This window comes from Streptomyces sp. NPDC049887, from assembly GCF_040656535.1.
In the GTDB taxonomy this organism is placed as follows: domain Bacteria; phylum Actinomycetota; class Actinomycetes; order Streptomycetales; family Streptomycetaceae; genus Streptomyces.
Genome location: NZ_JBFAMM010000029.1, coordinates 1 through 95,751, shown reverse-complemented (window position 1 = coordinate 95,751; position 95,751 = coordinate 1). Strand labels below are relative to the sequence as shown.

Annotated in this window: 69 protein-coding genes, 1 tRNA gene and 3 pseudogenes; 23 read left to right on the top strand and 50 right to left on the bottom strand. The window is 71.7% G+C overall.

What is annotated here, in order from left to right; all coding sequences use genetic code 11:
* Positions 1–362 precede the first annotated feature (362 nt).
* The 3 genes from AB0J10_RS28325 to AB0J10_RS28315 form a co-directional block, all read right to left on the bottom strand.
* Complete coding sequence (locus AB0J10_RS28325) at positions 363–1,955, bottom strand: cation acetate symporter (protein WP_363065325.1); 1,593 nt, start codon at positions 1,953–1,955, stop codon at positions 363–365.
* The gene (locus AB0J10_RS28320) at positions 1,952–2,518 is read right to left on the bottom strand and encodes a DUF485 domain-containing protein (RefSeq protein ID WP_363065323.1); all 567 of its coding nucleotides are present in this window, start codon (positions 2,516–2,518) and stop codon (positions 1,952–1,954) included. The genes AB0J10_RS28325 and AB0J10_RS28320 overlap by 4 nt, the downstream gene beginning before the upstream one ends.
* A 133-nt stretch (positions 2,519–2,651) precedes the next feature.
* On the bottom strand, positions 2,652–4,769 hold the full coding sequence (locus AB0J10_RS28315) for a DNA topoisomerase IV subunit B (RefSeq protein WP_363065321.1): 2,118 nt from the start codon (positions 4,767–4,769) through the stop codon (positions 2,652–2,654).
* 435 nt (positions 4,770–5,204) lie between these two features.
* On the opposite strand from AB0J10_RS28315, the gene AB0J10_RS28310 reads away from it, so the two are divergent.
* Entirely contained in the window at positions 5,205–5,435 is a 231-nt protein-coding gene (locus AB0J10_RS28310) for a hypothetical protein (protein ID WP_017949380.1), read from the top strand.
* 228 nt (positions 5,436–5,663) lie between these two features.
* Here AB0J10_RS28310 and AB0J10_RS28305 read toward each other — a convergent pair whose 3' ends face one another.
* Entirely contained in the window at positions 5,664–6,497 is an 834-nt protein-coding gene (locus AB0J10_RS28305; RefSeq protein ID WP_363065318.1) for a serine protease, read from the bottom strand.
* A 244-nt stretch (positions 6,498–6,741) separates the two neighbouring features.
* Between AB0J10_RS28305 and AB0J10_RS28300 the strand changes: the two are divergent.
* Positions 6,742–7,042: pseudogene (locus AB0J10_RS28300) on the top strand (transposase); the annotation flags it as partial.
* Between the two features lie 75 nt (positions 7,043–7,117).
* On the opposite strand, the gene AB0J10_RS28295 reads toward AB0J10_RS28300, so the two are convergent.
* From AB0J10_RS28295 to AB0J10_RS28275, 5 genes and pseudogenes are all read right to left on the bottom strand, one after another.
* Positions 7,118–8,686: an RNA polymerase sigma factor gene (locus AB0J10_RS28295; protein ID WP_363065316.1), complete on the bottom strand. Its 1,569-nt coding sequence runs from the start codon at positions 8,684–8,686 to the stop codon at positions 7,118–7,120.
* Positions 8,687–9,194: 508 nt separating this feature from the next.
* Positions 9,195–10,061, bottom strand: a complete 867-nt coding sequence (locus AB0J10_RS28290) for a FadR/GntR family transcriptional regulator (protein WP_363065337.1) — start codon at positions 10,059–10,061, stop codon at positions 9,195–9,197.
* A gap of 180 nt (positions 10,062–10,241) precedes the next feature.
* Positions 10,242–12,239, bottom strand: coding sequence for an ATP-binding cassette domain-containing protein (locus AB0J10_RS28285; RefSeq protein WP_363065314.1), 1,998 nt, complete (start codon positions 12,237–12,239; stop codon positions 10,242–10,244).
* A 160-nt stretch (positions 12,240–12,399) separates the two neighbouring features.
* Entirely contained in the window at positions 12,400–13,158 is a 759-nt protein-coding gene (locus AB0J10_RS28280) for an NUDIX domain-containing protein (RefSeq protein ID WP_363065312.1), read from the bottom strand.
* A gap of 1,071 nt (positions 13,159–14,229) precedes the next feature.
* Positions 14,230–15,348, bottom strand: a pseudogene (locus AB0J10_RS28275) (DUF4192 domain-containing protein); the annotation flags it as partial.
* A 111-nt stretch (positions 15,349–15,459) separates the two neighbouring features.
* Between AB0J10_RS28275 and AB0J10_RS28270 the strand changes: the two are divergent.
* On the top strand, positions 15,460–17,631 hold the full coding sequence (locus AB0J10_RS28270) for a RecQ family ATP-dependent DNA helicase (protein WP_363065310.1): 2,172 nt from the start codon (positions 15,460–15,462) through the stop codon (positions 17,629–17,631).
* 220 nt (positions 17,632–17,851) lie between these two features.
* A complete protein-coding gene (locus AB0J10_RS28265; protein WP_363065308.1) occupies positions 17,852–18,481 on the top strand; it encodes a hypothetical protein in 630 nt (209 codons plus the stop codon).
* A 290-nt stretch (positions 18,482–18,771) separates the two neighbouring features.
* Here the strand turns inward: AB0J10_RS28265 and AB0J10_RS28260 are convergent, their stop codons facing one another.
* The 6 genes from AB0J10_RS28260 to AB0J10_RS28235 all read right to left on the bottom strand — a co-directional run bounded on the left by AB0J10_RS28260 (position 18,772) and on the right by AB0J10_RS28235 (position 25,615).
* Positions 18,772–19,389 carry a hypothetical protein gene (locus AB0J10_RS28260; RefSeq protein ID WP_363065306.1) on the bottom strand — a complete coding sequence of 206 codons (618 nt, stop codon included), beginning with the start codon at positions 19,387–19,389 and terminating at the stop codon, positions 18,772–18,774.
* A 103-nt stretch (positions 19,390–19,492) separates the two neighbouring features.
* Positions 19,493–20,203 carry a ribonuclease HII gene (locus AB0J10_RS28255; RefSeq protein ID WP_363065304.1) on the bottom strand — a complete coding sequence of 237 codons (711 nt, stop codon included), beginning with the start codon at positions 20,201–20,203 and terminating at the stop codon, positions 19,493–19,495.
* 762 nt (positions 20,204–20,965) lie between these two features.
* Positions 20,966–22,792, bottom strand: a complete 1,827-nt coding sequence (locus AB0J10_RS28250) for a DUF4173 domain-containing protein (RefSeq protein ID WP_363065302.1) — start codon at positions 22,790–22,792, stop codon at positions 20,966–20,968.
* 454 nt (positions 22,793–23,246) lie between these two features.
* Entirely contained in the window at positions 23,247–24,155 is a 909-nt protein-coding gene (locus AB0J10_RS28245) for an ADP-ribosylglycohydrolase family protein (RefSeq protein WP_363065300.1), read from the bottom strand.
* Positions 24,156–24,167: 12 nt separating this feature from the next.
* A complete protein-coding gene (locus AB0J10_RS28240) occupies positions 24,168–24,827 on the bottom strand; it encodes a histidine phosphatase family protein (RefSeq protein ID WP_363065298.1) in 660 nt (219 codons plus the stop codon).
* Between the two features lie 182 nt (positions 24,828–25,009).
* A complete protein-coding gene (locus AB0J10_RS28235) occupies positions 25,010–25,615 on the bottom strand; it encodes a YdbC family protein (RefSeq protein WP_363065296.1) in 606 nt (201 codons plus the stop codon).
* Between the two features lie 212 nt (positions 25,616–25,827).
* On the opposite strand from AB0J10_RS28235, the gene AB0J10_RS28230 reads away from it, so the two are divergent.
* Positions 25,828–26,358, top strand: coding sequence for a TerD family protein (locus AB0J10_RS28230; RefSeq protein WP_363065294.1), 531 nt, complete (start codon positions 25,828–25,830; stop codon positions 26,356–26,358).
* A gap of 252 nt (positions 26,359–26,610) precedes the next feature.
* Here the strand turns inward: AB0J10_RS28230 and AB0J10_RS28225 are convergent, their stop codons facing one another.
* The gene (locus AB0J10_RS28225) at positions 26,611–29,502 is read right to left on the bottom strand and encodes a vitamin B12-dependent ribonucleotide reductase (RefSeq protein ID WP_363065292.1); all 2,892 of its coding nucleotides are present in this window, start codon (positions 29,500–29,502) and stop codon (positions 26,611–26,613) included.
* A gap of 163 nt (positions 29,503–29,665) precedes the next feature.
* Positions 29,666–30,178, bottom strand: coding sequence for a transcriptional regulator NrdR (gene nrdR / locus AB0J10_RS28220; RefSeq protein ID WP_363065290.1), 513 nt, complete (start codon positions 30,176–30,178; stop codon positions 29,666–29,668).
* A 523-nt stretch (positions 30,179–30,701) separates the two neighbouring features.
* Between nrdR and lexA the strand changes: the two genes are divergently transcribed.
* A complete protein-coding gene (gene lexA, locus AB0J10_RS28215; RefSeq protein ID WP_093651710.1) occupies positions 30,702–31,496 on the top strand; it encodes a transcriptional repressor LexA in 795 nt (264 codons plus the stop codon).
* Between the two features lie 179 nt (positions 31,497–31,675).
* On the opposite strand, the gene AB0J10_RS28210 is transcribed toward lexA, so the two are convergent.
* The 5 genes from AB0J10_RS28210 to AB0J10_RS28190 all read right to left on the bottom strand — a co-directional run bounded on the left by AB0J10_RS28210 (position 31,676) and on the right by AB0J10_RS28190 (position 39,882).
* Positions 31,676–33,649 carry an ATP-dependent DNA helicase gene (locus AB0J10_RS28210; RefSeq protein WP_363065287.1) on the bottom strand — a complete coding sequence of 658 codons (1,974 nt, stop codon included), beginning with the start codon at positions 33,647–33,649 and terminating at the stop codon, positions 31,676–31,678.
* Between the two features lie 64 nt (positions 33,650–33,713).
* Positions 33,714–35,513 (bottom strand): IucA/IucC family siderophore biosynthesis protein, encoded by a 1,800-nt coding sequence (locus tag AB0J10_RS28205; RefSeq protein ID WP_363065285.1) that lies wholly within the window; start codon positions 35,511–35,513, stop codon positions 33,714–33,716.
* A 59-nt stretch (positions 35,514–35,572) separates the two neighbouring features.
* A complete protein-coding gene (locus AB0J10_RS28200) occupies positions 35,573–36,388 on the bottom strand; it encodes a GNAT family N-acetyltransferase (protein WP_363065283.1) in 816 nt (271 codons plus the stop codon).
* A 103-nt stretch (positions 36,389–36,491) separates the two neighbouring features.
* Entirely contained in the window at positions 36,492–38,477 is a 1,986-nt protein-coding gene (locus AB0J10_RS28195) for an IucA/IucC family protein (RefSeq protein ID WP_363065281.1), read from the bottom strand.
* A 28-nt stretch (positions 38,478–38,505) separates the two neighbouring features.
* Complete coding sequence (locus AB0J10_RS28190; protein ID WP_363065279.1) at positions 38,506–39,882, bottom strand: diaminobutyrate--2-oxoglutarate transaminase family protein; 1,377 nt, start codon at positions 39,880–39,882, stop codon at positions 38,506–38,508.
* Between the two features lie 302 nt (positions 39,883–40,184).
* Here AB0J10_RS28190 and AB0J10_RS28185 point away from each other — a divergent pair, with 302 nt between their 5' ends.
* A complete protein-coding gene (locus tag AB0J10_RS28185; RefSeq protein ID WP_363065277.1) occupies positions 40,185–41,402 on the top strand; it encodes a hypothetical protein in 1,218 nt (405 codons plus the stop codon).
* Positions 41,403–41,889: 487 nt separating this feature from the next.
* Here AB0J10_RS28185 and hflX read toward each other — a convergent pair whose 3' ends face one another.
* The 6 genes from hflX to miaA all read right to left on the bottom strand — a co-directional run bounded on the left by hflX (position 41,890) and on the right by miaA (position 50,043).
* Complete coding sequence (gene hflX / locus AB0J10_RS28180) at positions 41,890–43,380, bottom strand: GTPase HflX (RefSeq protein ID WP_363065275.1); 1,491 nt, start codon at positions 43,378–43,380, stop codon at positions 41,890–41,892.
* A gap of 255 nt (positions 43,381–43,635) precedes the next feature.
* Positions 43,636–45,135 carry a M1 family metallopeptidase gene (locus AB0J10_RS28175; RefSeq protein WP_363065273.1) on the bottom strand — a complete coding sequence of 500 codons (1,500 nt, stop codon included), beginning with the start codon at positions 45,133–45,135 and terminating at the stop codon, positions 43,636–43,638.
* Between the two features lie 124 nt (positions 45,136–45,259).
* On the bottom strand, positions 45,260–47,374 hold the full coding sequence (locus AB0J10_RS28170) for an HD domain-containing protein (RefSeq protein ID WP_363065271.1): 2,115 nt from the start codon (positions 47,372–47,374) through the stop codon (positions 45,260–45,262).
* Between the two features lie 237 nt (positions 47,375–47,611).
* Positions 47,612–48,508, bottom strand: coding sequence for a diaminopimelate epimerase (gene dapF, locus AB0J10_RS28165; RefSeq protein ID WP_363065269.1), 897 nt, complete (start codon positions 48,506–48,508; stop codon positions 47,612–47,614).
* Positions 48,509–48,537: 29 nt separating this feature from the next.
* Positions 48,538–48,999 (bottom strand): hypothetical protein, encoded by a 462-nt coding sequence (locus AB0J10_RS28160; protein WP_363065335.1) that lies wholly within the window; start codon positions 48,997–48,999, stop codon positions 48,538–48,540.
* Between the two features lie 105 nt (positions 49,000–49,104).
* Positions 49,105–50,043 carry a tRNA (adenosine(37)-N6)-dimethylallyltransferase MiaA gene (miaA, locus tag AB0J10_RS28155; protein ID WP_363065267.1) on the bottom strand — a complete coding sequence of 313 codons (939 nt, stop codon included), beginning with the start codon at positions 50,041–50,043 and terminating at the stop codon, positions 49,105–49,107.
* A gap of 225 nt (positions 50,044–50,268) precedes the next feature.
* On the opposite strand from miaA, the gene AB0J10_RS28150 reads away from it, so the two are divergent.
* Both AB0J10_RS28150 and AB0J10_RS28145 read left to right on the top strand, forming a co-directional pair.
* Positions 50,269–50,610 carry a hypothetical protein gene (locus tag AB0J10_RS28150; RefSeq protein WP_363065265.1) on the top strand — a complete coding sequence of 114 codons (342 nt, stop codon included), beginning with the start codon at positions 50,269–50,271 and terminating at the stop codon, positions 50,608–50,610.
* A gap of 23 nt (positions 50,611–50,633) precedes the next feature.
* A complete protein-coding gene (locus AB0J10_RS28145; protein WP_269728039.1) occupies positions 50,634–50,891 on the top strand; it encodes an antitoxin in 258 nt (85 codons plus the stop codon).
* Between the two features lie 126 nt (positions 50,892–51,017).
* Here AB0J10_RS28145 and AB0J10_RS28140 read toward each other — a convergent pair whose 3' ends face one another.
* Positions 51,018–51,734, bottom strand: coding sequence for a class III extradiol dioxygenase subunit B-like domain-containing protein (locus tag AB0J10_RS28140; protein ID WP_363065263.1), 717 nt, complete (start codon positions 51,732–51,734; stop codon positions 51,018–51,020).
* A 139-nt stretch (positions 51,735–51,873) separates the two neighbouring features.
* The gene (miaB, locus tag AB0J10_RS28135; protein ID WP_363065260.1) at positions 51,874–53,364 is read right to left on the bottom strand and encodes a tRNA (N6-isopentenyl adenosine(37)-C2)-methylthiotransferase MiaB; all 1,491 of its coding nucleotides are present in this window, start codon (positions 53,362–53,364) and stop codon (positions 51,874–51,876) included.
* Positions 53,365–53,516: 152 nt separating this feature from the next.
* Between miaB and AB0J10_RS28130 the strand changes: the two genes are divergently transcribed.
* The gene (locus AB0J10_RS28130) at positions 53,517–54,515 is read left to right on the top strand and encodes a TAXI family TRAP transporter solute-binding subunit (RefSeq protein WP_363065259.1); all 999 of its coding nucleotides are present in this window, start codon (positions 53,517–53,519) and stop codon (positions 54,513–54,515) included.
* 62 nt (positions 54,516–54,577) lie between these two features.
* On the opposite strand, the gene AB0J10_RS28125 is transcribed toward AB0J10_RS28130, so the two are convergent.
* Both AB0J10_RS28125 and AB0J10_RS28120 read right to left on the bottom strand, forming a co-directional pair.
* Positions 54,578–55,972, bottom strand: a complete 1,395-nt coding sequence (locus AB0J10_RS28125; RefSeq protein WP_363065258.1) for a HAMP domain-containing sensor histidine kinase — start codon at positions 55,970–55,972, stop codon at positions 54,578–54,580.
* A 15-nt stretch (positions 55,973–55,987) separates the two neighbouring features.
* On the bottom strand, positions 55,988–56,689 hold the full coding sequence (locus AB0J10_RS28120; RefSeq protein WP_363065257.1) for a response regulator transcription factor: 702 nt from the start codon (positions 56,687–56,689) through the stop codon (positions 55,988–55,990).
* A 254-nt stretch (positions 56,690–56,943) separates the two neighbouring features.
* Here AB0J10_RS28120 and AB0J10_RS28115 point away from each other — a divergent pair, with 254 nt between their 5' ends.
* The 8 genes from AB0J10_RS28115 to AB0J10_RS28080 all read left to right on the top strand — a co-directional run bounded on the left by AB0J10_RS28115 (position 56,944) and on the right by AB0J10_RS28080 (position 63,313).
* Entirely contained in the window at positions 56,944–57,729 is a 786-nt protein-coding gene (locus AB0J10_RS28115; RefSeq protein ID WP_363065256.1) for an amino acid ABC transporter ATP-binding protein, read from the top strand.
* Between the two features lie 80 nt (positions 57,730–57,809).
* The gene (locus tag AB0J10_RS28110; protein WP_269728045.1) at positions 57,810–58,661 is read left to right on the top strand and encodes a glutamate ABC transporter substrate-binding protein; all 852 of its coding nucleotides are present in this window, start codon (positions 57,810–57,812) and stop codon (positions 58,659–58,661) included.
* 84 nt (positions 58,662–58,745) lie between these two features.
* Positions 58,746–59,414: an amino acid ABC transporter permease gene (locus AB0J10_RS28105; protein ID WP_363065255.1), complete on the top strand. Its 669-nt coding sequence runs from the start codon at positions 58,746–58,748 to the stop codon at positions 59,412–59,414.
* Complete coding sequence (locus AB0J10_RS28100; protein WP_363065254.1) at positions 59,411–60,343, top strand: amino acid ABC transporter permease; 933 nt, start codon at positions 59,411–59,413, stop codon at positions 60,341–60,343. Before AB0J10_RS28105 ends, AB0J10_RS28100 begins: the two co-directional genes overlap by 4 nt.
* Before the next feature lie 174 nt (positions 60,344–60,517).
* Positions 60,518–62,122 (top strand): FAD-dependent monooxygenase, encoded by a 1,605-nt coding sequence (locus AB0J10_RS28095; RefSeq protein ID WP_363065253.1) that lies wholly within the window; start codon positions 60,518–60,520, stop codon positions 62,120–62,122.
* 62 nt (positions 62,123–62,184) lie between these two features.
* Positions 62,185–62,271 (top strand): putative leader peptide, encoded by an 87-nt coding sequence (locus AB0J10_RS28090; protein WP_363065333.1) that lies wholly within the window; start codon positions 62,185–62,187, stop codon positions 62,269–62,271.
* 113 nt (positions 62,272–62,384) lie between these two features.
* Positions 62,385–62,912 carry a cysteine dioxygenase gene (locus AB0J10_RS28085; RefSeq protein WP_363065252.1) on the top strand — a complete coding sequence of 176 codons (528 nt, stop codon included), beginning with the start codon at positions 62,385–62,387 and terminating at the stop codon, positions 62,910–62,912.
* Positions 62,903–63,313, top strand: a complete 411-nt coding sequence (locus tag AB0J10_RS28080; RefSeq protein WP_363065331.1) for a rhodanese-like domain-containing protein — start codon at positions 62,903–62,905, stop codon at positions 63,311–63,313. The genes AB0J10_RS28085 and AB0J10_RS28080 overlap by 10 nt, the downstream gene beginning before the upstream one ends.
* Positions 63,314–63,810: 497 nt before the next feature.
* On the opposite strand, the pseudogene recX reads toward AB0J10_RS28080, so the two are convergent.
* From recX to AB0J10_RS28060, 4 genes and pseudogenes are all read right to left on the bottom strand, one after another.
* Positions 63,811–64,521 (bottom strand): annotated as a pseudogene (recX, locus tag AB0J10_RS28075) (recombination regulator RecX); the annotation flags it as partial.
* A complete protein-coding gene (gene recA, locus AB0J10_RS28070; RefSeq protein ID WP_363065251.1) occupies positions 64,413–65,549 on the bottom strand; it encodes a recombinase RecA in 1,137 nt (378 codons plus the stop codon). The gene recA and the pseudogene recX, both read right to left, overlap by 109 nt.
* Positions 65,550–65,849: 300 nt before the next feature.
* Complete coding sequence (locus tag AB0J10_RS28065) at positions 65,850–67,190, bottom strand: AI-2E family transporter (protein WP_363065250.1); 1,341 nt, start codon at positions 67,188–67,190, stop codon at positions 65,850–65,852.
* Positions 67,191–67,338: 148 nt separating this feature from the next.
* Positions 67,339–67,533 (bottom strand): DUF3046 domain-containing protein, encoded by a 195-nt coding sequence (locus AB0J10_RS28060; protein ID WP_363065249.1) that lies wholly within the window; start codon positions 67,531–67,533, stop codon positions 67,339–67,341.
* A gap of 78 nt (positions 67,534–67,611) precedes the next feature.
* Here AB0J10_RS28060 and AB0J10_RS28055 point away from each other — a divergent pair, with 78 nt between their 5' ends.
* Complete coding sequence (locus tag AB0J10_RS28055; protein ID WP_363065248.1) at positions 67,612–68,517, top strand: hypothetical protein; 906 nt, start codon at positions 67,612–67,614, stop codon at positions 68,515–68,517.
* A 59-nt stretch (positions 68,518–68,576) separates the two neighbouring features.
* Here AB0J10_RS28055 and AB0J10_RS28050 read toward each other — a convergent pair whose 3' ends face one another.
* The 3 genes from AB0J10_RS28050 to AB0J10_RS28040 form a co-directional block, all read right to left on the bottom strand.
* A complete protein-coding gene (locus AB0J10_RS28050; RefSeq protein WP_363065247.1) occupies positions 68,577–68,885 on the bottom strand; it encodes an AzlD domain-containing protein in 309 nt (102 codons plus the stop codon).
* Positions 68,882–69,574 carry an AzlC family ABC transporter permease gene (locus AB0J10_RS28045; RefSeq protein WP_363065329.1) on the bottom strand — a complete coding sequence of 231 codons (693 nt, stop codon included), beginning with the start codon at positions 69,572–69,574 and terminating at the stop codon, positions 68,882–68,884. Before AB0J10_RS28045 ends, AB0J10_RS28050 begins: the two co-directional genes overlap by 4 nt.
* A 262-nt stretch (positions 69,575–69,836) precedes the next feature.
* A complete protein-coding gene (locus AB0J10_RS28040; RefSeq protein WP_363065246.1) occupies positions 69,837–70,670 on the bottom strand; it encodes an AraC family transcriptional regulator in 834 nt (277 codons plus the stop codon).
* 56 nt (positions 70,671–70,726) lie between these two features.
* Between AB0J10_RS28040 and AB0J10_RS28035 the strand changes: the two genes are divergently transcribed.
* From AB0J10_RS28035 to AB0J10_RS28025, 3 genes are all read left to right on the top strand, one after another.
* Entirely contained in the window at positions 70,727–75,349 is a 4,623-nt protein-coding gene (locus tag AB0J10_RS28035) for an ATP-dependent helicase (RefSeq protein ID WP_363065245.1), read from the top strand.
* 410 nt (positions 75,350–75,759) lie between these two features.
* Positions 75,760–76,593 carry a DNA-formamidopyrimidine glycosylase family protein gene (locus tag AB0J10_RS28030; protein WP_363065244.1) on the top strand — a complete coding sequence of 278 codons (834 nt, stop codon included), beginning with the start codon at positions 75,760–75,762 and terminating at the stop codon, positions 76,591–76,593.
* A gap of 145 nt (positions 76,594–76,738) precedes the next feature.
* Entirely contained in the window at positions 76,739–77,515 is a 777-nt protein-coding gene (locus tag AB0J10_RS28025; RefSeq protein WP_363065243.1) for an SDR family NAD(P)-dependent oxidoreductase, read from the top strand.
* Here AB0J10_RS28025 and AB0J10_RS28020 read toward each other — a convergent pair.
* The 10 genes from AB0J10_RS28020 to AB0J10_RS27975 all read right to left on the bottom strand — a co-directional run bounded on the left by AB0J10_RS28020 (position 77,463) and on the right by AB0J10_RS27975 (position 92,440).
* Positions 77,463–77,717 carry a hypothetical protein gene (locus tag AB0J10_RS28020; protein WP_269728059.1) on the bottom strand — a complete coding sequence of 85 codons (255 nt, stop codon included), beginning with the start codon at positions 77,715–77,717 and terminating at the stop codon, positions 77,463–77,465. The two genes, AB0J10_RS28025 and AB0J10_RS28020, sit on opposite strands and share 53 nt — an antisense overlap.
* Positions 77,718–77,923: 206 nt before the next feature.
* Positions 77,924–78,394 carry a DNA starvation/stationary phase protection protein gene (locus AB0J10_RS28015; RefSeq protein WP_363065242.1) on the bottom strand — a complete coding sequence of 157 codons (471 nt, stop codon included), beginning with the start codon at positions 78,392–78,394 and terminating at the stop codon, positions 77,924–77,926.
* A gap of 118 nt (positions 78,395–78,512) precedes the next feature.
* On the bottom strand, positions 78,513–78,893 hold the full coding sequence (locus AB0J10_RS28010) for a helix-turn-helix transcriptional regulator (protein ID WP_123189499.1): 381 nt from the start codon (positions 78,891–78,893) through the stop codon (positions 78,513–78,515).
* 109 nt (positions 78,894–79,002) lie between these two features.
* The gene (locus tag AB0J10_RS28005) at positions 79,003–79,512 is read right to left on the bottom strand and encodes a CinA family protein (RefSeq protein ID WP_363065241.1); all 510 of its coding nucleotides are present in this window, start codon (positions 79,510–79,512) and stop codon (positions 79,003–79,005) included.
* 16 nt (positions 79,513–79,528) lie between these two features.
* Positions 79,529–80,206, bottom strand: coding sequence for a CDP-diacylglycerol--glycerol-3-phosphate 3-phosphatidyltransferase (gene pgsA / locus AB0J10_RS28000; protein ID WP_363065240.1), 678 nt, complete (start codon positions 80,204–80,206; stop codon positions 79,529–79,531).
* Complete coding sequence (gene rimO, locus AB0J10_RS27995) at positions 80,203–81,684, bottom strand: 30S ribosomal protein S12 methylthiotransferase RimO (protein ID WP_363065239.1); 1,482 nt, start codon at positions 81,682–81,684, stop codon at positions 80,203–80,205. Before rimO ends, pgsA begins: the two co-directional genes overlap by 4 nt.
* 106 nt (positions 81,685–81,790) lie before the next feature.
* Entirely contained in the window at positions 81,791–82,612 is an 822-nt protein-coding gene (locus AB0J10_RS27990) for a helix-turn-helix domain-containing protein (protein ID WP_363065327.1), read from the bottom strand.
* 187 nt (positions 82,613–82,799) lie between these two features.
* Entirely contained in the window at positions 82,800–85,568 is a 2,769-nt protein-coding gene (locus AB0J10_RS27985) for a DNA translocase FtsK (RefSeq protein WP_363065238.1), read from the bottom strand.
* A gap of 383 nt (positions 85,569–85,951) precedes the next feature.
* Positions 85,952–86,632 carry a response regulator gene (locus AB0J10_RS27980; RefSeq protein WP_363065237.1) on the bottom strand — a complete coding sequence of 227 codons (681 nt, stop codon included), beginning with the start codon at positions 86,630–86,632 and terminating at the stop codon, positions 85,952–85,954.
* Between the two features lie 306 nt (positions 86,633–86,938).
* Positions 86,939–92,440, bottom strand: a complete 5,502-nt coding sequence (locus tag AB0J10_RS27975; protein WP_363065236.1) for a HAMP domain-containing protein — start codon at positions 92,438–92,440, stop codon at positions 86,939–86,941.
* A gap of 272 nt (positions 92,441–92,712) precedes the next feature.
* On the opposite strand from AB0J10_RS27975, the gene AB0J10_RS27970 reads away from it, so the two are divergent.
* Complete coding sequence (locus AB0J10_RS27970; protein ID WP_363065235.1) at positions 92,713–95,367, top strand: SpoIIE family protein phosphatase; 2,655 nt, start codon at positions 92,713–92,715, stop codon at positions 95,365–95,367.
* 57 nt (positions 95,368–95,424) lie between these two features.
* Here the strand turns inward: AB0J10_RS27970 and AB0J10_RS27965 are convergent.
* Positions 95,425–95,497, bottom strand: a tRNA-Thr gene (locus AB0J10_RS27965).
* Positions 95,498–95,751 lie beyond the last annotated feature (254 nt).

Sequence of the window (95,751 nt, the reverse complement as noted above, 5' to 3'; positions counted from 1 at the left end):
CGCATCAGCGTCCTGTTCGCCATGCTCCGCGACGGAACCTTCTACGAACCGAGAAGCCCCCGCACAGCTTGACGAAAAACATAGAGGCACCCCCCGAGGGCCGATCCCCCACCACCCGGGGACGGGCCGCAGGGTCCTGACGGCCTCCGCCACCCCGCTCCGCGCGGGAGATCGCCGAACGCGCTCGCGCGGGCCGCCGGCCGCACGGCGCTGTCGGAAGCAGCTTGAACGCCCCGCCCGCGCCCGGCTCGGCCCCCGCCGCGACAGGACCTCGCCGGCCGGAACGCCACTGCACGGACGGCGAGCGGGGACGGCGACCGCCGGACGCCCGGCCGCGGATGCGGTCGGCACCCCGGACCGGCTCAGACCGCGCCCGCTCCCGTCAGCGACCGGACCTCCGTCTCCGCGTGCTTCGCCTCGTCCGGCTCCTCCGAGGACGTCACGGTGCCCAGCCAGCCGGCGAGGAAGCCGAGCGGAATGGAGACGAGGCCCGGGTTCTGCAGCGGGAAGCACCGGAAGTCCAGGTCGGGAAAGAGCGATTCGGGGCTGCCCGACACCACCGGTGAGAGCAGCACCAGCAGGACCGCCGGGAGCAGGCCGCCGTACACGGACCACACGGCGCCGCGGGTGGTGAACTTCCGCCAGAACAGCGAGTAGAGCAGCACGGGGAGGTTCGCGGAGGCTGCGACGGCGAAGGCGAGACCCACCAGGAACGCCACGTTGAGGTCACGGGCGAGCAGGCCGAGCGCGATCGCCGCGGCGCCGATGACCGCGGCGGCGACCCGTGCCACCGTCACCTCGCTGTATCCCTTGCCGCGCCGCCTCCTCAGCGACGCGTACAGGTCGTGGGCGACCGACGCCGACGAGGCGAGGGTGATGCCGGCGACGACGGCGAGGATCGTGGCGAAGGCGACCGCGGCGACGACGGCGAACAGCACCGTGCCTCCGGTGGAGCCCGCTCCACCGCCCAGGTCGAGGGCGAGCAGCGGGACCGCCGTGTTCCCCGCGGCGTTCGACGAGCGCACCTCGTCGGTACCGAGAATGGCCGCCGCGCCGAATCCGAGCACGATCGTCATCAGATAGAAGCTGCCGATGAGCCCGATGGACCAGACGACCGAGCGGCGGGCCGCCCGGGCCGTGGGCACGGTGTAGAAGCGGGACAGGATGTGCGGCAGACCGGCGGTCCCGAGCACCAGGGCGAGCCCGAGGCTGATGAAGTCCAGACGCGCGGTCCAGTCCGTGCCGTACCGCAGTCCCGGCGAGAGGAAGTCCGTGCCGTGTCCGCTCCGCGCGGCTGCGGTGTCCAGCAGTTCGTTGAGGTCGCCGTGGAAGCGGGTCAGGACCAGCACGGTGAGCGCGGTGGCACCGGCCATCAACAGTACGGCCTTGACGATCTGGATCCAGGTGGTGGCCCGCATCCCTCCCATCGAGACGTAGACGACCATCAGCGCGCCGACGCCGACGACGGTCCACGAGCGCGCGGCCTCGCTCGTCCCGCCGAGGAGCAGGGCCACCAGGCTGCCCGCCCCCACCATCTGCGCGACCAGATAGAGAACGGACACGGCGACCGAGGAGGTTCCCGCCGCGATGCGCACGGGGCGCTCGCTCATCCGGCTGGCGACGACGTCGGCGAGAGTGAAGCGGCCGCAGTTGCGGACCAGTTCGGCGACCAGGAACAGCACGACCAGCCAGGCCACGAGGAAGCCCACGGAATAGAGCATGCCGTCGTAGCCGTAGAGGGCGATGAGCCCGGAGATGCCGAGGAAGGAAGCGGCCGACATGTAGTCGCCGGCGATGGCGAAGCCGTTCTCCATCGGTGAGAAGAGCCGTCCGCCGGCGTAGAACTCCTCCGCCGAGCCGTGCCGGTTGCGGCTGACCCAGGTGGTGATGGCCAGCGTCACCGCGATGAACGCGCTGAACAGCACGAGGGCCAGGGTCTGGTGATCGCCCGTCACTGGTCCTTCTTCCGCGCCGCGTCGGCCTGTCCGGGCAGGGGTGGGCCTCCGGCGGGACCCGCCTGCCGGAAGTCGTCGCCGGGCAGCGCTTCCGCGTCCCGTGTCCGGTCGAAGACCGCCCAGCGGAGATCCAGTGCCGCACGGTCCCTGCGCAACCGTGCGTGACGGGCGTAGGCCCAGGTCAGCAGGAAGGTGCTGAGGAACTGGCCGAGCCCCGCCACCATCGCCACGTTCACGGCGCCGATCACCGGCCGGGCCATCAGCGCGGGTGCGGCGGTGGCCGTGACCACGTACGCCACGTACCAGATGAAGAACGCAGTGGTCGCCGGCACGACGAACCGCCGGTAGCGGCTGCGGACCTGCTGGAAGGCCGCACTGCGGTGCACTTCCCGATAGATGTCGCTCGCCCGGTGACGGCGGCCGTCCGGGCTCCCGGCCGCTGCCGCCGGGGGCACGGACGCCTCGTCCGCACCGCCCGACTCACCCCAGCCGGAGGCCAGCGCGTCGTACCACGGGTCGTCGATGCGGACCGCACCGTCGTCCCGGCCTTGCTGCTTCTCCACGCTCAGCTCTCCTTGTCAGCAACCGTTACGGCCGCGTGCCCAAGGATGGACAGAACTGGGAGATCCCGGACTCTTCTCTTGTGCTCTTCACCCCATCAGGTGACGGAGGCCGGCACTCCGCCCGGGCGTGGTGTCACGCGTCGATGCGCGAGCGGTCCAGGGTCGCCGCGGAGCTGGTGATGAACTCCTTGCGCGGCGCGACCTCGTTGCCCATGAGCAGGTCGAAGACCTGCTCCGCCGCCTCCAGGTCCCCGATGTTGATCCGGCGCAGGGTGCGGTGGCGCGGATCCATCGTGGTCTCGGCGAGCTGGTCGGCGTCCATCTCGCCGAGGCCCTTGTAGCGCTGGACGGAGTCCTTGAAGCGGATCCCCTTGCGCTGGAACTCCAGCAGCGTGGTGCGGAGTTCGTTGTCCGAGTACGTGTACACGTACTTGTCCTGGCCCTTCTTGGGCTGGATCAGCTCGATCCGGTGCAGCGGCGGGACGGCGGCGAATACCCGGCCGGCCTCGACCATCGGCCGCATGTAGCGCTGGAAGAGCGTGAGCAGCAGACAGCGAATGTGGGCACCGTCGACATCGGCGTCCACAAGCAGGACGATCTTGCCGTAGCGGGCGGCGTCGATGTCGAACGTACGGCCCGAGCCCGCCCCTATGACCTGGATGATCGAGCCGCATTCGGCGTTCTTGAGCATGTCGGAGACCGACGACTTCTGCACGTTGAGAATCTTGCCGCGGATCGGCAGCAGCGCCTGGAACTCCGAATTGCGGGCGAGCTTGGCCGTGCCGAGCGCCGAGTCGCCCTCCACGATGAAGAGTTCGCTGCGCTCGACGTCGTCGCTGCGGCAGTCCGCGAGCTTGGCGGGCAGCGAGGACGACTCCAGGGCCGTCTTCCGCCGCTGCGCCTCCTTGTGCTGGCGGGCGGCGATCCGTGTGCGCGCGGCGGCGACGGCCTTCTCCAGCACGGCCCGCGCCTGCGCCTTGGCGTCGCGCTTGGTCGAGGTCAGAAACGCCTTGAGCTCCTTGGCGACCACGTTGGCGACGATGCGGTTGGCCGCGGAGGTACCGAGGACCTCCTTGGTCTGGCCCTCGAACTGCGGCTCGGCGAGCCGGACGGTCACGACGGCGGTGAGCCCTTCGAGGGCGTCGTCCTTGACGATGTCGTCCTCGGCCACGCGCAGCAGCTTGGCGGAGCGCAGCACCTCGTTGATCGTCTTGGTGACCGAGCGCTCGAAGCCGGTGACGTGGGTGCCGCCCTTGGGTGTGGCGATGATGTTCACGAACGACCTGAGCGTCGTGTCGTAACCGGTGCCCCAGCGCAGCGCGATGTCGACGCCCAGTTCGCGGGTGACCTCGGTCGGGGTCATGTGGCCGCGGTCGTCGAGGACCGGCACGGTCTCCTTGAACGTGCCGTGACCGCTCAGACGCAGGACGTCGCAGACCGCCTTGTCCTGGGCCAGGTACTCGCAGAACTCGCTGATGCCGCCGTCGAAGCGGAAGATCTCCTGCGATTTGCCCTCGCCCTCGAGGTCGCGCTCGTCGCGCACCACGATGGTGAGGCCTGGCACGAGGAACGCCGTCTGGCGGGCACGCTGGTGGAGCGTCTCCAGCGAGAGCTTGGCGTCCTTGAGGAAGATCTGCCGGTCCGCCCAGTAGCGGACCCGGGTGCCGGTGCGGTTCTTGGGCACCCGCTTGCCCTTGATCAGCCCGCTCGCCGGGTCGAACGGTGCGTCCGGGCCGGACTCCGTGAAGATGCCGGGGACTCCGCGGCGGAAGCTGATCGAGTGGGTCGCGCTGCCCCGGTCGACCTCGACGTCGAGGCGGGCGGAGAGCGCGTTGACGACGGAGGCGCCCACGCCGTGCAGACCTCCGGACGCCGCGTACGAGCCGCCGCCGAACTTGCCGCCGGCGTGCAGCTTGGTCATGACGACCTCGACACCGGACAGTCCGGTCTTGGGCTCCACGTCGACGGGGATGCCGCGGCCGTTGTCGTGGACCTCGACCGAGCCGTCGTCGTGGAGGACGACCTCGATGTGGTCGCAGTAGCCCCCGAGGGCCTCGTCGACCGAGTTGTCGATGATCTCCCAAAGGCAGTGCATCAGGCCGCGGCTGTCGGTCGAGCCGATGTACATGCCCGGCCGTTTGCGAACAGCCTCGAGCCCCTCGAGGACGAGCAGGTGCCGCGCGGTGTAGTTGGAACCGTCACGGTCTGCGGTCAGCAGCGCACTGGACGGCACGGACGTCTCGGCGGTCACGCGGTTCGCTCCTCGCTGAATTTGAATGTGGCCGTGTGGGGGTAACGGCCCGGCGTCGGTCGCCGGTCAGAGGGTACCGAGGCCTGGTAGAGCCGATGTAACGCCACCCTCATGATTCAACATGCTAGCCCAGAGTCGCATACACGTTCGATCCCTCGATGGAGTGACGCGCACATCACGTTCCCTTCCAGGCATGAACCATTTAGGCTCCGGGCACGTCCTCATGAACAACCGGCAACCCAGCCGGGAGGACCCGATGCCCAGAGAAGCAAGCGAAACCGTAAAGCCAAGCAATACGGCACATTCGCCGCCAACCGGCAGCAGACAGCCACCTTGACGATGAAGTTTCAGGGAAAAGGCGCGAGCGGGAACGTTTTCGGCCTGGTTGGATGTTGACCCTGGTACGACAGCTCGTCGAGCTAGAGAAGAGGCGACGTGACTACTGTTCTGACCCCCGCGAGCCCGCTGACGGCCGCTGACCGCTGCGACCGCTGCGGCGCCCAGGCGTACCTGCGCGTCGTCCTGACAAGCGGCGGTGAGCTGCTCTTCTGTGCCCACCACGGGCGCAAGTTCGAGCCGGAACTCAAGAAGATCGCCGCCGAGATACAGGATGAGACGGACCGCCTGACGGCCGTACCCGCCAGCGCCGGAGACGACGAGCGCTGACGTCGCATCCCACGACGAGCCAGGGACCGGTCCAGGACCGGTCGACGGGCGGCCACCCCCTTCGGGGGTGGCCGCCCGTTCTCGTGACCGCGCACCGCGCTCGGTGACTTCCGGTGCGCGCGCCACCACTCCTGGCGACCGGATCGAGCCTTTGAGTCGGTCGACGTAGCGGAGTTCATGCCACTCAGTGGCCGAAATCGTTCGGTCCATCGCCAACTGGCGGGCGTCTCACTGCTTGTCGGCCACCGTGGGCAGCACCTCGCCGACGCGCGTGTAGACCCCGGGTGAGTCCGCCCGGCCGCATCCGCTGCCCCAGGAGACGATCCCGATGAGCCTGCCCTGCGCCACCAGCGGGCCGCCGCTGTCGCCCTGACAGGCATCGTGACCGCCCCTGGCATCACCGGCGCACATCATCGTGGCCGGCAGGTAGCGGCCTCCCATCACGCTGCCGGGATAGGCCCGCGCGCACACCGAGTCCGGTTGCACCTGCACCCGCGCGGCGCGCAACGTCCGGGCGTACGTGCCTGCCCCGGTCGTGTCGCCCCAGCCGTAGACCGTCGCCGCCGTGCCGGGCCGGTACGCCCCGTCGCCCCGACGGGCCGTCGCGATGGCGTACTGCGCGGGCAGAGCGCTGCCGAGCGTGAGCACGGCCAGGTCCGAGGAACTGGTCGCGGGATCGTACCCGGGCGCGAACCGGACCTTCCGCACGGGGATCTCCTGGCCACCGGGGCCGCGCAGGTCCTCACGCCCGGCGATCACCCGCAGATCGCGCACCTCGCCCACCGGCGTTCCCAGCACCTCCCGGCTGAGGCAGTGTGCCGCGGTGAGCACCTTCGTCGGCCCCACCACCACGGCGCCGCAGAACTGCCCGGCTCTGGTACCCCCGAACCGGTCACGGCTGGACAGGGCGACGACCCAGGGGGTCTCCGAGGATCGCGCCGCCGACCCCCCGATGATCACACTGTCGGCCGCCGCCGGAGCCAGCGAGACGAGTGGGACCAGAGCCGCCGCGGAGGCCAGGGCCAAGGCCGCCGTCAAGGGTCGGGTGATGGGACGTCGCATGCGCTCTCCTGACTCTACGGTGCTCTCCGTCCACTCAGCGTCGACCAGCCGAACACGGTCCGCACCCCCGCGGGTGCGGTACGCGAGCAACCGGGAGCGGGCGGGCGGAATCCGGACCGGACGGGGCCCGCACACACAGGCGGGCAGGTGACACGCGGCGGAGACGGTGCGGGTGGCGCGGGCCGCGTTCCCGAAGGGAAGCCGGGCTGTCCGGGTGAGGGACGAGCCGGGGCCGCTGTTCACCGATGAGCACCACGATGTCCAAGCCGCCCGCACCAGACAGCGGACCGACGCCTGGAAAGACCGCTACAAGATCCGGACTGGCGTCGAAGGCGCCATCTCCCAGGCCGTCGGCCGCTGCGGTCTCCGCTGATCCCCACTTCCAGGGACTGGCCAGGAGCAGCCTTCAGCACCAGCTCACCGGCGCCGTCATCAATCTCGCAAGATTCGACGCTCACCTCACCGCCGCACCCAGGGCCCGCACCCGCACCAGCCACTTCGCAGCACTTCGCCCCGCCGAGCCGACGCTCGACGGGGCGAAGTAGCAGGCCGGGCCCGAATGGACCGACAGCGTCCCCTCGGGGTGCCGGGCCCTCCGCCTGTGGAGTGTCGTCCTCGTCCTAGTCCAGGTAGTCCCGGAGGACCTGGGACCGGGACGGGTGCCGCAGCTTGGACATGGTCTTGGACTCGATCTGACGGATGCGCTCACGCGTCACGCCGTAGACCTTGCCGATCTCGTCGAGCGTCTTCGGCTGGCCGTCCGTGAGACCGAAGCGCATGGACACGACACCGGCCTCACGCTCCGAGAGGGTGTCGAGCACCGAGTGCAGCTGCTCCTGGAGCAGCGTGAAGCTGACGGCGTCGGCCGGCACGACGGCCTCGGAGTCCTCGATCAGATCACCGAACTCACTGTCGCCGTCCTCACCCAGTGGGGTGTGGAGAGAGATCGGCTCGCGGCCGTACTTCTGGACCTCGATGACCTTCTCCGGGGTCATGTCGAGCTCCTTGGCCAGCTCCTCCGGGGTGGGCTCGCGGCCCAGGTCCTGGAGCATCTGGCGCTGCACGCGCGCGAGCTTGTTGATGACCTCGACCATGTGCACCGGGATACGGATGGTGCGGGCCTGGTCGGCCATGGCACGGGTGATCGCCTGACGGATCCACCAGGTGGCGTACGTGGAGAACTTGTAGCCCTTGGTGTAGTCGAACTTCTCGACGGCGCGGATCAGGCCGAGGTTGCCCTCCTGGATCAGGTCCAGGAAGAGCATGCCGCGGCCGGTGTAGCGCTTGGCGAGCGACACGACCAGCCGCAGGTTGGCCTCCAGCAGGTGGTTCTTGGCCCGGCGACCGTCCTCGGCGATGATCTCCAGCTCGCGCTTGAGCTTCGGGGCCAGCTTGTCGGAGTTGGCCAGCTTGTCCTCGGCGAACAGGCCCGCCTCGATGCGCTTGGCCAGCTCGACCTCCTGCTCCGCGTTGAGCAGGGGGACCTTGCCGATCTGCTTCAGGTAGTCCTTCACCGGGTCGGCGGTCGCACCGGCCGCGGCGACCTGCTGCGCGGGGGCGTCGTCCTCGTCCTCGTCGGACAGCACGAAACCGGCGCTCTCGGCGCCCTCGGGCTCGTCGCCGCCCGCCTTGCCGGCCTGCGGCTCCTCGAGCGCCTCCTCGCCCTCGAGCAGCTCCTCGGCGTCCTTCTTGGCCGCCGTCGTCTTCTTGGCCGCGGTCTTCTTCGGCGCGGTCTTCTTCGCGGCCGTCGTCTTCTTGGCGACGGTCTTCTTGGCCGCCGCCTTCTTCGCGGGCGCGGCGGTCTCGCCCGCGGCCACCGCGGTGCTCTCGTCGTCGGCGGCGGCCGACGGTGCCGCGGTGGCGGCGACGGCCTTGGTCGTGGCCGTCTTGGCCGCGACGGTCTTGGTGGCGGTGCGCTTTGCCGGGCTCTTAGCTGCGACGCTCTTGCGGGTGCGCTTGGGCGACTCCGCGGCACTGACCATCAGCGTCACACCCTCTTCCTCGAGGATCTGGTTGAGGCTGCGCAGAACATTCTTCCACTGGGTTGGCGGAATCTGGTCAGCCTCGAAGGCCCGACGCACGTCATCGCCGGCGATCTGCCCATCAGCCTTCCCCCGCTCGATGAGCGCCATCACAGACTCGGACTCGGCGATCTCCGGCGGGAGCGTACGGGATGTGCTGGCCGACACGAACAACCTCTCGGAACGATGGAAACGGCTTCCGGCCCCGCCCATGATCGGGCCGGAGCCGACGACCGTCGGCTGGGGATGTACCGACGGCGCGGGCTGGACCTCGGAGAGTGAACAGCGCCGCGATCGGCGCCCTTGTTCCCTCCTCGGCTGTCACCTCTTAGGTCATCGCACAGTTTCGAGGAGTGTTACGCCCAATCCACGTGGCCCGAGTCACACCTCATTGCCGACAAAACGGCCGAATGGGGATTCAATCAGCATTCGGCTCCACAATCGTGGGGGGGGGGCCCCCCGGGCCCCCCCCCCCCCAGAGGATGGCACCCAACCCCCCCCCCCCCCCCCCCCGAACGTGTCGCCCCGCGGCCCGGCCCCCCCCCCACACCCACGGCCCCAAAACCCGCCCCATGGGTCATAAAACCACAATCGGCAACCCAACGCGGGGCCCCGCCCCCGGGGGCCCGCCGACACACGATGGGTACGCCTCGAACGCCCCGGCCGCAGCCGCGGATCAGTGCTCGCGCGGAGCCGGGACCACGCGCTCCACCTCGGGGTGGGTCGTGAGAAGTTGCCGCATGGCCGATTCCGCACCGTTCGCGTCGCCGGCGGCGAGGGCCTCGACGATCCGCGCATGGTGCGCGAGGGATGCCTCGGAGGGGCGGTCGCAGCCCGCGGCGGGTCCTCCTGAGACCTGGAGGGCGGCGGCGACGATGCCGGACAGGTGCTCGAGCATGCGGTTGCCCGCGACCTGGATCAGGAGCGAGTGGAACTCGGCGTCGGCACGGGTGAAGGTGATGCCGTCACCCTGCGCGAGCGAGTGGCTCATGATCTCCACCATGTCACCGAGGCGCTGCTGCACGTCCTCCCTGCCGTGCCCGGCCGCCAGCCGGGCGGCGAGCGGCTCGATCGTCCAGCGCAGCTCGGTCAGCTCACGGCGCTGGTCGTCGCGCTGCGGACCGAAGGCGCGCCACTCGATGATGTCGGGGTCCAGCAGGTTCCAGTCACTGACCGGACGGACCCTGGTGCCGACGTTCGGGCGGGCGCTGACCAGACCCTTGGCCTCGAGGACCCGCAGCGACTCGCGGACCACGGTGCGGGAAACCTCGAAGCGCTGGCCGATCTCCTCCGGCACGAGCGGACGGTCGGCCCCGAGGTCCCCGGAGACGATCATCTGGCCGAGCTGCTGGACGAGTTGACCGTGGAGCCCGCGGCCCCGGCTGCCCGCGGCGCGGCGGCCGGCGCGGCCCAACTCGCTTTCCGCGGTGTCCCAGGCCGGAGGGCCCACCCGGTCGACGCCGGGCACCTCCGGGTAGGGGTATCGGTCGAGATCGCCCGGGCCGGCGAGGCCGGACTCGACGGGGCGGGCGGCGGTCATCATGGTGTGCGCAAGGGTACTCACGCATCCTTTGTCGGCGTGCCCTCAGCCACCCTTGAGGTCTTTGGTGAAAAGCACACGAAAGGGTGATCGGCGCTCGCCCCGCAATTGACGCCTTATCGGGAAGAAACGGTCATTCCTTGGGGAGTTACGGGCAGCTCATCGCATCGTGATCGAGTTTGGTCACCAACGAGCTTTGCCGCGAAGCTCGATGACCAGATACGAGCACAAGAGAACAGAGAGCGACAAAGCCAGCGCCGTCCCCACTGGTTGGACGAGCGTCCGCAGCGCCGCGAGCAACCAGCGGTCCACCTCGTACGGCCACTGCAGCCAGGTCAGCCCCCTCAACCGCCCCGGGAACCCCGCGACCGACCGCCCGGAGGGACTCGCGAGCGCCTGCTGCACGAGGGGGACGACCGCCATCGGGACGGCGAGCACGGCGGCCACACCCGCGGCCGTGAGGCGGAAGGTGCCCGCGGCGAGCAGGCCCGACCATGCGCAGCCGACCAAAAGCCCGGCCCAACTCAGGGCGAGGGCAGGCCAGTTCCTGAACACCGGCAGGGGGTCGGAGCCGTAGAGGAGCCACAGCGCCTGGGCGTCGAGCACGACGACGGCACCACCGATCACGAGAGCCGCCGCGGCCGTCACCGTGAGCTTGGCGAGGAGCAGTCCCAGCCTGCGGGGGACGGTTCCGCGCGCGGTGGCCAGCGCGGGATAGCGGAACTCTTCCCCGAAGGAGAGAGCGCCGAAAACCCCGGCCCCGAAGGCGGCGGGTGGCAGGGGCCACGCCTCGGGCCAGGCCGCGAGCAGATCCCGCAGCGGGGTTCGGCCCCCGTACGCGAGCAGGACGGAGAGAACGGCGGACGAGAGGAGAACGGCCGTCGTGATCAGATACGTCGTCCGGACCCCGAGGAAGCGGCGCAGTTCGTACCGCAACGGCTGGAGCGGCTGCGACGGGGCCCGCGCGGCGCGGAACGCGCCGCGGCGGGCACGGGAAAGGGGCGGGGTGGCCGGGGCCGGACCGGCGGTGGAACGATGCCCGGCCGGGGAGGCGGGGCTCGCCGGGTGCCGCGCGGCCGGGGGGTGCCCGGCGGCGTGCGGGGCAGCGGACCGAGGGGCCGGATCGTGCGCCACCGCATGCTCCTGGGCGCTGTCGGGGAATGCCCGGGGAGCGGCGTTCCCCTGTGCTGTGGACCCTCTGCCGACGGCACCGACCGGGGCGGACTCGGCACCGGGTCCGGGCGGGTCGAGGACGGCGACCCCGGTCGCTTCACCGGAGCCCTGAGCGCGAGCGGGTACCGCGCGGGGCCCCGCGTCACCGATCTCATCGGCGAGTTGGTGGACGAGAACGCCGTGGCGGAAGGCGGTGTCACCGATCTCCGCACAGCTGCTCCCGTACACGGAGAGCCGGTTGCCGCCCTCGGCGACGACCTCGACGGAGCGGCGCGCGGCCCGCGACTCACGACTCAGCGCAGCGGCGAGCCGGGCGGCGTGCGGACTCAGGACGGCGACGCGCGGCCGGAGCCGGGTCCGGGCGAAGTCGGCCGCGTCCTGATCTGCGACGAGCCGGCCCTTGTCGACGGTGACCACGCGATCCGCGGTCCCGGCGGCTTCCTTGGCGTCAGCCGTCGTGTAGAGGACGGTCCCGCCGTGCGCGGCGTGAGCACGCAACAGGCCGAACAGCCAGCTGTGCTCACGCGGTGACAGCCCCCGGGAGGGGGCGTCCAGCAGCAGGGTGTGCGGGTCCCCCAACAGCGCGGAGGCCAGACCCAGTCTGCGGTCCGCGCCGAGGGACAGCGAGCCGAGACGCGCGTCCCGCAACGCGGCGATGCCCACGAGGTCGAGCATGTCGTCCGCACGGGACACCGGCACCCCGGCGGCCGCACAGAGCATCCGGAGCTGGCCCCGCGCGGAACGGGCGGGGTGCCCGGGCACATCGCCCAGCAGCACACCCACCTCCCGTGCGGGGCTCGCGATGGCATGGAGGGGGCGTCCACGGAAGTACGTGACGCCACGGCCCTCCTCGAGTCCGAGCATCAGCCGCAGGGCCGTGCTCTTGCCCGAACCCCGCGCTCCGAGAAGGGCGGTGACGTCGCCCGGTCTCGCCTCGAAGGTCAGATCGTCCACGGCGGGCGCGAGGTACCGGCGGGAGGTGCTGGTGAGTCCGATGGCCTGGAGCATCGCTTCCCTTGCGGAGGTGAGACCGCTCGGCGGCTGGGCGGGGGCACGGCGGGTGCGGATACCGCAGCACGATAACGCGACATTTCAGACTTTCTCGGCAGCCTCGTGGCGCCGGGTGTCAGGTCGACGGCTCGGCTCCCGAGCACAAGCCGCCCGGACGTCAGACCTCGGGGCGCAGCATCGGCGGATTGAGCAGGGTCGCGCCACCGGCCCGGAAGAGCTGTGCCGGGCGCCCGCCCTGGCGGGTCGTCGTGCCGCCGGCGGGCACCAGGAAGCCGGGGGTTCCGGTCACCTTGCGATGGAAGTTGCGCGGGTCCAGGGCGACGCCCCACACCGCCTCGTAGACCCTCCGCAGCTCGCCGACCGTGAACTCCGGCGGACAGAAAGCCGTGGCCAGCGATGAGTACTCGATCTTGGAGCGGGCCCGCTCCACGCCGTCCGCCAGGATCTGCGTGTGGTCGAAGGCCAGCTGACCGGACTGGTCCTCGTCGCGCGCACCCCCCTCCGGGACCAGCAGCGCCCCGACGGGCGCCCAGCGCGCATTGCTCGCGTCACCGCCGGCGCGCGGCGCCGGTAGGTCCGGCGCCAGTGCCAGATGCGCGACGCTCACCACACGCATCCGCGGGTCCCGCTTCGGATCGCCGTAGGTGGCGAGCTGTTCGAGGTGGGCGCCGTTGTCGGGCGCGGGTGAGTGGGGGTCGTGCACGCAGAGCCCCGTCTCCTCCACGAGTTCGCGCGCCGCCGCGGCCGTGAGGTCCTCGTCCGCCCTGACGAAACCTCCGGGCAGCGCCCACCGGCCCTGGTACGGCTGCTCGCCGCGTCGTACGACCAGAGCGCACAGCGCGTCGCGCCGCACGGTGAGCACGACCAGGTCGACGGTGACAGCGAAGGGCGGGAAGGCCGACGGGTCGTAGGGCATGCCGCGATCATAGTCGTCTTCCTGACGATAAACACTCCCTTCCTGATCGTGACCGCGACTTCTTCGTGCGCCGGACCGGCGGCCCCTCGGTGCGCCGATCCGGTCGTCGTCCCCCTCTCGGCGAGGCCCCTGGGGCGGCTCTCCACTCCCCCCGGGGACCGAGCCGTGCCGGATCTTCGCCGGACCCGTCCGGGCGCGTCCGGAGCGCGGCCGTGGCTGGTCGAGGGCGAGTTGGTGCCCCGGCCCGACCATGGCCCGGCGAGAGGGCCGGAAGCCGATGCGGCCGGCGGAACGTCGACCTGGTGCCGGGGCAGAACGGAGCCGGGAGGAAGGGTCGGACCGGGCGGTGACCGGCCAGGACGGGGCTGCGGTGCGCCCACGGCCACGACACCGGTCGGCTCGGCCGCGCGGACCGGGCGACGGGGCACACGGACCCGACGACGGCACCACTCCCCGGGTGGAGGCACCTGCGGCGAGGCCGGCCGATCACGCTCCGCCGCCGGGTCCCCCTTCCGCGGTCCTCCGACCGCCCGGGCGGGACGGGCTCGGTGCCCCGGCGTCGCCCTCGACGTACGAGGCGCGCCGCCGGGCGGCCGAGGTCGCTCGCGGAACGGCCGGGCCGGGTGCGGTACCCCTCTTCCGGCCGGCCGGACGCCCGTGCGACCCCGGACGCGACTGTCCGGGCCGGGGCCGGCGCGCCCCCTCGGCCCGGTGACGCGGGGAGTGCGCACGGCCGGGCGCCCGGGACATGTCCTCCACCGCCCCGTCCGCGGCCGGCCCCGGACGACCGGACGGGCCGACCGTTGCGTCCCGGTCCGGCGCGGAGACCTCGACCGTGGGCGCGGTGCCCGGCGCGGAAGCCGCGGACGTGGGTTCCGATGCGGCCGTCCGTGCAGCGGCCGGCTCTGTGGAGGACCCCGCGGAAACCGGCTCGCCCCCGGCCGTGAGCTCAGCGGCAGCCCGCCCGCACCCCGCGGAACCGACCGTGGGCTCCGCGGCAGCCGATGCGCTCCCCACCGAACCGCCTGCGGAACCGCCCGAGGGCGGCTTCACCGGCATCGTGCCGTGGGTCCGCAGGCAGCGACGCAGTTCCTCGGGGTCCATCCCGTCGTTGCACGCCTGGTGGAGCAGGCGCGCGAAGACGTACTCCGGATCGGACCGGAGGGCGAGGCTGAGGGCGACTCGCGCGCTCGGCTCGTCGCCCGTGGACCAGGCGACCCAGCCGGCCAGCGAGAGCGGGGCAGCGGCATGCTCCGCGTAGGGGCCGACGCAACGACGCGCCAGCGCCCGCCACAGCCTGAGCGCGCGATGGGCCTGCGGACCCTCCATCCACGCGGCGGCGCGGTCCCGGGTTTCGCGGTCCTGGATCCCGAGAATCACCGCGGCTGCCTCGGCGTGGGAGATCAGCCCGTCGTCGCGGGCGTCCGCCGAGGAGGGGCCCGTGTCGAGCGTCGCCCTCTCCCCCAGTCGCTTCATCAGCCGGCGGGCGAGCCTCAGGGTCTCGGCCCCGACCCGCTCCCGGCTCCCTCCGTGCAGGATCCTCGGGAGCAGGACCGCGCCCGCGGAGTCCAAAGCCCTCTCCTGGTCGGCCATGGCCGCGGTCCGCAGCGGCTCGAGGCGTGACTCCATGTCCCGCAGCGAGCCCCGGACCTGGATGCCCGCGTACGCCGCGGCCGCGGCCATGACCGAGGTGCCGGAGATCGCCATCGCCGTTCCCTCCGCCGGACAGCAGCGGGGATCCGGGCAGCAGTAGCTCCAGAAGCGACCGCCGGAGACGCACAGCGCCTCGGGGACCGGGACGTCCAGCGCGCCGCAGGAGGTGCGCAGCCACTGTGCGAGGGGGCGCAGCTGCTCCATCACCGCCCGGCCGGTCTCCCCCTCCGCGGGGTCCCGGCAGAGGAAGACGACGATTCCGTCCGGCCGGGAGCCGCGGCGCTCGCTGCCCTCGACGAGGCACTCGGCGAGGTGCTGGGCGACGGGCAGCCACTCGCGCGGGGATTCGGGGATGCCCAGGCGGAGCCGCCCGCCGAAGCGGCCCCGCCTGCCGTGGAGTGCGACGAGCACGATCGAGTCGGTCGGGTGGAAGCCCAGCATGTACGGCAGGGCGTCGACGAGTTCGGCCGGACTGCGCAAGGTGATCTGCTGCTGCTCGCCGTCGGCCGGCCCGGTGGGTTCGTGGTGCTTGTTCATGGCACGACGGTCCCGCGGACCACCCCGGCACCGCGACCCCTGTGGATAACGTTATCCACAGGCTGACCGGCTCGTTCGCGGATTGTCCTCGCCATCGGGTTGCATGGGGGCATGACCAACGCAGACCGCGCAGAACTCCGGGCATCGGCCGACTCCGTACTCGCACGTCTCGTCGGGGACACCACCGGCGCCGCCGAACTGCGCGAGGACCAGTGGCGGGCCATCGAGGCGCTCGTCGCCGACAAGCGCAGGGCGCTGGTCGTGCAGCGGACCGGCTGGGGCAAGTCCGCCGTGTACTTCGTCGCGACGTCGCTGCTGCGTGAGCGGGGCAGCGGTCCGACGGTGATCGTCTCGCCCCTGCTCGCGCTCATGCGGAACCAGGTGGAGGCCGCCGCGCGGGCGGGTATCCGGGCCAGGACGATCAATTCGTCGAACACGGAGGAGTGGGAGACCGTCCAGGACGAGGTGGCCGCCGGCGCGGTGGACGTGCTGCTGGTCAGTCCCGAGCGGCTGAACAACCCGGACTTCCGGGACCAGGTGCTGCCGAAGCTCGCCGCGGCGACCGGCCTGCTCGTGGTGGACGAGGCGCACTGCATCTCGGACTGGGGCCATGACTTCCGCCCCGACTACCGGCGGTTGCGCACGATGCTCGCCGACCTGGCGCCCGGTGTCCCGGTGCTGGCCACGACCGCGACGGCCAACGCCCGTGTGACAGCCGACGTGGCCGAGCAACTGGGCACCGGCGTGGGTACCGACGCGCTGGTGCTGCGCGGGCCGCTCGACCGGGAGAGCCTCAGTCTCGGCGTGCTCCAACTCCCCGACGCCGCCCACCGGCTGGCCTGGCTGGCCGATCACCTCGGTGAGCTGCCCGGCTCGGGAATCGTCTACACGCTCACGGTCGCGGCCGCCGAGGAGGTGACGGCGTACCTGAGGCACTGCGGGCACACGGTGGCGTCGTACACGGGCCGCACGGAGAACGCGGACCGGCAGCAGGCGGAGGACGACCTGCTGGCCAACCGGGTCAAGGCCCTGGTCGCCACCTCCGCGCTCGGGATGGGGTTCGACAAGCCGGACCTCGGCTTCGTGGTGCATCTCGGATCGCCCTCCTCCCCCATCGCCTACTACCAGCAGGTGGGCCGGGCCGGCCGTGGTGTGGAGCATGCAGAGGTGCTGCTCCTGCCCGGCAAGGAGGACGAGGCGATCTGGCAGTACTTCGCCTCGGTCGCCTTCCCTCCGGAGGACCTTGTGCGCCGCACCCTCGACGTCCTGGAGCAGGCGGAGAGGCCCCTGTCCCTCCCTGCGCTGGAGCCGCTCGTCGAGCTGCGACGCACACGGCTGGAGACGATGCTCAAGGTCCTCGACGTGGACGGAGCGGTGCAGCGGGTCAAGGGCGGCTGGACGACGACCGGCCGGCCGTGGGTGTACGACTCCCGGCGCTACGCGTGGGTGGCGCGTCAACGCGAGACCGAGCAGCAGGCCATGCGTGACTACGCATCGGCTGTGGGCTGCCGGATGGAGTTCCTTCGCCGGCAGCTGGACGACGAGGAGGCCGCCCCGTGCGGCCGGTGCGACAACTGCGCCGGCTCCCGCTTCGACGCCTCGGTGTCAGCCGCCGCGCTGGATGCCGCGCGCGGCGAACTGGCGCGCCCGGGCGTCGAGGTGGAGCCCCGCAAGATGTGGCCCACGGGTCTTCCGGCGGTCGGCGTGGATCTCAAGGGGCGCATTCCCGTGGGCGAACAGGCGTTCACGGGCCGGGCGCTGGGTCGGCTCTCCGACATCGGCTGGGGCAACCGGCTGCGGCCGTTGCTCTCCGCTCAGGCTCCGGACGGTCCGGTGCCCGCCGATGCGGCCGATGCGGTCGTCAGTGTTCTGGCCGACTGGGCCAGGGGCCCGGGTGGTTGGTCCTCCGGAGCCGCTGACGCACCGGCCCGGCCCGTCGGCGTGGTGACCGTCGCCTCGCGCCGCCGGCCGCATCTCGTCGGTTCGCTCGGAGCCCGCATCGCGGAGGTCGGGAGGATGCCCCTCCTCGGTGCCGTCGAGTACACGGCCGGCTCGGAGGACCGGCACATCTCACGCACGAACAGCGCTCAGCGGGTGCGCGGGCTGCATGAATCGCTCGTCGTCCCGCCGGAGCTGGCACGGTCGGTGGCCGAGGCGGGTGGTCCCGTGCTCCTCGTGGACGATCTTTCGGACAGCGGCTGGACCCTCGCCGTCGCATCACGTCTGTTGCGCCGAGCGGGAGCTGAGGGGGTGTTTCCGCTGGTCCTGGCTGTTCAGGCGTGAGGGGAGCGTGACAGCGCGCAGCGGCGGGCAGGGATATGAGCACCATTTCTGCCCATTCCCGTCAGCGGCCTCAATTGCTCGTTGCCGCCCGCCCCTGAGCCCGCAAGAATTGGAACCACCGCCCTCCGCCCGGTCCGGTCGCGGTCCGCAAAGGGCTATGCCGCGGTGCGCCCTCACCCGACTCTGCCCGCATTGTGGGCGCGTATGCGAAGGGAGGACCGTGACCTTCGGATTCGCCTCGTCCGCAGCCACCGCGTTCAATGGATCGGCCGGCTCCGCCAGTCGCCTCGCCAGACTGCTGGAGCCCGCGGAGTGGGCGGAAGCGGGGATACCTCTCCTGCGCAACCCACGCGAGGTCGTGAGCGGCCTGCACGTCCGCCATGAACCGACCCCGTCGACAGCCGTCGTCGCCGTGCTGGACACCGAGGAACGGCTCATCGCCAGCGCCTCGTTCGCCCGGCGGGCCGCCCCTGCCGACGGCTGGGACTTCCGCAATGCGCTGCTGGCGCAGTTGCGGCGGGTCATCCCGCACGACCTGCGCCGCCGCTCACCGGTCCGCACCGCCGTACTGCTCTACTGCCGTGAGGGCGACGAGCGCTGGACGGAGGAGGACGGCGCCTGGATGTGGGGACTGCGAGACGCGTGCACCTTGCACGGCCTGCGCTGCGGCGCCTACATCACCCTGACGCGCGGTGGGTGGCAGGTGCTGGGCGAAGGGCGTGGCGGCCGTCGGCCCAGCTCCGACTCGCGGTCGAGCGGTTTCGGGGATCTGGTTCCGGGGACGGGGGCCGCACCCTTGCGTACGGCGAGCGGCGCCGCCGAGGCGCTGCGCCGTACGGCGGCCCGCTGAGACGCACGGTCAGCCTGCTGCCCGGCTCCGCGCCGACGACCGGACCTCGGGCGACCTCCCGGCACCGCCCCGTTCGACGGCCACGACCCCGTACGCGCCACTCGACGGCGTGTGGGGGCCGCAACCCGTGGCAGGGAAGCCGGCACCCACCCGTCGGCTGTGCCGCACAGGGGACGCGGCGCGGCACGTCCCCGCACCGCGCGGGGCCGGACGAGGGCGCCGGGGCAGAGCGTCGCACCCGGACGGGCTCTGTGCCGCGCCCGGTCCGGATGTGCGCGCCGCCGTCCGGCTCAGACGCCCGCGCCGAGCGCCGCGTTGATCCGCTGCGGATCACCGCACACGATCAGCAGCGCACGCGCGCGCCCCATGGCGACGGGCAGTGCCCGCACCGCGTCGTCGTCGTTGCCGCCGTTCACGGCGACGACGACCACGGGCCGGGACGAGGCACGGTCCACCGAGGCGGCGTCCGCGTAGAAGACGTCGTCGGCGGCGTCGTGCTGGGCCCAGTAGGCCGTCTCGCCGAAGGACAGCTCATGGGCCGCCCAGGGGTGCTGCTCACCCGTGGTCAGCACGAGGATCTCGCCCGGGGCACGCCCCGAGTCGAGGAGCAGGTCGACGGCCTCACCGGCGGCGTCGAGCGCGCCGTCGGCGGAAGCGGGGATGAGCTGGATCTGCGGCGCGGAACGATTCTCCTGCCGCGGCGACGCCTTGGCGGTGGAACCGTGCGCACGCTGCGCCGGCGGAGCGGGCCTGGCCGGACCGGGGCCGGGGCGCCCGGGACGGGGAGCGGCCGCGCCACGCGGACCGGGTACGGGACGAGGGGTCGGCGCGGTGCGGCCTGCGGCCGATGCAGCGCGGGGACCCTGGGCACTCTCGTGAATCTGAGGCTCCTCGGGGATGAGAGGCATGGGTGGATATCTATCAAACGCCGGTGCGACGAGCACCGGCGGGTGGCACATAAGTGCGACCGGTCGTGAGGCCGGTCGGCACAGTACTCCCGGTACGGCCGGTTCAGAAGTCGAAGCCGAGTTGGCCCCCGCTTTCCAGAGCGGCCGCCTCCACCGGGAGCCGGACCTTCTTCAGATGCCGCCAGCGCGGCATCGCATCGAGATAGGCCCAGGAAAGCCGGTGGACGGGAGTGGGACCGAGTTCGTTCAGCGCCGCCCTGTGCACGGGCGACGGATAGCCGGCGTTCTCGGCGAAGGCGTACGGCTCCAAGGCCGCCGCCCCCAGTCCGAGCTCGGCCATCAGCGTGTCCCGCCGCACCTTGGCGATCACCGAGGCGGCCGCCACCGCGACACAGGACTGATCCCCCTTGATGACCGTCCGGACCCGCCACGGCGCACCGAGGTAGTCGTGCTTGCCGTCCAGGATGACCGCGTCGGGCCGAACGGGAAGCCCGTCCAGAGCCCGCACGGCCGCCAGCCGCAGGGCCGCCGTCATGCCCAGGTCGTCGATCTCCTCCGGGGAGGCGTGCCCGAGCGCATGGCAGGTGACCCACCTCTCCAGCTCCGCGGCCAGGACGGCGCGGCGCCTGGGAGTGATCAGCTTGGAGTCGGTCAGCCCCTCGGGGGGCCTGCGCAGACCCGTGACGGCCGCGCACACCGTGACAGGACCGGCCCACGCCCCTCGTCCGACCTCGTCGACACCGGCGATGATCTTGGCACCGGTGGTGGCGCGGAGTGAGCGCTCAACGGTGTGCGTGGGTGGTTGGTACGGCATGGCGCCAGACAGATTACGCCGCGCGGCCCGGCCGCGACACCCCGGCTCCCCTTCTCCCGGAGGCGCCCGCCGTCAGCCGTCGCGCGGACACAGTGGCGGCATCACCGACCCGAACGGCCGCGTCGACGACACCCATGTCCCGCCATTCGCTTTCGCACACTTTGGATCGTTACGTCATCATCGCCGGAGTCACGTCCAGGGCCAACTCGCCGATTGGCCTCCGGACCTACGTCACCCCGTGCCACACCCCGCCGCACCACCTGCCGGAGGAGGTGCGGCGACCGATCGACGACGCCGCTGACGACCGCACGCGAAGCACCCGGCCGTCGACGTGTCGCATTCGTGAAGGACCGCGGGCCGGGCACACGTCGGCTTCGAGTACATCACCGCTCGTGTCCGGCGGGCCAGTTGACAGGGGCTCTCACGGACTCCTCCGTGGTGCGGCGCGTACTCCGGCGAGGGCAAAGCGGCCTCGAGGGCGTGTCGGCCACAGGTGCCGGACGGCGGCGTTCCCGGCGGCGCCGGGTGTCCCCCATCGGCGTTCCGGTCCTCGCACTCGCCTCGCTCCCGGCCGGACTCGCCCGGCAGCCCTGGCAGTTGCTCTCGGAACGTGTGCTCCGGGGCGCGATCGCCTCGCCGACGTCACTCACTCCGGATGTTCGCCGACCGGAGCCGCCCCGGCACGGACGTGGGGAGCGGACCGCAGCTCACGGCGGGCCGGGCCGGCCGGGCGGCGCCGATGCGCCCGGACGGAACGCCCCGTCAGTCCATGCCGGTTCCGGGGTCGAAGTCGTCGAGGTCGGCGTCCTCGCCGTACCCGTCACGGGTGTACTCGTCCCCGTCCCCTCCGTACCGCCCGTACTCCGGGCAGGAAGACCCGCCCGCCGATGCCGGCCGCTTCTCCAGGATCTCCCTCGCCCGGGCCTGCCCCCAGCTCGTGTCGTACCAGGACTGCCCCGTCTCCCGCAGGTCGCGTTCGATGTCCTCCAGCGCGCAGGAGCGCACCGGCTCGGGAAGGGCGTCGAGAGCGGGAACGGCGTCGGCCGAGAGGTCCCGCAGATACCGGACGTCGATCTTCCCCGTGTTCTCGAAGCGCTGGACGTTGCGCTCGGCGACCAGCGCGTCGGGCGAGCCGAGACCGAAGGCCAGGACCGCGGCGGCCGCGCTGCCCGCGACGGCTCGCGGCAGCCAGCGGCTCCCGAGGAGCCCCGCGGCGATGATCAGCACCAGTACGAGTCCGAGCCACAGTTCCATCGCGGCGACCGAGATCCGAAGCCGCGTCAGCCCGTACGCGTCGACGTAGAGGTCCATCCTGCGCAGCGCGGCGGCCACCACCACCAGGGTGAGCACGCAGAGCGTGCCGAGCACCGCACGGACGAGGGTGCTGTCGCGGGCCCCTCCGCGCGGCGCCCAGCGCAGCGCCAGCCCGATGACGACGAGAGTGAGCAGAGTGGCCCACAGCAGCTGCCAGAAACCCTGCCGCGCGTACTCGGCGTAGGTGAGTCCCGTCTCGCGGAGCACCCTGTCGTACCCACCGAAGAGGACGGCCAGCTGGACGGCGATGAAGGCCGCGAAGAGCAGGTCCAGGACGATCAGGGGAACGGCCCACTCGACCCTGCCCCTCGCTCTGCCCTGCCGCAGGGTGAGGCGGTCCCAGCGCAGTGGCGCCGCGGCGGTGTGGGCTGCCGCGAGTGCCCCGGCCAGTCCTACGAGGAACAGCAGGAGGCGCCAGGGGGCGTCGATTCCCGAGACATCCGGCGTCAGCTCGCCGAGCAGATCGGCGAACGCCGCGTCGGCGCCCGCGAACAGCGCGCCGAAGACGAGAAGCAGCAAGGCGGCCACCGCGCTCGCCCGCAGAACGGGGCCCCAGCGGCCCCTGGAACCGTCGGCACGTTCACGCAGTCCGCGCCACCCCCACATTGGACCGGTCACCAGCGAGTCCAGCACGCCGAACGGGCCGAGGACGACGCCCGGCCAGGTGCGGCCCCCGTGAAGCGCGAGTGAGCCGACCGCCATCGCCGAGACCACGGCCAGGAACGTCGGCCAACCGGCGTCGCGCAGGGCGGGGACCAGGAGCAGTGCCAGGCCGCCGACCGCCCAGACGGCCGTCCAGGGGCGCAGCCGTCGGCCTGCGGCCCTGGCGGCGAAGCACGCGGCGAGCGTGGCGGGGACCGCCACGATCAGCAGGTTCACCCCGAGCCCGTCGCCGAGCAGCAGGGCGCTGAGCAGTGCGGTGGCGAGGGCGCAGCAGAGCGTCGCCGCACGAGCGGGCTCGCGCCGTGCGGGGCGGATGGAGGCGAGCCACGGCTGGGGTCGTTCGGCCGGTGGACGCCACGGCTGTCCGTGCTGGGTGTGCGCGTGGGCGCGGCCGGGGCCGGCCCACGAGCCGTGGCCCGGTGCGGCCCCGAGCCTGCCCGGTGGTCCAGGAGGCCCGGCGCCCGGTGCACCGCCGACGGCATCGCGCGGCGCGGCACCGAGCGGGCGGCCCTCCCCCGGTGGGCCGCCGGCCGCGGGCCCGGATGCCGCCGCGGGCCCGCCCGGCTCCGGTGCCGCTCCCGATGCAGGCGACCTTCCCGACTCGGTCGGCATTGCTCCACGAGGCCGGGCGTCATCCGCGTGGTGAGCGGTCCCCTCGCGGCCGCCGTCCGAATGCCGCTCCCGCGTCCCTGCCGGCGTCCCTGCCGGGAGCGGATGCGCGGGATCCGCAGGCGGCCCGGTGCCGTCGCCGGGATCGGCGTCCCGTTCCGGGAGCCGGTCCCGGATGAACGATTCCTCCCCGGATCCGGCTCGTTCCTCCGGCCCGTTGTCCGGGGCTTGCGGTGTGGACGGTACGTCTGGCACGGGACCCCCTCCCGACCGGGCACCGCGGGTGGGGCGGACTGGGCCGTCCCGCTGTCCCGGCGTCTCGTCGGCGCACGCCCGTCATGATCAACGGTGCGGCGTGGCCGACAGGCTAGCCCCGGACACCCGGGTACGCCCCCTCGCTCCCGTGTTGTGGCAGGACCGTGACAGTGGGGCGGAGCGGCCGGGCGGCCTCCGCCGGTCAGGCCACCCGGGCGGGCAGCCAGTCGGGCAGGGCCTCGGTCTGCGCCAGCCAGGCCGCGGGCGGTGCCCCGGCCTCGGCCGCCGCGACCACTCCACCCGCGATGGCGCAGGTCGTGTCGACGTCCCCGCCGACCTGCGCGGTGGTCCAGAAGGTCTTCTCGAAGTCCCCGAGCGCCCGTGCCGCGGACCAGAGCGCGAACGGGACGGTGTCGTGCGCGCTCGTGCGCCGCCCCCGGCCGAGCACCGCCGCGACCGTGCCGGCATCGCCGTAGTCGAGCATGTCGCGCGCCCGGCGAAGGCCCTGCCCCACCGCGCTGCGCGGGACGAGTGCGATCACGCCGTCGAGCAGGTCCCCGGGCGGCGGAGGCCCGGCCGGGGAGGCCGCGAGCGCCGCTGCCGCCGCGACCGCCATGCTGCCGACGACGGCCTCGCGGTGCTGGTGCGTCGTGTACGCGGAGATCTCCGCCTGGTGGGTGGCCTGCTCGGGGTCGTCGGCGTACCAGGCACCGAGCGGGGCGATACGCATCGCCGCGCCGTTGCCCCACGAGCCCTGGCCGTTGAAGAGCTGCGAGGCCAGCTCTCGCCAGTCGCCGCCCTCGCGGATCAGCCGCAGCATCCGGTTCACGGCCGGCCCGTAACCCCGGTCGAAGTCGTGGTGGTCGGCGAAGGACCGCGCGAGGGCGTCCTGGTCGATCCGGCTGTGGGCGGCCAGCACGGCCACCACCGAGCAGGCCATCTCGGTGTCGTCGGTCCACTGCCAGGGCCCCGACGGCAGCGCGCGCCGTTTCAGCAGCGGATGGTTGGAGGGTACGAAGAACTGGGAGCCCAGGGCGTCTCCCACGGACAGCCCGCGCAGGCTGGCCAGGGCGCGTTCGAGGCGCCGGTCGAGAGAGGAGTCAGCGGTCATCGCACCGCCACTCTAACCGGTGATCCCGTACCACTCGGGAGTGCACCAGCGCTCGAAGGGCCTGTCCAGCGTGTAACGGCCGTCCTCGCCGAGCTGCAGCACCCGCGTCTCGCCGTTGTCGGGATTCGACAGCGACTCGAATTCGGGCACCGTCCAGTGGAACCAGCGCATGCAGAAGAGGCGCATGGTCAGTCCGTGAGTGACGAGCAGGACGTTGGGCGGGTGCTCGGGCGATTCGAAGCTCCGGTAGAGGCTCTCCAGGAACGCCCCCACCCTGTCGTACACATCAGCTCCCGACTCGCCCTGCGGAAAGCGGTAGAAGAAGTGGCCGTAGGCGTCACGGTAGGCCTTCTGCAACCGCACGGCGTCCCTCTCCTGCCAGTTTCCCCAGTCCTGCTCGCGCAGCCGCGGCTCCTCCCTGACCCGGAGGAGCCGGGGGTCGAGCCGGAAGGCGTGGAGGGTCTGGTGGGTACGTCGATAAGGCGACACATAGACACTGACGCGCTCGTGGCCGAACAGCCCGCGCAGCCGGTTGCCCGTCTCCTCGGCCTGGCGCCACCCCCGGTCGGTGAGGCTCAGCGCATGATCGGGCTTGCGCTCGTACACCGAGTCGTCGGCGTTGCCCTCCGACTCGCCGTGCCGGACGAGGACGATGCGCCGTGGTCGTGCCATAGGACAAACCCTAGATCGGAGCGGCCCCGCACGCGGAGCCCGGTGGCACGGCCGCGGTGTGTCCTCGCACGACGCGCACACATCCGTGGGGCCGGTCCGGTCCGGAGCGGGCTCGGCCCTCGCCTCCGTCCGCGGTGGCGGCATCCGCCGGCCCATCGCCCGTCCCGGCCCGCCCCGGTCGGTCACACGGTCCAGGACGACTGAAGCTCCACGACATCGCCGGCCAGCGCCGCGATGTCCGCCTCCGTCTGCGCTCTCAGGGAGAGCCGTTCCACCCGCTCCACCCGGTACTTGCCGTGCTCGGCTGCCGACTGCCACATGGACAGCACCAGGAACTCGTTCCCCGGTGCCTCGCCGAAGAGCCCCCGCACCATTCCCGGGGACCCCGCCATCGCCGGGTTCCACACCTTCTCCTGCATCAGGGAGAAGTGCTCGACCCGGTGCTCGTGCACCTTGCAGTGCGCCACGCGCACCACGTCCGCGTCCGTGAAGCGCGGTTCGAACCCGGTCTTCACGTCGAAACGGTGGTCGAAGAGCTTCGCCCGGAGGTCCCGGTACGTGCCCGACTGGGCGGACGCGAGGCGGTCGTGCGACCGCGCCATGAAGGAGTCGTAGAACGCGCGGGTCTCCCAGAACGCGAACACATGCGCGACGTCCGGCCGCCCCCTGCTCCAGCCGCCGCCCTGCCCCCGGAAGCCCGGCTCCCCCAGCAGCCCCGCCCATTTCCGCTGCCCTCGTTCGAACCCCCGACGGTCCACGACGGTGCAGCGAATCCACTTGACCAGCACCGCGCCATCGTACGGCCAGGGGACGTGGCCTCGGTCACTCTCCCGGGTGAAGGTACGCGTCCGGTCACCGACCCGATCGGTTCGAGCCGCCCACTCCCGGCCGCCCCCGGACATCGGTGGTCACATGACACGATGACAACTCGCACGTGACACGGGGAGTTGACGGCCACCGCCCTGGCGGGCCTGTGCCGTACACGAGGAAGGGAATTCGGGTGAGCAGTCTCAGCAAAGGGCTCCGGAAGGTCCGGGTGACGCTCAAGTGGGACCCCAGCCCCATCGGAGCGGCCGCCCACGACCTCGACATCGTCGCCGCCACCTACAGGGCGGACGCCCCGCACGGCGCGCCCGCCTATCTCGTGCACTTCGACAGCCGGTCGCCCGACGGCACCATCACCCTGGACCGGGACAGCCGCACCGGGCAGGGCTTCGGCGCGGACGAGGTGATGACCCTCGAACTGGAACGGCTGGCGGCGGCCTACGCGAGGGTCGTGGTCGGCGTCGTCATCCAGCAGCGGAACGCGGAGAAGTCCTTCTCCGACGTCCCGAACACCGGGGTCCGGATACTCGACGGTCCGGTCGAGCTGGCGAGCCACGACCTGTCGGCCGTCCCGGACGCCTCGGCCGCCACGATCGCGGAGTTCACCCGGGACGACGCGGGAGCATGGCGACTGCGTCCGGTCCTGCGCGGTTTCAGCGCCGACCCGGCCGAGTTCGCCGAGCTGATGGGCACTGCGCCGGCCTGACCGCGGTCTTCGCGGCGGGCCCGGTCCGGCCCCCCGCCCGGGTCGCGGCACCCGCCCCGGGCGACCGGTGTTCCCCGGCCCCCTCACCCACGCCGCCTGCGCCCGGAGGCCCGTCGGGGCCGGATCGGGTCGCCCCGGGCGGCAGACAGCAGCGAAGGAGGGGCACCGGCTCGTGTCCGGTGCCCCTCCCTCGGTCTCACGCCTCGGGCGCTGCCGGCGCAGGGCGTCAGGCCCGGCGCCGGCAGCCCGCCATCAGCTGCAGCCGCTCGTCGAGCCGCAGCCCTCGCAGATGTAGCAGGATCCCGCACGCTGCATCTTCGTACCGCAGGAGAAGCACAGCGGCGCGTCCGCGCTGATGCCGAGCTGCATCTCCACCAGTTCCGCGGAGGTGTGCGCCTGCTGCGGGGCCGGAGTCCCGGCCTGCGGGCCGGAGACGGGCTTCAGGCTCTCCTGCTGGCGCGGGGCGGACTGGGCCAGGCCCTCGACGTCCACCTCGTCCTCGGCGGGCTCGTACGAACCCGTCTCCAGGTGCCGCTGTCGCTCCTCCGCCGAGTGGATGCCCAGCGCCGAGCGGGTCTCGAAGGGCAGGAAGTCGAGCGCCAGGCGGCGGAAGATGTAGTCGACGATCGACTGCGCCATCCGCACGTCCGGGTCGTCCGTCATACCGGCCGGCTCGAAGCGCATGTTCGTGAACTTCGAGACGTAGGTCTCCAGCGGCACACCGTACTGCAGGCCGACCGAGACGGCGATGGAGAAGGCGTCCATCATGCCCGCGAGGGTGGAGCCCTGCTTCGACATCTTCAGGAAGACCTCGCCGAGACCGTCGTCCGGGTAGGAGTTGGCCGTCATGTAGCCCTCGGCGCCGCCGACCGTGAAGGAGGTCGTGATGCCGGGACGGCCCTTGGGCAGGCGCTTGCGGACCGGGCGGTACTCGACGACCTTCTCGACCGCGGTGCGGATCGTCTCCTCGGCCTTCTCGGCGATCTCCTGCTTCTCCTCCTTCTTCTTGGCGGAGAGCGGCTGGCCGACCTTGCAGTTGTCGCGGTAGATCGCGAGGGCCTTGACGCCCATCTTCCAGGCCTCGAAGTAGATCTCCTCGACCTCCTCGACGGACGCCGTCTCCGGCATGTTGACCGTCTTGGACAGGGCGCCGGAGATCCACGGCTGGATCGCGGCCATCATCCGGACGTGGCCCATCGGGGAGATGGCGCGCTCGCCCATCGCGCAGTCGAAGACCTCGTAGTGTCCGGTCTTCAGTCCCGGGGCGTCGATCACGTTGCCGTGCTCGGAGATGTGGGCGACGATCGCCTCGATCTGCTCTTCCTGGTAGCCGAGACGGCGCAGCGCCTGCGGCACGGTGCCGTTGACGATCTGCATCGAACCGCCGCCGACGAGCTTCTTGAACTTGACCAGCGCGAGGTCGGGCTCCAGACCGGTGGTGTCGCAGGACATCGCGAGACCGATGGTGCCGGTCGGGGCGATGACGGACGCCTGCGCGTTGCGGAAACCGTTCTTCGCGCCGAGGCGGACCACGTCCTGCCAGGCCTCGGTGGCCGCGGCCCAGACCGGGGTGTCCAGGTCGTCCATGCGGACGGCCGTTCCGTTGGCGTCGGCGTGCTGCTTCATCACCCGCTGGTGCGGTTCGGCGTTGCGGGCGTAGCCGTCGTACGGGCCGACGACCGCGGCGAGCTCGGCGGAGCGCCGGTAGGAGGTGCCCGTCATCAGCGAGGTGATGGCACCGGCCAGGGCGCGGCCGCCGTCGGAGTCGTACGCGTGGCCGGTCGCCATCAGCAGGGCGCCCAGGTTGGCGTAGCCGATACCGAGCTGGCGGAAGGCGCGGGTGTTCTCGCCGATCTTCTGGGTCGGGAAGTCGGCGAAGCAGATGGAGATGTCCATCGCCGTGATGACGAGCTCGACGACCTTCTGGAAGCGCTCGACGTCGAAGGACTGGTTGCCCTTGCCGTCGTCCTTCAGGAACTTCATCAGGTTCAGCGAGGCCAGGTTGCAGGACGTGTTGTCCAGGTGCATGTACTCGCTGCACGGGTTCGAGCCGTTGATCCGGCCGGACTCGGGGCAGGTGTGCCAGTGGTTGATGGTGTCGTCGTACTGGATGCCCGGGTCGGCACAGGCCCAGGCCGCCTCGGCCATCTTGCGGAAGAGCGACTTCGCGTCGACCTCCTCGATGACCTCGCCGGTCATCCGGGCACGCAGGCCGAACTTCCCGCCGGACTCGACGGCCTTCATGAACGCGTCGTTCACGCGGACGGAGTTGTTGGCGTTCTGGTACTGGACGGACGTGATGTCGTCGCCGCCCAGGTCCATGTCGAAGCCCGCGTCGCGCAGCGCGCGGATCTTCTCCTCCTCCTTGACCTTGGTCTCGATGAAGTCCTCGATGTCGGGGTGGTCGACGTCGAGGATGACCATCTTGGCGGCCCGCCGCGTCGCGCCACCGGACTTGATCGTTCCGGCGGAGGCGTCGGCCCCCCGCATGAAGGAGACCGGTCCGGAGGCGTTGCCTCCGGAGGAGAGCAGCTCCTTGGAGGAGCGGATGCGGGAGAGGTTCAGGCCGGCACCGGAGCCGCCCTTGAAGATCATGCCCTCTTCCTTGTACCAGTCGAGGATCGACTCCATGGAGTCGTCGACGGACAGGATGAAGCAGGCGGAGACCTGCTGGGGCTGGGGCGTGCCGACGTTGAACCACACCGGCGAGTTGAAGCTGAAGATCTGGTGCAGGAGGGCGTACGCCAGCTCGTGCTCGAAGATCTCCGCGTCGGCGGGCGAGGCGAAGTACTTGTAGTCCTCACCGGCCTTGCGGTACGTCTTCACGATGCGGTCGATGAGCTGCTTCAGGCTCACCTCGCGCTGCGGGGTGCCGACCGCCCCGCGGAAATACTTGCTGGTGACGATGTTGACCGCGTTCACCGACCAGAAGTCGGGGAACTCGACGCCACGCTGCTCGAAGTTGACCGAGCCGTCGCGCCAGTTGGTCATGACGACGTCACGGCGCTCCCAGGCCACCTCGTCGTACGGGTGCACGCCGGGGGTGGTGTGGACGCGCTCGATGCGCAGGCCCTGCCGGGCCGCGGCAGCCTTGGATCCCTTGGCTCGGGAGCCTCGTGCCGGGCCGCTCGTCGTCTCTGTCATGCCGCCTCCCATATACGGGCAAAAACGCCCTGAAGTGCCCAGTTCTTCCCGTGGCACGGTCTTGTGTCTGTCGCCCCGGGCGCAGCGCCGCGCGCAGCACCCGTGACAGGTCTCCTCAGCCGCTCTGCGACCCATCCCCACCCCGCCCCCGCGGGCCGTTCGATCAGTCGGCGGCTCTGGCGGGCTCGGGGACCCCGTGGGTCGCACCGGGCCCGCCCTCCTCTGCCGGTGGCCGCTGCTCGCGCAGCTCCGCGATGGCGGCCTCGAAGTCTTCGAGCGAGTCGAACGCCCGGTACACGGACGCGAAGCGCAGGTACGCGACGAGGTCGAGCTCCTGCAGGGGGCCGAGTATGGCCAGACCCACGTCGTGGGTGGTCAGCTCGGCACTGCCGGTGGCGCGCACCGCCTCCTCGACCCGCTGGCCGAGCTGGGCGAGGGCGTCCTCGGTGACGGGCCGCCCCTGGCACGCCTTGCGCACGCCGGAGATGACCTTGTTACGGCTGAAGGGCTCGGTGACCCCGCTGCGCTTGATCACCATCAGCGACGCCGTCTCGACCGTCGTGAATCGACGGGAGCAGTCGGGGCACTGGCGGCGGCGCCGGATCGACGTGCCGTCGTCGGTGGTCCGGCTGTCGACGACACGACTGTCAGGGTGCCTGCAGAAGGGGCAGTGCATGGTTCCCAACCCTCCTTCACAGCACGACTGAACAGCCCCGCAGGGGCGCATCGGCCCCCTCGAAGCAGCCACAAGCATAGGCGATCGCCCCGACCTTGATGGACCGGGGACCACAACTTCTGGGTGGCCGGGACAATCCAACCACTAGATCTGGGGTTTGGCCGCCAATCCCGCCCGAACGCGTGTCGCGCCTCGGGAGCGGGCGCCCCGCGGTCCGTGGCCGCCCGCAGGGCCGGCCACGAGATTACGGGAGGGGCCCGGCACGTCCGATCCCGGGGGCCGCGGTCGCCCCTTTCCGGCGCCCCGGATGACAGACTGGCGGTGGGCACCCCCGCGGCTCACGCCCCGCCGCGCGGGCTGCCGCGACGGTCCGGACAACCGGCACGATCGCGGCCTCCTATACACCTAGCCACATGCGAGCGTAAGGTGATCTGCGTTTTTTCACTCGAACGTGTGTTTGGCGCAACCTTTCGAAAGCAACTACCGTTGTCCAGCCAGGGAGACCATTTCGAGAGGGGCCGACGTGACCACCACCGCTGACAGTGCCACCATCACTGCCCAGGACCGCTCCCAGAACCGATTCGAGCCGGTGCATGCCATGAATGACGCAGCCACGACCCCGGAGGGCGCAGAGCCCGCGCGCCCCGCTCGTTCGCTGCCCGGTCGACCTCCGGGGATCCGCGCGGACAGCTCCGGCCTCACGGACCGCCAGCGCCGGGTCATCGAGGTCATCCGTGACTCGGTGCAGCGCCGTGGATACCCGCCGTCGATGCGTGAGATCGGCCAGGCGGTGGGCCTCTCCAGCACGTCGTCCGTGGCCCACCAGCTCATGGCCCTGGAGCGGAAGGGCTTCCTCCGGCGCGACCCCCACCGGCCGCGGGCCTACGAGGTGCGCGGCTCGGACCAGCCGGCCACGCAGCCGACGGACACCACGGGCAAGCCCGCCGCCTCGTACGTGCCCCTGGTCGGCCGCATCGCCGCCGGTGGCCCCATCCTCGCCGAGGAGTCGGTCGAGGACGTCTTTCCCCTCCCCCGGCAGCTGGTCGGCGACGGCGAGCTGTTCGTCCTGAAGGTCGTCGGTGACTCCATGATCGAGGCCGCGATCTGCGACGGCGACTGGGTCACGGTCCGCCGTCAGCCGGTAGCCGAGAACGGCGACATCGTGGCAGCCATGCTGGACGGCGAGGCCACGGTCAAGCGCTTCAAGCGCGAGGACGGCCATGTATGGCTGCTCCCCCACAACGCTGCGTACCAGCCGATCCCCGGCGACGAGGCGACGATCCTCGGCAAGGTGGTGGCAGTGCTTCGACGGGTGTGAGCACACTCCGTCGGCCCTGGCCGGGCCCCGGGACCCACTGCGCCGGTCCCGGGGCCCTGTTGTCTCCCCGGGGGGAGACCGCTCGTCCGATGCGCCGTCGCCAGGGGGCGCCCGCGGGGCCTCACGGAGCGGCCCCGGCGCCTGTCCGCCTCCCCTCCTGGCCTGTTTCCCGTCGGCGCCTACTTCCCGTCAGCCCTCGCCTTCGCGTCGATCGCCGCGAGGGAGCGGCGCACCTGATTACGGTCCGTGGTGTACCAGAAGTCCGGCAGTGACGCCTTCAGATAGCTCCCGTACCGCGCCGTGGCCAGCCGCTGGTCGAGCACGGCGACCACACCACGGTCTCCCGTTGCCCGTACGAGCCGGCCGGCGCCCTGGGCCATCAGCAGCGCGGCATGGGTGGCCGCCACGGCCATGAAGCCGTTCCCGCCCGCCTCCTCCACGGCCTTCTGGCGGGCGCTCATCAGGGGATCGTCGGGGCGTGGGAACGGGATCTTGTCCATCACCACCAGCTGGCAGCTCGGACCGGGGACGTCGACCCCCTGCCAGAGGGAGAGCGTGCCGAACAGGCACGTCTTCGGATCGGCCGCGAAGTTCTTGATCAGCTCCCCGAGCGTCTCCTCGCCCTGGAGCAGAACCGGGAACTCGGGGATGCGGGAGCGCAGCTCCTCGGCCGCGAGCTGGGCCGCCCGCATCGAGGAGAACAGCCCGAGCGTGCGACCACCGGCGGCCTGGATCAGCTCGGTGAGCTCGTCGAGCATGTCGTCCCGTCCGCCGTCCCGTACCGGACGGGACAGATGCCTCGCGACATAGAGGATGCCCTGCTTCGGATAGTCGAACGGCGAGCCGACGTCGACGCCCTTCCAGACGGCGAGGTCCTCGCCCTCGGTGCCCTCGGGGGCCAGCCCGAGCGAGGCCCCCACACCGTTGAAATCGCCGCCCAGCTTGAGTGTCGCGGAGGTGAGCACCACCGAGCGGTCGGCGAACAGCTTCTCCCGCAGCAGACCCGAGACCGAGAGCGGGGCGACCCGCAGGGACGCTCCGAAGCGGTCGTGGCGCTCGTACCAGACCACGTCGTACTCGGAGCCGTGGCTGATCCGCTCGGCGACCTCATGGACGGACTCCACCGAGGCGAGCGCCTGCTTGCGGACGACATCCTCGTCTTGGACGGACTTGTCGCGGGTGGCGCCCAGCGCCGAGATCACCGTGCGGGCGGCATCGCGCAGCGCCAGCAGTGCGTACCCCAGGTCCTCCGGGATCTCCTCGAGGCGGCCCGGCAGCGCGAGCTCCATCAGCCTCTCGAAGCCCTCGGCGGCCGTCTGCAGCTGATCGGCGGCCTTCTCGTTGACCAGTTTGGCGGCACGCCGCACCGCGCGATTGACCTGGCCGGGAGTGAGTTCTCCCGTGGCGACGCCGGTGACGCGCGAGACCAGTTCATGGGCCTCGTCCACGATCAGCACCTCGTGCTGCGGGAGCACCGGGGCGCCCTCGATCGCGTCGATGGCGAGCAGGGCGTGGTTCGTCACGACGACCTCGGCGAGCTTGGCGCGCTCCCGGGCCATCTCCGCGAAGCACTCCGCCCCGTATGCGCACTTGCTCGCGCCGAGGCACTCCCGGGAGGACACCGAGATCTGCGACCACGCCCGGTCGGACACGCCGGGGGTGAGGTCGTCCCGGTCGCCTGTCTCGGTCTCGTCGGACCAGTCGCGCAGTCGCACGAGGTCCTGGCCCAGCTTGCTGGTGGGGGCGGCGGCCTCGAACGGGTCGAAGAGCCCTTCCTCCTCCTCCTGGGGGACGCCCTCGTGGAGCCGGTGCAGACACAGATAGTTCGACCGGCCTTTGAGCATGGCGAATTCCGGCCTGCGGCGCAGCAGCGGGTGCAGGGCCTCCACCGTCCGCGGAAGGTCACGCTCCACGAGCTGGCGCTGCAGCGCCAGGGTCGCCGTGGCGACGACCACGCGACCCCCGTGGGCCAGCGCGGGAACCAGATAGCCGAGCGACTTGCCCGTACCGGTGCCGGCCTGGATCAGCAGATGCGACCCGTCGTCGATGGCCTCGGAAACGGACTCGGCCATGGTGACCTGGCCAGGCCGCTCCACCCCGCCGACGGCGTCGACCGCGGCGTGGAGGAGCTCGGGGAGGGATGGCTTCGTCATAGACCGCCCACCCTAAGGGGCGCCGCTGACAGCGCGGTCCGGTCCCGGCCGGAGCGCTGCGACATCACAGGCTCAGAGGGTTGCGGACCGTGCCGTGGACGGCGGCGTGCGGACGCCGGGAACGGTCGCGGTAGCCGTCGAGGTGGAGCCGGTTGCGGTTCAGGCAGAGGCGCTCGATACGCGGAGTGAGCAGGTCGAACAGCTCGTAGCGGTCCTTGAGCTCGGGGAAGCGGGACTGGTGGCGCAGAATCTCCGCACGGACGAGGGACCAGAACCGGGACTCCGGTACGCCCAGTTGCTCCTCGCACAGCGGGGCGAGATGGCGGAACACCCCGACGAAGAGACCGGAGTGGATGAACTGGGTGAGGAAGGCGGGCTCCTCCGAGAGCAGGACCGCGCGCACGTCGTCGGGCATGGTGCCCAGTTCCGGCAGGTCCGTGGCGCTGACGTTCACGTCGTCGACGAAGTCCTTGATCGCGAGGCGTACGGGCACGTCGTGGTCGTCGAAGACCACGATGGCGTTCTCCCCGTGGGGGGAGAAGACCGTGCCGTAGCGGTAGAGGAAGTGCAGCAGGGGCGGGAGCAGGGCGGCGAAGAGGTGACGCAGCCAGGTGGCGGGAGCCAGCCCGGAGCGTTCGACCAGTTCGGCGCTGAAGGCGCGGCCTGCGGGGTCGGTGTGCAGGAGCGAGGCGAGGGTGCGGGCCCGCTCCCCGGCGGGCAGCCGCAGGGGCTCCCGCCAGATGGCGCCCAGCAGTTCCTTGTACTGGTAGGGCACCTCGGGCAGCCGGTCGTAGTGCGGGTGCTCGACGGTGACCGAGGCCACCTCCCCCAGCAGGATCACTCCGCACTCGTCGCGGAGGAAGGGGTCGTGGTCGCGCAGTCCGTGGACCCATGAGGTGACGGCAGGCGCGGCGAGCGTGCGCTCGGTGGGCAGCCCCCGCCAGACGAGGGTGTTGAGCACGGACAGCGGGAGCTTGACGGTGTGCCGTTCGGGTCGGCTGGTGTTGAGGAAGGTGCGGATGGACTGCTGTGGGAGCCGCAGGTCGCCGTCCGTGGTGAGCGGGACGATCTCGCCGCGGGCGACCGACGGGGCGTAGAGGGGCAGAAGCACCTGGTCCCACTGCCAGGGGTGCACGGGCAGCAGGAGGTAGTCGGAGGGGTCGAGGCCGCGGTCCGTCAGTGTGGCCGTGAAGGCCCGGCGCACCGGAGCGTCGAGCTCCGCGGCATAGAGGAGCTCGGGCGTGTCGAGGCCCCGCACGCCTCGGTAGGCGGCGAGGCGGGTACTGACGGCGATCCACGGGAGCCGGGCCTGATTCCGCGCCTCGGGAGCCCAGCGGGCGGTGTCCCGGGCGGAGAAGCCGAGGCGGCCCTTGTTGAGGACCAGCCAGGGGTGTCCCGTCTGATGGCCCTCCAGGGAGGCGTAGTCGAGGTCGGCGAGCCGGGCGGCGGGGAGTGCTGTGTGGTCGAGTCTGCAGTCGGCGGCCAGGGTCGTGCTCAGCTCGCGGACGAGGTGGCCGAGCGTGGCGCCGTCGAGCGCGAGGAGGTGGCGGGCGGCCGTCAGGAAGCGGAGCGGATCGGTGAACGGGATTCCGTCGCACCGCACGGACTCGGGGTCGACCTTCCAGCTGCCGTAGGCGCCCCGCCGGGCCCGGAAGGTGAGGTTCTCCCCTTCGTCGAGGCGGAGTGCGTAGCCGTCGCCGAGGCCCTGGGGCAGCGGCTCGATGATCTCCTCGTAGGCGAACTCACCGAGCGTCTTGGCGAGCAGACGGACCGACGCCCGTTGCCAGGTCTCCGGGTTGAGCTCGGCCGGCGCGAGCAGGGCGGTCGGCTCGTCGGAGTCAGCGGTGGCAGGGGACTTCGGCACGGGGACTCCTCGGATGGAACCGATGCGATTCGAGTGGTGTATGCAGGGCAGCGGGTCGGTCACAGCACTGTGCCCAGCGCTCTGTCGCGGACCATGAGCGCGGCTCGCTTGTCCGGCAGGTCGACTTCGGCGGAGAAGCGGAAGCCGGCGCTGAGGAAGGCGGAGACGGAAGGGGTGTTGCGCAGGTCGGGTTCGGCGACGACGCGTCCGCAGCGGGGCCGGTGGTCGAGCACGTGATCGGCCGCGGCCCGGAGCAGGATCGTGCCGACGCCGCGGCCGCGGTCGGCGACACCGCCGATGAGCAGGTGGATGCCGGTGTCATGGGGCCGGGCGGGGTAGTGACGGGCGAGCGGATCGAGGTCGGCGCGGTAGATCTCGAAGTAGCCCGTCGGCACGCCGTCGAGCACGCCGAGGCAGGGGACGCTGCGGCCGTCTCCCGCCAGCTGACCGCCGAGGTGGGCCTCGGTGACGGACTCCGGTCCGCCGAGCTCCCAGAAGGCCGCGACGGCGGGGTCGTTCATCCAGCGGCTGATCAACCGCAGATCGCGCTCGATCCGGACGGGCACGAGCTGGAAGGAGCCGATGGGAGTAGGGACGGCACCCCAGTCGGAGAGGCCGTCCAGCAGGTCCTCGCCGGGGAACGGTGCGTGGTCGGGAAGCTTGCCCACGGGGCCCTCCCGGGGCGCCGCGCCCGGGGGGTCCTCGTCCGCCGGCGTCCGGGAGCCCGGTTGCCGGTCCTGTTCGAAGAGCGCCGCGAGTTCCTCGGGCAGCCGCAGTTCGAGGGTGTCCTCCACCCCGCCGGCGGTGGAGGGGGTGGAGCCACTGGTCGAGGGGGTGGAGCCGCTGGTGTCGGTGCTCGCGTCGGTGGGAGGCAAGGGTGGCGCTCTCCTCTCGGCAGTTCGGACGGGTCGGTCGTCGGGGGTGCCCGTCCTGGCCGGCCGGTTCCTTGGGAGACGGGATCCCGTCGGGGGATGTCGTTCAGGAGTGGAGGGGGTTGCTGATGGTGACGTAGACGGACTGGGTGTCGACGGGGCCGACGAGCTCGTCGAGGCCGTGCAGCCGGGTGAGGAGGTTCGCCTTGCACCGCAGGGTGGAGCTCTCCAGGAGCTGCGCGGGCAGCGGAGAGCCGAGGTGGCGGACGGAGTCGAGGAAGCGCCGGAAGGCGGCGAGGAGCACGCGTTCGTCGGCGAGCCGTTGCGACCCGAATGCGCCGATGAGACCGAGGACGTTGTTGATGCCGAGGTAGTAGGCGAAGCGTTCGTCCGTGACGGCGTCGTCGACGAAGGTGTCGCTGCGGGTGCCGATACCGGGAAGCCGGTGGTCGAGTTCGGCGCGGCGCGACTCGCGGAAGTAGTAGCCCTGGTTGTCGCGGTAGCGGCCGCCGGCGGGCCAGCCCTGCGGGTCGATGATCACCAGGGTGTTCTGCTGATGGGCTTCGAGGGCGACACCGGCCGTGGCATCCAGCCACAGCACCGGGCGCACGACCTGGTCGAGGTAGCGCAGGAACCACTCGGCGGCGACGGCACCGGTGGGGCGGCCCGTGCGGGCGGCGAGACCGCCGATGACCTCGGCGAGACGCGAGTGGCTGCCCGTCCGGCCCGGCCAGGGCCGGGGGGCGGTGAGACCCGCGAGGCAGACGGCGTCGTCACCGGCGCCGAACGGGTTGTGCCGGATCATGACGTCGAGTCCGGGCAGTGGCGTTCCGTGCGGGGTGTCCACGGCGAGCCATGCGGGGTCACGGACGATGTCGAAACGGGGGTGCGCGGTCCGCCACTGCGTGCCCAGGCCGCTGCGGAGAAGGCGGTGGACCTCGACGCCTCGGTGGAGTTCCTTGCGGAGGTTCTCACGACGGGAGTTGGTGATGCGTACGCCGAGCGAGAGCTTGAGCATGGCCGGTGCGCCGGGCTGATGCACGGTGCGGACGGACGAGGTGGGGTGCCAGGGCTCACCTGCGGGGCCCAGGTCGTGGAGCAGTCCCGCGTCGAACAGCGCGGCGACTTCGGGGCGGTGGGCCACTTCCCGGGCCTGCCAGGGGTGCAGCGGCAGGGCGACGGTTCCGGGAGGGAGGGGGAGGTCGCCGGCGAGCCGGGAGGTGAGCCGCTCGGCGGGCACGGTGCGGCCCTCTTCCGTCCAGGCCGAGTCGCAGGAGAGCACGTCCCGGTGGACGGCCAGCCAGTGGAGCGGGAAGGAGCCGTGCAACTCAGGTGAGTAGAGCCGGGCTTCGGCGTCGGTGAGCCCTTCGCGGCTCTTGGGTGTGGGGTGGAGCGGATGGCCCGGGATCAGTGACTGCTCGGCGGTGAGAAAGAGGTCGGCCCCGTGCTGGGGGCCGGGGCGCCGGCGCCGGTCCTCGATGAAGCCGGCCGTACGGCGGACGGAGTCCGCGACGCGTCCGGCGAGGTCGACCGCCTCGGACCGGCGGCCTTCACCATCCATCGGCACACGGCTTCCGGATCCGGGCGCGCTGCCGTCGGCGCCCGGCTCACGGGTGAGGAGGGCCGCGACGGTGACGGCGTCGGCCGGAGGGGCGCCCGCCGGAGCACCCTCCAGTGCGGGCGGTCCGAAACGGTGCCAGCCGGTGAGGGACCAGTGGAGGACGGGGACGAGCAGGGCTGTGCCGCTGGCCCGGAGCGGAATGCGCAGGGACGCCCCGGTGGGCCTGGGGAGGTCGTTCTCCCTGACCCAGCAGCGCAGAAGGTTCTCCACGGCGCCCGCGTCGGCGGCCTTCAGCGGATCGGGGTGGTCGAGCGGGTCGGCCGCGGTGCCCGGGTGGGCTCCGGCGGGGACTTCGGCCGGGCCCGTGGCGGGACCGGCTTCATGGTCCTCGGACGACCCGGAGGCCTGCCTCGGTACCGTCGCCGGCTCGACCGCGAGGGGGGCGGCCGTCGTCCCGTTCTGCCCCGGGTGGTGGCCCGCGGTGGTACGGGCGTCGGGCTCTGGGGTGTCGGCAGCGGGGGTGGGGTTCACGGGGACTTCCTTGTGGTGTCGTCCGGGATCACAGAGACGGTCCGGTGTCGTTGCGGCGGTGCGGTGCGCACACGGCCGCTTCCAGGGAGTCGGCGAAACGGTCGAGGACCGCCTGGGCCTGCTCGTCGGTGAGCGTGAGGGGAGGCAGCAGTCGGACGACCCCGGAGTGTCGTCCGCCGAGTTCGACGATGAGCCCGCGGCGCAGGCATTCCCGCTGCACGGCGGCGGCGAGGACGGGGTCCGCAGGCGGGACGTCGGCCTGCGGGTCGTCGACGTCGGGATTCACCAGTTCGACACCGATCATCAGCCCCCGGCCGCGTACGTCGCCGATGGATCGGTGGGTGGCGGCGAGGCCCTGGAGCTGCCCCAGCATGCGTGTGCCGAGGGTGGCAGCCCGCTCGGCCAGCCGGTTCTCCCGGACGAAGGCCAGGGTGGCCGCGCCGGCCGCCATGGCGAGCTGGTTTCCCCGGAAGGTGCCGGCGTGGGCGCCGGGCTGCCAGACGTCCAGATCGGCGCGGTAGACGATCACGGCGAGCGGGAGGGAACCGCCGATGGCCTTGGACAGCACCATCACGTCGGGGACGATCCCGCTGTGCTCGACCGCCCAGAAGGCTCCGGTGCGACCCACCCCCGTCTGCACCTCGTCGGCGATCAGCGGGATGGAACGGGACGCGGTGAGCTCGCGCATCCGTCGCAGCCAGCCGTCGGGGGCGGGGATCACACCGCCCTCGCCCTGCACCGGTTCGAGGATCATGCCGGCGGGAGTCGGGACACCGCCCTTGGGATCGTCCAGCAGGTTCTCGGTCCACCGGGCGGCGAGTTCGGCGCCCCGTTCGCCTCCGACACCGAAGGGGCAGCGGTAGTTCTGCGGATAGGGGAGCCTCGTCACCCGGACGTCCGCCGCACCTCCCGAGGCGTCGAGGGCCCCGGCAGTCATGCCGTGGTACGCGCCGGTGAACGCGAGCAGCCCGGTGCGGCCCGTCGCGGTGCGGACCAGCTTGAGGGCGGCTTCGACGGCGTCCGTGCCGGCCGGCCCGCAGAACTGCACGCGGGCGTCGTCGGCGAGCGGTCGCGGCAGCGTGGCGAACAGCTCGGTGGTGAAGGCGTCCTTGACCGGGGTGGCGAGATCGAGGACGTGCAGCGGCGCTCCCGAGGCGAGCACCTTCTTGATCGCTTCCAGTACGACGGGGTGGTTGTGGCCGAGGGCGAGGGTCCCGGCGCCCGAGAGGCAGTCGAGGTACCGCCGTCCGTCCGCCCCCTCGATCGTCAGCCCCCTGGCCCGTACCGGGACGATGGGCAGCGAGCGGGCGTAGGTCCGTGCCGCCGACTCACGGAGCGACTGGCGGCGCAGGATGCCTTCGTGCGCGACGGGCTGTGCCGGCGGAGCGGGTTCGGTCACGGCCACGGTTGTTCGTCCTCCGACTGTCACGGTTGTGTCGCGCCTCGGTACGGCGGTCGACCGCCGCGGCACGACGGTGAACGCTGGAAGCCCGCGTCCCCCGTCCGTACCAACGACGACGGGAGCGGGGGATCACGGTCATTCCGGAAGATCCTCGCGCCCGGGAACCACGGCCCTGCCGCTCACCGTCCCCGACGGCACCGGCATAGTGGGGGGCCGCGCAGCGGCACCGGCAGCGTCGCCGGGGTGTGCGCAGGCAATCTCGTTCCGTACGCACGTAACTGATGAAGTCCCAGGGGGATCACCACATGCGACCCAATCGCCCGATCTTCGCCGCACGCCGGGGGGAGAACGCCGCTCGCAGGCCGATACTCGCGGCGGGCGCGCTCGCGGCCGCGCTCGTGCTGACGGCAACGGCCTGCGGCCCCGGTGAGGACGGCGCTTCGGACAAGCCGAGTGCCCCGGCGGCGGCCGGCGGTGCCACCGACGGGAAGATCACGATCCCGGACGACCTCAAGGACCGGCTCAAGGAGCACGGGATCGACCTGGACAAGTGGCGCGACGGCGAGTGGAAGAACTGGGACAAGGACACCTGGCTCCGGGAGGCCAAGGACTTCGTCAACCCGATCATCGAGGACCTCTGGGACCCGGACCGGATGCGTGAGGCCGAGGAGCCCGCCAAGCCGGTCGAGGAGGAGGACATCTCAGGTGACGAGGGTGTCACCGACCCGACGCCGCAGCCGGTCGAGGCCGCGGCGGTCGCCGCGCCCTACCACGGCAACGCCCCCGAGGCCGGGAAGGTCTTCTTCGACGGCCCCAAGGGCTCCATGGTCTGCTCCGCGACCGTCGTGAAGGACCCGGCCAACCCCGGAAAGTCCAACATGGTGTGGACCGCGGGCCACTGCGTCCACGCGGGCAAGCAGGGCGGCTGGTACCGCAACATCGCCTTCGTCCCCTCGTACAACAACAGTGCGAAGACCTCCACCAAGGGGGACACGAAGGAGCAGGTGGCCCCCTACGGCGTGTGGTGGGGCGACTGGGCGCAGACCTCCGAGCAGTGGATCTCGCAGGGCGCCGCCACGGGCGGCCAGGGTGCGCCGTACGACTTCGCCGTGATCCATGTGACGCCCGAGAAGGGCGGCAACGGCAAGTCCCTCGAGGAGACGGTAGGTTCGGCGCTTCCGGTCGACTTCAACGCCCCCGCCGTGCCGAAGGTGGGCAGCATGAGGGCGACGGGCTTCCCGGCGGCGCCGCCGTTCGACGGCGAGCGGATGTTCCAGTGCGAGGACAAGCCCGGCCGGCTGTCACTGAGGGCCGAGGAGCCGACGATGTACCGCATCGGCTGCACCATGACCGGTGGTTCGTCCGGCGGTGGCTGGGTCGCGGCCGGCAGGGACGGCAAGCCCGCGCTGGTCTCGAACACCTCGATCGGCCCGGTGACGGCGGGCTGGCTCGCCGGACCGCGCCTCGGCGAGGAGGCCAAGGACGTCTACGACGCGGTAAGCAGGAAGTTCGCGGGGCGGTAGTCGCGCGCGGTCGCGGGGCCCCGGACTCTCCGGGGCCTTCCGGCGCTGCCGCGGGAGGGGCCTCGTTCGAGGCGGTGACAGCGGTTCGGCCCCGCCGGTGGCCGGCGCGGGCGGAAGCTCCCCACGGCTCGTGCGTGGAGGCTCCGTGCAGGTGGTGGGCACGGCGGCCGCGCGGAGGGGCCGACCCGGGAGTGGTTCGCACCACGAGGGCGGTCGACCGGATGACCCCGTCCCCCGCGCGCACAGGCGGCGACACGTTCATGGCGGACCGCACGCAGGACAGCGCCCCGGCGAGGGGAGCCAGCACGACGATGAGCGGGAGCTTCGCGCTCAGGTGATCCGCCGGCTTTCGGGCCGCGCTGTCCGGCGCGGGGCCACCGCCCCGCCCCGAAGGGCACCGCAACACGCGCCCCGCGCCCCATGAAGGCCCGCCCCGGGAGGGGCGGGCCTTCGCAGGCGCCGTCGGGCGGTGCCGACCGCGGACGGCTCAGCGCGTCGCCGGGACGTACGGTCCCAGCACTGCCGCGAGTTCCTCGTGCACCCGCGCCTTGAGCAGGGTGCCCTCCAGGGTGTGCTCCTCCGACAGCACCTCGCCGTCGGCGTGGACGCGCGAGACGAGCGCTCCCTGGGTGTACGGCAGCAGGGCCTCGATCTCGACCTGAGGGCGCGGCAGTTCGGCGTCGATGATCGCGAGGAGTTCGTCGATCCCCGCGCCCGTACGGGCCGAGACGGCGATGGCGTGCCGCTCGATGCGCAGCAGGCGCTGCAGTACGAGCGGATCGGCCGCGTCCGCCTTGTTGATCACGACGATCTCCGGCACGTCCACCGCGCCGACGTCCCGGATCACCTCGCGCACGGCGGCGAGCTGCTCCTCCGGCGCGGGATGCGAGCCGTCGACCACGTGCAGGATGAGGTCGGACTCGCCGACCTCCTCCATCGTGGAACGGAACGCCTCGACGAGGTGGTGCGGAAGGTGCCGGACGAATCCGACGGTGTCGGCCAGCGTGTAGAGCCTGCCGCTCGGGGTCTCGGCCCGTCGCACGGTCGGGTCCAGGGTGGCGAACAGCGCGTTCTCCACCAGGACGCCGGCGCCGGTGAGGCGGTTGAGCAGCGAGGACTTGCCCGCGTTGGTGTAGCCGGCGATCGCCACGGACGGAACCTTGTGACGCTTGCGCTCCTGGCGCTTGATCTCGCGGCCGGTCTTCATGTCCGCGATCTCCCGGCGCATCTTCGCCATCTTCTCGCGGATCCGGCGCCGGTCCGTCTCGATCTTGGTCTCACCGGGGCCCCGGGTGGCCATGCCGCCGCTGCCGCCGCCCATCTGCCGGGACATCGACTGGCCCCAGCCGCGCAGCCGGGGCAGCATGTACTGCATCTGCGCCAGGGCCACCTGCGCCTTGCCCTCCCGGGACTTGGCGTGCTGGGCGAAGATGTCGAGGATCAGGGCGGTCCGGTCGACCACCTTGACCTTGACGATGTCCTCGAGGTGGATCAGCTGGCCCGGGCTGAGCTCACCGTCGCAGACCACGGTGTCGGCCCCGCTCTCGAGCACGATGTCGCGCAGCTCGTTGGCCTTGCCCGAACCGATGTACGTGGCCGGGTCCGGCTTGTCGCGGCGCTGGATCACACCGTCGAGCACGAGAGCTCCCGCCGTCTCGGCGAGGGCGGCGAGCTCCGCGAGGGAGTTCTCCGCGTCCTGGACGGTCCCGGAGGTCCACACGCCGACGAGCACGACGCGCTCGAGGCGCAGCTGCCGGTACTCGACCTCGGTGACGTCCTCGAGCTCGGTGGAGAGGCCCGCCACACGCCGCAGCGCGGCACGGTCGGAGCGGTCGAACTGGTCGCCGTCCCGCTCTCCGTCGATCCCGTGGCTCCAGGCGACGTCCTCTTCCATCAGGGCATCGGCCCGAAGGCTCTCGGTGCGGGTGGTCTCCGCGAAGCTCTGTGCGTCCTGGGAAGTGGATGAAGAGGAGGTCATTGGATCCTTACGTCGATGGAAAGCTGATGCGGACCGTATGCGCTCGGCATTCTCCCGCGATTGTCACAACGCGTCACGGTCCCGGAACATTCCCGGTGTGCCGCGCCGGGGCGGAGGGACCGTCGGGCGGGCCCGCCCCTCTCCGGGGAGGCGTGCCCGGCGGCGCCGCCGACCTGTCGATGGTCCCACGGCGCCCCTGCGGCCGTCACCCCGGTTTTGACGCCCCTCCCCCGTGCCCGGGAGCGCCGTGGAGGCTCAGTGCTTCGCGGCGGGTGCGGCATTTCGCCGGGTGGACGGGGCCTCACTGCGCCAGTCCGGGTGCCCGGGCATCCTCGGGGTCTTCGCCCCGTAAAGCCAGCCCCTGAAGAACCCGGTCAGGTCGCGGCCCGAGATCCGCTGGGCGAGGGCGGTGAAGTCGGCCGTCGTCGCCGTGCCGTCCCGGTGCTCCGCGACCCAGGCCCGCTCCAGCGTCTCGAACGCGTCCTTGCCGATCTCCTGTCGCAGGGCGTAGAGGACCAGCGCACTGCCGTCGTACACGATCGGCCGGAACAGCCCCAGCTGCCGGCCGGGTGCCGCCGGCTTAGGGGCGGCCGGGGGCCCGCCTGCGGCGCGCCAGCCGTCGGACTGCGTGTACGCCTCGCGCATCCGCTCCTCGAGCGGCTGCTCGGCGTGCTCCTCCGCGTACAGCGAGCCGTACCAGGTGGCGTGCCCCTCGTTGAGCCAGAGGTCCGACCAGGTCCGCGGTGTGACACTGTTCCCGAACCACTGGTGGGCGAGCTCGTGGACCATGACCGACTCGACGTACCACTTGGGGTACCGGGTGTCGGTGAACATCGACATCTCGAAGAGCGACAGCGTCTGGGTCTCCAGGGCGAAGCCGGTCTCGGCCTGCGCCAGGAGCACTCCGTAGGTCTCGAACGGGTAGCGCCCGACCTTGTCCTCCATCCACGTGATGTGCGCGGGGGTCTTCTTGAGCCAGGGCTCGAGCCGTGCCCGCTGCGCCGCGGGGACGACGTCCCGGAGCGGCAGGCCGTGCGGGCCCTCGCGGCGGACGACGGCCGACTTCCCGATACTGACCTGGGCCAGCTCGGTCGCCATGGGGTGCCGGGTGCGATAGACCCAGGTCCTGGTGGCGGACGTGGCGGCGGGCCCGGCGGCACCGGTCCGGGCGGCCGGGACGGGGAGGCCGTTGGCCACGGCGGTCAGCCCTGTGGGTGCCGTGATGCGGAACGTGAAGTGCGCCTTGTCGGCGGGGTGGTCGTTGCACGGGAAGACCCGGTGGGCGGCGTCGGCCTGGTTGGCCATCGCCAGGCCGTCGGCCGTGCGCACCCAGCCGCCCGTCTCCCCGCCCTTCGGATCACTGGTGTGGGTGACGGTGAGAGCGAGGGGGGTACCCGCGTCCACGGCCTTCCGCGGGGTGATCACCAGGTCCTCGCCGGCGGTCGTGAACTCGGCACTGCTGCCGTTCACCTCGACCGCCCGTACGGTCCCGCCGGTGAAGTCGAGGTTGATCCGCTCCAGGTGCTTCGTGGCCCGTGCGTCGATCTTCGTCACGGCGTCCAGCGGCCTGCTGTTGGCGCCCCGGTAGGTGAAGGCGATGTCGTAGGCGAGGACGTCGTACCCGGGATTGCCCAGGTGCGGGAACAGCGGATCCCCGATCCCCAGCGGTTCGGGACCGGGCAGTACGGCGGCGACCAGCGTGGCCGAGGCGGCGACGAGCAGCGCCGCCCGCAGGCGTCGTGAGGTGATCAGCATGTCATCACCGCTACCAGCGCGGGGAACGCGGACCGTGGCGGCTCGCTCCGCGCACACCCGAAAGGGGTCGGGCGGCGGGGCAGGGCGGTCGCCCCGGGTCCGGAGGAGTACGGCGGCGGGTGACTCAGGGGGAAGCCGGGTGCCGGGCGCGGCTCACGTCGTACACCCCCGCCACCTCGCGCATCGCCCTCATCAGCGCGGGCAGCCCGGCGGCGTCCTGGAGCTGGAGCGTGTAGGTGTGGCGTACGCGCTGCTCGCTCGGCGGTTCCACGGTGGCGGAGACGACCGCAGCCCCGGCCGTGGCGATGGCCTCGGTGAGGTCCGCGAGGAGGCGGGGCCTGCCGAACGCCTCGGCGACCAGAGTGACGCGGCACTCGGCCGCCCGGCCCCAGCGCACCTCGACCGGCTCCCGCCCCATGGCGCGCATGCGGGACACACCCGGGCACTCGTCCCGGTGCACGGTGACCGCGCCGCCGCGGACCGCGAATCCGGTCACCACGTCGGGCGGCACCGGGGTGCAGCATCCGGCGAGCCGGACGGTGGCGTCGGGGAGGCCGGGCGCCTCGGCCACGGCGTTGGCGGCGGCCCGCCGGCCCCCGCCGGTGGACGCGGGCGCCCGGGGTGCGGCGGCCTGCGGCTTGGCGGCCTCGGGGTGCTCGGCGAGCCAGCTGGTGATCGCGATCCGGGCCGCGGGAGTACGGGCGTGGTCGAGCCAGTCCGGCGAGGGCCCGGATGCCGCGTCCTGGGCGAGCAGCGGCTGGACCGTGTCGCCGTCTCCCAGACGGGTGGCCAGCGCGGCGAGCCGGCCGTTTACGCGGGCCCCGACACAGGCGTGCGCCGCTTCGCCGTACTGCGCGTAGGCGGCGTCGACGCAGCTCGCCCCGGCGGGAAGGCCGAGGGTGCCGCCGTCCGCGCGGAAGACGGTGATCTCGCGGTCCTCGGCGAGGTCCGCCTGCAGCGAGGTCCAGAAAGTGTCGGGGTCCGGGGCCGACTCCTGCCACTCCAGCAACCGGGAGAGCCAGCCCGGCCTGGTGGGGTCGGCCCGCTCGCCGTCCGCCCCGCCGGAGGCGTCGCCCGCGGCACCGCCCCCGTCCGCGGTGTCCACCACCGTGTAGGGGTTGCCGAGGGCGACGACCCCGGCCTCGGCGACGCGGTGCATCTGGTGCGTGCGGATGAGGACTTCGGCCACGGCTCCGTCGGAGCCCGCGACCGCCGTGTGCAGGGACTGGTACAGGTTGAACTTGGGGGCGGCGATGAAGTCCTTGAACTCGGAGATCAACGGCGTGAAGCAGGTGTGCAGTTCGCCGAGGACGGCATAGCAGTCGGCGTCCTCGCCGACGAGGACGAGGAGGCGGCCGAAGTCCGTGCCCGACAGCTCGCCGCGTTTGAGTCGTAGGCGGTGCACGGAGACGAAGTGCCGCGGCCGGACGAGGACTTCGGCCGGGATCCCCGCGTCCCGCAGAACGGCTCCGGCGCTCTCGGCGACGGTGGCCAGGGCTCCCCCCGCGTCGGCGTTCTCCGCGATGAGCGCGCGGGTGCGTTCGTACTCCTCGGGGTGGAGGATCGCGAAGACCAGGTCCTCCAGCTCGGTCTTGAGCGCCTGGACGCCGAGCCGCTCGGCGAGCGGGATCAGCACGTCGCGGGTGACCTTGGCGATGCGCGCCTGCTTCTCGGGCCGCATCACACCGAGGGTGCGCATGTTGTGCAGCCGGTCGGCGAGTTTGATGGACATGACCCGGACGTCGTTGCCGGTGGCGACGAGCATCTTGCGGAAGGTCTCCGGCTCGGCGGCCGCGCCGTAGTCGACCTTCTCCAGTTTGGTGACGCCGTCGACGAGGTAGCAGACCTCCTCGCCGAACTCCGCCCGCACCTGGTCGAGTGTCACATCGGTGTCCTCCACGGTGTCGTGGAGCAGCGAGGCGGTCAAGGTCGTGGTCTCCGCGCCGAGTTCGGCGAGGATCAGCGTCACTGCGAGCGGGTGCGTGATGTACGGCTCGCCGCTCTTGCGGAACTGTCCGCGGTGCGAGGACTCGGCGAGTACGTACGCTCTGCGAAGGATCGTCAGATCGGCGTCGGGATGGTGGGCGCGGTGCGCCTCCGCGACATGGCCGATGGCGTCCGGGACCCGGTCCCGTGCGGTCGGACCGAGCAGCGCGGCTCTGCCCAGCCGACGGAGGTCGAGCCTGGGGCGGGCGCGTCGGCGGCTGGGAGCACCAGGGTTGGTGGCCTCTGCACTCATGCGGCTCCTCCGGCAGCGTCGACCGGCGGTGGGCGGAGCAGGTGTGCCCTGCCTGCCGGTGCTTGATGCTACCGAGCCCACCACGCAGCCGAGTTCAGCTCTCGCCGAGCGTGAATCGGATCACCCATTCGAGCGATGGTTCAGGGGATGTGCGTTCCCCTCGACGGTGCGGCCCGTGCCGCAAGGACGCCGGGGAACGCGGCCGAGGCCCGGTCCACGGGCGCGGTGGAGCGCCGGTCAGGCCGGGACCCCGAGCCAGGCGGGGTCGATGTGGCCCTCGGCGACGATCACGGCGGGACCGGTCATCTCGATCTCGCCGTCCGGGTGCTCGGTGATCACCAGCCGGCCGCCCGGGAGATCCACCGTGTACGTGACGGGGGCACCGGTCACGGCCGGGTCGGCGCCGTCCCTGCGCGCCGCCGCGACGGCGACGGCGCAGGCGCCGGTACCGCACGAACGGGTCTCGCCGGATCCCCGCTCGTGCACCCGCATGGCCACATGGCGCGGGCCCCGGTCCACGACGAACTCGATGTTCACTCCTTCCGGATACACCGAGGCCGGAGTGAACGGTGGCGCGGAGAGCAGTCCGCCCGCGTGGCCGAGGTCCTCGACGAACGCGACCGCGTGCGGATTGCCCATGTTCACGTTCCGGGCGGGCCAGCTGCGGCCGTCGACGGTGACGGTGACACCTTCCTCGGGGAGCCGGGCTCGGCCCATGGCGACGGTGATGCCGCCGTCCTTGTCGATGTGCACCCGCTTGACGCCGCCGCGCGTGGCCACCGCGAGGTCACCCGCGCCGACCAGGCCCGCCCGCCGCAGGTAGTGGGCGAACACCCGCACTCCGTTGCCGCACATCTCGGCGATCGAACCGTCCGCGTTGCGGTAGTCCATGAACCACTCGGCCTCGCCGGCCAGAGAACGCGCCTCGGGGTGCGCGGCGGAGCGCACGACGTGGAGCAGCCCGTCGCCCCCGATGCCCGCGCGGCGGTCGCAGAGCGTGGCGACCACGGAGGCGGGCAGCTCGATCTCGTTGCCGGGGTCCGGGACGATCACGAAGTCGTTCTCGGTCCCGTGGCCCTTCAGGAAGGCGATCGGCGAGGGCGGCGGCGTGGTCGGGGTGGCATCGCTGGTCACCCGACCATCGTAAGGGCGGGTGCGGACACTCAGCGGAGCCGGGCCACGCGCCAGACGGCGAGGGCGACGAGGGCCGCGGCCACCACGAGGTACAGGGCGATCACGCGCCAGTCGGGGCGCTCCCCGGAGCTCCGCTCGGGCAGGCCCGGCCAGGTGTGGCCGACACGGCGGGCGGCCATCATGCCCCAGCCCGCGGCGCAGCAGCTGATCAGCAGACCGAGCATGGCGACCACCGCACCGCCGTCCCCTGAGCCGAACGCGAGCGGGAACGCGAACATGAGCGAACCGAGGGCGGCGAGGCCCACGATGGGCGCGAGCTGCCAGATCCTGAGGCGCCGGGGCGGACGCAGCTCCACCTCGACCGCGCCGTCGCTGCCCGATCCGTCCGCGCCGTCCGCCAGCAGGTCCACGGTCTCGTCGGGGCCGTCGGGGCTCAGACGGGACAGGTCGTTCCGTGCCCGCTGTTCTCTGTCGCGAGGGCCGGCCTCCATCGCCACGCGCCCTCCCAACTCGGACCACTAGTCGATCGATGCTCGATGATGGCACGGCCCGGGGCACCTGAATGACGGCCGTGGCGTCCCGATGCCATCACGTGATCAGGCTGTAACCGGTCGTTCGACCAACGCGAGAGCCCGCCCCGGAAGTTCCCGGCGGTCCGCGGCGGCACCACTCAGCCAGTGCACGCGCGGATCGCGGCGGAACCAGGAGTCCTGGCGGCGCGCGAAACGCTTGGTGGCACGCACGGTCTCGGCGCGTGCCTCCTCCTCGGTGCACTCCCCCGCGAGCGCCGAGAGGACCTGCTGGTAGCCGAGCGCGCGCGAGGCGGTGCGCCCGGCCCGCAGCCCCTGCGCCTCCAGTGTCCGCACCTCGTCGACGAGACCCGCCTCCCACATGCGGTCCACCCGCAGCGCGATGCGTTCGTCGAGTTCGGGTCGGGCGACGTCGACGCCGATCTGCAGGGTGTCGTACACGGCGTCGTGGCCGGGCAGATTGGCGGTGAAGGGCCTGCCGGTGATCTCGATCACCTCCAGGGCCCGGACGATTCGCCGGCCGTTGCTGGGCAGGATCGCGCGGGCGGCGTCCGGGTCGGCTCCGGCCAGGCGCGCGTGCAGCACCCCGGAGCCGCGCTCCTCCAGTTCGGCCTCGAGCCGGGCGCGGACCTCGGGATCGGTACCGGGGAACTCCAGCGCGTCGATCGCACCGCGCACGTACAGCCCCGATCCCCCGACGAGGACGGGCGTACGGCCCTCGGAGAGCAGCCGGTCGATCTCCGCACGGGCCAGCTTCTGGTACTCGGCGACGCTCGCCGCCTCCGTGACGTCCCAGATGTCGAGGAGGTGGTGCGGAACCCCGCCGCGCTCCTCCTCCGTCAGCTTGGCGGTCCCGATGTCCATCCCGCGATAGAGCTGCATCGAGTCGGCGTTGACGACCTCGCCGCCGAGTCGCCGGGCCAGATGGACGCCAAGATCGGACTTGCCGGCCGCGGTGGGACCGACGACGGCGATGACCCGCGGTGCGGGGGCTGCGCTTCTCACCGGGCCAGTCTCGCAAATGCCACCGGCTGTCCCCGAACGAGCTACGTGACGGCACCTGCACGGGGTCGTTGCCTGTTGCGAGGTTCCGGCCGCCGGTCACTGGACCGGCGCCGCCGGGGCGGAGCGATGGGACGCTTCGGACGGCGCGGAATTTCGCCCACACGAGTAGGCTATGGAGTAGATATGGGCGTTTTTGCAAGGTTTCGCCGGAAAGCCAAAGGGGCTGTGGAGGCGTCGGCCGAGGAGGGCACGACCGGCCGTGCGACGGCCGGTCCCCAGGAGGACGCAGCCGGGGAACCTGCCGAGGACGCTGTGGAGGTGAAGGAGTCGGTGGAGGCGTCGGCGGACGAGGCAGCCGGCTCCGTGGGCCCCGCGAAGGGTGCGGACGACGGCGGGGCCGCGACCGGCGCCGTGTCCGGCGCCGAGGAGGCTACGGCAGCCTCCGGCGCGGCCGACGGTTCCGCACCGTCGGACGGGTCCTCCGGGACGGAACACGTCGAGATCCCGAAGCAGCAGTCCGTCGACGAGGCCGCGGACAACGGAGCAGGGAAAGGCGCCCGTAAGTAGATCCGGATGAGCGAAGGTGACCCATGGGCATCATGGACACGCTGAAGGCCAAGCTCGCCCCCGCCCGGGAGAAGGTCTCCGACCTCGCCCACCACCACGGGCACAAGATCGAGCACGGTTTGGACAAGGCCGCACGGACGGTCGACCATCGGACCAAGGGCAAGTACAGCGACAAGATCGAGTCGGGTACCGGCAAGGCCAAGGAGGCCCTGGACCGCCTCGCCCACAAGGACGACGGCACGCAGAAGGGCGGCGAAGGCACCCCGCCGCCGGCTTCCTGAGAGTGCGCCGGCGGACGGCCGCGGAGCTCCGGCTCCGCGGCCGTCCGCCGTGCCCGGGGGAAGTCCCGCCTCCCCCGTCCCCGCCGTGCACCGGTGCGGTCGTGCCGGGCGCCGCGGGGTCCCGTGTCAGGACCAGGCGGCGACGAAGTACCCGACGCCGTACGGGGCGTCCTCGTAGAGGAGCTGCCCCGTCAGACCGGCGCCCTCGGCGGCTCCCGCCAGGACCTGCCACGGTGCGCGCCCGGCCGCCTGGAGCTCCCGTGCGAGGGACTCGTCGAGCCCGGCGAGCACTGCGGTGTCCGCCGCCCCGAGCGCCCTGGCGGCCTCCGCGTCGAACGGCGCCGCGCGTTCGTCCAGGTATCCCGGCGCCTTGAGGGTACGGCGGGCACTGCCGTCGCCCATCACGAGCAGTGCGACCCGCCGGGCCCGTGCGGCGAGCTCCCGGCCGGTCTCCACGCAGCGCGCGGCGGCCAGATCGGCTTCCACGGCGAGACCCTCCACCGGGGCGAAGGACCAGTCCGCACGTTGCAGCAGCCAGGCCCCGACGGCCAGCGCCACGGGCAGCCGTCCCTCCGGCGCAGGCCCGTCGCCGGCCCCCAGCCGCACGGGCGAGGCGACGCCGAAGCCCTCGAAGGAACCGGGCGTCCCCTGGGCATGGGTGCCGGGCAGCTCGCCGGGGCCCGCGGGGCCCACCACGAACAGCACCTCGGGACGGGAGGCGGCCAGCACGCCCAGCACGTCGGCACACGCGGTCCGGGCCGCGTCGAGCTCGGAGGCGGCGCCTGCGGCCACCTCGGGCACGAGGAGCGGAGGACTGGGGCAGACGGCGGCGGCGACAAGCATGATCGCAGCCTAGTACGCGGGCTGTCCGGGTGGCCGCGGACGCCCGGCGGCGACCCACGACGGGCGGCCGGAGCACCCTCACGGGTGGCCGGGCCTCGCCGGACGCGCCGGCGACACGGCCCCGCCACTCACCGCCGGGTCAGCCGACCGCCGAGCAGCCGCCCGTCGGAGCGGGCAGCGGAGCCGGGACGCCGACCGTCGGCAGGCCGAGCATCACGCCGGCGGGCTGCTGCGGGGCGGCGTTGCGCTTCTCCCAGGCGTCACCCGCGCGAGTACGGCGCACGGTGGTCGTCTCGCCCTCGGCCAGCAGGTGGTGCGGGGCCGCGTAGGTGATCTCGACGGTCACCACGTCGCCCGGACGGACCTCGTCCGCGGGCTTGGTGAAGTGGACCAGCCGGTTGTCCGGCGCACGGCCCGACAGCCGGTGCGTGGCACCGTCCTTGCGGCCCTCGCCCTCGGCGACCATGACCTCCAGGACCCGGCCGACCTGCTTCTTGTTCTCCTCCCAGGAGATCTCCTCCTGGAGGGCCACCAGCCGCCCGTAGCGCGCCTGGACGACCTCCTTCGGGATCTGACCGTCCATCTCGGCCGCCGGAGTGCCGGGCCGCTTCGAGTACTGGAAGGTGAAGGCCTGGGCGAAGCGGGCCTCACGCACGACGTGCAGCGTCTGCTCGAAGTCCTCCTCGGTCTCGCCGGGGAAGCCCACGATGATGTCGGTGGAGATGGCGGCGTGCGGGATCGCGGCACGGACCTTCTCGATGATGCCGAGATACCGCTCCTGCCGGTACGAGCGGCGCATCGCCTTGAGCACCGTGTCGGAGCCGGACTGGAGCGGCATGTGCAGCTGCGGCATCACGTTCGACGTCTCGGCCATCGCGGCGATCACGTCGTCGGTGAAGTCGCGCGGGTGCGGGGAGGTGAAGCGCACCCGCTCGAGGCCCTCGATCCTCCCGCAGGCGCGGAGGAGCTTGGAGAACGCCTCTCGGTCGCCGATGTCGGAGCCGTACGCGTTGACGTTCTGGCCGAGCAGCGTGATCTCCGAGACGCCCTCGCCGACCAGCGCCTCGACCTCGGCGAGGATGTCGCCGGGGCGGCGGTCCTTCTCCTTGCCGCGCAGCGCGGGCACGATGCAGAACGTGCAGGTGTTGTTGCACCCGACGGAGATGGACACCCAGGCCGCGTACGCGCTCTCGCGACGCGTCGGCAGCGTGGAGGGGAACGCCTCCAGCGACTCGGCGATCTCGACCTGCGCCTCTTCCTGGATGCGGGCGCGCTCCAGCAGCACGGGCAGCTTGCCGATGTTGTGCGTGCCGAAGACGACGTCGACCCAGGGTGCCTTGGTGACGATGGTGTCGCGGTCCTTCTGGGCGAGGCAGCCGCCGACGGCGATCTGCATCCCCGGCCGGCGGGCCTTCATCGGGGCGAGCCGCCCGAGATTGCCGTACAGCCTGTTGTCGGCGTTCTCCCGGACAGCGCACGTGTTGAAGACGACGACATCCGCCTCGCCCTCACCCGTGCCCTCGGGCGCCCGGACATAGCCCGCGTCCTCCAGCAGGCCGGACAGCCGCTCGGAGTCGTGGACGTTCATCTGGCACCCGTAGGTGCGCACCTCGTAAGTCTTCGCGCTCATCTCGCACACCAGGGTACGGGGTGGCGGCCGCCCGCCGCCCCCGTGTTCCCCGGGCTGGAGGGGGAGGGCCATGGGCGGGACGGGGAGAGCCGATCTTGCGCGCCGGAAGGAGGGCCTGGCCGGCACCGCACGTGAACTGGCAGGATCGCGCCATGTTCCCCGCTCTGTCCCGAATCAGCCGGCGCCGCGCCCTGCAGGGCTCCGCGGCGCTGGCCGTCGTGTGCGCGCTGCTGCTGTGGTGGCTGCTGCCGATGGACGACAGCAGCCCGAGCGGCCGGCTCACGTTCAGCACGGGCGTGCAGAGCGGCGTGTACCAGCGGTACGGCGACCTCCTCAAGAACGCCCTGGCCCACGACCTGCCGAAGGTCTCGATAGAACTCCGCAAGAGCGAGGGCTCCCAGCAGAACCTCGCCCGGGTCGCGAGCGGCGAGGCCGACTTCACGATCGCGACCGCCGACGCGGTGGCGAAGTACCGGCGCGACGGCAGGCCGGGCGCCGACCGGCTGCGTGGCTGCGCACGGCTGTACGACGACTACGTACAGCTCGTCGTGCCCCAGGGCTCGCCCGTGGAGACCCCGGCCGATCTGCGCGGCAGGCGGGTCGGCGTCGGTCAGGACCGCTCCGGTGTCCGTCTGATAGCGGACCGGGTGCTCACGGCCGCGGGCCTCGACGCCCGCCAGGACATCGAACCGGTGTCCGCCGGCCTCGACACGTTGCCGGGACGGCTGGAGCGGGGCGAGCTGGACGCCTTCTTCTGGTCGGGAGGGCTGCCGACCGGCACGATCCAGAAACTGTCGGAACGTTTCCCCGTACGGCTGGTGCCGGTCGGCGACAGGCTCATCGGCCGCGTCCACGCGACGGGCGACGCTACGCGCCACTACCACTCGGCGGTGATCCCGGCCGAGGCCTATCCGCAGATGGGCGCCAGGTCCCCGGTGCAGACCGTCGCCGTGGCCAATCTGCTCGTCACGACGGACCGGGCGGACCCGGAGCTGACCGAGCGGTTCACCCGGACCGTGATCAGGAGCCGGGACCGGATCGGCCGTGAGGTCCACCCGGCGCAGCTCGTGGACCTGCGGACGGCGATCTACACGGACCCGCTGCCGCTCCACGAGGGCGCCCGCCGCTACTACGGCTCGGTGAAGCCGTAGGGCGAGCGCCGGGGGCACGGGCTCCGGCCGGTCGGCCCCGTCCGGACCGGCCGGTCCCCACCTCAGGCCGTCGGCGGATGGCGCGGCAGCGTGACCGTCACCCGCAGTCCGCGCGGTTCGTTGTGCGCGTACCCGATCGAGCCGCCGCCCGCCGAGAGCAGTGCGCGGGTGATGGAGAGTCCGAGGCCGGAGCCCTTCACGTTCTGGTGACGGCCACTGCGCCAGAAGCGGTCCCCGATCCGGGCGAGTTCCTCCTCCGTTAGCCCCGGGCCGCCGTCGGCGACCACGACCGTGGAGGTCGTGCCGTCCGCCGAGGCCGTGACCGTGACCTCCTCCCCCTCGGGCGTGAACTTCAGCGCGTTGTCGATCACGGCGTCCAGGGCGCTGGACAGCGCGATCGGGTCGGCCCAGGCGGTGACGGCCGGACCGCGGCCGCTGAGCCGGACGCCCTTCTCCTGCGCGAGGGGGCGCCAGGCGGCGACCCGTTCGGCCGCCAGCTCACCGATGTCGGTGAGCCGGATGTCGGCGGAGGCGTGCTCGGCCAGGGCCAGGTCGAGCAGATCGTCCAGTACCCGGGCGAGCCGCTTGCCCTCCGTGCGCACGGAGGCGATCTCCTCGTTGCCCTCGGGCAGTTCGAGGGCGAGGAGCTCGATCCTCAGCAGCAGGGCGGCGAGGGGGTTGCGGAGCTGGTGCGAGGCGTCGGCGACGAAGGCGCGCTGCTGCTCCAGCACCAGCTCGACGTTGTCGGCCATCTCGTTGAACGACCGGGCCAGACGCCTGAGTTCCGGCGGGCCTCCGGCCGCGGCGACCCTGGAGTTCATCCGGCCGGTCGCGATGCCGTGCGTGGCGGCGTCGAGGATGCGCACCGGCCGCAGCACCCAGCCGGTGAGCCGGAACGCCGCGCCCACGGCGACGAGCATCGCCGCGGACTCGCCGGCCACGATGACCAGCCATCCGCGCAGGATGCGCGAGCGCAGCTGCCCCGTGGGCGAGTCGGTGACGACGACGGCGACGACGTCGCCGTCGCGCACCACCGGCGAGGCGACGACGATCCGGCCGTCCTGCTGCCAGGGCCATACCTGCGGTGGATCGTGGCTGCGGCGGCCGAGCAGGGCCTCGGCGAACGCCTGGCGACCCACCCCGGTCTCCGGAACCTCCCAGTACCAGGGGGCCCGGGCCATCGCGGCATCGCTGCGGTGGAAGACGCCCGCGTGGATCCCGTACACATCGTTGTAGCGGGTCAGTTCCTCCTCGAGGGTGGTGAGGCGCTCGTCCCGGCCCGGCACGCCCTCCGTGACGAACTGGGCCTGGGCGGCGAACCGCGCCGTGTCGTCCAGCCGGTCGACCACCACCTGCTGCTGCTCGGCGGCCGCCAGGCTCACCGCGAGCGGGAACCCCAGGGCGAGCAGGACGCCGGCCATGAGGACGATGAGGAGCGGGAGGAGGCGGGTACGCAAGGGGAGGGCGCGCCTTTACGCGACGGGGTCGACCAGGCGGTAGCCGACGCCGCGCACGGTCTCGATGAGGGCGGGCATACGCAGCTTGGAACGCAGCGACGCCACGTGCACCTCCAGCGTCCGGCCGGTCCCCTCCCAGCTGGTGCGCCACACCTCGCTGATGATCTGCTCGCGGCGGAAGACGACACCGGGCCGCTGCGCGAGCAGCGCCAGCAGGTCGAACTCCTTGCGGGTCAGCTGCACGTCCGCACCGTCGACGCTGACGCGGCGCGTGGGCAGTTCGATGGTGACCGCGCCGAGCCTGAGCGCGCTGTCGGAGCCCGGCGCGGCCTCCTCGCCGGGCCCGGTACGCCGGCTGACGGCGTGGATGCGGGCCAGCAACTCGCCGGTGTCGTACGGCTTCACGACGTAGTCGTCGGCCCCGAGGTTCAGCCCGTGGATGCGCGAGCGCACGTCGCCCCGCGCGGTGACCATGATCACCGGCGTGGTGGTGAGCTTCCGGATCTTCCCGCACACCTGGTAACCGTCCTGGTCCGGCAACCCCAGATCGAGCAGGACGACCCCGAAGGGAGCCCTGCCCTCGGCGGCCGCCGGGAGCACGGCCTGGAGCGCCTCCTCGCCGTTGCGGGCGTGGGTCACCTGGAAGCCGTGGCGTGCGAGCACCGCGGACAGGGCCGCGGCGACGTGGTCGTCGTCCTCTACGAGCAGAAGTCTCATGTGGCCCCCCTCCCGGGCGTGGCTCTCGCGTTGTTACCAGGGCATAAAGACCGATAGTCCCATCATGAGTCAAGAGGGTTACCGGCCACCTGGGGTTTTTCGTTATCCACCCGGTACTGCGTCCGCCGCCCCGTTCACCCAGTGTGTCCGGTTGCAGCCGGATCGTTATGCTCAATTTCCGCTCAGATGTAATGACGGTGGTCGGAGTGCGTCATTAAGGTCCTCCCAACCGAGGAGGACGGAGCAAGAAGCCGATGAGCGGAGTATCAGTGACCAAGGGCGCCGAGGACGCCGTGCCGGCCACGACGGACCTGGTCGTACTGAGCAACGTCAACAAGCACTTCGGCGCGCTGCATGTACTCCAGGACATCGACCTGACGATCGCGCGCGGCGAGGTCGTGGTCGTGATCGGGCCCTCCGGGTCCGGCAAGTCCACGCTGTGCCGCACGATCAACCGGCTGGAGACGATCGACTCCGGCTCGATCACGATCGACGGAAAGCCGCTGCCCGACGAGGGCAGGGAGCTGGCCCGGCTGCGCGCCGACGTCGGCATGGTCTTCCAGTCGTTCAACCTCTTCGCGCACAAGACGGTGCTGGAGAACGTCATGCTGGGCCAGCTGAAGGTCCGCGGGACGGACAAGAAGGCCGCCGAGGAGAAGGCGCGCGGCCTGCTCGACCGGGTGGGTGTCGGCTCGCAGGCCGACAAGTACCCGGCGCAGCTCTCCGGCGGCCAGCAGCAGCGCGTCGCGATCGCCCGGGCGCTGGCGATGAACCCCAAGGTCATGCTGTTCGACGAGCCCACGTCGGCGCTGGACCCCGAGATGATCAACGAGGTCCTCGAGGTCATGCAGCAACTGGCGCGTGACGGCATGACGATGGTCGTCGTCACCCACGAGATGGGCTTCGCGCGCAGCGCCGCCAACCGCGTCGTCTTCATGGCCGACGGCAAGATCGTCGAAGAGGCCACGCCGGAGGAGTTCTTCAGCAACCCGCGCAGCGACCGGGCCAAGGACTTCCTCTCGAAGATCCTGCACCACTGAACCCGTCCGTTCCTGGGCATCGTTCGGCCCGGGCAGGTTCTGCTGATCGCACACATCACGTCCAACCAAGGGAAGTTCACATGAAGCTCCGTAAGGCCTCCGCCGCCGCGGCCGCCGCAGTCGCGCTCGCTCTCACCGTCACCGCCTGTGGCTCCGGCAAGAAGGACGACGCGGCCGGCGGCGGTTCCGCGGGCGGCGGCGACAAGATCACGATCGGTATCAAGGTCGACCAGCCGGGCATCGGCCTGAAGACCCCCGACGGCAAGTTCGTGGGCTTCGACGTCGACGTGGCCAAGTACGTGGCCAAGGAGCTCGGTTACGAAGAGGGCGACATCGTCTTCAAGGAGACCAAGAGCGCCGACCGCGAGACCGCGATCGAGCGCGGTGACGTCAAGTTCATCGTCGCCTCCTACTCGATCAACGACAAGCGCCTGGCCAAGGTGGACTTCGCCGGCCCTTACCTGCTGGCCCACCAGGACATCCTGGTCCGCGCCGACGACGACTCCATCAAGTCCCCGGCGGACCTGAACAACAAGAAGCTCTGCTCGGTCACCGGCTCGACCTCGGCGCAGAACGTCAAGGACAAGCTGGCCCCGAAGGCGCAGCTGCAGGAGTACGGCGGCTACTCCGAGTGCCTCACCGGCCTGGAGAACAAGGTCATCGACGCGCTGACCACCGACGACTCCATCCTCGCCGGCTACGCCGCGCAGGACGCCTTCAAGGGCAAGTTCAAGCTCGCCGGCTTCAAGATGAGCAACGAGAACTACGGCATCGGCCTGAAGAAGGGCGACACCGAGCTCAAGGACAAGATCAACAAGGCGCTGGAGAAGATGGTCCAGGACAAGTCCTGGGACAAGGCCGTGGCGGCCCACTTCGGCCCGGCCGGCTACCAGAACGAGCCCGCCCCGAAGATCGGCAACATCGTCAAGTAACGCCTGGCCGACCGGGCGCGCCGCCGCTGACGGCGGCGGCGCGCCGAGTCCTTCCCACTCGCAGACGCGGAAGCGCGGGAGATCGTGTTCGACTTTCTTGATATGGACGCCCTGCTGGGCGCCTTCTGGGTGACGGTGAAACTCACCGTCTACTCGGCCATAGGCTCCCTGATATGGGGAACGCTGCTGGCCGGCATGCGGGTCAGCCCGGTGCCGCTGATGCGGGCCGTCGGCACCGCGTACGTGAACGTCGTGCGTAACATCCCGCTCACCGTCGTCATCCTCTTCACCTCGCTGGGTCTCTTCCAGACCCTCAGCGTCACCCTGGGCGGAGGAGACAACTTCGTTGTGGTCAACTTCCGTCTGGCGGTGCTGGGCCTGATCGCCTACACCGCGGCCTTCGTGTGCGAGGCGCTGCGGTCCGGCATCAACACCGTGCCCGTCGGCCAGGCGGAGGCGGCGCGCGCCCTGGGCCTGAGCTTCACCCAGGTGCTGACGCTCATCGTCCTTCCGCAGGCCTTCCGGTCGGTCGTCAACCCGCTGGCCAACGTGCTGATCGCGCTGACCAAGAACACCACCGTCGCGGCGGTGATCGGTGTCGCGGAGGCCTCGCTCCTGATGAAGGAGTGGATCGAGACGTACGCCGCCCTGATCCCGATCGTCGCGGTCTTCGCGTTCGGCTTCATCTGCCTCACGCTGCCGACCGGACTGGTGCTCGGCTGGGTGAGCAGGAAGGTGGCGGTGAAGCGATGACTTCCGTCCTCTACGACGCCCCCGGCACGCGTGCCAAGCGGCGCAACATCGGCTACACCGTCCTGTTCCTGGCCGTGCTCGCGCTGGCCGTGTGGTGGGTCTACGACGGCCTGAACTCCAAGAACCAGCTCGACTGGGTCAAGTGGGAGCCGTTCTTCACCAGCTCCCAGCCGTACACCACCTACCTCTGGCCCGGACTGCAGAACACCCTGATCGCCGCGACCCTCGCGCTGGTCATCGCGCTGCCGCTCGGTGCGGTCTTCGGCATCGCCCGGCTCTCCGACCACCGTTCGGTCCGCGCCGTCGCCGGCACGGTCGTGGAGTTCTTCCGCGCCATCCCCGTACTGATCCTGATGCTGTTCGCCAACGCGGCCTACGCCGACTTCACCGACGTCAGCAGCGATGTGCGCCCGCTGTACGCGGTGGTCACCGGCCTGGTGCTCTACAACGCCTCGGTCCTCGCGGAGATCGTCCGAGCCGGCATCCAGTCCCTGCCGCGGGGCCAGACGGACGCCGCCAAGGCGATCGGCATGCGCAAGGGTCAGACGATGCGGCACGTGCTGCTGCCGCAGTCGGTGACGGCCATGCTGCCGGCCATCGTCAGCCAGATGGTGGTCATCGTGAAGGACACCGCCCTCGGCGGTGCGATGCTCTCCTTCAACGAACTGCTGTCCTCCGTCCGGCCGATGAGCGCCAACTACGGTGCCAACACCATCGCCTGCTTCACCGTCGTCGCCGTCATCTTCGTCGCGCTGAACTTCGCCCTCACCTCCGCGGCGGGGTGGTTGGAGCGCAGGCTGCGGCGCGGCAAGAAGAGCACGGGCGCCGTCGTGCACACCGGTCCCGGCGGCGGTCTGGAGCCGGTGGGGCCCGCCGACGGCCTCTCCGCACAGGGCGACTTCAAGTCTGGCGCCGGAGGCGGGGGCTGACCCCGCGAGGGTGCAGGAACCCCCGGAGGGCGGCGGCGCGAAGGCGTCCGCCGCCCTCCGTCGCTTGACGGGGGCACCGGCAGTGGGTTGCATACGTTCTGTGATCGCACACCGGGTGCCAGCCGGCCCATTCCCCCTGTTCACTCCGTCCCGGCAGGTCTCAGGAGCAGCGCCGTGGACCCGGTGATCGTCGTCGGCGCGGGGCCGGTCGGGCTCGCGCTCGCCCTCGCCCTCGCCGCTCAGGGCGTTCCTTCGGTGGTCCTCGACGAGGGCGAGGGCAAGGACGAGCCGCGCCCCGCGCGTACGGTCCTCCTGCGCGCGGACACCGCGGCGCTCGCCGAGCGGCTGGGCTGCACCACGATCCGTGACGAGGGAGCCCGCTGGGCCGGCTGGCGTTCGCTGCGGCGCAAGCAGGAACTGCGCCGGGTGGAGTTCCACGGAGAGGATCTGCCGGCTCCCGTGCACATCCCCCAGCACGCCCTGATGCGGGGACTGCGGGACGCGGTGGACGCGGCGGACCTGGTGCGGGTCGCCGCGCACAGCCGTCTCGACGCGCTGGAACAGGACGGGAGGGGTGTCACCGCGCACACGCGCGGGCCCGGGGCGACCTGGTGGCGCGGGAGCTTCCTGGTCGGCTGCGACGGGGCCAGGTCGACGGTCAGAAAGCTCCTCGGGATCCGGTTCCCCGGCCGGACCGCCGTGGAGCGCCACGCCGTCGCCGCCCTGCGCACCGAGCTGCCCTGGCCCGACGAGGGTGTACTGCACCGGCTGCCGCCGTGGCGCGCGGTCGGCGACGAGGTGACCGCGCGACCGCTGCCCGACGGCGTCTGGCGGCTGGACTGGCTGCTGCCCGCGCGCGGCGAACTGGTGACGCCCGACGCGTTGGTGTCACGGGTCCGGGACACGCTGGCCGGCTGGTGCGAGGGACCGCCGCAGTACGACCTCCTCGACACCGGCGTCCACACCCTGCACCACCGGCTGGCCCGACGCTGGCGGGTGGACCGCGCCTTCCTCGCCGGGGACGCGGCCCATCTCCTCGGCGCGGTCGGCACCCAGGGCGTGGACGAGGGCATGCGCGACGCCGACAATCTGGCGTGGAAGCTCGCCCAGGCCTGGCACCACGGCGCCTCCGACACCCTCCTCGACAGCTACCAGGCGGAACGTCGCACGGCGGTTGCCGCACGGCTGCGGGCCGCGGACCAGTCCCTGCCGATACTGCGCGGCACCGGTGGCCTGCGGACGTACCTGCCGGGCGCCACGCGGGGGCACGACACGCTGCTGACGGACGGTCATCTGGGGCTCGGCGCGCTGGGTGCGCCCCCCGCCTACCCGCACTCCCCCCTCACACCCCAGCACGCCGACGTGCACACCGCAGTCGGAACCCCGGCCGGTGCCCCGGTGGCGGACGTGGCCGTGACGACGCCCGACGGGACGGCCGCCCGGCTGCGGGACCGGCTGGGCCGGGCCCGGCTGCTGGTGGTCCTGATCGCCCCCGGTACGGGCGTGTGGGACCGGCGCCACTGGGTGACGGCCGGCGTCATGCCCCGGCTCGCCTCGACGGTGTCGGAGCTGCCCGCCCGGGCGGAGCTGCTGGTCGCCGAGTCCTATCCGGGTGCATCGGCGCACACGGTGCTGCTGGTCAGGCCGGACGGGCATCTCGCCGCCGCCTTCGGGGGCGTGCGTCCGGCCGAGCTGCACGCCGCGGCCGACGCGGTGCGTGGAGGTGCGCCCTCGACCTCGGAGTCCCGCGCCGAGCACGCGACCGCCCGGTCGGACTGAGCACCCGCCCGCACTGCGGACATCCGTTGACCGGCACGGACGCACATGGTGTACTCCGGGGCGTGACCGACACCGATGTGCGCCTGTGGCGGAGGGTCCACATGGACCTGCTCCGCTATGCGGGCTGCGTGTGTCGACGGTCTTGCTGACCCCGCCTTCCCTCTCTTTCCCCTGCTTTCGCGGCCGCGTTCGCGCACGGGTGTCCCCGTGCGGGCGAGCACGTCGGCCGTGGGCGTCTCAGCGAGTCCCCAGGACGGTTCCCGTGACCCGGTCTGCTCCCGTGCACACCAAGGCCGCCGCACCCACCGCGGCCGAACTCCTCGCCTTCGTGCGGCGTGCCGCCGCCGACACCGACATGATCGCCTCGCTGCCGCTGGACCCCGAGGGCCGCACCTGGGTGCGGCTGGAAGGGCCGGGTGGCAGTGAGGCGTGGCTGATCGGCTGGCCTCCCGGCACCGGCACCGGCTGGCACGACCATGCGGAATCGGTCGGCGCCTTCGCCACCGCGTCGGGCGAGCTGACGGAGAACTCCCTCGCGGTCCGGCTCCCCGCGAGCGGCTGGAAGACCCTGGAGCTGGCGGAGGACGTGGACCGCGAACGGCACCTCGGCCCCGGCGAGGGGCGGGCGTTCGGGAGGCACCATGTCCACGAGGTGCTCAACGAGTCCACCACCGAGCATGCGGTCTCGGTCCACGCGTACCACCCGCCGCTGCCTCTGCTGCGGCGGTTCAGCAGGACCGGCGCGGTACTCCGCCTCGAACAGGTCGAACGTCCGGAGGACTGGCAGTGAGCGAACAGCCGACAGGAATCGACGAGTTGCTCGAGCGGGTCCGGGAGGGCCTGGACCGGGTCGAACCCCCCGAGGCGTTCGAGGCGGCCGCGGACGGTGCGCTGCTGGTCGACATCCGCTACGCGGCGCTGCGCGACCGGGACGGGCTGATCCCCGGTGCGCTGGTCGTCGAACGCAATGAACTGGAGTGGCGGCTGGATCCGCTGGGCAGCCATCGTGCGCCGGAGGCCACCGGCCATGACCTGCGGGTCGTGGTCGTCTGCGACGAGGGGTACGCCTCATCGCTCGCGGCGGCCTCACTCCGGCAGCTCGGGCTGCACCGCGCGACCGATCTGGTCGGCGGCTTCCAGGCGTGGCGTGCCCAGGGACTGCCGGTACGGGTGCCGGAGACGGCGGAATAGCGGTCGCGCGGCGGTACGAGCAGTGCCAGGTGCGTGGTATGGGACGGCCGGCGCACGGGTGCCGGGAGGGAGTCGGCCGCCGACAAACCGATGTGGGCGTGCGTCGGTCAACCGACCGTGGGGCGGCCGGTTGACGTGGCGCCCCGCAGTCGGCACCGAAGCGGACCGGTGTCCCGGGACGTGGTTTCCCTCGTCCCTTCCCCTCCGTGAACACCGGTCCGCTCCCGTGGTCTTGGTGGGCCTCGGCCTGCGGCGGCGCCGAGGCACGACGTTCGCCCCCTGATGAACACCCGGACGGTTCCGGGTGACGGGGAGAGAACCATGTACCCGGGCGGGCTGGAAGCCGCCGAGACAGGTGATGAGTCGTGGACGACTCCGGACTCGGACGGGCGCCGTGCCCGGCACCGCCCGGGCGACCCGCCCCGGTCACGACCCGCGGCCGGCCGGTTCGGCGCCCCGCATCGGCCCGTCCATGTACCGTCCTTGTCCGCGGCCGGTCAGGACAGACCGTCCTCCAGACCGTCCAGGCCCTCGGTGTCCTCGCCCTCCTCCTCCAGGGCCCGGCGAACCACCCTCAGGGCCATGCCCTCCGGGTATCCCTTGCGGGCGAGCATGCCCGCGAGACGGCGCAGTCGGCGCTCCCGGTCGAGGCCTCGGGTGGAGCGGAGTTTCCTGGCGACCAGTTCGCGCGCCGTCTCCTCCTCCTGGTCGGCGTCGAGCAGGCCGACCGCTTCGTCGATCAGCGCCGGGTCGACGCCCTTGGTGCGCAGCTCGCGGGCGAGGGCGCGGCGGGCCAGTCCGCGGCCGTGGTGCCGTGACTCCACCCAGGCGCCCGCGAACGCCGCGTCGTCGATGAGCCCCACGTCCTCGAAGCGGGACAGCACCTCCTCGGCGGCCTCGTCCGGGATCTCGCGCTTGTGGAGCGCCTCGGCGAGTTGCTTCCGGGTCCGGGGGGTACCGGTGAGCAGGCGCAGACAGATCGCCCGCGCCCTCTCCACCGGGTCCTGGGGCGGCAGCTCCTCACCGGCCCTCGACGATGCGGAGCTGCCGCCCGGCCAATCCGCGGTACGCCGCGGGCTCGGGTCGGGCACGGTGCCGGTCAGCCCTTGGCCGCCGTCGCCGTCTTGGTGGCCTTCGCCGCCTTGGTGGCGGGCGCGGGCACCGACTTGGCGGGAGCGTCGGCCGGGGCGGCGGCGCTCGCCGCGTCCGCGCCGGGCTCGGCCGCCGGGGCCTCGGTGCTGCTCACCCCGACACCCAGCTTCTCCTTGATCTTCTTCTCGATCTCATTGGCGAGATCGGGGTTGTCCTTCAGGAAGTTCCGCGCGTTCTCCTTGCCCTGTCCGAGCTGGTCGCCCTCGTACGTGTACCAGGCGCCGGCCTTGCGGACGAAGCCGTGCTCCACGCCCATGTCGATCAGACCGCCCTCGCGGCTGATGCCCTGGCCGTAGAGGATGTCGAACTCGGCCTGCTTGAAGGGCGGCGCGACCTTGTTCTTGACGACCTTGCAGCGGGTGCGGTTGCCGACGGCCTCGGTGCCGTCCTTCAGGGTCTCGATGCGGCGGATGTCGATACGCACCGAGGCGTAGAACTTCAGCGCACGGCCACCGGTCGTGGTCTCGGGCGAGCCGAACATCACGCCGATCTTCTCGCGGAGCTGGTTGATGAAGATCGCGGTGGTCTTGGACTGGTTGAGCGCGCTCGTGATCTTCCGCAGGGCCTGGCTCATCAGCCGCGCCTGGAGACCCACGTGGGAGTCGCCCATCTCTCCCTCGATCTCCGCGCGCGGCACGAGCGCGGCGACGGAGTCGATGACGATGAGGTCGAGCGCACCGGAGCGGACCAGCATGTCGACGATCTCGAGCGCCTGCTCGCCGTTGTCCGGCTGGGACAGGATCAGGTTGTCGATGTCGACGCCGAGCTTCTTCGCGTACTCGGGGTCGAGGGCGTGCTCGGCGTCGACGAAGGCGACCTGACCGCCCGCCTTCTGCGCGTTGGCGACGGCGTGCAGGGTCAGAGTCGTCTTGCCGGAGGACTCCGGGCCGTAGATCTCCACCACACGGCCGCGCGGCAGGCCACCGACACCCAGCGCGACATCGAGCGCCGTCGAGCCGGTCGGGATGACCTCGATGGGCTCCTTCGACCGCTCGCCCATGCGCATCACGGCGCCCTTGCCGAACTGTCGTTCAATCTGCGCGAGCGCGGCGTCGAGCGCCTTCTCGCGGTCGGTTCCTGCCATGGGTTCCACCCGGTTTGCTTGAGTCGTTCGCTTCACGCCAAAGACGCTAACCCCTGCCACTGACAACGCGCCCCGACGTCCCTCCAACCTGTGGACAACCCGGTGAGGACCCCGGGATCCAAGACCGGACCTTCAAAGGCCGGACCTCCATAAGAATGGATGTTCGATTTTGGTGTCAAGCACGCCGCCCGCACTGCGCGTCCCGTGCCGCACCGCCTCCCGCGGGGCCGCCGGAAGACCGCGGCCGGGCCGCCGCAAGCGTGCGGACACGGCCGGACGGCCGGGGTCCGGGAGGAGCCGTCAGGCGCCCGTCTCCCCGTCTGCCGCTGTCCCGTCCTTCTTGCTGCGCAGGGCCCGCTGGACCCGGGCGAGGACCGCCTCGCCGTGTCGCCGGTGGCCGTGCACCCGCGGGTCCTCGGTCACGGTGTAGCGCTTCACGTACGCGCCCAGGAACGCCTGCAGCGTGGCGACGGCCGGGATCGCGATCAGCGCGCCGACGGCTCCCAGCAGCGCGGTGCCGGCGATGACCGAGCCGAACGCCACCGCCGGATGGATGTCCACCGTCCTGGCGGTGAGCTTCGGCTGCAGCACGTAGTTCTCGAACTGCTGGTAGACCAGCACGAAGCCCAGTACCCACAGTGCGTACCAGGGGTTGATCGTGAAGGCGATCAGCATCGGCAGGGCCCCCGCGAGATAGGTGCCGATGGTGGGGATGAACTGCGACACCAGCCCCACCCACATGGCCAGCGCCGGGGCGTAGGGCACGTCCAGCATCGCCAGGAGCACGTAGTGGGCGACACCCGAGATCAGCGCCATCAGCCCGCGCGAGTACAGGTACCCGCCGGTCTTGTCGACGGCGATCTCCCAGGCTCGCAGCACCTCGGCCTGCTTCGACGGCGGCAGAACCGAGCACAGCGCGCGCCGCAGCCTCGGCCCGTCCGCCGCGAAGTAGAAGGAGAAGAGGAAGATCGTCAGAAGCTTGAACAGCCCGCCGAGCACCGTGGCCGAGACATCGAGCACACCGGTCGCGCTGTTCTGCACGTACTTCTGCAGCCAGTCGGAACGCAGCAGGCTGTCCTGGATCGCGACTCGCGACAGCTCGCTGTGGAAGGTCTTGTTGATCCAGTTGATCACCTGGTCCAGGTACTGCGGGAAGTCCTCGACCATCTCGACGATCTGGCCGGCCAGCATCGAGCCGAGCGCCACGACGAAGCCCACGCTCACGGCCAGGACCGCGAGGAAGACGAGGAACGTGGCGATGCCGCGGCGCACTCCGCGGGCCGCCATCCGCCCCACCGCCGGTTCGATCGCGAGCGCCAGGAAGAACGCGATCAGCACGTTGATCAGCAGACCGATCAGCTGGTGGAAGGCCCAGCTGCCGAGTTGGAAGCAGCCGTAGAGCGCCAGCGCCAGCACCATGGCGCGGGGCAGCCAGCGGGGCATGCGCCCCGGCGCGACGGCCGGGCCGGCGGGAGCTCCGGCCCCGGCACCGCCGTCGGGCGCGGTGGCGGGCGACGGGACCTTCAGCCGGGCCCCGCCCTCCGCCGGGCCGGCCCCGGTGTCGTCAACGGGCCGCCCGGCCCCCGCGCAAAGGGGGGTCGGGCGGTTCTGGTCCTGGGTGGTCTCGTCATTCGGTGCCACGGAGCAAGTCTCGCCCACCGCGGCGACAACCGGGACGGCCCTGTGGACGCCGCCCTGCCGACGGGCGGACCGACACGCCCCGGTACCGGCCTCACCGGCGCGGGGCGGCCCGGCCCCCTCCGGCGGGACGACCGCCCGGATCCCGCGCTCAGCGCTTGTCCGCCGGGATGCCGACAGCGGCGCAGACCCCGCGCCAGACGTCCTTGGTCTCCCAGCCCGCGGCCAGCGCCTCGTACACCGTCCGGCCCCCGAGTTCCGTCATCACGTGGTCGCGTGCGAAGGAGTCGGCGTACGCCGCGCCGAAGTGCTCCTCCATCCGCTCCCAGAAAATCGTCAACCGCATGGCACCAGTATCCGCCCCCTGAGGGTGAGACCCGTCCGTCGGCCTTGTGCGGAGCCCGTTCGCCCCTACCGTCGGAGCATGGCTGGAACACCTCTGGCACGCGCCGAGCACTTCGTCTGGCTCACGGCCCGCGTGCTCGAACAGCGGCGGTTCGCGTATCACTTCCTGGGTGCGGCGGCGGAGCCGGTCGAGGCCGCGCTGACCGCGTACCTCAATGAGGACGGCGGCTACGGCCACGCCCTGGAGCCCGATCTCCGCGGCCCCGCGAGCCAGCCGCTGCACACGGCGCACGCCTTGCGCGTACTGGACTCCATCGGGCGCTGCGGCGGGCTGCGGGCGGAGCGGATCTGCCGCTACCTGACGAACGTGGCGACGCGGGAGGGCGCCCTGCCCGTGATCCATCCCTCTCAGCGGGGCTACCCGTCGGCGCCGTTCATACCGATCGTGTCGGATCCGCCCAGTGAGCTGCTGGTCACGGGGCCCGTGGTGGGTCTGCTGCATCGCAACCAGGTGTGGCACGCGTGGCTGTTCCGGGCGACCGACTTCTGCTGGGCGGCGGTGGAGGGGCTGCGGAAGTCGCACCCGTACGAGATCCAGGCGGCGGTCGCGTTCCTGGACGGTGTCCCGGACCGGTCGCGCGCCGAGGAGGCCGCGGACCGGCTCGGCAGGCTGGTGCGCGAGCAGCGGCTCGTGGTGCTCGACCCGGACCGGTCCGACGAGTGCCCGGTCGCCGCGGGCTACGCGCCGGGCGAGCACCACTACCCCCACGACTACGCCCGCGTACCCGGCTCGCTGGCGCGTCGCTGGTTCACGGACGAGGAGATGGACCGGTCGCTGGACCACCTCGCCCGTGAGCAGCAGGAGGACGGCGGCTGGCCGGTCCGGTGGCGCCAGTGGGCGCCGAGCACCGCCCTGGAGTGGCGTCCGGTCGTGACGGTCGAGGCGCTGCGCACGTTGCGGGCACACGGGCGCGTGCTGCGCTGAGCCGGCACGCGCCCTCGCGCCGGACGCTCGTCAGGAGTCCGGCGCGAGGGGCGTCCGGCTCAGCCTCCGAGGGCCCGCACCCCCGCGGTGACCACCACGGCGGCGGCGACCACGACGAGGAACGGGGCCCGGAGGACCAGTGCCATCGCGGCCGCGGCCAGTCCTGCGGCCCGGGCGTCCAGCACCAGTGCGCCGCCCGCGCTGAAGGTCTGCTGTGCGGTGAGCGCCGCCAGCAGGGCGACCGGGAGCAGGGCGGCGAGCCGCCGGACGAGCGGGCGCTCGAGCACGCCGGCCGGCACCAGCAGGCCGGCCAGTTTGACCAGGTAGCAGGCGGCGGCGGTCACTCCGATCGCGATCCAGACGTTCAACGCTCCGCTCCCTTCCGCCTGGTGGTGGTCCTCCGGCCCTGCCACCAGAGCACGGCGGGCGCCGCTACGGCCGCGACGAGCACCGGCACTCCGGCGGGGAGCACCGGCAGCAGCCCGAGGCCGAGGACGACGGCGACGGCGGCGACCACCCGCTCGGTCGTCGAGCGCAGCATGGGCGCCAGCAGTGCCAGGAAGACCGCGGGCCCCGCCGCGTCCAGTCCCCAGGCGTCCGTGTCGCCGATGGCCTCGGCGCCGAGCGCCCCGAGGAGTGTGGTGAGGTTCCAGAGCACATAGAGGGTGAGTCCGGTGACGGTGAAGCCGATGCGGGCGGCGCGGCGGGTGGGCTGGGCCAGGGCCACCGCGGTGGTCTCGTCGATGACCCAGTGGGCGGCGAACGGCCGCACGGCGCGGCGCACCGCGAGGAGCTGGGAGAGCCGCAGGCCGTAGAAGGCGTTGCGGGTCCCGAGGAAGAAGGCGCCGGCGGCCGCGGTGAACGGGTTGCCGCCTGCGGCGAGCGCGCCGACCAGGGCGAACTGCGAGGCGCCGGTGAACACGAGCAGGCTGAGGGCGCAGATCTGCAGGACATCGAGCCCCGCGCCCGCGGCCGTCACACCGAAGGCGAAGCCGGACAGGCCGACGGCGACGCCCACGCCGAGGGCGTCCCTCACGACGGCGGAGTCGGTCTTCACCGGTACGTCCGCGGTCGTCCGCGGCCCGGACCCGCCGGCCGCGGCGAGCGGTGCGCCGGCTGTGGGTATTTCTGATGATGCTGTCTGTTCTGGCACGTCAGGGACGGTACGGGAGCGGACGGTTCGAGGTCTTGTACGTTCTTGCACCCGGCCCCTCGTTCCCCGGCGCGGTCTGCTGCCCGCCGACGCGCCCCGTGAGCGTCGGTTGCCCCGTGCACGTCGGGGTGCCCGGCAGCTCGTCCCGCGGCGGGGACCGCCGGCCTCACCGCCGTCCGCCGGCGCCCCGTCCCCGCTGGTAGGCGCCCGGGGGGACCCCGACGATCCGGGTGAAGTGCCGGTTGAGGTGCGGCTGGTCGGCGAACCCGACGGCGGCGGCCGCCTGCGCCGGGCGCGCGCCCGCGTCCAGCAGCCGCCGGGCCCGGCGGACGCGGGCGTCGGTGAGCCAGGTGTGCGGTGGCATTCCGTAGCGGTCACGGAAGGCCCGTAGCAGGGCGAAGGGGCTGGTGCCCAGCTCCGCGGCGAGGGACTGGAGCGTGGGCGGGTTCTCCATCCGCTCCTCCAGCACCGCCCGGGCGCGTGCCGCGTTGCGGGCGCCCGCCGTGAGCGGTTCGCGCGCCGGGAGACTGCTCCCGTGGTTCCGCAGCAGCCGTGCCACCATGATCCGCAGCAAGCTGTCGGCGGCGAGTGCGTTCCCCTCCTCGGCCGCGCGATGGACCTCGCGGATCAGCCGGGCCGCCTGCTCGTCGACCACGTCGGTCTCCGCGAAGCCGGCGGTGCCCCTGATCGTCGTCGTCTCCGCCGCTATCTCCGCCACCACCCGGGACGACGGGTAGAGCGTCGAGTACACCCAGCCCTCCGCCACACCGGCCCTGGCGGTGTGCGGAACCTCGGGATTGATCATCACGACCGTGCCGGGCCCGGCGTGCACCACACCGCCCGGGAGCCCGACCTCCTCGACGCCGCGCGTGATGGTCCCGAAGACGTAGCCCTCGTGGCTGTGGCGGGGGAAGGTGTGCCGTACGTACCGGGCCCGGAGCAGATCGATTCCCGGCAGCAGCTCATGCTGCCAGTACCGCGCCCACTCGCCCTCGGCCATGTCGACATTCTCGCAGCTCCGGGCGCTTGTCAGTGGGGCGGTGCACGATGGGTGTCATGGCCGGCAGTGCACTCGACAGCTTCGCCCCCGCGACCCGCGGCTGGTTCAGCGGGGCTTTCAGCGCGCCCACCGCGGCCCAGGAGGGCGCCTGGCGGGCGATCGGCCGCGGCTCGGACGTGCTGGTCGTCGCCCCGACCGGTTCCGGCAAGACCCTCGCCGCGTTCCTGGCCGCCCTCGACGGTCTGACGTCCGCCCCACCTCCCGCGGACGTGAAGAAGCGCTGCCGTGTGCTGTACGTGTCGCCGCTGAAGGCCCTCGCGGTCGACGTCGAGCGCAATCTCCGCAGCCCGCTGACCGGCATCCGGCAGGAGGCCGTACGGCTCGGGCTGCCCGAGCCCGAGGTGCGTGTCGGCATCCGGTCCGGTGACACGCCCGCGGCCGAGCGGCGGGCGCTGGCGACCCGTCCGCCGGACATCCTGATCACCACCCCCGAGTCGCTGTTCCTGATGCTCACGTCCTCCACACGCGAGGCGCTGAGCGGAATCGAGACGGTGATCGTGGACGAGGTGCACGCGGTCGCGGGCACCAAGCGCGGCGCGCACCTGGCGCTGTCCCTGGAGCGGTTGGACGAGGTGCTGTCCCGGCCGGCCCGGCGGATCGGGCTCTCGGCGACCGTCCGGCCGGTGGACGAGGTGGCGCGCTATCTGTCGCCGCGGCGCAGGGCGGAGATCGTCCAGCCGCCGTCCGGCAAGGAGTTCGACCTGTCCGTCGTCGTCCCGGTGGAGGACATGGGCGAGCTCGGCGGTTCCCCGGCCTCCGAGCCGGACGGCCCCGGCGAGAGGCCGTCGATCTGGCCGCAGGTGGAGGAGCGGATCGCCGATCTGGTGCAGGCGCACCGCTCGACGATCGTCTTCGCGAACTCCCGCCGTCTCGCGGAGCGGTTGTGCAACCGGCTCAACGAGATCGCGTACGAGCGGACCGTCGGAGAGCCGCTGCCCGAGGGCGCCCCGCCCGCGGAGATCATGGCGCAGTCCGGGGCGGCGCAGGGCGCGCCGCCGCTGCTCGCCCGCGCGCACCACGGCTCGGTCTCCAAGGAGCAGCGCGCTCTCGTCGAGGAGGACCTGAAGGCGGGCCGGCTCCCCGCCGTCGTCGCGACGTCCAGCCTGGAGCTGGGCATCGACATGGGCGCGGTCGACCTGGTCGTCCAGGTCGAGTCCCCGCCGTCGGTCGCCTCCGGTCTGCAGCGGGTCGGCCGCGCCGGGCATCAGGTGGGCGCGGTCTCCACAGGCGTCGTCTTCCCCAAGTACCGGGGGGATCTGGTCCAGGCGGCCGTGGTCACCGAGCGGATGCGCACGGGTTCGATCGAGTCGCTCCGCGTCCCGGCCAATCCGCTGGACGTGCTGGCCCAGCAGCTGGTCGCCATGGTCGCGCTCGACACCTGGCAGTTCGACGACCTGCTGGCCGTGGTGCGGCGCGCCGCCCCCTTCGCCTCGCTGCCGGAGTCGGCGTTCACGGCGGTGCTGGACATGCTGGCCGGGCGGTATCCGTCCGACGCGTTCGCGGAGCTGCGCCCCCGTGTGGTGTGGGACCGGGTCGCCGGGACGGTCACGGGGCGTCCCGGAGCCCAGCGGCTCGCCGTCACCTCGGGCGGCACGATCCCGGACCGCGGGCTGTTCGGCGTGTTCCTGGCCGGCGCGGACCCGAAGAAGGGCGGCGGCCGGGTCGGCGAGCTCGACGAGGAGATGGTCTACGAGTCCCGGGTCGGCGACGTCTTCACCCTGGGCACCACCTCCTGGCGGATCGAGGACATCACCCGGGACCGGGTGCTCGTCTCCCCCGCGCCCGGCGTTCCCGGCCGGCTGCCGTTCTGGAAGGGCGACCAACTGGGCCGGCCGCTCGAACTGGGCCGCGCGGTGGGCGCCTTCCTCCGCGAGGTCGGATCACTGCCCGAGGAGGACGCCCGGTTGCGGCTGATGACCGCCGGTCTCGACGAGTGGGCGGCCGCGAACGTCCTGTCGTACCTCGACGAGCAGCGCCGGGCCTGCGGGCACGTGCCCGACGACCGCACGATCGTCGTCGAGCGGTTCCGTGACGAGCTGGGCGACTGGCGCGTCGTGGTGCACTCACCGTTCGGTGCCCAGGTCCACGCACCCTGGGCACTGGCGCTGGGCGCACGCCTCTCCGAGCGCTACGGCATGGACGCCCAGGTCATGCACGCGGACGACGGAATCGTGCTGCGGCTCCCCGACGCCGAGCTGATGGGCCTGGACCTGCTGGACCAGGACCCGGCCCACCTCGACACCTCGTACGACGGTGATCAGGCCCCGGTCGCCGCCGCCGACACCCTCTTCGACAAGGGCGAGGTCGGCCAGATCGTCACCGACCAGGTGGGCGGATCCGCGCTGTTCGCCTCCCGCTTCCGTGAATGCGCGGCACGCGCCCTGCTGCTGCCGCGCCGCAACCCCGGCAGACGGACCCCCCTGTGGCAGCAGCGTCAACGCGCGGCCCAGCTGCTCCAGGTGGCCAGTGAGTTCGGCTCGTTCCCGATCGTCCTCGAGGCCGTGCGGGAGTGCCTCCAGGACGTGTTCGACGTCCCCGGGCTCGAGGAGCTGATGGGCGACATCGAGTCCCGCAAGGTGCGGCTGGTCGAGGTCACCACCCCCGAACCGTCGCCCTTCGCCCGCTCCCTCCTCTTCGGCTACGTGGCCCAGTTCCTGTACGAGGGGGACTCACCGCTCGCAGAGCGCCGGGCCGCGGCGCTCTCGCTGGACTCCCGGCTGCTCGCCGAGTTGCTGGGCCGGGCGGAACTGCGCGAACTGCTCGACGCGGACGTCCTGAGCGAGCTGGAGCAGGAGCTCCAGTGGCTCACCGACGACCGCAGGACAAAGGACGTGGAGGGCGTCGCGGACCTGCTGCGGGTGCTCGGGCCGCTCACGACCGAGGAGCTGACCGAGCGCGGTGCCGACCCCGACTGGCCCGAGGAGCTCGCGCGGACCCGCCGCGCCATCAGGGTGCGGATCGCCGGCGCCGGACACTGGGCGGCCGTCGAGGACGCGGGACGCCTCAGGGACGCACTGGGCACGGCGCTCCCGGTGGGCGTCCCCGAGGCGTTCACGGAGCCGGTGAAGGACCCGCTCGGCGATCTGCTGGCCCGTTTCGCCCGCACACACGGGCCGTTCACATCGTCGCAGGCAGCCGCACGGTTCGGGCTGGGCGCGGCCGTCACTGACGGGGCCCTGCAGCGGCTGGCCGGGGCCGGGCGGGTGGTCCAGGGAGAGTTCCATCCGTCGGGCATCGGTCAGGAGTGGTGCGACGCCTCTGTGCTGCGCCGGCTGCGGCGCCGCTCCCTCGCCGCGCTCCGCGAGGAGCTGGAGCCGGTGCCGCCCGCAGCGCTCGCGACCTTCCTGCCCCAGTGGCAGCACGTGGGGAACAACAGCCTGCGCGGCATCGACGGTCTGGCCCGTGCCGTCGAGCAGCTCCAGGGCGCCCCCGTGCCTGCCTCCGCGCTGGAGAAGCTGATCCTCCCGTCCCGGGTGGCCGGCTACTCGCCGGGCATGCTCGACGAGCTGACCACGACGGGCGAGGTGGTGTGGGCCGGTGCCGGCGCGCTGCCGGGCAAGGACGGCTGGGTCTCGCTCTATCTCGCGGACGCCGCCCCGCTGCTGCTGCCGGGGCCCCACCCGCTGGAGCAGGCGGCACTGCACGAGTCGGTGCTCTCGGCCCTCTCCGGAGGCTACGGCCTGTTCTTCCGCCAGATCGCGGACCGGGTGCGGGCGACGACGCATCCCGAGGCCACCGACCCCCAGCTGGCGGACGCCCTGTGGGACCTGGCCTGGTCGGGCCGGCTCACCAACGACACCCTGGCGCCCCTGCGCTCGCTCCTGGGGTCCGGGCGGACGGCGGGTTCCACGGCACACCGCGCCCGCCGCGCGGTGCCGCGCGGGCGGTACGGCTCGCTGACGGCGGCCGCCAGGACCGCCTCGCGCAGCGGTCCGCCCACCGTCTCCGGACGCTGGTCCCTGCTCCCCGGGCAGGAGCCCGACCCCACCCACCGCGCCCACGCCCTGGCCCGTACGCTGCTGGACCGCCATGGCGTCGTCACAAGGGGCGCGGTCGCCGCCGAAGGTGTCGAGGGCGGTTTCTCGGCGACGTACCGCATCCTGTCCGCCTTCGAGGACAGCGGGCAGGCCCGGCGCGGCTATGTGGTCGAAGGGCTCGGGGCCGCCCAGTTCGCGATGGACGGCGCGGTGGACCGGCTGAGGGCCGCGGCCGGTGCCCGCGAGCGCTCCGACGGTCACACCGCAACTCGTGCGGTGATCCTCGCGGCCGCCGACCCGGCCAACGCCTACGGGGCGGCGCTCTCCTGGCCCGAGCCGCCCGACGGCGCCGGCCACAAACCGGGCCGCAAGGCCGGATCGCTCGTCGTACTGGTCGACGGGGAGCTCACGCTCTACATGGAGCGCGGCGGGAAGACGTTGCTGTCCTGGCCCCCCGAACCGGACGATCCGGCTCTCCGAGCAGCGGCGCAGGCGCTCGCCGAAGCGGGCCGGGCGGGGATGCTCGGCACGATCACCGTCGAGCGGATCAACGGCGCGGCGGCACTGACCGCGCCGCTCGCCCGCCCGCTGGAGGAGGCCGGCTTCCACGCCACCCCCCGCGGCCTGCGCATTCGGGCCTGAGGCCGGGTACGGACGCCTCGACGGACCGGGCGGTCACGGCCGCCTGCCCCGGGACGGGTTCCGGACTGCGTGCGAAGGACGACTACAGACAAATCGGACCCACCGGTCTTCCCCACCGGTCTTCCCCACCGGTCTTCCCCACCGGTCTTCCCCACCGGTCTTCCCCACCGGTCTTCCCCACCGGTCTTCCCCACCGGCCTTCCCCACCGGCCTTCCCCACCGGCCTTCCCCACCGGCCTTCCCCACCGGCCTTCCCCACCGGCCTTCCCCACCGGCGTTCACCGTCCATGCGTGCGAAGTGGGCGCACCCGGTCTCGCCCCGGACGCGCCCGCCCACTCCGGCGGCCGGGACAAGCGCCGGACCGCGATGCCGCGGCCCCGCCGAGACCGCCGTCGCGCATCATGGAGGCATGCCCGAAGGAGACACCGTCTGGCTGACCGCCCGGAAGCTGCACGCCGCCCTGGCCGGACGGACGCTGACCCTCTCCGACCTCAGGGTGCCCCGGTTCGCCACCGCCGACCTCACCGGCCGGGAGGTGCTGGACGTCACGGCCCGGGGCAAGCATCTGCTCACACGCATCGAGGGCGGGCTCACCCTCCACTCACACCTGCGGATGGACGGCTCCTGGCGCGTCTTCGCCGCGGGGGAGCGCTGGCGCGGCGGCCCGAACCACCAGATCCGGGCCGTCCTCGGCAATGCCGACCGCACGGCCGTCGGCTACCGCCTTCCCGTGCTGGAACTGCTGCGCACACAGGACGAGAGCCGGGCCGTGGGACATCTCGGCCCTGATCTGCTGGGGCCCGACTGGGATCCGGGGACGGCGGTGCGCAACCTGCTCGCCGACCCCGCGCGCCCGATCGGCGAGGCACTGCTCGACCAGCGCAATCTCGCGGGAATCGGCAACGTCTACAAGTCGGAGCTGGCCTTCCTGGCCCGGGTCACCCCGTGGCTCCCCGTCGGCGACCTGCCCTCGGATGTTCCCGAGCGCCTCGTCGCCACGGCCCGGCGACTGCTGGAGCTCAACAAGCACACCTTCGACCGGCGCACCACGCCCGGCGGAAACGCCGTCGGCGCCGGCGAGGACCGGCGCCGGGGCCCGCTGCCTCCGGGCCGGCAGCGCCTGTTCGTGTACGGGCGCCAAGGCCACCCGTGTCTGCGCTGCGGCACCGCGATCCGCAGGGCCGGCCGGGACGACCGGATCTCCTACTGGTGCCCGGGCTGCCAGTCCGGGCCCGCGCTCTGACGGCCCGCCACCACTCCCCCGTGCCGCACGCCACCGCCGCCCCGCCGGGGGACGCGGGCCCCGGCCTCGAACGCCTCCGCACGCGCGATCCCGCACCCGGGCCGAGAATTGACGGGGCGTCAGGAACGGTCGTACCGTCGCGGACATGCCCGTCTCCGCGTACGACCTCAGCGGCCGCACCGCGTTCGTCACCGGCGCGGCGAGCGGCATCGGCCGCGCCACCGCCGTCCTGCTCGCCGATGCGGGTGCCACCGTGCACTGCGCGGACGTGGCCGAGAAGGAACTCGCCCGGACCCTGACGACGATCGAGGACGCGGGCGGCACGGCGCACCCCCACCTCGTCGACGTGAGCGACCGCGCCGCGCTCGACGCGGCGATGGCGATCGCCGTCTCGGCTTCCGGTCCGCCGCACGTTCTGGCCGCCGTCGCCGGCATCATGCACTCCAGCCCGGTCCTGGAGACCAGGGAAGAGGACCTCGACCGGGTCCTCTCGGTCAACTTCAAGGGAGTTCTGTACGCCTGCCAGGCCGCCGCCCGCTCGATGATCGACGCCGGCGTGCCGGGATCGATCATCACCATGGCGTCCGGCGCGGTCGACGCCGCGAGTCCGGGTCTGCTCTGCTACAGCGCGGCCAAGGCGGCCGTCGTCCAGCTCACCAGGACCCTCGCCGTGGAACTCGGCCGGCATGCGATCCGGGTAAACGCCGTCGCACCGGGCTGGGTTCGGACCCCCATGACGGACCGGCACGACGCGGAGTCGCAGCGGCGGGCGGAGGCGGCCATGGCCAGGATCTCACCGCTCGGCCGGGTCGGTGAGCCCGTGGACATCGCCCACGCGGTGCTGCACCTCGCCTCCGACGCGTCGTCGTTCACGACGGGCCAGATCCTCCGGCCGAACGGGGGCGTCGCGATGCCGTGGTAGCCGTGGTCGTTCCCCCGGCCCTACCGGCGTCCCCGGACCGCGACGCGACGTGCACCGGCAACAGGCTGAGCCCCCACCCGCCTGCCGCCACTGCCCCCTCGACGAGCCCCGCATGCTCCGGCACCAGCGCCAGCCGCAGCACGGCCCACCACCACAGAGCGCCCAGTGCGAGCGCCGGCAGCAGGACCCATCGCCTCACCATGGCCGCCTCCTCCGGTCGACGCTAGACCGGACCGATCACGCGGCGGGAGGGCGCACCGGTTGCACACCCGGCGCGCCCGCAGCGTATGCGCCAGGCGTCCCAGAGGTTCGTGCTCCGGGCCGTGCGCCCGCGCACCCGCCCCGTCGTGGCGATGTCCCGTCCGGCCGCGGCAGCGGCCCCGGAGGAGGCTCCGGGTATGCCCACGGCTAGACGCTCTCCGCCTGGAACATCCACGCGTGCTTCTCGAGGTCGGCCGTCAGCGCGATGAGGATGTCCTGGCTCACCGGATCCGGCTCGTCCGTGACCCGGATGCGCTCACGCATCCGTTCGATCACCGCGGTCAGCGATTTCACCATGGTGCTGACCACGTCGGTGTCCTGGATCCAGCCGTCCGGCGCCTTGCCGATGGCACTGGCCGAGGCGACGGTCGAGGCCCGGCCGTCGGGTGCGACCCCGATGGCGGAGGCGCGCTCGGCCACGACGTCGGAGTGCTGGCGCGCCGTGGCGACAACCTCGTCCAGCTGGAGGTGAACGGAGCGGAAACGGGGCCCGACGACGTTCCAGTGGACCTGCTTGGCCACGAGCCCCAGATCGATCAGATCGACCAGCGCACCCTGCAGGGCCTCACCGGTGATCTTGCGGGCGTCCTCGGGCAGTGGGCTCTTCACCGCAGACATAGTGACCTCCGTTCGGTGACACCGTTCTCCACCATGACATAGATGGAGCAAAACGGTCATTCAGGGGATAAAGAAGCCCCGGTCGGGTACCCACCCGACCGGGGCTCACACGTGGAAATCAGGCGGCGACGACGTCCACCGCTTCCGCCGGTGCCTTGATCGTCACCCGTTCCGTCGGCACGCCCGCGACCGATGTCACGGACACGGAATTCAGCGGCCGCACCGGCGCCGACACCGGCTCGCTCGCCGCTGCCGACGCGGCCAGCTCGGCGAGCGACAGCTCGTCGCTCACTTCCCGCATGAGCTCGGACATCCGTACGTCAAGCGCGTCGCAGATCGCGGAGAGCAGTTCGGAGGAAGCCTCCTTCTGCCCCCGCTCCACCTCGGAGAGATAGCCGAGAGAGACTCGGGCGGACGAGGAGACTTCGCGCAGAGTACGGCCCTGGCGCTGGCGCTGCCGACGCAGCACGTCACCCAGCAGGCGACGGAGCAGAATCATCGGTGGCTCCCTCCTCGGACCGCGTAGCCGCATCCTTCACGCCCCACCGTACCGCCTCGCGCTGCGGCCGTGCGGGGAGCGATGTCGTGTTCACTCAGGGCTGCAAACATCAATTCCCCCCGTTCTGTTCCGTATCCTGTGCCCGCCCCGTACCCGAGAGTTCGCCGTGGAGCAGTTCCAGCACGCTCCGGACACTCTCTCTACGGATTTCCGAGCGGTCGCCGTTCAATCTCAGCCGCGCCACCTTCCGGGTACCGCGGGGGCCCGCGACGGCGACGAAAACCGTGCCCACGGGCTGTCCGTCCTGGGGATCGGGACCTGCGACACCGGTGGTCGCGATGCCCCAGCCGGCCTCCATCCGGGCCCGCACGCCCGCGGCCATCTGGGCCGCCACCTCCGGGTGCACCGCGCCGTGCCCGGCGAGCAGGGCCCCGTCGACCCCCAGGAGATCTTGCTTGAGGCCGGTCGCGTAAGCCGTCACGGAGCCCAGGAAGCTCTTCGACGCCCCGGGAACGGAGGTCAGCTCCGCGGCCACGAGACCGCCCGTCAGGGACTCCGCCACAGCCAGGGTCTCACCACGTTCCCCGAGGAGCGCGAGCACGTCGGCGGCACGACTCATCGCGGCGACTCCGCGCTCATCGAGAGGACTCCGCGCGGTCCCGCCCGGCGGACCGTTCGGCAGCGAGGCCCCTGCGCCGCAGGACCACCGCCTGACGGACGTAGTCCAGCCCCGTCACGACGGTCAGGACGACCGCCACGGCCATCACCCACCAGCGCAACGTGGCCAGCGGTCCGGTCAGCACGAGCACGTACATGCCGACCGCGGTGCCCTGGGCGAGGGTCTTCAGCTTGCCGCCGCGGCTCGCCGGGATCACTCCGTGCCGGATCACCCAGAAGCGCATCAGGGTGATCCCCAGCTCGCGGAAGAGGATCACTCCGGTCACCCACCAGGGCAGGTCCCCGAGGGCCGACAGGCAGATCAGTCCCGCGGCCATGATCGCCTTGTCGGCGATGGGGTCCGCGATCTTCCCGAAGTCCGTGACCAGGTTGTACGTACGCGCCAGATGCCCGTCGAACACGTCCGTGATCATGGCGACGGCGAAGGCCGCCCAGGCCCAGGCCCGCCAGACCGGGTCGTGTCCACCGTCCATGAGCAGCAGCACCACGAACCCGGGCACGAGGAGCAGCCGCACCATGGTGAGGATGTTGGCGATGTTCCACAGGCTGGCCTGGTCGACGGCCGCAGCGCCCAGCTTCCCGCCGGGCGCCGGCCTTCCGGTCCCACCCGCTGCGGATGCCGGCGCTCCGGTCATCTGCCCGCCTCCTCACGACACTCCGAAACCACGTCGGCCGTGAGATCGACGCCCTCCGTACCGACGACCTTCGCTTCGACCATACGTCCGGGTGCCAACCCGACGGCACTCGTGAAGACCACCTGCCCGTCGGTCTCGGGCGCCTGGTGCGCGGCACGGCCCACTGCGCCGTCCTCGTCGTCCACGGACTCGACGAGGACGTGCAGGGTCTGGCCCATGCGCTCCTCGGCCCGCTGGGCGGTCAGCTCCTCGGCGAGCCGGGACAGCCGCGCCAGACGCGCGTCGACGACCTCCTGGTCGAGCTTGCTCTCGTAGCCGGCGGCCTCGGTGCCCTCCTCGTCGGAGTAGCCGAAGACGCCGATGGCGTCCAGCCGCGCCTCCGTGAGGAAGCGCTCCAGCTCGGCGAAGTCCGCCTCGCCCTCACCCGGGAACCCGACGATGAAATTGGACCGCACCCCGGCCTCCGGGGCCTTGCCGCGGATGGTCTCCAGCAGTTCCAGGAACCGCTCGGTGTCGCCGAAACGCCGCATGGAGCGCAGCACACCGGGGGCGCTGTGCTGGAACGAGAGGTCGAAATAGGGTGCGACCTTCTCGGTGGACGTCAGGACGTCGATCAGTCCGGGGCGCATCTCGGCGGGCTGCAGATAGCTGACCCGCACCCGCTCGATACCGTCGACGGCCGCGAGCTCGGGCAGCAGCGTCTCCAGCAGCCGGATGTCCCCGAGGTCCTTGCCGTACGAGGTGTTGTTCTCGGAGACCAGCATGATCTCCTTCACGCCCTGTTCGGCGAGCCAGCGGGTCTCACCCAGGACGTCACTCGGCCGCCGGGACACGAAGGACCCGCGGAAGGACGGGATGGCGCAGAACGAGCAGCGCCGGTCGCAGCCGGAGGCGAGCTTCACCGAGGCGACCGGACTGGTGTCGAGCCTGCGGCGGAGGGGAGCGCGCGGCCCGGAGGCGGGCGCCAGACCCTCCGGGAGATCGGCCGGCACGTCCTCCGGGGCGGGGGCCTGCGCGTGCCCGGGGAGGGCCACGTCCGCGCCCTGGCGGTCCGCGGGACTGATCGGCAGCAGCTTGCGGCGGTCGCGCGGCGTGTGGGATGCGTGGATGCCGCCGCTCAGGATGGTCCGGAGGCGGTCGGAGATGTCGGCGTAGTCGTCGAAGCCCAGCACGCCGTCGGCCTCGGGCAGGGCGTCGGCGAGTTCCTTGCCGTAGCGCTCGGCCATGCAGCCGACCGCGACGACGGCCTGGGTCCTGCCGTGGTCCTTGAGGTCGTTGGCCTCGAGCAGGGCGTCGACGGAGTCCTTCTTGGCGGCCTCGACGAAGCCGCAGGTGTTGACGACCGCGACATCCGCGTCGGAGGCTTCCTCGACGAGCTCCCAGCCGTCCGCTGCCAGGCGGCCTGCGAGCTCCTCCGAGTCCACCTCGTTACGGGCGCAGCCAAGAGTGACAAGGGCGACGGTACGGCGTTCGGGCATGGGCTCAAGACTACTTTGTCCTGGCCCACGCCCGGTCCGCGAGGGTTGCCGCCCGGGGTACGGGCGGTGGATGGTCGGTATCCGGCCGTTTCCCGGACCGTCCGGGTCAGCCGGCCTCGGGGTCGCCCTTGGCGTAGGACAGCCGTTCCACCTGACCGTTCTCGAACTTGTCCTCGATCTTCTTGCCGTTCACGAACAGCTCGATCGCGCCGGCGTTGCCGAGAATGAGGTCCAGGCGCTCGCCGTCCTGGAAGGTTTTGGACTCGCCCGCGAGGAGCAGCCCGTCGAAGAGCAGTTTGCCGTTGGCGGACTTGGCGGAGATCCAGCTCTTGTCGTCGACCGCGGTCAGTTTCACCGTCACCTTGTCCTGCGGGACGGCGGCGATCGCGCTCTCGGAGGCGTCGGGCTTGGGCGCCACCGGCTTGGCCGGGGGCGGCTTGGGACTGGTCTTCTCGGGCGTGGAGCCCTCGGCGACCTGCTTGGTGCCGTTGGTGCCGTCGGAGCCGCCGAAGAGGGTGAAGCCGACGAATCCGATGACGGCGACGATCGCCGCGACCATCGCGGCGGTCCAGTTGGGGCGCCTGCGCTCGGGGCGGATGCGTTCCGCCTCGAAGAGCGGGGCCGCCGGGGTCGGCGACGGACGGCCGCCGTGCTCGGCGTCGTACCGCGCGACGAGAGGGTCCGGATCCAGCCCCACGGCGCGCGCGAGCGTCCTGATGTGCCCGCGCGCGTAGACATCGCCACCGCAGCGCGAGAAGTCGTCCTGCTCGATCGCCTGCACGATGGGGACGCGCACACGGGTGGAAGTACTGACCTCGTCGACGGTGAGGCCTGCGTCGGTGCGCGCCTGCTGGAGCGAGCGACCGATCGAAGGTCCGTCGTCTTCGAGAGAAGGACGGTCGTCTTCGGGGGAGTTGCCGATGGACACGGGGGCGCCTTTCGAGCGTGTAGCCACCTGCTGGAGGTTCAGTCTATGGGTGGTACGAAAGGGTGGGGCAACCGGGCGGATGCAGTTTGTACGCCATCAGAATGGTCGGACGGCGGGAGCACGGGGCGTGTCCCGCCCTCCATCCAACTTGACGTGCGACCAAGGGAAACGGTTGCCCCGCCCTCCCTTACGAATCAGACTCCCCACGGATCACCGCGAGCACTCCATCCAGCTCATCGGGTTTCACCAGAACATCACGCGCCTTGGAGCCCTCGCTGGGGCCCACGATGTTCCTGGACTCCATGAGGTCCATGAGGCGGCCGGCCTTGGCGAAGCCGACCCGGAGCTTGCGCTGGAGCATGGACGTCGACCCGAACTGGGTGGTGACCACCAGTTCCGCGGCCTGGCAGAGCAGGTCGAGGTCGTCGCCGATGTCCTCGTCGATCTCCTTCTTCTGCTTCGTGCCGACCACCACGTCGTCCCGGAAGACGGGGGCCATCTGCTCCTTGCAGTGCCGAACGACGGCTGCGACCTCCTCCTCCGTCACGAAGGCGCCCTGCATACGGGTGGGCTTTCCGGCCCCCATGGGCAGGAACAGGCCGTCGCCCTTGCCGATCAGCTTCTCCGCGCCCGGCTGGTCCAGGATGACCCTGCTGTCGGCGAGGGAGGAGGTGGCGAAGGCGAGCCGCGAGGGCACATTGGCCTTGATCAGCCCGGTGACGACGTCGACCGAGGGCCGCTGGGTGGCCAGGACCAGATGGATGCCGGCGGCGCGGGCCAGCTGGGTGATCCGGACGATGGCGTCCTCGACGTCGCGCGGGGCGACCATCATCAGGTCCGCGAGCTCGTCGACGATCACCAGCAGGTACGGATAGGGCTGGAGCTCGCGCTCGCTGCCCTCGGGTGCCTTGACACGGCCGCCGCGTACGGCACGGTTGAAGTCGTCGATGTGCCGGAAGCCGTACGCGGCGAGGTCGTCGTAGCGCAGGTCCATCTCGCGCACGACCCACTGCAGGGCCTCGGCGGCCCGCTTGGGGTTGGTGATGATCGGCGTGATCAGGTGCGGGATGCCCTCGTAGGCCGTGAGCTCGACCCGCTTGGGGTCGACGAGGACCATCCGGACGTCCTCCGGAGTGGCCCGCATCATCACGGATGTGATCAGGCAGTTGATGCAGGAGGACTTTCCGGAGCCGGTGGCGCCCGCGACCAGGATGTGCGGCATCTTCGCCAGGTTGGCCATGACGTAGCCGCCCTCGACGTCCTTGCCGAGCGCGACCAGCATCGGGTGGTCGTCCTCGGCCGCGTCCGCCAGGCGCAGCACGTCCCCGAGATTGACCATCTCCCGGTCGGTGTTCGGGATCTCGATGCCCACGGCGGACTTGCCGGGGATCGGCGAGATGATCCGTACGTCCGGGCTCGCGACGGCATAGGCGATGTTCTTGGTCAGTGCGGTGATCCGCTCGACCTTCACCGCGGGGCCGAGCTCGACCTCGTAGCGAGTGACCGTAGGCCCGCGGGTGAAGCCGGTGACCGCGGCGTCGACCTTGAACTCCGTGAAGACGTTCGTGAGTGCGGCGACGATCGCGTCGTTGGCGGCGCTGCGGCTCTTGCCCGGTCCGCCTCGCTCCAGCAGGTCCAGCGACGGCAGCCCGTAGGTGATGTCCCCGGAGAGCTGCAGCTGCTCGGCACGCGGAGGGAGGGGCTGCGACTCGGGGGCGGGCTTGGTCAGGTCGGGCACGGAGCCCGACGAGGACGGCTTCTCCTCCGTGGCGGGCGGAGCCTCCGAGGGCTGCTCGGTCCGCGCACCGGGCAGCGGCCCGGCGGCACGCTCCCGGTCGGCGGTCAGGTCGCGGGTCAGACCGGCGACGACGGGTGACGGCGGCATGCCGTTGAGGACGGCCCCGTCCAGCGCGGCAGCGGCGGCCGCGGCGACGTCCACCGCGTCCATCGGCCGGCCGGGATCCGGCTGGGCGGTGGGCCCGCGGCGGCGGCGCCGGGACAGTGCCGCCTCCTCCGCCCGGTCGGCGTCGTACGCCTCGCCGTCGCGGCGCGCGGGAGTGCGGGGGCGCGCCGGCCGCGCCTCGCGCCACTCGTCGTACTCCCCCGGCTCCCCGGTGTCGTCCGCACCGGGCTCGTACGGCGCCTCCAGGATCCCGAGCCGGACCCCGAGCATGCGCATCCGCTGGGGGATGGCGTTGACCGGCGTGGCGGTGACGACGAGCAGACCGAAGACCGTGAGCAGCACCAGCAGCGGTACGGCGAGGACCTCGGTCATCATGAAGATCAGCGGCTTGGAGGCCGCCCAGCCGATCAGACCGCCCGCGTCCTGCATGGCCTCGGCGCCGTCCCCGCGCCCCGGTGAACCGCAGGCGATGTGGACCTGGCCGAGCACGCCGACCACGAGTGCGGTCAGCCCGATGACGATCCGGCCGTTGGCGTCGGGTCGCTCTGGATAGAGGATCAGCCGTACGGCCACGGCGACGAGCAGTATCGGGACGAGCAGATCGAGCCGGCCGAACGCGCCGGTGACGAGCATCTCCACGAGGTCGCCCACCGGGCCGCGCAGATTGGACCAGGTGCCCGCGGCGACGATCAGCGAGAGGGCCAGCAGCAGGAGCGCGAGCCCGTCCTTGCGGTGCACCGGATCGAGCCCCTTGGCGCCGCGTCCTATGCCGCGGAGCATCGCGCCGAGGGCGTGGGCGACACCGAGCCACACGGCACGGATCAGCCACAGCACGCCCCCGGTGGGATTCGGCGCGGGCCTGGGCGCGGGCCTCTTCGCCGCGGCCTTGCGTGCGGGTGCCTTGGCGGGGGCGCGCTTGCCTGCCGCGGGCGTCTTCGCCGCGGTCTTCCTGGCGGGCGCCGCCTTCTTCGCGGCGCCGGTCGTCCGGCCGGCGCGCGGCTTCGCGGTGCCCGCCGTGCCCTGGGAACCCTTGCCGGACGTACGTGAGGCCATGGTGGTGAGGTTACCGGTGCGGCAGGCGGGGCACACGCGTGACCACCGGTTCACCCGTTCGTGTCGCCCTTGCCGAGCCCGGAAACTGACGCCCGCTCAGCGGCTGGGCGCCGGCGCGAGGTTCGCCGTGTTGTGGCACCCCCGCCCGGCCCGCCCTTCGGGCGTCCGGCACCGGTTCAGCACCTGCCCCAGTGCCGCGTCAGGCACGGTCCGCCCGTCGAGGAGCGGCGTCCGGTGCGTGCGGCCTCCCTCGGCCCTCCGGACCGAGGGAAGGATCGCAAGGCGCCGAGCCGACCTCGTGGTGGGCCCATTCGGTCGATTCGGCAACGACGCGAGTTGCCGGGCCGGGCGTCGCGACGGGGCGAACGCGGCCTGACGCGGCCCTAGCTCTGGGACGGAAGGGTCGGCGAACCGGCGCCCGCACCCGGCTCCAGGGCGTCCAGCGCCCTGCGCAGTCCGGTGAGTTTGCGTTCCAGGTGGGCCGCCGTGGCGACGGCGGCGGCGTCGGCGGATTCGTCGTCCAGCTGCTTGGAGAGCGCCTCGGCCTGCTCCTCAACTGCCGCGAGCCGCGCGGACAGTTCGGCGAGGAGCCCCGCCGGCTCCTTGGCCTCGCCCGCGCCGTGCGCGCCGCCCTCCAGCTGGAGCCGGAGCAGAGCCGCCTGCTCCCGCAGCTGGCAGTTCTTCATGTAGAGCTCGACGAAGACGGATACCTTCGCCCGGAGCACCCAGGGGTCGAACGGCTTGGAGATGTAGTCCACCGCACCCGCCGCGTACCCGCGGAAGGTGTGGTGCGGGCCGTGGTTGATCGCCGTCAGGAAGATGATCGGGATGTCTCTGGTCCGTTCGCGGCGCTTGATGTGCGCAGCGGTCTCGAATCCGTCCATGCCCGGCATCTGGACGTCCAGCAGAATGACCGCGAAATCGTCCGTCAGCAGCGCTTTGAGCGCTTCCTCCCCTGACGATGCCCGCACCAGCGTCTGATCGAGCGCAGAGAGGATGGCCTCCAGCGCCAGCAGATTCTCCGGCCGGTCATCGACCAGGAGGATCTTGGCCTTCTGCACCATGCCTCGCCCTCCTCGCCCCGGCTTGGGGTCTCCCCAGCTCGATGAGCCGGGGAGAACACCGGGCGCCGCCCCGAGGGACGACTCCCTTGCGCCGCCCGTCCTTGTGCCGGTCATGGTAGCCGCACCCCGCCCGTCGCCACACCCTGTCACCGCGATGTCACTGTGCACATAGCAGAAACGCGGTGGGAGACGAGAAGGTTCCCCGGATCCGGCCTCCTCACACGCCCGCGGGCACAGTCAGTCAGCAATTCATAGAAGTCCGTACGGTCTGCAATCAGACTGTGATGTGCACGCAGGCAACCATCGTCACTTTCCGCGCATCCACTGCTCCATCACGGAGAGAAGATGATCGGGGTCGACCGGCTTCGTGACGTAGTCGGAAGCGCCCGACTCGATGGCCTTCTCCCGGTCGCCCTTCATCGCCTTCGCCGTGAGCGCGATGATCGGCAGCCCGGCGAACTGCGGCATCCTGCGGATCGCGGTCGTCGTGGCGTAGCCGTCCATCTCGGGCATCATGATGTCCATCAGCACGACCGTCACATCGTCGTGCTGCTCCAGGACTTCGATCCCCTCCCGCCCGTTCTCCGCGTACAGCACGGACAGGCCGTGCTGCTCCAGCACGCTGGTGAGCGCGAAGACGTTGCGGATGTCGTCGTCGACGATCAGCACCTTCTCGCTGTGGAACTCGTAGGTGCGGCGCGGCTCCTGCCCCGGCTCCTGCGGGGACTGTCCCGTCCAGGACTCCTGCGCGGAGCCCGACGCGGCCGTGGGCTGCCCGGGCAGGGCGTGCCGCAGGTCCGTGGCCCCCAGCGCCTTCCGGCGGCGTCGGAAGAGCGTCCCGGGGGCGTTGTTCGCCTCCCCGGCCGCCGACGGCTCCTGCGCCCCCTGGGGGAACCCGGACGCCGAGATGTCGTCCATCGCGGGTGCCGCCGGCGTCTCGGAGCCCGGCACGAGCTGCGGGTAGCCCTGCGGGGGCAGTTCGCTGGGGTGCAGCGGCAGGTACAGCGTGAACGTCGAGCCACGGCCCGGCTCGCTCGCCGCGTGGATCTCGCCGCCCAGCAACCGCGCGATCTCCCGGCTGATCGACAGCCCCAGGCCCGTACCGCCGTACTTGCGGCTGGTCGTGCCGTCGGCCTGCTTGAACGCCTCGAAGATCACCCGCATCTTGCTGGCCGCGATACCGATGCCGGTGTCGGTGACCGAGAAGGCGATCAGGTCCCCGTCGGCGTCGCGCAGTGAACCCGCCTCCAGCAACTGCTCGCGGATCGACTGCGGCACATCGGCGTTAGCCGGCCTGATCACCAGCTCCACCGCGCCGGTGTCGGTGAACTTCACCGCGTTCGACAGCAGATTGCGCAGGACCTGCAGCAGCCTCTGCTCGTCCGTGTGGAGCGTCGCGGGCAGCTCCGGCGAGACCCGGACCGAGAAGTCGAGCCCCTTCTCCGCCGTGAGCGGCCGGAACGTCGCCTCCACGTAGTCGACGAGCTGGACCAGGGCGATCCGGGTCGGGCTGACGTCCATCTTGCCCGCCTCGACCTTCGACAGATCGAGGATGTCGTTGATGAGCTGCAGCAGGTCCGACCCGGCCCCGTGGATCGTCTCGGCGAACTCCACCTGCTTCGGCGTGAGGTTGGTGTCGGCGTTGTCCGCCAGCAGCTTGGCGAGGATCAGCAGGGAGTTGAGCGGGGTCCGCAGCTCGTGCGACATGTTCGCCAGGAACTCGGACTTGTAGCGCATGGAGACCGCGAGCTGCTCCGCGCGCTCCTCCAGCACCTGCCGGGCCTCCTCGATCTCGGTGTTCTTCACCTCGATGTCGCGGTTCTGCTGGGCCAGCAGCTCGGCCTTCTCCTCCAGCTCGGCGTTGGAGGACTGCAGCGCCTTCTGCCGGTTCTCCAGCTCCTCCGAACGCTCCCGCAGCTGCTCGGTCAACTCCTGCGACTGCTTGAGCAGCACCTCGGTCTTCGTGTTGACGCTGATGGTGTTGACGCTGGTGGCGATCATCTCGGCGATCTGGTTCAGGAAGTCGCGCTGGATCTGGGTGAACGGCTGGAACGACGCCAGCTCGATCACACCGAGCACCTTCCCCTCGAACAGCACCGGCAGCACGATCACATGCGCCGGGGACGCCTCGCCCAGCCCCGACGAGATCTTCAGATACCCCGGCGGGACGTTGACCTGGATCGTCCGCTTCTCCTCGGCCGCCGTTCCGATCAGGGTCTCCCCCGGCCTGAACGACGTGGGCATCAGCCCGGCCGAGTAGCCGTAGCTGGCCCGCATCACCAGCTCGTACGCGCTCTCGCCGGCCGAGGCCAGCTCGTCCGCGCCGCCCGTCGGCATGGCCAGGAAGAACGCGCCGTGCTGGGCCGAGACCACCGGCGTCAACTCGCTCATGATCAGCGAGGCGACGTCGTCCAGATCCCGCCGGCCCTGCATCAGACCGGAGATCCGGGCCAGGTTGCCCTTCAGCCAGTCCTGCTCCTCGTTTGCGAGGGTGGTGTCGCGCAGATTGGCGATCATCGTGTTGATGTTGTCCTGCAGGACCTGGATCTCACCGGCCGCGTCCACGTCGATCTTGAGGTTGAGATCGCCCCGGGTGACCGCGGTGGCGACGGCCGCGATCGCGCGCACCTGCCGGGTCAGGTTCCCGGCCATCTCGTTCACGGACTCCGTCAGGTCCCGCCAGGTGCCGTCGACGTCCCGGACCCGTGCCTGGCCGCCGAGCATGCCGTCCGTGCCCACCTCCCGGGCCACCCGCGTGACCTCCTCGGCGAAGGACGACAGCTGGTCGACCATCGTGTTGATGGTGTCCTTCAGGTCCTGGATCTCGCCCCGGGCGTCGATGTCGATCTTCTTGGTGAGATCGCCCTTGGCGATGGCCGTGGTGACCGTCGCGATCTGGCGCACCTGACCGGTCAGGTTGGACGCCATCGAGTTCACCGACTCGGTGAGGTCCTTCCAGGTCCCCGCGACGCCCGGCACCCGGGCCTGGCCGCCCAGGATGCCCTCCGTACCCACCTCACGGGCCACCCGCGTGACCTCCGCAGCGAACGACGACAGGGTCGTCACCATCGTGTTCACGGTGTCGGCGAGTTCGGCGACCTCGCCGCGCGCCTCGACCGTCACCTTCTTGGTCAGATCGCCGTTGGCGACCGCGGAGGACACCCGGGAGATGTTCCGCACCTGACTGGTCAGGTTGTTGGCCATCAGGTTGACGTTGTCGCTGAGGTCCTTCCAGATGCCGGTGACGCCGCGCACCCGGGCCTGGCCGCCCAGGATGCCCTCCGTACCCACCTCACGGGCCACCCGCGTGACCTCGTCGGCGAAGTTGGACAGCTGGTCCACCATCGTGTTGACGGTCGTGACCAGCTCCAGGATCTCGCCCTTGGCATCGACCGTGATCTTCTTCGACAGATCGCCCTTGGCGACCGCCGTCGTCACCTCGGCGATGTTCCGCACCTGGCTGGTGAGGTTGTTCGCCATGAAGTTGACGGACTGGGTGAGGTCCTTCCAGGTGCCCGAGACCCCCTGCACCTCGGCCTGGCCGCCCAGGATGCCCTCCGTGCCCACCTCGCGGGCGACCCTCGTCACCTGCTCCGCGAAGTTCGAGAGCTGGTCCACCATCGTGTTGAGGGTGTTCTTCAGCTCCAGGATCTCGCCGCGCGCGTCCACGTCGATCTTCTGCGAGAGATCACCGCGCGCCACGGCCGTGGCGACCTGGGCGATGTTGCGGACCTGGGCCGTGAGGTTCCCGGCCATGCCGTTCACGGAGTCGGTCAGGTCCCGCCACACCCCGGCCACGCCGGGTACCTGTGCCTGACCGCCGAGCCGCCCGTCCGTGCCCACCTCGCGGGCGACCCTCGTCACCTGCTCCGCGAACGCGGACAACTGGTCCACCATCGTGTTGATGGTGTTCTTCAGCTCCAGGATCTCGCCGCGCGCGTCCACGTCGATCTTCTGCGAGAGATCACCGCGCGCCACGGCCGTCGTCACCTGGGCGATCTGGCGCACCTGCGAGGTCAGATTGCCGGCCATGAAGTTGACGGAGTCGGTGAGCTCCTTCCAGGTGCCCGAGACCCCGTCGACCCGCGCCTGACCGCCGAGCCGACCCTCCGTACCCACGTCCCTGGCCATGCGCGTGACCTGGTCGGCGAACGAGGACAGCTGAGCCACCATCGTGTTGACGGTGTTCTTCAGTTCCAGCATCTCGCCGGCCACGTCGACGGTGACCTTCTGCGACAGGTCGCCGTTCGCGACCGCCGTCGTCACCTGCGCGATGTCCCGCACCTGGCCGGTGAGGTTGCGGAACGCCGTGTTCACCGAATCGGTCAGGTCCTTCCACGTGCCCGCCGCACCCGGCACCTCGGCCTGACCGCCCAGCCGGCCTTCGACACCGACCTCCCGCGCCACACGGGTCACTTCGGAACCGAACGACTGGAGCTGGTCCACCATCGTGTTGACGGTGTTCTTCAGTTCCAGCATCTCGCCCGCGACGTCGACGGTGACCTTCTGCGACAGGTCGCCGTTCGCGACCGCCGTCGTCACCTGCGCGATGTCCCGCACCTGGGTCGTCAGGTTGCGGAAGACGGTGTTGACCGAGTCGGTCAGGTCCTTCCACGTACCGGCCGCACCCGGCACCTGCGCCTGACCGCCCAGCAGCCCCTCGGCGCCGACCTCGCTCGCCACACGGGTCACTTCATCCGCGAATGTCCGAAGCGTCTCGGTCATCTGATTGATGGTCTCGGCGAGCTGGGCGACCTCGCCACGCGCGCTCACCGTGACCTTCTGCGACAGGTCGCCGTTGGCGACGGCCGTCGTGACCTCGGCGATGCCCCGCACCTGCGAGGTGAGATTGCCCGCCATCGTGTTGACGGAGTCGGTCAGGTCCTTCCACACACCGGCGACGCCCGGCACGACCGCCTGGCCGCCGAGCTCGCCCTCCGTGCCCACCTCACGGGCGACCCGGGTCACCTCCGAGGAGAACGAGGACAGCTGGTCCACCATGGTGTTGACGGTGTTCTTCAGCTGAAGCATCTCACCGGCGACATGCACGGTGACCTTGCGTGAGAGGTCGCCCTTGGCGACCGCCGTCGTCACGAGAGCGATGTCACGCACCTGAGCCGTCAGCCGGTACGCCATCGTGTTGACGGAATCCGTGAGGTCCTTCCATGAACCGGACATACCACGCACCTGGGCCTGTCCGCCGAGTTTGCCCTCGGTACCGACCTCGAGTGCGACCCGTGTCACTTCGTCGGTGAACGCGGACAGCTGGTCCACGAGGTTGTTCACCGTGCGCGCGACCTTCAGGAATTCACCGCGCAGCGGCCGGACCGCCCCGTCCGAGCCCTCCTCCGCGTGCGATCGCAGCTCCATGCGCTGCTCCAGATCGCCCTCCGCGACCGCCGACAGCACCCGCCCCACTTCGGACACCGGGCGCGCCAGGTCGTCCACCAGCTCGTTGGACGCCTCGATCGCGGCGGCCCAGGAGCCCTCGCAGGCACCGGGATCCAGCCGTTCCGTGAGCTTTCCCTCACGGCCGACGACACGCCGGACCCGCGCGAGTTCCCCGGTGAGATGCAGATTGCGGTCCGCGACCTCGTTGAAGACGGCCGCGACCTCGGCCATGACGCCGTCGCCCGAGACCGTCAGCCGCTTGCGGAAGTTCCCGTCCCGCATGGCCGACAGGGCCGCGAGGAGCCGGTTCAGAGCCGCGGTGTCCACCGCGGTCGTTCCCCCGCGTGACTGATTCCTCCGGGACTGTCCGCCTTGTGCGCGCGTGCCGGCACCACGCGCCGTTGCACCAGACTCCACCGTGTCCCTCCCGCGGGGGTTGACCATGTTGCTCAGGCTGTCTCAGGAAGCTTTCCCAGTGTTTCACCGCAGCCGAACCAGGCCATAACAGTTCGGCAGCTTCGCATAGCGTCCCCACCCCTAGAAGGCGGAAACGGCGGTGACCGGCATCCGCTCGGACAGCGAAGGTAAGTAACCTGGCATCCGGCTGTCCAACCGCCCCGGTCGCCCGGCGGGGGGCGGCATGGCGCAAGGACTACCAGACCGGGCACCGGGAGGGGCGGACATCGACCATGGCCGAGCCGGGCGTCGAGACGCGTACGAAGAGTTCCGAGATCACCGCACGGGCGGCTGCCAGCTTCGAACCGGTCGGCCGGTCGGTGGCCACGGCGCGTGCCTTCGTCCGCGACACCCTCCAGGGCTGGGGGCATTCCGACGTCGTCGACGACGCCGTCGTCCTCACCAGTGAGCTCGTCACCAACGCGGTGATCCACGCCGGCACCGCCGCAGAGGTGCTCTGCCTGCGCACCGGGGAGGGCGTACGGGTCGAGGTCGCCGACCGCTATCCGGAACGCGAGATCCCGATGCAGGGCGGCACCAGGGCCGTCGCCCACCCCGACCGGGAGAACGGACGCGGACTGCTGCTCTGCGCCGCGCTCGCATCGCGCTGGGGCGTCGAGTACACACCGACGCACAAGCACGTCTGGTTCCAACTCGACCTGCCGCAGCGCGCGGTGGGCACCCGCTCGGCCGGTCCGGTCCTTCCGCCCGACCTCCTTCCCGTCGCCGACGAGCGCGTCCGCGTCGCCGTGGTCCAGATCGACCGCAACGGCGCGATCGGCTCCTGGAACGACGACGCCGAGCACCTCTTCGGGTACGCGGCGGACCAGGTGCTCGGCAAGCCCCTCGGCGACTTCGCCGCCTGGCCGCACACCCCGGGTACCGGCACCGGCCTGGCCGAGGCGCTCCAGCTCTCCCGCTGGGAGGGCAGCTACGGGATCCGCGGCACGGACGGCCGCGTCGTCCCCGTCTACGCCTCCCACCTCCGCGTGCGCGACACCCAAGGCGAAGCGTCCACCGTCTGCCTCCTGGTGCGCGACTACGAGCGAGCCGTGCTCCAGACTCCGACGCGCGCGCCCGCCGCGGACGGCGCCGGCCACGACCACCGCAACGCCGATCCCTTCGAGGTCTTCATCGGCTCCCCGGCGCCCGACGACCTCGACGGCCTGCTCCAGCGCACGGTCGAACGCGCCCGCGACATGCTCGACGGCGACGCCGCGTTCCTGCTGCTGGCCACCGACGACGAGACGGAGCTCGAGGTGCGGGCCACCACCGGACTCCCCTCGGCCCGCCAGCGCTTCGCCCGGGTCCCGGTCGAGGCCGGCACGGGACGCTACGGCTCGGCCCGCATGCCCGCCGTCCACGAGGATCTCACCGCGGTCCCCGGGGCCGTCCCCCTCCTCGGCGGCACCGGGATGCGGTCCGTGGTCACCGTCCCGCTCAAGGTCGAGGGCCGGCTCACCGGCTCCCTGGGCGTGGCCGCCGAAGCCTCGGGCCGCTACTCCAACGAGGAGGCGCTGCGCCTGCAGTTCGCCGCCGACCGCATCGCGCTCGCCGTCGAGTCCGCACGCCTGGGCGAGTTGGAGCGGCTGCGCCGAGGATCCCTCAGCTTCCTCGTGGAGGCCTCGGACCTGCTGGCCGGCACCCTCGACCGCGACCAGACCCTGGCTCTGATGGCACAGATGACGGTGCCGACGCTAGCCACCTGGTGTGCCGTGTACACGATCTCCGACCAGTCCTCCGAGCCGTACCTCTCGTACGTCCTCCACGAGGACGAGGACCGCATCGACGGCCTCAAGGCCCTGCTCGCCAGGATCGACCCGCCGGACCCGGTTCCCACTCCCGGGGCACGCGTGTGGACCGCCCCGGCCGAGGCCGCGCACCAGGCCGCGCTGCGCACCTCCATGCGTGAACTCGGCCTCGGCGCCGCCCATGTGTCGTCGGGTATCGGCACCACCCTGGCCACGGCCTCCGCGGTCGGCGGCGAGACCGTGGTCCTCCCCCTCGTCGCCCGGAACCGCGTCATCGGCATGCTCACGCTCGGTAAGCCGTCCGACGACCACTTCCGTCAGGAGATCCTCGAACTCGCCGAGGACCTGTCCCGCCGGGCCGCCCTCGCCCTGGACAACGCCAGGCTCTATTCGGAGCGCACGGCCATCAGCCAGTCCCTGCAGCGCAGTCTGCTGCCTCCGGGACTGCCCCAGGTGCCGGGCGTGGAGGTGGAGGTCATCTACCGAGCGGCCGGCGAGGGCAACGAGGTCGGCGGGGACTTCTACGACCTGTTCCCGATCCGCGACGGTGCGTACGGCTTCGCCATCGGCGACGTCTGCGGAACGGGGCCGGAGGCCGCTGCGGTGACCGGTCTGGCCCGGCACGCCCTGCGCCTGCTCGCCCGGGAGGGCTTCGGCGGTCCGGCGGTGCTGGAACGCCTCAACGCGGCGATCCTCGACGAGGGCGCCCGCAGCCGTTTCCTCACACTGCTGTACGGCGAACTCTGGCCACAGGAGGACGGCTCGGCTCTCCTGAAGGTGGTCTGCGCCGGACACCCGCTGCCGCTGCGGCTGCGCCAGGACGGCACCGTGGCGCCGGCGGCCGAACCGCAGCCGCTGCTGGGCGTGATGGACGACCTGGAACTGTACGAGCAGACCGTCACTCTCGACCCGGGCGACGTCCTGCTCTGCGTCACGGACGGTGTAACTGAACGCCGTGAGGGCACACGCATGCTCGGCGACGACGGCCTCACCGACGTTCTGACGACGTGCACGGGCCTGACGGCCGGCGCGGTCGCGGCACGCGTTCTCCGCGCTGTCGAGCGCTTCGCGGCCGAGCCCGCCTCGGACGACATGGCGATCCTCGCGATGCGCGTCCCGGAGCCCCACGCGAACTGACGGAAGCGCACCACGAAGAAGGCCCCCGCCGTGAGGCGGGGGCCTTCTTCCGTCCGGAGCCCCCAAACGGAATCGAACCGTTGACCTTCTCCTTACCATGGAGACGCTCTGCCGACTGAGCTATAGGGGCCTGTCGCTTCTTGCGGTCTCCCGCGCGGCAACGGAATGAAGCATACCCCGAACTGACGAGTGCTCCTAATCGCCCACGGGCGGGCTTACTGAGTGTGTGTCAGCAGTGGTGGCGCATTCTCGTCGCCGGCGGACGGCTCTCTCGGCGGGCCGGACAGCGACCCGTGCCCGGGTCTCCCCGGAACGCGAAAAAGCCCCGGACCGTGTCGGTCCGGGGCTTTCCCAGAAGAATTGTTCGGCGGTGTCCTACTCTCC

What these genes read in the sequence shown, in the direction of transcription:
- AB0J10_RS28305 (WP_363065318.1), bottom strand. Translation starts at nt 6,497, where the DNA reads ATGCGACGTCCCATCACCCGACCCTTGACGGCGGCCTTGGCCCTGGCC.
- AB0J10_RS28290 (WP_363065337.1), bottom strand. Translation starts at nt 10,061, where the DNA reads ATGATGACCGCCGCCCGCCCCGTCGAGTCCGGCCTCGCCGGCCCGGGC.
- AB0J10_RS28285 (WP_363065314.1), bottom strand. Translation starts at nt 12,239, where the DNA reads ATGCTCCAGGCCATCGGACTCACCAGCACCTCCCGCCGGTACCTCGCG.
- AB0J10_RS28280 (WP_363065312.1), bottom strand. Translation starts at nt 13,158, where the DNA reads ATGCCCTACGACCCGTCGGCCTTCCCGCCCTTCGCTGTCACCGTCGAC.
- AB0J10_RS28270 (WP_363065310.1), top strand. Translation starts at nt 15,460, where the DNA reads ATGACCAACGCAGACCGCGCAGAACTCCGGGCATCGGCCGACTCCGTA.
- AB0J10_RS28260 (WP_363065306.1), bottom strand. Translation starts at nt 19,389, where the DNA reads ATGCCTCTCATCCCCGAGGAGCCTCAGATTCACGAGAGTGCCCAGGGT.
- AB0J10_RS28255 (WP_363065304.1), bottom strand. Translation starts at nt 20,203, where the DNA reads ATGCCGTACCAACCACCCACGCACACCGTTGAGCGCTCACTCCGCGCC.
- AB0J10_RS28250 (WP_363065302.1), bottom strand. Translation starts at nt 22,792, where the DNA reads ATGCCGACCGAGTCGGGAAGGTCGCCTGCATCGGGAGCGGCACCGGAG.
- AB0J10_RS28245 (WP_363065300.1), bottom strand. Translation starts at nt 24,155, where the DNA reads ATGACCGCTGACTCCTCTCTCGACCGGCGCCTCGAACGCGCCCTGGCC.
- AB0J10_RS28240 (WP_363065298.1), bottom strand. Translation starts at nt 24,827, where the DNA reads ATGGCACGACCACGGCGCATCGTCCTCGTCCGGCACGGCGAGTCGGAG.
- AB0J10_RS28225 (WP_363065292.1), bottom strand. Translation starts at nt 29,502, where the DNA reads ATGACAGAGACGACGAGCGGCCCGGCACGAGGCTCCCGAGCCAAGGGA.
- nrdR (WP_363065290.1), bottom strand. Translation starts at nt 30,178, where the DNA reads ATGCACTGCCCCTTCTGCAGGCACCCTGACAGTCGTGTCGTCGACAGC.
- AB0J10_RS28210 (WP_363065287.1), bottom strand. Translation starts at nt 33,649, where the DNA reads ATGACGAAGCCATCCCTCCCCGAGCTCCTCCACGCCGCGGTCGACGCC.
- AB0J10_RS28185 (WP_363065277.1), top strand. Translation starts at nt 40,185, where the DNA reads ATGCGACCCAATCGCCCGATCTTCGCCGCACGCCGGGGGGAGAACGCC.
- hflX (WP_363065275.1), bottom strand. Translation starts at nt 43,380, where the DNA reads ATGACCTCCTCTTCATCCACTTCCCAGGACGCACAGAGCTTCGCGGAG.
- AB0J10_RS28175 (WP_363065273.1), bottom strand. Translation starts at nt 45,135, where the DNA reads ATGCTGATCACCTCACGACGCCTGCGGGCGGCGCTGCTCGTCGCCGCC.
- AB0J10_RS28170 (WP_363065271.1), bottom strand. Translation starts at nt 47,374, where the DNA reads ATGAGTGCAGAGGCCACCAACCCTGGTGCTCCCAGCCGCCGACGCGCC.
- AB0J10_RS28160 (WP_363065335.1), bottom strand. Translation starts at nt 48,999, where the DNA reads ATGGAGGCCGGCCCTCGCGACAGAGAACAGCGGGCACGGAACGACCTG.
- AB0J10_RS28145 (WP_269728039.1), top strand. Translation starts at nt 50,634, where the DNA reads ATGGGCATCATGGACACGCTGAAGGCCAAGCTCGCCCCCGCCCGGGAG.
- AB0J10_RS28140 (WP_363065263.1), bottom strand. Translation starts at nt 51,734, where the DNA reads ATGCTTGTCGCCGCCGCCGTCTGCCCCAGTCCTCCGCTCCTCGTGCCC.
- miaB (WP_363065260.1), bottom strand. Translation starts at nt 53,364, where the DNA reads ATGAGCGCGAAGACTTACGAGGTGCGCACCTACGGGTGCCAGATGAAC.
- AB0J10_RS28130 (WP_363065259.1), top strand. Translation starts at nt 53,517, where the DNA reads ATGTTCCCCGCTCTGTCCCGAATCAGCCGGCGCCGCGCCCTGCAGGGC.
- AB0J10_RS28120 (WP_363065257.1), bottom strand. Translation starts at nt 56,689, where the DNA reads ATGAGACTTCTGCTCGTAGAGGACGACGACCACGTCGCCGCGGCCCTG.
- AB0J10_RS28115 (WP_363065256.1), top strand. Translation starts at nt 56,944, where the DNA reads ATGAGCGGAGTATCAGTGACCAAGGGCGCCGAGGACGCCGTGCCGGCC.
- AB0J10_RS28110 (WP_269728045.1), top strand. Translation starts at nt 57,810, where the DNA reads ATGAAGCTCCGTAAGGCCTCCGCCGCCGCGGCCGCCGCAGTCGCGCTC.
- AB0J10_RS28100 (WP_363065254.1), top strand. Translation starts at nt 59,411, where the DNA reads ATGACTTCCGTCCTCTACGACGCCCCCGGCACGCGTGCCAAGCGGCGC.
- recA (WP_363065251.1), bottom strand. Translation starts at nt 65,549, where the DNA reads ATGGCAGGAACCGACCGCGAGAAGGCGCTCGACGCCGCGCTCGCGCAG.
- AB0J10_RS28060 (WP_363065249.1), bottom strand. Translation starts at nt 67,533, where the DNA reads ATGCGGTTGACGATTTTCTGGGAGCGGATGGAGGAGCACTTCGGCGCG.
- AB0J10_RS28055 (WP_363065248.1), top strand. Translation starts at nt 67,612, where the DNA reads ATGGCTGGAACACCTCTGGCACGCGCCGAGCACTTCGTCTGGCTCACG.
- AB0J10_RS28040 (WP_363065246.1), bottom strand. Translation starts at nt 70,670, where the DNA reads ATGGCCGAGGGCGAGTGGGCGCGGTACTGGCAGCATGAGCTGCTGCCG.
- AB0J10_RS28035 (WP_363065245.1), top strand. Translation starts at nt 70,727, where the DNA reads ATGGCCGGCAGTGCACTCGACAGCTTCGCCCCCGCGACCCGCGGCTGG.
- AB0J10_RS28030 (WP_363065244.1), top strand. Translation starts at nt 75,760, where the DNA reads ATGCCCGAAGGAGACACCGTCTGGCTGACCGCCCGGAAGCTGCACGCC.
- AB0J10_RS28025 (WP_363065243.1), top strand. Translation starts at nt 76,739, where the DNA reads ATGCCCGTCTCCGCGTACGACCTCAGCGGCCGCACCGCGTTCGTCACC.
- AB0J10_RS28020 (WP_269728059.1), bottom strand. Translation starts at nt 77,717, where the DNA reads ATGGTGAGGCGATGGGTCCTGCTGCCGGCGCTCGCACTGGGCGCTCTG.
- AB0J10_RS28015 (WP_363065242.1), bottom strand. Translation starts at nt 78,394, where the DNA reads ATGTCTGCGGTGAAGAGCCCACTGCCCGAGGACGCCCGCAAGATCACC.
- AB0J10_RS28010 (WP_123189499.1), bottom strand. Translation starts at nt 78,893, where the DNA reads ATGATTCTGCTCCGTCGCCTGCTGGGTGACGTGCTGCGTCGGCAGCGC.
- AB0J10_RS28005 (WP_363065241.1), bottom strand. Translation starts at nt 79,512, where the DNA reads ATGAGTCGTGCCGCCGACGTGCTCGCGCTCCTCGGGGAACGTGGTGAG.
- pgsA (WP_363065240.1), bottom strand. Translation starts at nt 80,206, where the DNA reads ATGACCGGAGCGCCGGCATCCGCAGCGGGTGGGACCGGAAGGCCGGCG.
- rimO (WP_363065239.1), bottom strand. Translation starts at nt 81,684, where the DNA reads ATGCCCGAACGCCGTACCGTCGCCCTTGTCACTCTTGGCTGCGCCCGT.
- AB0J10_RS27985 (WP_363065238.1), bottom strand. Translation starts at nt 85,568, where the DNA reads ATGGCCTCACGTACGTCCGGCAAGGGTTCCCAGGGCACGGCGGGCACC.
- AB0J10_RS27980 (WP_363065237.1), bottom strand. Translation starts at nt 86,632, where the DNA reads ATGGTGCAGAAGGCCAAGATCCTCCTGGTCGATGACCGGCCGGAGAAT.
- AB0J10_RS27970 (WP_363065235.1), top strand. Translation starts at nt 92,713, where the DNA reads ATGGCCGAGCCGGGCGTCGAGACGCGTACGAAGAGTTCCGAGATCACC.